At 65.6% G+C, this 108395-nt stretch carries 120 protein-coding genes (1 of these 120 running past the window's edge); 56 read left to right on the top strand and 64 right to left on the bottom strand.

Going from position 1 to position 108395, the window contains the following annotated elements:
* From ppdK to AC07NK_RS06395, 3 genes are all read right to left on the bottom strand, one after another.
* Positions 1-693, bottom strand: partial view of a pyruvate, phosphate dikinase gene (gene ppdK, locus AC07NK_RS06405; RefSeq protein WP_495169753.1) — the beginning only. It extends 1974 nt beyond the left edge of the window; the window shows 693 of its 2667 coding nt (coding positions 1-693); the start codon lies at positions 691-693; the stop codon falls past the left edge of the window.
* 196 nt (positions 694-889) lie between these two features.
* On the bottom strand, positions 890-3184 hold the full coding sequence (glyS, locus tag AC07NK_RS06400) for a glycine--tRNA ligase subunit beta (protein WP_495169752.1): 2295 nt from the start codon (positions 3182-3184) through the stop codon (positions 890-892).
* The gene (locus AC07NK_RS06395; RefSeq protein ID WP_495169751.1) at positions 3181-4089 is read right to left on the bottom strand and encodes a glycine--tRNA ligase subunit alpha; all 909 of its coding nucleotides are present in this window, start codon (positions 4087-4089) and stop codon (positions 3181-3183) included. Before AC07NK_RS06395 ends, glyS begins: the two co-directional genes overlap by 4 nt.
* Positions 4090-4377: 288 nt before the next feature.
* On the opposite strand from AC07NK_RS06395, the gene AC07NK_RS06390 reads away from it, so the two are divergent.
* From AC07NK_RS06390 to pth, 3 genes are all read left to right on the top strand, one after another.
* Positions 4378-5223 carry a TraB/GumN family protein gene (locus tag AC07NK_RS06390; RefSeq protein ID WP_495169750.1) on the top strand — a complete coding sequence of 282 codons (846 nt, stop codon included), beginning with the start codon at positions 4378-4380 and terminating at the stop codon, positions 5221-5223.
* A 112-nt stretch (positions 5224-5335) separates the two neighbouring features.
* Positions 5336-6013: a 50S ribosomal protein L25/general stress protein Ctc gene (locus AC07NK_RS06385; RefSeq protein WP_495169749.1), complete on the top strand. Its 678-nt coding sequence runs from the start codon at positions 5336-5338 to the stop codon at positions 6011-6013.
* A 113-nt stretch (positions 6014-6126) separates the two neighbouring features.
* Positions 6127-6702: an aminoacyl-tRNA hydrolase gene (gene pth, locus AC07NK_RS06380; protein ID WP_495169748.1), complete on the top strand. Its 576-nt coding sequence runs from the start codon at positions 6127-6129 to the stop codon at positions 6700-6702.
* An 85-nt stretch (positions 6703-6787) separates the two neighbouring features.
* On the opposite strand, the gene AC07NK_RS06375 is transcribed toward pth, so the two are convergent.
* Complete coding sequence (locus AC07NK_RS06375) at positions 6788-7756, bottom strand: HupA family protein (protein WP_495169747.1); 969 nt, start codon at positions 7754-7756, stop codon at positions 6788-6790.
* Between the two features lie 158 nt (positions 7757-7914).
* Positions 7915-8451, bottom strand: coding sequence for a hypothetical protein (locus AC07NK_RS06370; RefSeq protein WP_495169746.1), 537 nt, complete (start codon positions 8449-8451; stop codon positions 7915-7917).
* A 101-nt stretch (positions 8452-8552) separates the two neighbouring features.
* Here AC07NK_RS06370 and AC07NK_RS06365 point away from each other — a divergent pair, with 101 nt between their 5' ends.
* From AC07NK_RS06365 to ychF, 3 genes are all read left to right on the top strand, one after another.
* Positions 8553-9152 carry a TIGR02466 family protein gene (locus AC07NK_RS06365; protein WP_495169745.1) on the top strand — a complete coding sequence of 200 codons (600 nt, stop codon included), beginning with the start codon at positions 8553-8555 and terminating at the stop codon, positions 9150-9152.
* A 90-nt stretch (positions 9153-9242) separates the two neighbouring features.
* Positions 9243-9761, top strand: a complete 519-nt coding sequence (locus AC07NK_RS06360) for a glycine zipper 2TM domain-containing protein (protein WP_495169744.1) — start codon at positions 9243-9245, stop codon at positions 9759-9761.
* Between the two features lie 120 nt (positions 9762-9881).
* Complete coding sequence (ychF, locus tag AC07NK_RS06355) at positions 9882-10982, top strand: redox-regulated ATPase YchF (protein WP_495170342.1); 1101 nt, start codon at positions 9882-9884, stop codon at positions 10980-10982.
* A gap of 30 nt (positions 10983-11012) precedes the next feature.
* On the opposite strand, the gene AC07NK_RS06350 is transcribed toward ychF, so the two are convergent.
* Entirely contained in the window at positions 11013-11849 is an 837-nt protein-coding gene (locus AC07NK_RS06350) for an oxygenase MpaB family protein (protein ID WP_495169743.1), read from the bottom strand.
* 86 nt (positions 11850-11935) lie between these two features.
* On the opposite strand from AC07NK_RS06350, the gene AC07NK_RS06345 reads away from it, so the two are divergent.
* Positions 11936-13168, top strand: coding sequence for an alkaline phosphatase family protein (locus AC07NK_RS06345; protein ID WP_495169742.1), 1233 nt, complete (start codon positions 11936-11938; stop codon positions 13166-13168).
* A 38-nt stretch (positions 13169-13206) separates the two neighbouring features.
* Complete coding sequence (locus AC07NK_RS06340) at positions 13207-13653, top strand: MaoC family dehydratase (RefSeq protein WP_495169741.1); 447 nt, start codon at positions 13207-13209, stop codon at positions 13651-13653.
* 72 nt (positions 13654-13725) lie between these two features.
* Here AC07NK_RS06340 and AC07NK_RS06335 read toward each other — a convergent pair whose 3' ends face one another.
* The 5 genes from AC07NK_RS06335 to petA all read right to left on the bottom strand — a co-directional run bounded on the left by AC07NK_RS06335 (position 13726) and on the right by petA (position 17601).
* A complete protein-coding gene (locus AC07NK_RS06335) occupies positions 13726-14190 on the bottom strand; it encodes a hypothetical protein (protein ID WP_495169740.1) in 465 nt (154 codons plus the stop codon).
* Between the two features lie 71 nt (positions 14191-14261).
* Complete coding sequence (locus tag AC07NK_RS06330; protein ID WP_495169739.1) at positions 14262-14801, bottom strand: adenine phosphoribosyltransferase; 540 nt, start codon at positions 14799-14801, stop codon at positions 14262-14264.
* Between the two features lie 72 nt (positions 14802-14873).
* Complete coding sequence (locus AC07NK_RS06325) at positions 14874-15710, bottom strand: cytochrome c1 (RefSeq protein WP_495169738.1); 837 nt, start codon at positions 15708-15710, stop codon at positions 14874-14876.
* 17 nt (positions 15711-15727) lie between these two features.
* Positions 15728-17017 (bottom strand): cytochrome b, encoded by a 1290-nt coding sequence (locus tag AC07NK_RS06320; RefSeq protein WP_495169737.1) that lies wholly within the window; start codon positions 17015-17017, stop codon positions 15728-15730.
* 11 nt (positions 17018-17028) lie between these two features.
* Entirely contained in the window at positions 17029-17601 is a 573-nt protein-coding gene (gene petA / locus AC07NK_RS06315; RefSeq protein WP_495169736.1) for a ubiquinol-cytochrome c reductase iron-sulfur subunit, read from the bottom strand.
* A 196-nt stretch (positions 17602-17797) separates the two neighbouring features.
* On the opposite strand from petA, the gene AC07NK_RS06310 reads away from it, so the two are divergent.
* The 3 genes from AC07NK_RS06310 (at position 17798) to AC07NK_RS06300 (ending at position 19841) form a co-directional block, all read left to right on the top strand.
* A complete protein-coding gene (locus AC07NK_RS06310) occupies positions 17798-18262 on the top strand; it encodes a tRNA (cytidine(34)-2'-O)-methyltransferase (RefSeq protein ID WP_495169735.1) in 465 nt (154 codons plus the stop codon).
* Positions 18263-18271: 9 nt separating this feature from the next.
* Positions 18272-19123, top strand: a complete 852-nt coding sequence (gene hemF / locus AC07NK_RS06305; protein ID WP_495169734.1) for an oxygen-dependent coproporphyrinogen oxidase — start codon at positions 18272-18274, stop codon at positions 19121-19123.
* Positions 19124-19241: 118 nt separating this feature from the next.
* Positions 19242-19841, top strand: a complete 600-nt coding sequence (locus tag AC07NK_RS06300) for a GNAT family N-acetyltransferase (RefSeq protein ID WP_495169733.1) — start codon at positions 19242-19244, stop codon at positions 19839-19841.
* Here the strand turns inward: AC07NK_RS06300 and AC07NK_RS06295 are convergent.
* Positions 19805-20536: a hypothetical protein gene (locus AC07NK_RS06295; RefSeq protein WP_495169732.1), complete on the bottom strand. Its 732-nt coding sequence runs from the start codon at positions 20534-20536 to the stop codon at positions 19805-19807. The two genes, AC07NK_RS06300 and AC07NK_RS06295, sit on opposite strands and share 37 nt — an antisense overlap.
* Positions 20536-21357, bottom strand: coding sequence for a hypothetical protein (locus tag AC07NK_RS06290; RefSeq protein ID WP_495169731.1), 822 nt, complete (start codon positions 21355-21357; stop codon positions 20536-20538). Before AC07NK_RS06290 ends, AC07NK_RS06295 begins: the two co-directional genes overlap by 1 nt.
* A 139-nt stretch (positions 21358-21496) precedes the next feature.
* On the opposite strand from AC07NK_RS06290, the gene lipB reads away from it, so the two are divergent.
* The 4 genes from lipB (at position 21497) to AC07NK_RS06270 (ending at position 23718) form a co-directional block, all read left to right on the top strand.
* Complete coding sequence (gene lipB, locus AC07NK_RS06285; protein WP_495170341.1) at positions 21497-22147, top strand: lipoyl(octanoyl) transferase LipB; 651 nt, start codon at positions 21497-21499, stop codon at positions 22145-22147.
* A gap of 103 nt (positions 22148-22250) precedes the next feature.
* A complete protein-coding gene (locus AC07NK_RS06280; RefSeq protein WP_495169730.1) occupies positions 22251-22499 on the top strand; it encodes a hypothetical protein in 249 nt (82 codons plus the stop codon).
* 182 nt (positions 22500-22681) lie between these two features.
* Positions 22682-23350 (top strand): hypothetical protein, encoded by a 669-nt coding sequence (locus tag AC07NK_RS06275; protein ID WP_495169729.1) that lies wholly within the window; start codon positions 22682-22684, stop codon positions 23348-23350.
* Between the two features lie 53 nt (positions 23351-23403).
* Positions 23404-23718, top strand: coding sequence for a hypothetical protein (locus tag AC07NK_RS06270; protein ID WP_495169728.1), 315 nt, complete (start codon positions 23404-23406; stop codon positions 23716-23718).
* Between the two features lie 28 nt (positions 23719-23746).
* Here the strand turns inward: AC07NK_RS06270 and queE are convergent, their stop codons facing one another.
* The 8 genes from queE to AC07NK_RS06230 all read right to left on the bottom strand — a co-directional run bounded on the left by queE (position 23747) and on the right by AC07NK_RS06230 (position 30302).
* Positions 23747-24379: a 7-carboxy-7-deazaguanine synthase gene (gene queE / locus AC07NK_RS06265; protein WP_495169727.1), complete on the bottom strand. Its 633-nt coding sequence runs from the start codon at positions 24377-24379 to the stop codon at positions 23747-23749.
* Positions 24380-24388: 9 nt separating this feature from the next.
* Positions 24389-25081 carry a 7-cyano-7-deazaguanine synthase QueC gene (queC, locus tag AC07NK_RS06260; RefSeq protein ID WP_495169726.1) on the bottom strand — a complete coding sequence of 231 codons (693 nt, stop codon included), beginning with the start codon at positions 25079-25081 and terminating at the stop codon, positions 24389-24391.
* Between the two features lie 37 nt (positions 25082-25118).
* On the bottom strand, positions 25119-25523 hold the full coding sequence (locus AC07NK_RS06255) for a DUF3617 domain-containing protein (protein WP_495169725.1): 405 nt from the start codon (positions 25521-25523) through the stop codon (positions 25119-25121).
* Between the two features lie 69 nt (positions 25524-25592).
* Positions 25593-26504: an Hsp33 family molecular chaperone HslO gene (locus AC07NK_RS06250; RefSeq protein WP_495169724.1), complete on the bottom strand. Its 912-nt coding sequence runs from the start codon at positions 26502-26504 to the stop codon at positions 25593-25595.
* 124 nt (positions 26505-26628) lie between these two features.
* Positions 26629-27552 carry an ornithine carbamoyltransferase gene (gene argF, locus AC07NK_RS06245; protein WP_495169723.1) on the bottom strand — a complete coding sequence of 308 codons (924 nt, stop codon included), beginning with the start codon at positions 27550-27552 and terminating at the stop codon, positions 26629-26631.
* 53 nt (positions 27553-27605) lie between these two features.
* Positions 27606-28802 (bottom strand): aspartate aminotransferase family protein, encoded by a 1197-nt coding sequence (locus AC07NK_RS06240; protein WP_495169722.1) that lies wholly within the window; start codon positions 28800-28802, stop codon positions 27606-27608.
* A 154-nt stretch (positions 28803-28956) separates the two neighbouring features.
* Positions 28957-29364, bottom strand: a complete 408-nt coding sequence (locus tag AC07NK_RS06235; RefSeq protein ID WP_495169721.1) for a hypothetical protein — start codon at positions 29362-29364, stop codon at positions 28957-28959.
* 92 nt (positions 29365-29456) lie between these two features.
* Positions 29457-30302 (bottom strand): ABC transporter permease, encoded by an 846-nt coding sequence (locus tag AC07NK_RS06230; protein WP_495169720.1) that lies wholly within the window; start codon positions 30300-30302, stop codon positions 29457-29459.
* A gap of 60 nt (positions 30303-30362) precedes the next feature.
* On the opposite strand from AC07NK_RS06230, the gene AC07NK_RS06225 reads away from it, so the two are divergent.
* Positions 30363-31043 carry a GcrA family cell cycle regulator gene (locus AC07NK_RS06225; RefSeq protein WP_495169719.1) on the top strand — a complete coding sequence of 227 codons (681 nt, stop codon included), beginning with the start codon at positions 30363-30365 and terminating at the stop codon, positions 31041-31043.
* Positions 31044-31074: 31 nt separating this feature from the next.
* Here the strand turns inward: AC07NK_RS06225 and AC07NK_RS06220 are convergent, their stop codons facing one another.
* Positions 31075-32565, bottom strand: a complete 1491-nt coding sequence (locus tag AC07NK_RS06220; protein WP_495169718.1) for a ComEC/Rec2 family competence protein — start codon at positions 32563-32565, stop codon at positions 31075-31077.
* A gap of 257 nt (positions 32566-32822) precedes the next feature.
* On the opposite strand from AC07NK_RS06220, the gene AC07NK_RS06215 reads away from it, so the two are divergent.
* Both AC07NK_RS06215 and AC07NK_RS06210 read left to right on the top strand, forming a co-directional pair.
* The gene (locus AC07NK_RS06215) at positions 32823-33101 is read left to right on the top strand and encodes a hypothetical protein (protein ID WP_495169717.1); all 279 of its coding nucleotides are present in this window, start codon (positions 32823-32825) and stop codon (positions 33099-33101) included.
* Entirely contained in the window at positions 33098-34621 is a 1524-nt protein-coding gene (locus AC07NK_RS06210; RefSeq protein WP_495169716.1) for a methyl-accepting chemotaxis protein, read from the top strand. The genes AC07NK_RS06215 and AC07NK_RS06210 overlap by 4 nt, the downstream gene beginning before the upstream one ends.
* Before the next feature lie 176 nt (positions 34622-34797).
* On the opposite strand, the gene AC07NK_RS06205 is transcribed toward AC07NK_RS06210, so the two are convergent.
* Positions 34798-35637: an outer membrane protein gene (locus tag AC07NK_RS06205; RefSeq protein ID WP_495169715.1), complete on the bottom strand. Its 840-nt coding sequence runs from the start codon at positions 35635-35637 to the stop codon at positions 34798-34800.
* Positions 35638-35785: 148 nt separating this feature from the next.
* Here AC07NK_RS06205 and parE point away from each other — a divergent pair, with 148 nt between their 5' ends.
* The 5 genes from parE (at position 35786) to AC07NK_RS06180 (ending at position 41638) form a co-directional block, all read left to right on the top strand.
* Positions 35786-37765: a DNA topoisomerase IV subunit B gene (gene parE, locus AC07NK_RS06200; RefSeq protein WP_495169714.1), complete on the top strand. Its 1980-nt coding sequence runs from the start codon at positions 35786-35788 to the stop codon at positions 37763-37765.
* Between the two features lie 52 nt (positions 37766-37817).
* The gene (locus AC07NK_RS06195) at positions 37818-38360 is read left to right on the top strand and encodes an RNA polymerase sigma factor (RefSeq protein WP_495169713.1); all 543 of its coding nucleotides are present in this window, start codon (positions 37818-37820) and stop codon (positions 38358-38360) included.
* Positions 38357-38935 carry a hypothetical protein gene (locus AC07NK_RS06190; protein WP_495169712.1) on the top strand — a complete coding sequence of 193 codons (579 nt, stop codon included), beginning with the start codon at positions 38357-38359 and terminating at the stop codon, positions 38933-38935. Before AC07NK_RS06195 ends, AC07NK_RS06190 begins: the two co-directional genes overlap by 4 nt.
* 22 nt (positions 38936-38957) lie before the next feature.
* Positions 38958-40262, top strand: coding sequence for a serine hydrolase (locus AC07NK_RS06185; protein WP_495169711.1), 1305 nt, complete (start codon positions 38958-38960; stop codon positions 40260-40262).
* A gap of 182 nt (positions 40263-40444) precedes the next feature.
* Positions 40445-41638, top strand: coding sequence for a hypothetical protein (locus tag AC07NK_RS06180; RefSeq protein WP_495169710.1), 1194 nt, complete (start codon positions 40445-40447; stop codon positions 41636-41638).
* A 27-nt stretch (positions 41639-41665) separates the two neighbouring features.
* Here AC07NK_RS06180 and AC07NK_RS06175 read toward each other — a convergent pair whose 3' ends face one another.
* Genes AC07NK_RS06175 through AC07NK_RS06160 form a run of 4 tightly spaced genes read right to left on the bottom strand, consistent with a single transcriptional unit; the run spans position 41666 to position 44602 of the window.
* Positions 41666-42190 carry a GNAT family N-acetyltransferase gene (locus AC07NK_RS06175; RefSeq protein WP_495170340.1) on the bottom strand — a complete coding sequence of 175 codons (525 nt, stop codon included), beginning with the start codon at positions 42188-42190 and terminating at the stop codon, positions 41666-41668.
* A gap of 17 nt (positions 42191-42207) precedes the next feature.
* Positions 42208-43002 (bottom strand): LysR family transcriptional regulator, encoded by a 795-nt coding sequence (locus tag AC07NK_RS06170; RefSeq protein WP_495169709.1) that lies wholly within the window; start codon positions 43000-43002, stop codon positions 42208-42210.
* Positions 42999-43397: a Co2+/Mg2+ efflux facilitator ApaG/CorD gene (apaG, locus tag AC07NK_RS06165; RefSeq protein ID WP_495169708.1), complete on the bottom strand. Its 399-nt coding sequence runs from the start codon at positions 43395-43397 to the stop codon at positions 42999-43001. Before apaG ends, AC07NK_RS06170 begins: the two co-directional genes overlap by 4 nt.
* Positions 43394-44602 carry a trans-sulfuration enzyme family protein gene (locus tag AC07NK_RS06160; RefSeq protein WP_495169707.1) on the bottom strand — a complete coding sequence of 403 codons (1209 nt, stop codon included), beginning with the start codon at positions 44600-44602 and terminating at the stop codon, positions 43394-43396. The genes apaG and AC07NK_RS06160 overlap by 4 nt, the downstream gene beginning before the upstream one ends.
* Positions 44603-44685: 83 nt before the next feature.
* On the opposite strand from AC07NK_RS06160, the gene AC07NK_RS06155 reads away from it, so the two are divergent.
* Positions 44686-45924: a phospholipid carrier-dependent glycosyltransferase gene (locus tag AC07NK_RS06155; protein WP_495169706.1), complete on the top strand. Its 1239-nt coding sequence runs from the start codon at positions 44686-44688 to the stop codon at positions 45922-45924.
* A 1-nt stretch (position 45925) separates the two neighbouring features.
* Here AC07NK_RS06155 and AC07NK_RS06150 read toward each other — a convergent pair whose 3' ends face one another.
* The 6 genes from AC07NK_RS06150 to AC07NK_RS06125 are packed head-to-tail and all read right to left on the bottom strand — an operon-like array spanning position 45926 to position 51747.
* Complete coding sequence (locus tag AC07NK_RS06150; protein ID WP_495169705.1) at positions 45926-46876, bottom strand: TraB/GumN family protein; 951 nt, start codon at positions 46874-46876, stop codon at positions 45926-45928.
* Between the two features lie 42 nt (positions 46877-46918).
* Positions 46919-48022 (bottom strand): glycosyltransferase family 2 protein, encoded by a 1104-nt coding sequence (locus AC07NK_RS06145; protein ID WP_495169704.1) that lies wholly within the window; start codon positions 48020-48022, stop codon positions 46919-46921.
* Entirely contained in the window at positions 48019-49065 is a 1047-nt protein-coding gene (gene leuB, locus AC07NK_RS06140; protein ID WP_495169703.1) for a 3-isopropylmalate dehydrogenase, read from the bottom strand. Before leuB ends, AC07NK_RS06145 begins: the two co-directional genes overlap by 4 nt.
* 52 nt (positions 49066-49117) lie before the next feature.
* Positions 49118-49849 carry a DNA repair protein RecO gene (gene recO, locus AC07NK_RS06135; protein ID WP_495169702.1) on the bottom strand — a complete coding sequence of 244 codons (732 nt, stop codon included), beginning with the start codon at positions 49847-49849 and terminating at the stop codon, positions 49118-49120.
* 30 nt (positions 49850-49879) lie between these two features.
* Complete coding sequence (locus AC07NK_RS06130; RefSeq protein WP_495169701.1) at positions 49880-50797, bottom strand: GNAT family N-acetyltransferase; 918 nt, start codon at positions 50795-50797, stop codon at positions 49880-49882.
* Positions 50794-51747, bottom strand: a complete 954-nt coding sequence (locus AC07NK_RS06125) for a polysaccharide deacetylase family protein (protein WP_495169700.1) — start codon at positions 51745-51747, stop codon at positions 50794-50796. The genes AC07NK_RS06130 and AC07NK_RS06125 overlap by 4 nt, the downstream gene beginning before the upstream one ends.
* 480 nt (positions 51748-52227) lie before the next feature.
* Between AC07NK_RS06125 and AC07NK_RS06120 the strand changes: the two genes are divergently transcribed.
* On the top strand, positions 52228-53478 hold the full coding sequence (locus tag AC07NK_RS06120; protein WP_495169699.1) for an MFS transporter: 1251 nt from the start codon (positions 52228-52230) through the stop codon (positions 53476-53478).
* Between the two features lie 182 nt (positions 53479-53660).
* Here the strand turns inward: AC07NK_RS06120 and AC07NK_RS06115 are convergent, their stop codons facing one another.
* Positions 53661-56453, bottom strand: a complete 2793-nt coding sequence (locus AC07NK_RS06115; RefSeq protein ID WP_495169698.1) for a DUF3857 domain-containing protein — start codon at positions 56451-56453, stop codon at positions 53661-53663.
* Between the two features lie 57 nt (positions 56454-56510).
* Complete coding sequence (uvrC, locus tag AC07NK_RS06110; protein WP_495169697.1) at positions 56511-58427, bottom strand: excinuclease ABC subunit UvrC; 1917 nt, start codon at positions 58425-58427, stop codon at positions 56511-56513.
* An 80-nt stretch (positions 58428-58507) separates the two neighbouring features.
* Between uvrC and AC07NK_RS06105 the strand changes: the two genes are divergently transcribed.
* The 3 genes from AC07NK_RS06105 to AC07NK_RS06095 all read left to right on the top strand — a co-directional run bounded on the left by AC07NK_RS06105 (position 58508) and on the right by AC07NK_RS06095 (position 61722).
* Positions 58508-59827, top strand: coding sequence for an amidohydrolase (locus AC07NK_RS06105; RefSeq protein ID WP_495169696.1), 1320 nt, complete (start codon positions 58508-58510; stop codon positions 59825-59827).
* Positions 59828-59914: 87 nt separating this feature from the next.
* Entirely contained in the window at positions 59915-60664 is a 750-nt protein-coding gene (locus tag AC07NK_RS06100; protein WP_495169695.1) for a class I SAM-dependent methyltransferase, read from the top strand.
* On the top strand, positions 60661-61722 hold the full coding sequence (locus AC07NK_RS06095) for a serine hydrolase domain-containing protein (RefSeq protein WP_495169694.1): 1062 nt from the start codon (positions 60661-60663) through the stop codon (positions 61720-61722). The genes AC07NK_RS06100 and AC07NK_RS06095 overlap by 4 nt, the downstream gene beginning before the upstream one ends.
* Before the next feature lie 39 nt (positions 61723-61761).
* Here the strand turns inward: AC07NK_RS06095 and AC07NK_RS06090 are convergent, their stop codons facing one another.
* The 8 genes from AC07NK_RS06090 to AC07NK_RS06055 all read right to left on the bottom strand — a co-directional run bounded on the left by AC07NK_RS06090 (position 61762) and on the right by AC07NK_RS06055 (position 68095).
* Positions 61762-62673, bottom strand: coding sequence for an alpha/beta fold hydrolase (locus tag AC07NK_RS06090; protein ID WP_495169693.1), 912 nt, complete (start codon positions 62671-62673; stop codon positions 61762-61764).
* 130 nt (positions 62674-62803) lie between these two features.
* Positions 62804-63388: an outer membrane protein gene (locus AC07NK_RS06085; protein WP_495169692.1), complete on the bottom strand. Its 585-nt coding sequence runs from the start codon at positions 63386-63388 to the stop codon at positions 62804-62806.
* Between the two features lie 194 nt (positions 63389-63582).
* Positions 63583-65439: a CHASE3 domain-containing protein gene (locus tag AC07NK_RS06080; protein WP_495169691.1), complete on the bottom strand. Its 1857-nt coding sequence runs from the start codon at positions 65437-65439 to the stop codon at positions 63583-63585.
* Between the two features lie 74 nt (positions 65440-65513).
* A complete protein-coding gene (locus tag AC07NK_RS06075) occupies positions 65514-66134 on the bottom strand; it encodes a F0F1 ATP synthase subunit B family protein (protein WP_495169690.1) in 621 nt (206 codons plus the stop codon).
* Entirely contained in the window at positions 66127-66621 is a 495-nt protein-coding gene (locus AC07NK_RS06070; RefSeq protein ID WP_495169689.1) for a F0F1 ATP synthase subunit B family protein, read from the bottom strand. Before AC07NK_RS06070 ends, AC07NK_RS06075 begins: the two co-directional genes overlap by 8 nt.
* Positions 66622-66680: 59 nt before the next feature.
* A complete protein-coding gene (locus AC07NK_RS06065; protein ID WP_495169688.1) occupies positions 66681-66908 on the bottom strand; it encodes a F0F1 ATP synthase subunit C in 228 nt (75 codons plus the stop codon).
* 47 nt (positions 66909-66955) lie between these two features.
* On the bottom strand, positions 66956-67714 hold the full coding sequence (locus AC07NK_RS06060) for a F0F1 ATP synthase subunit A (protein WP_495170339.1): 759 nt from the start codon (positions 67712-67714) through the stop codon (positions 66956-66958).
* Between the two features lie 63 nt (positions 67715-67777).
* Complete coding sequence (locus AC07NK_RS06055; protein ID WP_495169687.1) at positions 67778-68095, bottom strand: AtpZ/AtpI family protein; 318 nt, start codon at positions 68093-68095, stop codon at positions 67778-67780.
* 185 nt (positions 68096-68280) lie between these two features.
* On the opposite strand from AC07NK_RS06055, the gene radC reads away from it, so the two are divergent.
* Positions 68281-68973, top strand: coding sequence for a RadC family protein (gene radC / locus AC07NK_RS06050; RefSeq protein ID WP_495169686.1), 693 nt, complete (start codon positions 68281-68283; stop codon positions 68971-68973).
* Positions 68974-69207: 234 nt separating this feature from the next.
* Here radC and AC07NK_RS06045 read toward each other — a convergent pair whose 3' ends face one another.
* Positions 69208-69732, bottom strand: a complete 525-nt coding sequence (locus AC07NK_RS06045) for an EF-hand domain-containing protein (protein WP_495169685.1) — start codon at positions 69730-69732, stop codon at positions 69208-69210.
* 266 nt (positions 69733-69998) lie between these two features.
* Here AC07NK_RS06045 and purB point away from each other — a divergent pair, with 266 nt between their 5' ends.
* The 3 genes from purB (at position 69999) to AC07NK_RS06030 (ending at position 72719) form a co-directional block, all read left to right on the top strand.
* On the top strand, positions 69999-71312 hold the full coding sequence (gene purB, locus AC07NK_RS06040; protein ID WP_495169684.1) for an adenylosuccinate lyase: 1314 nt from the start codon (positions 69999-70001) through the stop codon (positions 71310-71312).
* Between the two features lie 173 nt (positions 71313-71485).
* Positions 71486-72115 carry a hypothetical protein gene (locus AC07NK_RS06035; RefSeq protein WP_495169683.1) on the top strand — a complete coding sequence of 210 codons (630 nt, stop codon included), beginning with the start codon at positions 71486-71488 and terminating at the stop codon, positions 72113-72115.
* A 13-nt stretch (positions 72116-72128) separates the two neighbouring features.
* A complete protein-coding gene (locus tag AC07NK_RS06030) occupies positions 72129-72719 on the top strand; it encodes a DUF4126 domain-containing protein (RefSeq protein ID WP_495169682.1) in 591 nt (196 codons plus the stop codon).
* On the opposite strand, the gene AC07NK_RS06025 is transcribed toward AC07NK_RS06030, so the two are convergent.
* On the bottom strand, positions 72716-73438 hold the full coding sequence (locus AC07NK_RS06025; RefSeq protein ID WP_495169681.1) for a dienelactone hydrolase family protein: 723 nt from the start codon (positions 73436-73438) through the stop codon (positions 72716-72718). The genes AC07NK_RS06030 and AC07NK_RS06025 overlap by 4 nt on opposite strands.
* A 69-nt stretch (positions 73439-73507) precedes the next feature.
* Here AC07NK_RS06025 and gpmA point away from each other — a divergent pair, with 69 nt between their 5' ends.
* The gene (gene gpmA / locus AC07NK_RS06020) at positions 73508-74194 is read left to right on the top strand and encodes a 2,3-diphosphoglycerate-dependent phosphoglycerate mutase (protein ID WP_495169680.1); all 687 of its coding nucleotides are present in this window, start codon (positions 73508-73510) and stop codon (positions 74192-74194) included.
* Positions 74195-74345: 151 nt separating this feature from the next.
* On the opposite strand, the gene AC07NK_RS06015 is transcribed toward gpmA, so the two are convergent.
* Complete coding sequence (locus AC07NK_RS06015) at positions 74346-74771, bottom strand: OsmC family protein (RefSeq protein ID WP_447728419.1); 426 nt, start codon at positions 74769-74771, stop codon at positions 74346-74348.
* Positions 74772-74881: 110 nt separating this feature from the next.
* On the opposite strand from AC07NK_RS06015, the gene AC07NK_RS06010 reads away from it, so the two are divergent.
* The 3 genes from AC07NK_RS06010 (at position 74882) to AC07NK_RS06000 (ending at position 77726) form a co-directional block, all read left to right on the top strand.
* Positions 74882-75979: a sensor histidine kinase gene (locus AC07NK_RS06010; protein WP_495169679.1), complete on the top strand. Its 1098-nt coding sequence runs from the start codon at positions 74882-74884 to the stop codon at positions 75977-75979.
* A 102-nt stretch (positions 75980-76081) separates the two neighbouring features.
* Entirely contained in the window at positions 76082-76882 is an 801-nt protein-coding gene (locus AC07NK_RS06005; protein WP_495169678.1) for a LytR/AlgR family response regulator transcription factor, read from the top strand.
* Positions 76883-76973: 91 nt separating this feature from the next.
* Positions 76974-77726 (top strand): isocitrate lyase/PEP mutase family protein, encoded by a 753-nt coding sequence (locus AC07NK_RS06000; RefSeq protein WP_495169677.1) that lies wholly within the window; start codon positions 76974-76976, stop codon positions 77724-77726.
* A gap of 126 nt (positions 77727-77852) precedes the next feature.
* Here the strand turns inward: AC07NK_RS06000 and AC07NK_RS05995 are convergent, their stop codons facing one another.
* Positions 77853-78119, bottom strand: a complete 267-nt coding sequence (locus AC07NK_RS05995; protein ID WP_495169676.1) for a DUF3297 family protein — start codon at positions 78117-78119, stop codon at positions 77853-77855.
* 68 nt (positions 78120-78187) lie between these two features.
* Positions 78188-78613 carry a hypothetical protein gene (locus AC07NK_RS05990; RefSeq protein ID WP_495169675.1) on the bottom strand — a complete coding sequence of 142 codons (426 nt, stop codon included), beginning with the start codon at positions 78611-78613 and terminating at the stop codon, positions 78188-78190.
* A gap of 196 nt (positions 78614-78809) precedes the next feature.
* Between AC07NK_RS05990 and AC07NK_RS05985 the strand changes: the two genes are divergently transcribed.
* The 7 genes from AC07NK_RS05985 to pal are packed head-to-tail and all read left to right on the top strand — an operon-like array spanning position 78810 to position 83610.
* Complete coding sequence (locus tag AC07NK_RS05985) at positions 78810-79211, top strand: EVE domain-containing protein (RefSeq protein ID WP_495169674.1); 402 nt, start codon at positions 78810-78812, stop codon at positions 79209-79211.
* Between the two features lie 53 nt (positions 79212-79264).
* Positions 79265-79717 (top strand): tol-pal system-associated acyl-CoA thioesterase, encoded by a 453-nt coding sequence (ybgC, locus tag AC07NK_RS05980; protein ID WP_495169673.1) that lies wholly within the window; start codon positions 79265-79267, stop codon positions 79715-79717.
* 7 nt (positions 79718-79724) lie between these two features.
* Positions 79725-80429 carry a protein TolQ gene (gene tolQ, locus AC07NK_RS05975; RefSeq protein WP_495169672.1) on the top strand — a complete coding sequence of 235 codons (705 nt, stop codon included), beginning with the start codon at positions 79725-79727 and terminating at the stop codon, positions 80427-80429.
* Positions 80429-80863: a protein TolR gene (gene tolR / locus AC07NK_RS05970; protein WP_495169671.1), complete on the top strand. Its 435-nt coding sequence runs from the start codon at positions 80429-80431 to the stop codon at positions 80861-80863. The genes tolQ and tolR overlap by 1 nt, the downstream gene beginning before the upstream one ends.
* Positions 80863-81690 carry a cell envelope integrity protein TolA gene (tolA, locus tag AC07NK_RS05965; RefSeq protein WP_495169670.1) on the top strand — a complete coding sequence of 276 codons (828 nt, stop codon included), beginning with the start codon at positions 80863-80865 and terminating at the stop codon, positions 81688-81690. The genes tolR and tolA overlap by 1 nt, the downstream gene beginning before the upstream one ends.
* Complete coding sequence (gene tolB / locus AC07NK_RS05960; protein ID WP_495169669.1) at positions 81687-83048, top strand: Tol-Pal system beta propeller repeat protein TolB; 1362 nt, start codon at positions 81687-81689, stop codon at positions 83046-83048. Before tolA ends, tolB begins: the two co-directional genes overlap by 4 nt.
* Positions 83049-83094: 46 nt before the next feature.
* On the top strand, positions 83095-83610 hold the full coding sequence (gene pal, locus AC07NK_RS05955) for a peptidoglycan-associated lipoprotein Pal (RefSeq protein WP_495169668.1): 516 nt from the start codon (positions 83095-83097) through the stop codon (positions 83608-83610).
* Positions 83611-83684: 74 nt separating this feature from the next.
* On the opposite strand, the gene AC07NK_RS05950 is transcribed toward pal, so the two are convergent.
* Entirely contained in the window at positions 83685-84329 is a 645-nt protein-coding gene (locus AC07NK_RS05950; RefSeq protein WP_495169667.1) for a glutathione S-transferase family protein, read from the bottom strand.
* A gap of 198 nt (positions 84330-84527) precedes the next feature.
* On the opposite strand from AC07NK_RS05950, the gene AC07NK_RS05945 reads away from it, so the two are divergent.
* From AC07NK_RS05945 to AC07NK_RS05925, 5 genes are all read left to right on the top strand, one after another.
* On the top strand, positions 84528-84947 hold the full coding sequence (locus AC07NK_RS05945; protein ID WP_495169666.1) for a hypothetical protein: 420 nt from the start codon (positions 84528-84530) through the stop codon (positions 84945-84947).
* Between the two features lie 105 nt (positions 84948-85052).
* Positions 85053-85946, top strand: a complete 894-nt coding sequence (locus AC07NK_RS05940) for an SPFH domain-containing protein (protein WP_495169665.1) — start codon at positions 85053-85055, stop codon at positions 85944-85946.
* Positions 85947-85953: 7 nt separating this feature from the next.
* On the top strand, positions 85954-86157 hold the full coding sequence (locus AC07NK_RS05935; protein ID WP_495169664.1) for a type II toxin-antitoxin system antitoxin: 204 nt from the start codon (positions 85954-85956) through the stop codon (positions 86155-86157).
* Between the two features lies 1 nt (position 86158).
* Positions 86159-86371: a hypothetical protein gene (locus AC07NK_RS05930; RefSeq protein WP_495169663.1), complete on the top strand. Its 213-nt coding sequence runs from the start codon at positions 86159-86161 to the stop codon at positions 86369-86371.
* A gap of 127 nt (positions 86372-86498) precedes the next feature.
* Positions 86499-86774, top strand: coding sequence for a hypothetical protein (locus AC07NK_RS05925; protein WP_495169662.1), 276 nt, complete (start codon positions 86499-86501; stop codon positions 86772-86774).
* On the opposite strand, the gene AC07NK_RS05920 is transcribed toward AC07NK_RS05925, so the two are convergent.
* Genes AC07NK_RS05920 through AC07NK_RS05905 form a run of 4 tightly spaced genes read right to left on the bottom strand, consistent with a single transcriptional unit; the run spans position 86775 to position 91026 of the window.
* Positions 86775-87653, bottom strand: coding sequence for a S1/P1 nuclease (locus AC07NK_RS05920; protein ID WP_495169661.1), 879 nt, complete (start codon positions 87651-87653; stop codon positions 86775-86777).
* A gap of 9 nt (positions 87654-87662) precedes the next feature.
* Complete coding sequence (locus AC07NK_RS05915) at positions 87663-88649, bottom strand: isoaspartyl peptidase/L-asparaginase family protein (RefSeq protein ID WP_495169660.1); 987 nt, start codon at positions 88647-88649, stop codon at positions 87663-87665.
* The gene (locus tag AC07NK_RS05910; protein WP_495169659.1) at positions 88650-89798 is read right to left on the bottom strand and encodes an acyltransferase family protein; all 1149 of its coding nucleotides are present in this window, start codon (positions 89796-89798) and stop codon (positions 88650-88652) included.
* 31 nt (positions 89799-89829) lie between these two features.
* Entirely contained in the window at positions 89830-91026 is a 1197-nt protein-coding gene (locus tag AC07NK_RS05905) for an acyltransferase family protein (RefSeq protein WP_495169658.1), read from the bottom strand.
* Between the two features lie 99 nt (positions 91027-91125).
* Here AC07NK_RS05905 and ispG point away from each other — a divergent pair, with 99 nt between their 5' ends.
* Positions 91126-92250, top strand: a complete 1125-nt coding sequence (ispG, locus tag AC07NK_RS05900) for a flavodoxin-dependent (E)-4-hydroxy-3-methylbut-2-enyl-diphosphate synthase (RefSeq protein WP_495169657.1) — start codon at positions 91126-91128, stop codon at positions 92248-92250.
* Positions 92251-92376: 126 nt separating this feature from the next.
* On the opposite strand, the gene AC07NK_RS05895 is transcribed toward ispG, so the two are convergent.
* A complete protein-coding gene (locus tag AC07NK_RS05895) occupies positions 92377-93255 on the bottom strand; it encodes a LysR family transcriptional regulator (RefSeq protein WP_495169656.1) in 879 nt (292 codons plus the stop codon).
* A 106-nt stretch (positions 93256-93361) separates the two neighbouring features.
* On the opposite strand from AC07NK_RS05895, the gene bla reads away from it, so the two are divergent.
* Genes bla through AC07NK_RS05870 form a run of 5 tightly spaced genes read left to right on the top strand, consistent with a single transcriptional unit; the run spans position 93362 to position 96756 of the window.
* Positions 93362-94279, top strand: a complete 918-nt coding sequence (bla, locus tag AC07NK_RS05890) for a subclass B3 metallo-beta-lactamase (RefSeq protein ID WP_495169655.1) — start codon at positions 93362-93364, stop codon at positions 94277-94279.
* A gap of 31 nt (positions 94280-94310) precedes the next feature.
* Positions 94311-95018, top strand: a complete 708-nt coding sequence (locus tag AC07NK_RS05885; RefSeq protein ID WP_495169654.1) for a hypothetical protein — start codon at positions 94311-94313, stop codon at positions 95016-95018.
* A gap of 7 nt (positions 95019-95025) precedes the next feature.
* Positions 95026-95925, top strand: a complete 900-nt coding sequence (locus tag AC07NK_RS05880) for a DMT family transporter (RefSeq protein ID WP_495169653.1) — start codon at positions 95026-95028, stop codon at positions 95923-95925.
* The gene (locus tag AC07NK_RS05875) at positions 95922-96401 is read left to right on the top strand and encodes a GNAT family N-acetyltransferase (RefSeq protein ID WP_495169652.1); all 480 of its coding nucleotides are present in this window, start codon (positions 95922-95924) and stop codon (positions 96399-96401) included. The genes AC07NK_RS05880 and AC07NK_RS05875 overlap by 4 nt, the downstream gene beginning before the upstream one ends.
* Positions 96391-96756, top strand: coding sequence for a TfoX/Sxy family protein (locus AC07NK_RS05870; protein WP_495169651.1), 366 nt, complete (start codon positions 96391-96393; stop codon positions 96754-96756). Before AC07NK_RS05875 ends, AC07NK_RS05870 begins: the two co-directional genes overlap by 11 nt.
* Here AC07NK_RS05870 and AC07NK_RS05865 read toward each other — a convergent pair.
* Genes AC07NK_RS05865 through AC07NK_RS05855 form a run of 3 tightly spaced genes read right to left on the bottom strand, consistent with a single transcriptional unit; the run spans position 96737 to position 99916 of the window.
* Entirely contained in the window at positions 96737-97390 is a 654-nt protein-coding gene (locus tag AC07NK_RS05865; RefSeq protein ID WP_495169650.1) for a DUF1345 domain-containing protein, read from the bottom strand. The two genes, AC07NK_RS05870 and AC07NK_RS05865, sit on opposite strands and share 20 nt — an antisense overlap.
* 41 nt (positions 97391-97431) lie before the next feature.
* Positions 97432-97971: an inorganic diphosphatase gene (gene ppa / locus AC07NK_RS05860; protein ID WP_495169649.1), complete on the bottom strand. Its 540-nt coding sequence runs from the start codon at positions 97969-97971 to the stop codon at positions 97432-97434.
* A 31-nt stretch (positions 97972-98002) separates the two neighbouring features.
* Positions 98003-99916 carry a M61 family metallopeptidase gene (locus AC07NK_RS05855; RefSeq protein WP_495169648.1) on the bottom strand — a complete coding sequence of 638 codons (1914 nt, stop codon included), beginning with the start codon at positions 99914-99916 and terminating at the stop codon, positions 98003-98005.
* 145 nt (positions 99917-100061) lie between these two features.
* Here AC07NK_RS05855 and AC07NK_RS05850 point away from each other — a divergent pair, with 145 nt between their 5' ends.
* Complete coding sequence (locus AC07NK_RS05850; RefSeq protein WP_495169647.1) at positions 100062-101408, top strand: methyltransferase family protein; 1347 nt, start codon at positions 100062-100064, stop codon at positions 101406-101408.
* A gap of 184 nt (positions 101409-101592) precedes the next feature.
* Here AC07NK_RS05850 and AC07NK_RS05845 read toward each other — a convergent pair whose 3' ends face one another.
* From AC07NK_RS05845 to AC07NK_RS05835, 3 genes are all read right to left on the bottom strand, one after another.
* Positions 101593-101913: a hypothetical protein gene (locus AC07NK_RS05845; RefSeq protein WP_495169646.1), complete on the bottom strand. Its 321-nt coding sequence runs from the start codon at positions 101911-101913 to the stop codon at positions 101593-101595.
* Positions 101914-102387: 474 nt separating this feature from the next.
* Positions 102388-103173 (bottom strand): hypothetical protein, encoded by a 786-nt coding sequence (locus tag AC07NK_RS05840; RefSeq protein ID WP_495169645.1) that lies wholly within the window; start codon positions 103171-103173, stop codon positions 102388-102390.
* A gap of 349 nt (positions 103174-103522) precedes the next feature.
* On the bottom strand, positions 103523-103792 hold the full coding sequence (locus AC07NK_RS05835) for a DUF2798 domain-containing protein (protein WP_495169644.1): 270 nt from the start codon (positions 103790-103792) through the stop codon (positions 103523-103525).
* A 121-nt stretch (positions 103793-103913) separates the two neighbouring features.
* Between AC07NK_RS05835 and AC07NK_RS05830 the strand changes: the two genes are divergently transcribed.
* Entirely contained in the window at positions 103914-104807 is an 894-nt protein-coding gene (locus AC07NK_RS05830) for a LysR family transcriptional regulator (protein ID WP_495169643.1), read from the top strand.
* 131 nt (positions 104808-104938) lie between these two features.
* Here AC07NK_RS05830 and AC07NK_RS05825 read toward each other — a convergent pair whose 3' ends face one another.
* The 4 genes from AC07NK_RS05825 to AC07NK_RS05810 all read right to left on the bottom strand — a co-directional run.
* Positions 104939-105988: a mannose-1-phosphate guanylyltransferase/mannose-6-phosphate isomerase gene (locus tag AC07NK_RS05825; RefSeq protein WP_495170338.1), complete on the bottom strand. Its 1050-nt coding sequence runs from the start codon at positions 105986-105988 to the stop codon at positions 104939-104941.
* Positions 105989-106051: 63 nt separating this feature from the next.
* The gene (locus AC07NK_RS05820) at positions 106052-106879 is read right to left on the bottom strand and encodes a class I mannose-6-phosphate isomerase (protein ID WP_495169642.1); all 828 of its coding nucleotides are present in this window, start codon (positions 106877-106879) and stop codon (positions 106052-106054) included.
* Between the two features lie 31 nt (positions 106880-106910).
* Complete coding sequence (galU, locus tag AC07NK_RS05815; RefSeq protein ID WP_495169641.1) at positions 106911-107795, bottom strand: UTP--glucose-1-phosphate uridylyltransferase GalU; 885 nt, start codon at positions 107793-107795, stop codon at positions 106911-106913.
* Between the two features lie 147 nt (positions 107796-107942).
* Positions 107943-108395 (bottom strand): hypothetical protein (locus AC07NK_RS05810; RefSeq protein WP_495169640.1); only part of this gene is annotated, 453 nt, incomplete at its 5' end.

The following is a 108395-nucleotide window of genomic DNA, read 5'->3' as shown; positions in this document are numbered from 1 at the left end:
GTTCAGGCGGCGATAGACCTTGGCGCGCTCCGACTGCCACGATCCGAACACCGCGCCGATTGCGCCCCATAGCTGGTCGTGCACATCCTGCGGGAAGGCCTTGCCGTCCCACAGCTCCACCACCAGCGCCTTATACTCGGCGACCAGCGCCTGCCAGTCGCTAGCGGTCATCTCGGTGTCGAGGAAATAGCCGCGATCCTCCTTGGCGATCTCCAGCGCTTCCTCGAACCGGCCATGGTCGAGCTCGAGCACCACGTCCGAATACATCTGGATGAAGCGGCGATAGCTGTCCCAGGCGAAGCGCGCGTCGCCGCTGATCTCGGCCAGCCCCGCAACGGTCTGATCGTTGAGGCCGAGGTTGAGGACGGTGTCCATCATGCCTGGCATCGACGCCCGCGCGCCCGAGCGGACCGAGACCAGCAGCGGATCGGCAGCGACGCCGAACTTCTTGCCGGTGATCCCCTCGATATGCACGACGCCATTGGCAACTTCGGCCTTGAGGCTGTCGGGGAAGGTCCCGCCATTCTCGTAATAGAGCGCGCAAACCGGGGTCGAAATCGTAAAGCCGGGGGGCACGGGCAGGCCGATCGAGGCCATGCCGTCGAGATTGGCACCCTTGCCGCCGAGCAGATTCTTGTCGCCGGCGCCACCGTCCGAAACGTTGCCGCCGAAGCGGTACACATAACGAGTCATTCAAACCCCTTCCGTGGCGCCCTGCCCGGCGCTTTGGGCGCGCCTACCGCAGGTGCGAACAAGGGGGAAGACCCTGTCCAGCGCTGTCACCGAACAGATTTGCTTGTGTTGCGGAAAAATGACGCGTGGTGCAGGCGGTCCGATCGGGCCGAAACGTCCCAAAAGTCACAGTCCCACACGCGCGCGAGTCGCTTCCTTACCCCTCGATCTTGCCGAAATCGGCGACGCGATGGACGGCGTCGCGCATCCGCGCGAGCAGCGCGAGGCGGGACTCACGCTTCACGGCGTCCGAGTCGTTCACAGTCACCTTGTCAAAGAACGCATCGATCGGCGCGCGCAGCGTTGCCAATGCCGCCATCGCACCCTCGAACTCCTCCGCCTCGATCGCGGCCGCAGCCTTGGGCTCGGCACCGTCGAGAGCGGCGATGAGGGCAGCTTCCTCATTTTCGGGCGTGTAGGAAAGTTGTTTCTGAGGCGCGGCGTTCGCCCCATCCCCTTCGTCACCCCGGACTTGTTCCGGGGTCCAGCCCTCCTCCCGCGATGCCGTCGCCTGCGGCGCGGTGGATCCCGGCACAGGGCCGGGATGACGGGTGGAGTCGGCGGGGGCGTAGCCCTCTTTCTTGAGGATGTTCGCGGCACGCTTGTACCCGGCGAGCAGGTTCGCGCCGTCATCGGTGGCCATGAACGCCTGCAACGCATGCACGCGCGCGAGCAGCCGGACGAGATCGTCCTCACCCCCGAGCGCGAACACCGCGTCGATCAGGTCGTGACGGACACCGGCCTCGCGCTGCTGGACCTTGAGGCGGTCGGCGAAGAAGTCGAGGAGATCGAAAGCGAATGTTGAATGGCTCTCGTTCTGCGGAGCGAGCTTGGTGCCCTTCGGAAGACCATCTTCATAGGAACGAATTCCCGAGAGCCACAAATCTCGGAAGAAGTTGTCGCAAAGCCGATTTGCTTCGTCGGCGACGTCCAAGAGGCGAAGCCGCAAGCCATTGCTGAGGATGAGCGAAACGACAGCCAATACTGCCCGACGCAAAGCAAAGGGGTCCTTCGATCCCGTCGGGCGTTCCCGCGCTGCGAAGAACGCAAACAGGATATCCAGCTTGTCCGCCAGCGACACCGCCACCGTGACCGGCGCGGAGGGCACGTCGTCGCCCTGCCCGACCGGCTTGTAATGGTCGCGGATCGCCTCGGCGACCGCGGCGTCCTCGCCCTGCGCGGCGGCGTAATAGCCGCCCATCAGGCCCTGCAGCTCGGGAAACTCGCCGACCATGCCGGTGACGAGATCGGCCTTGGCCAGCCGCGCGGCGCGCTCGGCCTGATCGGCAAGGGTGGTAGCCCCGGCAGGACTCGAACCCCCGACGATCCCTTCTTCGACCAGCCAGCGCGCGAGCTTCGCCACCCGCTCGACCTTGTCGGCGACCGTGCCCAGCTTCTCGTGGAACACGATCTTCTCGAGCTTCTTCGCCTGCTCCTCGAGCGGCACCTTGAGGTCCGTCTCATAGAAGAAGCGCGCATCGCTCAACCGTGCCGCCAGCACCTTCTGGTTGCCCTCGACGATCTTCGCGCCGCCATCGGCCGCGTCGATATTCGCGGTGCAGACGAACGCGTTCGCCAGCTTCCCGGCCGCGTCGTTGCACACGAAATATTTCTGGTTCACGCGCGCCGTCAGCTGGATCACTTCAGGCGGCACATCGAGGAATGCTGCGTCGAAGCGGCCGAGCAAAGGCACCGGCCATTCGGTCAGGCCGGCATTCTCGATCAGCAGTCCCTCGTCCTCGATCAGCGTCAGGCCGGCCTTGTTCGCCGCCATCTTGGCGCCGAGCGCGATGGTGACGCGGCGCTCGGCCTGGTCGACCACGACATGGCAGGCGCGCAGTTTCTCGACATAGTCCGAAGCCGAGCCGATGGTGATCGCGCCCGGATGGTGGAAGCGGTGGCCGACGGTCGCCGCGCCCGAACGGACGCCCGCAACTTCGAACTCGACCACATCGTCACCGAACAGCGCGACGATGCCCTGCAGCGGGCGCACCCAGCGCAGGCTCTCGGTCGACTGCGACGCCGCGCCCCAGCGCATCGACTTGGGCCAGGGGAAAGCGCGGACGATCGCCGGAATCGCCGCCGCCAGCACCTCAGCGGTCGCCTGCCCCGGCTTGTCGATCACCGCGAACAGTGTCGCGCGGCCCTTGACGTCGCGCGTCTCGAGCGCGTCGCGCGTCAGCCCGGCCTTGCGCAGGAAGCCGTCGATCGCCGCATCTGGCGCATCGGCGGGCGGGCCCTTCAGCTCCTCGCTCACGGCCTGCGTCTGCGCGGGCAGATCGCGCGCGATCAGCGTCAGGCGGCGCGGGGTCGCATAGGTGACCAGCTCACCGGCCTTGAGACCGGCCTTGTCCAGCTCGGCGGTGAAGAGGCGCGCAAGATCCTCGCGCGCCTTGTCCTGCATGCGGGCGGGGATTTCCTCCGAGCGGAGTTCGAGCAGGAAATCGCTCACAGCGACCACTCCGGATATTTGGCGGTCCATTCGGGGGTCATGTGCGCGATCCACGCCTCGCAGCTGCCCTTCGCCAGATCGCGAACGCGGCCGATATAGGCCTGGCGCTCGGCGACCGAGATGACGCCGCGCGCCTGAAGCAGGTTGAAGAGATGGCTCGCCTCGATCGCCTGCTCATAGGCGGCGATCGGCACATTGTTGGTCAGGCAATTCTCGCACTCGGCGACCGCCTTGCGGAACGAGTCGAACAACGTCTCGGTGTCAGCGACCTCGAAGTTGTACTTCGACATCTGCTTCTCGTTCTCGAGGAAGACGTCGCCATAGGTGAAGGCCGGCTTGCCATCCTGCGCGTCGTTGAACGCCAGGTCGTACACGCTGTCCTTGTTCTGGATGTACATGGCGAGCCGCTCGAGCCCGTAGGTCAGCTCGCCCGCAACTGGCTTGCAGTCGAATCCGCCCATCTGCTGGAAATAGGTGAACTGGGTCACCTCCATCCCGTCACACCAGACTTCCCAGCCCAGCCCCCAGGCGCCGAGCGTCGGCGATTCCCAGTCGTCCTCGACGAAGCGGATATCGTGTTTGGTGAAGTCGATGCCGATCGCGGCGAGCGAGCCCAGATACAGTTCCTGCAGGTCGGGCGGGCTCGGCTTCAGGATCACCTGATACTGGTAATAATGCTGCAGCCGGTTGGGGTTCTCGCCATAGCGGCCATCCGTTGGCCGGCGGCACGGCTGGACGAACGCCGCATTCCACGGATCGGGGCCGAGCGCGCGCAGCGTCGTCGCGGTGTGGAACGTGCCCGCGCCCATGCGCATGTCATAGGGCTGAAGGATCAGGCAGCCTCGCTGGCTCCAGTATTCGTGGAGCTTGAGGATCATGCCCTGGAAGCTGAGCGGCTGGGTCATATGGCTTCGCGCTTTGGCGCAGGGGCCATGCACGGTCAACTGCGCGGTTGGACAGCGCTGCCCTCACACCGTCCGCACCGCGCCGCTCCCTCACCTCACGTCATTCCCGCGCAGGCGGGAATCCATTCTGGCTAGCGCTGCGGATCGAGCCTCAACGGCAGGAAGAATGGATTCCCGCCTTCGCGGGAATGACGAACGTTAAAACTGGAACGCGGAACGGGACTGGCCTCCACTGGTTAACGGCGCGATAGTTGACGGCCCGGCGACAGATGGGCTTGGTAGGACCAGATGCTCAGACGCACATTTCCCCTCTTCACTGCCCTCCTCCTCTCCGGTTGCTCGCTGTTCGGCACCAATGCCGATCCAGCCTTGTGGGTGGTAAAGGACGAGGACACGACGATCTACCTGTTCGGCACTGTCCATGTGCTCGAACCCGGCACGCGCTGGTTCGACGACGGCGTGCGCGAGGCGTTCGACGCGAGTGACGAGGTGGTGCTGGAGATCGCCCGGCCCGATCCCGGCGCGATCGCCGCGCTCACCGCACAGCTCGGCACCCGCGGCGGCCCGCCCTTCGCGCCCGAGGTCGACGCGGCGGCGCAGAAACTCGGCATGGCCAAAGGCGAGATCGACAAGATGGAGCCATGGCTCGCCGCGCTGACGCTCAACCAGCTTGCGGTGGGCAAGGCGGGCTATTCCTCTGACGACGGGGTCGAAGCGGCGCTGTCGAGCGCGGCCGAGGCCGCAGGCAAGCCGGTCAAGGCGCTCGAAAGCGCGCGCGGCCAGCTGATGATGTTCGACAGTCTCTCCGGCGCGGCGCAAAGCGCGATGCTCGATGCGACGGTCAAGGAACTGCCCGGCGCGGGCGAGCGGCTCAAGCGCTTCGTCAGGGCGTGGGGCGCGGGCGATGCCGAGAGCGTCGGCGCCGAGATCAACCGCGTTGCGCAGGCCTCGCCCGAGGTGGCGGAGGCGCTGGTCGCGCGCCGCAATGCGCGCTGGGCGGACTGGGTCGCGGCACGGATGGCGCAGCCCGGCACGGTGTTCGTCGCGGTCGGCGCCGGACACCTCGCGGGCAAGGGCAGCGTCCAGACGCTGCTCGGCGACAAGGGGCTGAAAGTCGAGCGGGTGGCGTACTAACCCCGCGGGGTGGACTTCCGCTCCCCTCTACCCTATAGGCGCGCGCTTCGGTCAGGGTCATCCCTGGAGGCCTGGCCGGAGATGAACCAATTAGCGCACAGGAATTCGACACATGAGCGATACGCTTACGCTGTCGGCCGAGACGCGCGACCGGGTTGGCAAGGGAGCCTCCCGTGCGCTTCGTCGTGAAGGCCGCGTACCCGCCGTTATCTACGGCAACAATCAGGATCCGCTGAGCATCCACCTTGACGAGCGTGCGCTCACCAAGGCGCTGCACACCGGCCACTTCTTCAACTCGGTCATCATGATCGAGGGCGCCGACGGCAAGCCGGTCCGCACCCTCGCCAAGGATGCCGCGCTTGACGTCGTGACCGACCGCCCGGTCCATGTCGACTTCCTGCGCATCTCCGAGCACGCCAAGGTGCACGTGAACGTGCCCGTCGTGTTCGCCGGCGAAGAAACCTCGCCCGGCCTCAAGAAGGGCGGCGTGCTCAACATCGTCCGCCACGAGCTCGAGCTGGTCTGCGACGCCGCTGAAATCCCAAGCGAGATCACCATCTCGCTGGACGGTCTCGATGTCGGCGCCTCGATCCACATCTCGAACGTGACCCTGCCCAAGGGCGTCGAGAGCGCGATCGAAGACCGCGACTTCACCATCGCGACGATCGTTGCTCCGTCGGCACTGAAGTCCGAGGAAGCCGAAGCGGCTGCTGAAGCCGAGGCCGAAACCGAAGCGCCGGCCGAAGAGGCCGCCGCCGAGGACGAGACCGAGGCGAAGGAAGGCGAGTAAGCCTTTCCCGCCCTTTCGGGTTATTCTAGAGCGCCCTCGCACTCCGGTGCGGGGGCGTTCTTCGTTATAGGCGGCTCGGGAGCGGGCCGCTCCGCCAGAACAGGATGATTTCGATGCAGCTCTGGGTCGGCCTCGGCAATCCCGGTCCGCAATATGCGATGAACCGGCACAATGTGGGCTTCATGGCCGCCGACGCGATCGCCGAAGTGCACGGCTTCACGCCGCCGGCGAAGAAGTTTCAGGGCTGGGTTCAGGAAGGGCGCATCGGTGCGCACAAGATCCTGCTGCTCAAGCCTGCGACCTATATGAACGAAAGCGGCCGTTCGATCCGCGCCGCGCTGGACTTCTACAAGCTCGGGGAAGCGGACGTCACCGTCTTCCACGACGAGCTCGACCTCGCCCCGTTCAAGGTCAAGGTGAAGCGCGGCGGCGGCGCGGCGGGGCAGAACGGTATCCGCAGCGCGATCGCCCATGTCGGCGCGGATTTCCGCCGCGTGCGCATCGGCATCGGCCATCCGGGTCACAAGGATCGCGTCACCGGCTATGTCCTCGGCAATTACGCCAAGGCGGAGATCGAGGATCTGTCCGACCTGCTCGGCGCGATCGCGGGCGAGGCCGAATGGCTCGCCAAAGGCGACGACGCGCGCTTCATGAACGACATCGCGCTGCGCCTGCACCAGGAACCTTGAAGGCGCGGCCCACCGCCGCTTCCATACCCAAAAACAAAAAGGCCGGGGTCGCCCCCGGCCTTTTCGAATTCAACCTTGGGGCAGATCAGCCCTGACGGCCGATCACCACGCCGACTGCGCGGCTGTCGGCGCCCGTGATCGCGAAGGTGATGCCGAGTTCGGTCGCCTTCGGACCATAAGCGAGGCCCTGGAAAGTGCCGCCCGCGGGGCTGCCCGGGCCGAAGCTGCCGGTGAACTGGTTGTTGCCCACCGCGATCGCACCGGTGCCGGTATAGGTGCCGTAAACCGAACCGTCCGCGCGGGTCAGGTTGAGCGTCAGATTGACCAGCCCGGTGGCATAGTTGAGCAGCACCGTCACGGTGCCGCCGAGCTTCTGAATATTGCTCGCACCCGCGCCAGGCGAGGTCACCACACGGCCGGCAACGCGGGCGATGTAGCTGGAGCTGCCCGTGCTGGGCATGTCGCTGGGCACGGTGGGATAGCCGAAGGTGCCATAGGTCACCCGCTTGGCCCCTGTCGTGCTGTCGCCGCGCCACCAGGCCGAATAGCTGACATAGGGACGCGCCAGCGCGGTATCCGTCGTCACCTGATCCTTGATGGTGTTGTTGAGCAGCTCAAGCTGCGAGAATTTCCCTGTCGCCGCATCGGCCGTGCGGAACACATATTCGACCGCAGCGGGCGTGGGGCCGGTGGTCATGTCTGCGCCCTTGAAGCGCGATTCCTCGGCATTCTCGCGCACGACTTCCTCGGTCGTCATGGTCGAGGTGATGGTGCTCTGCAGCGCGAGGCGGACGCGATTCGAGAAGGCGTCGGTGCCCGCAGTGCCCAGCGTGACCGGGCCGGCAAGATCGCCGGTGTAGCTCGTCGCCGCGCTGACCGTGAACACCTCGAGCGGCGCGGTAAGCGGCAGGGTCGAATAGCTGACCGGAGTCGGCGACGGGCTGGGCGTCGGCGTCGGGCTGGGCGTGGGGGTCGGCGTCGGGTCTTTGCCACCGCACCCGGCGACGGTCAGCGCCACGGCGGTGCTGGCGATCAGAATGGAACGGCGAATCATCCTTCGACTCCTGTTACTTGCTCAACTGCAAGGCGGTTTTCGCCTTTACCGCAGATGAACGGTCCTTGCCCGCAAGGGTTGCGTGCGTTCTCCGGTAGCGTGACGGAGACGGAAACGAAAGACCGCAATTGGTATGGTCCGCTCCGTCGCGACCGCGCTCAGCTGCCCGTTGCATCCATGATCTGGCGGAGCCGCTGGATCTTGCCCAGCCGCTCGGCGGGGCTGATCTTCGACATTGTTCCGGTGCCGAATTCGGCCGCGCTCTGCACGCAAGTGGTGACGGTGGCATAGTTTTGCGTGCGGTCGCCCTTGTCGAACACCGTCGCAGCCTGATCCTTCGCCGCCCAGTCGAGATAGGCGTCGAGATTGGCCTTCGACAGTTCGGGCTTGGGATCCGCGGCCGGGACCACCTGATCGCCCAGCTTGTCGGCGGTCATCTTGCGATAATAATCGAGGAACGGCGCCGCCCCGCCCGCGATCGAACGCGGCACCGGGCTGTCGAGCAGCTGCTGCTGCCATTTCACCGCGGCAAAGCAGCGCGTGTTGAGCGCGAGCCCATCCTCGAGCAGTTTCGCTTTCTGTTCGGCCTGCGCCGCAGCCCTGGCATCTGCCGCCGCCTTTTCCTTCGCGCCATTGTCGCCGCAAGCGGCCAGCGCCATGAATGCCAGCGGCATGAGAATAGCGATGCGCTTCATGGACTTCCTCTCCATTGGAAGCCGTGACTTTGCCGTCTGCGACCGGGGTGTCAACACGCCGCCGCTTGCGTGTCGGTCGCGCGCGTGCTGTGCGGGGCGTCATGACGATCCGCAATCTCTTCGCCACACGCTTTTCCGAAACCGCACTCAACGACGATGCGCTGCTCGCCGACCTTAGCGAAGCGTGCCGCGATCTGGCGGCGCAGGATCGTGCGGGCCAGGCCTGGTCCAAGGCGCACGGCTATCGCGGCTACACATCCTACGCCTCGCTCGACGACCTGCCGGTACGCGATCCGCGCTTTGGCGACCTCGTTCGCCATCTCAACCGCCATGCCGCGAAATTCGCGGAGGAATGCGCCTTCGATCTTGGCCGCAAGCCAAAGCTCGACAGCCTGTGGGTCAACATCCTCAAGCCCGGCGGCACCCATTCGGGGCATATCCACCCGCACAGCATTATCTCGGGCACGCTCTATGTCGAGATTCCGGCGGGCGCGGGCACGCTCAAACTCGAAGACCCCCGCCTGCCGCTGATGATGGCCGCGCCCTCGCGCCGGCCCGACGCGCCCGACGACCTGCAGACCTTCGTCTATGCGCAGCCGGCGCCCGGCACGATCTTTCTGTGGGAAAGCTGGCTGCGGCACGAAGTGGTCGCGGGCACCGCGAAGGCCGACCGCATCAGCATCAGCTTCAACTATCGCTGAATCGCATCGATCTGGCGTTTGGCCGCCCCGTTTCGGGAACCATTGCGCATGTGATACGATTAACCCTCCTACGTTTCATGGAGATTGATCATGCGCAAAGGACTGACAGCACTTCTCGCGCTGTCGCTGACCGTTCCTGCCCTCGCGGCGCCCGTCTTTGCGGGCACCGCGCATGCGCAGAGCTGGGAAGAGCGCCAGCGCGATCGGGATCGCGAATATAACGAACGCCGCGGCGACGGGCGCGACCGGAACTGGCGGGACCGCGATCGGGACCAGAACTGGCGCGACCGCGACCGGGATCGCCGGAGCAGCGACTATCGCTGGCGCGGCGACCGCAGCGACCGCCGCTGGGATCCCTATGACAATTACCGCCAGGGCAATTACCGCGAGCGGCGGATGACCCGCCAGGACCAGATCTATCGCGGTCGCGACAACCGTTATTATTGCCGTCGCAACGATGGCACCACCGGTCTGGTGGTCGGCGCAGCGCTCGGCGGCGTCCTGGGCGGCGCGATCGGCAATGGTGATCTACTCGGTGTGCTACTCGGTGGTGCCGGCGGCGCCCTCGCGGGCCGCGAGATCGACCGCGGCAACGTGCGCTGCCGCTGATCCGCGCATAGCGACAGGAACGGCCCGCCGGTCTCACGATCGGCGGGCCTTCTTGTTGGGCTGGCCTTTTTGGCCGGTCCGCCCTATCTGCGCGCCTTTCCCGAGTTACAGGACCAGATCATGGGCTTTCGCTGCGGCATCGTTGGCTTGCCGAATGTCGGCAAATCGACGCTCTTCAACGCGCTGACGGAGACTGCGGCGGCGCAGGCGGCCAACTATCCCTTCTGCACGATCGAGCCGAACGTCGGCAACGTCGCCGTGCCGGATCCGCGTCTCGATTCGCTGGCGAAGATCGCCGGCTCGGCCAAGATCATCGAGACCCAGCTCGGCTTCGTCGACATCGCCGGCCTCGTCCGCGGCGCGAGCAAGGGCGAAGGCCTCGGCAACCAGTTCCTCGGCAACATCCGCGAGGTGGACGCGATCGTCCACGTCCTGCGCTGCTTCGAGAATGACGACATCCAGCATGTCGACAACAAGGTCGATCCGATCGCCGATGCCGAGACGGTCGAAACCGAGCTGATGCTCTCCGACCTGGAGTCGCTCGAAAAGCGCGTCCCCAACCTCCAGAAGAAGGCCGCGCAGGGCGATAAGGAAGCGAAGATCGCCGCCTCGGTCCTGGGGCAAGCGCTCGACCTGCTGCGCGAGGGCAAGCCCGCACGGCTGACTCAGCCCAAGGACATCGAGGAAGAGCGTCTGTTCGCACAGGCACAGCTCATCACCGCCAAGCCGGTCCTCTATGTCTGCAACGTCAACGAGGAAGACGCCGCCAACGGCAACGCCTTTTCCGCGCGCGTGTTCGAAAAGGCCAGGGCCGAGGGCGCCGAGGCGGTGGTCGTCTCCGCCGCGATCGAAGCCGAGATCGCGACCATGCCCGCCGACGAGCGCGGCGAGTTCCTCGGCGAGCTGGGCCTTGAGGAAACCGGCCTCGCCCGCGTCATCCGCGCCGGCTACAGCCTGCTCCACCTCCTCACCTTCTTCACCGTCGGTCCCAAGGAAGCGCGCGCCTGGACCACCCATGTCGGCGCGAAGGCGCCGCAGGCGGCGGGTGAGATCCACACCGATTTCGAACGCGGCTTCATCCGCGCCGAAACCATCGCCTTCGACGACTATGTGAAGTTCAACGGCGAGGTCGGCGCGCGCGACAATGGAAAGCTGCGTTCGGAAGGCAAGGAATATGTCGTCCAGGACGGCGACGTGATGCTGTTCCGCTTCAACGTCTGAGTCTTCTCCTCTCCCGCCGGGGGAGGGAAATTACCCGAACGCCCATCTGAACGTCTTCGCGATCACCAGCGTCGATCCGCGCACCAGCGGTGTCGCGGGCGGGCGCTTGAGGCCGTGCATCGCCCGCGCCCAGTCGGGCAGCAGATCGACCGCCGCGGCGAAGATCGCGGCTTGCGCCGGCGCCATGGCAAGACTGGGTGCAGGATGCTCGAGCACGAAGCGCGCGACCTCACGGGTCCGTGAATCGACCACCAGCTGCGGCCGTATCGCCGCGATCAGTGCCTCCGCCTCCGCCTTGCTGCGCGGGATCGGATCGGTGCCGAGCGCTTCGGCGGTCCGCGCGGTTTCCGCGTAGTAGATGTCCTCCTCGGCGCGGCTGATGGGCACGCCATAGCGCTGCCATGCCGCGAGGAAGCTCCACATCTCAGTCACATGCACCCATGCCAGCAATGCGGGATCGTCGGCGCGATAGGGCGTGCCGTCGGGCAGCGTGCCCGCGACCCGCTCATGCACCTCGCGCACCTTCGCGATCGACGCCTCGGCGATGCTGCGCTCGGCATAGGTGGTTTCGGCGATGAAGCGTGCGGTGCGGCGCAGGCGGCCGAGCATGTCCTTGCGGAAGGCGCTGTGGTCCCACACCCCGGCGAGCACCGCCGGGTGCAGCATCTGCAGCAGCAGCGAAGCGACCCCGCCGACCATCATCGTGGTCACGTCGCCATGCACGCGCCAGGTGACCGATCCGCGCGGGAACAGTGCGTCGTCGCTGCGCTGGACCGGCTTCTCGCCCTTGCCCTGATCGTTGAAGGTGCGCCGCACCACCCCGATCAGGCGGGTGCGAAGTCCAGCGGCGAGATCGGGCGGAGGCATGGCACGAAACTAGGCACGACGCCACGCCACGGCAACAACGTGCGCTCCGCCTTCACCTTGTCATCCGATCCGGATAGGCCGCGCGGATGCACTGGATACGCTTCACGCTGGCCGCCACCGCCGCAATGCTGCTTCACGCCTGCACGACGCCCTCAGTTGTGCCCGAGACGCTTCCCGCCCCGGTCCGTGAGACGCGCGCGCCGGTGACGATCCTGATCGGGATCGACGGGTTCCGCGCCGGCTATCTCGACCGCGGCGTCACCCCGACCCTGTCACGGCTGGCGGCGGAGGGCGCACACGGGGCAATGCGGCCGTCCTTCCCGGTCAAGACCTTTCCCAATTTCTATACGCTCGTCACCGGACAGCGACCCGACCGCCACGGCATCGTCGCCAACCGGTTTGAGGACCCCGCGCGCGCCGGCGAACGCTTCACCCAGACTTCACCCGAGCCGTACTGGTGGGATCAGGCAGAGCCGATCTGGGTCGCCGCCGAACGCGCCGGTATCCGCAGCTCGATCCTGTTCTGGCCCGGTTCCAGCGTCGCGGTGCACGGGCTCCGTCCCTCCGACTGGCGCCCGTTCGACATGGCGGTGAGCGGGCAACAGCGGGTCGATACCGTCATCGACTGGCTCCGCCGCCCCGTGGCAACGCGGCCGCGGCTGGTGGGTGTCTATTTCGACACAATCGACAGCGCCGGGCATAAATTTGGTCCCGACGCCAGCGAGCTCGACACGCCTCTGGCCGAGATCGATGCGCTGATCGGGCAGCTGCTCCGCAAGCTCGCCGAGCTCGATCAGCCGGCCAATCTCGTCATCGTCGCCGATCACGGCATGGGTGAATCGAGTCCCGAACGCCGGATCCGGCTCGACCAGATGATGCCCGCCGACCTGTACCGGGTGGTCGAGCAAGGCCCCTATGCCGCGATCGAACCCAACCCCGGACGCGACGCGGAGCTGGCCGCGACGCTGCTCAAGCCGCATCCGCACATGCAATGCTGGCGTCGCAACGCGATTCCCGAACGGCTCCGCTACGGCACCAACCCGCGCACACCTTCCTTCCTGTGCCTGCCCGAAATGGGTTGGATGATCGCCTCCGGTCCGCCTGCTCCGGGCACCGGCAAGGGTGAGCATGGCTGGGATCCCGATGCTCCGGAAATGCGCGCACTGTTCATCGCGCATGGCCCGGCGATCGCGCGATCCGGCACCTTGCCGGTGTTCGACAATGTCGACGTCTATCCGTTGCTGCGCCGCCTCACCGGCCTCCCGCCCGCGCAAGCCATCGACGGCAAAACGGCGACGCTGGCCCAGATCGCACCATAGGCCTTGCTTCCAATCCGTTTCTGATCGAAACTGATTCCATGAAGTATTTCGAGGACCTGACGGTCGGCGACAGAGCGAGCTTCGGCTCCTATGAGGTCACGCGCGAGGAAGTGCTGGCGTTCGCGGAGAAATACGATCCGCAACCCTTCCATCTCTCCGACGAGGCCGCGGCGAAGACTCATTTCGGGCGGCTCGCGGCGAGCGGCTGGCACACCTGTGCGATGACGATGTCGATGTTCGTCGCACATATGAAGGCCAATCCCTCGGCCAGCCTCGGCGCGGGCGGGATCGACGAGCTGCGCTGGATCAAGCCGGTCTTTCCCGGAGACACGCTGCGTTGCGAGAACGAACTGCTCGAGAAGGAGGCGATGGAGAAACGCCCCGAAATGGGCCGGACGCGCGCGCGCATGACCGTCTACAACCAACATGACGAGCCGGTGATGAGCTTCATCGCCCGCGGTCTGGTCGCGCGGCGCCCCGCCTAGTTCGTCAGTCTAGTTCGGGCGCCGCCGGTCGCGGCGGTTCTCGCGTCCCAGCTCGCGCCGGTCCTGCCGATACTAGCGGTTATAGTCGCGCCGGTCGTCACGGCGTTCCTCGCGATACTGATCGCGCGTGACCCGCCCGTCACGATAGGCCTCGCGGTCGCCTCGCCGGTCACGGCGATAGTCACGGTCATCCTGCCGCCGGTCGCGCCCGAACTCACGCCAATTGTCGCGAACCTCGCGGCGATCGCCCCGCCAGCCATGGCGGCGTTGCTCCCAGTAACGGCGCTGGCTGTCGTTCCAGCGATAGGGGCGGCGATAGCTGTCGTAGACGTAATAGCCGGTGCCCGGATAATAATAGTCGCCCTGCCAGCCCCAGTACGGGCTGCCATAGCCGCCGCCATAATAGCCGTCGTCATAATAGCCGCCGCTGCCATAGCCCACCGAAACGCCCGAATAGCCATAGCCGTCGGTGCAGGCGGAAAGCCCGAGCGCCGCCGCCCCGATCAGGCCTGCGGTAAAGATACGCGGGATGGTCATGACTGCTCTCCACGGACGCGTGAAAGCGTCCTTAACCGTCCGGAAACGGTGGAGAGGGCTGCGCGGTTCCCTCAGTGGCCGTCGAAGGCGACCAGCGTAATAACGTCGATCCCCTCCGCCCGCACCGCGTCCGCGCCGCCCAGCTCGGGCAGGTCGATCACGAAGGCTGCCTGCGTGACAGTCGCTCCGGCCTTGCGCAGCAGCCGTACGGCGGCCCGCGCGGTCCCGCCGGTGGCGATCAGATCATCGATCAGCAGCACGCGCGCGCCCGGCGCAAAGGCGTCGGCATGGATCGCGATACGATCGGTGCCGTACTCCAGCGCATAGTCCTCGGCGATGGTCGCGCCGGGCAGCTTGCCGTCCTTGCGCACGAGCAGCACCCCTGCCCCCAGTGCCAGCGCGACGGGCGTAGCGAAGAGAAAGCCGCGTGCCTCGATCCCCGCGACCAGATCGACTGGCCCGTCCACCGCGTCGACGATGGCTTCCACCGCCTGCGCGAGGCCGGCGGGATCGAGCAGCAGCGTGGTGATGTCGCGAAACAGGATTCCCGGCTTGGGGAAATCGGGAATGGTGCGGATCAGCGCGGCGAGATCGTTTGCGGAATCGGTCATGGCGGCTCCCTTCAAAACGAACGGCCCGGGAATCGCTTCCCGGGCCGTCGGAAAATTGTCAGGCGGAGGACGTCAGTCCTTCACGTTCCGCCAGATCTGCTTCTTGGCGCCATAAGCGAGGAAGCAGAAGATCACGAGGAACAGGAGGGTGCCGAGGCCCCAGCTCTTACGGGTCTGCATCTTCGGCTCGGCAGTCCAGGTCAGGAATGCCGAGATGTCCTTGGCATAATTGTCGACCGTCCCTGCGGTGCCGTCCAGATAGGTCACCTGACCATCCTTGAGCGGCGGCGCCATCGCGAGGTTGAGCGTCGCGAAATAGGGGTTGTAGTGCAGCCCCTTCGGCGTCTTCGCATCCGGGAACTCCTTGAGGAGCTCTGCGGGCTGCTGGTCCTTGTAGCCGGTCAGCAGCGAGTAGATGTAGTTGCTGCCGTCGTGACGCGCCTTGGCCATCAGCGAGAGGTCCGGCGGAACCGCGTTGTTGTTCGCGGCGCGCGCAGCGACGTCGTTGGCATAGACCAGCGGGAAGCGATCCGAATTGATCCCGTCACGCGTCGCCGGCTCACCCGTTTCCGGGTTGATCGATGCGACCTGGAAGCCCTTGGCGATGGTCTTCACCTGACCTTCGCTATAGCCCAGCGCCTCGAGGTCGCGGAACGACACCAGCCGCAGCGAGTGACAGGCAGCGCACACTTCCTTGTACACCTGAAGCCCGCGCTGGAGCTGCCGGTTGTCAAACTTGCCCAACGCGCCGTTGAACGAGAAGTCGACCTTCTTCGGGTGCTCATGGAACTCGTGCTCCGCGGTCGCGACCGGGGGCTCCTTGATCCAGTTGGCGACCGTGTCCCAGATGCCGAGGAGGAGGGCGAAGACGAAGCCGACGCCGACGATAAATCCGCCAATGCGAACCATGTTATCTCAAGCCCCTTTTATTCGGCAGCCAGCGCGGTCGGCGCAGGCGAGGTGCCGCCCTTGCCGCCCAGCACAGCCTCGGTGATCGAGTTGGGCAGCGGACGCGGACGTTCCATCGCCGACACGATCGGCAGGATCACGAGGAAGTGCAGGAAGTAATAGACCGTAGCGATCTGGCCAATCAGGATCACGCTTGGCGTCGGCGATGCGCCGCCGATGTAACCCAGCACCAGCACGTCCACGAGCAGCACCAGCAGGAACCACTTATAGGTCGGGCGGTAATTGGCCGAACGGACCGGCGAGGTGTCGAGCCACGGCAGGAAGAACAGCAGCAGGATCGAACCGAACATCGCCAGCACGCCCCACAGCTTCGCCGGGAAGATGAAGTCGATCGTGAACGACTTCAGGATCGCGTAGAAGGGCAGGAAATACCATTCGGGCACGATGTGCGCCGGGGTCGAAAGCGGGTTGGCCGGGACATAATTGTCCGGGTGGCCCAGCATGTTCGGCGCGAAGAAGATCAGCGACGCGAACACCAGCAGCGCCACGCCCACGCCCACGCCATCCTTGGCGGTGTAATAGGGGTGGAACGGCACGGTATCCTGCTCGCTCTTGACCTCGACGCCGGTCGGGTTCGACGAACCCGGAATGTGCAGCGCCCAGATGTGGAGGATGACCACACCGACGATCACGAACGGCAGCAGATAGTGGAGCGAGAAGAAGCGGTTGAGCGCGGCGTTGTCCGGCGCGAAACCGCCCAGCAGCCACACGCGGATCGTCTCGCCCACGCCCGGGATCGCCGAGAAGAAGCCGGTGATCACCTGCGCGCCCCAGAAGCTCATCTGGCCCCAGGGAAGGACATAGCCCATGAACGCGGTGGCCATCATCAGCAGGAAGATGACGACGCCCAGCAGCCACACCATCTCGCGCGGCGCCTTGTACGAACCGTACCACAGGCCGCGGGCGATATGGATATAGACCACCAGCAGGAACATCGACGCGCCGTTGGCGTGCGCATAGCGCAGGAACCAGCCGGCGTTCACGTCGCGCATGATGTGCTCGACGCTGTCGAACGCGATGCCGGCGTTCGCCGCATAGTGCATCGCCAGCACGATGCCGGTGACGAGCTGGAACGCCAGGAACATCCCGGCGAGGACGCCGAAGTTCCAGAAATAGTTGAGGTTGCGCGGCACCGGATAGCCCGCGCCGACGGCGTTGTAGACGAAGCGCGGAAGCGGCAGACGATCGTCCACCCACTTCATCACGGGATGCTTCGGCTCATACTGCTTTGCCCATGGGAAGCTCATGCCAATAGCCCTCAGCCGACCCGGATCGCGGTGTCGGAAATGAATTCATACTCAGGAACATGCAGGTTCGTCGGCGCGGGGCCAGTACGAATGCGGCCCGCGGTGTCGTATGCCGAGCCATGGCACGGGCAGAAATAGCCGCCGAACGGGCCCTTGTTCTCGCCCTCGCCCGCGCCCAGCGGCACGCAGCCGAGATGGGTGCACACGCCCAGCGTGACCAGCCAGTTCGACTTGCCTTCCTTGGTGCGCTGCGCAAGCGTCTGGGGATCGCGCAGGTCCGAAACCGGCGTGGCGTTCGCCTCGTCGATTTCCTTCTGGGTCAGGTTACGCACAAACAGCGGCTGCTTGCGGAAGGTCGCCTTGACCGACTGTCCCGGCTGGATCGCCGACACGTCGAGCTCGGTGGTCGACAGCGCGAGCACGTCGGCCGACGGGCTCATCTGGTTGATCAGCGGCAGCGCAACTACGCCGGCGCCAACACCCGCCCAGGCGACCGCACCGATCGCGAGATAGTCGCGACGGCGAGGATCGGCCGGCGCGTCGATCGCTCCGTCCTGGGTAACAGCTTCATCATGCGTTGCCATGCATCAGCCCTTGCACTTCAAAATTCTGCGCGAATGCGCCTGTAAAAAACCGGTGCGGTGAAACGCGCGAACGCAACACCAAGCCCCCCGGTGCCCCCGGTGGCTGGGCGGCCTGATAGACGGCACATGCCGCATTTGCCAACCGCCTTTTTGCCCGGCTTGCGGCTGGCCCCGCCCCTGCCCTATCGGAGCGGGTATGCGCGTAGCCCTGTTCCAGCCCGATATCGCCGGCAATGTCGGTGCCGTCCTGCGGATCGGCGCGTGCCTCGCCACACCCGTCGATCTGATCGAGCCCATGGGATTCGCATGGGACGACAAACGCGTCGCCCGCGCGGGCATGGACTATATCGACCATGTCGAGGTCGTTCGCCATGATGGCTGGGACGCATTCGAGCGACAGGCGCAGGGCCGAATCGTGCTGCTCACCACCAAAGGTGCGACTCCGCTTCACGATTTCGCCTTCGCGCCCGACGATATCCTGCTGTTCGGCAGCGAGAGCGCCGGGGCGCCCGAACATGTCCATAGGCGCGCCGATGCCCGCGTGATCATCCCGATGGCGCCGGGGTTGCGATCGATGAACCTGTCAGTGTCGGTCGGGATCGTGCTGGCCGAGGGGCTGAGACAAACCGCCCTATGGCCTTCCCCTGCGACGATCGGCTAGGGGCCGCCCATGCTGACCCTCGACGATCAACAAGCCACCGCCCGCGCCTGGTTTGAAGCCCTGCGCGACCAGATCTGCGCAGAGTTCGAAGCGATCGAGCGCGAGGCAGGCTCGGACGCCGGCTTCGACTACACGCCATGGGACCGCGCCGACCCGTCGGGCGAACCCGGCGGCGGCGGCGTGCGCGGCGTGATGAAGGGCAAGGTGTTCGAGAAGGTCGGGGTCAATGTCTCAACCGTCGGCGGCACGTTCGAAGGCGATTTCGCCAAGACGATCCATGGCGCGGGCGAGGATCCGCACTTCTTCGCTACCGGGATCAGCCTGGTCGCGCACATGGCCAACCCGCATGTCCCCGCGGTGCATATGAACACGCGTTTCCTGTGCACGACAAAGCGCTGGTTCGGCGGCGGCGCGGATCTCAATCCCCCGATTCCCTATGCGGACGACACCGCCGATTTCCACGCGACGCTACAGGCGGCGTGCGATGCGCACGATCCCGAACATTATCCGCGCTTCAGGAAATGGGCTGACGACTATTTCTACATCCCCCACCGCAAGGTGCATCGTGGCGTCGGCGGGATTTTCTACGATCACCTCGACAGCGAAGGGGACGCGTGGGAGGCGAACTTCGCCTTCACTCAGGATGTCGGGCGCGCCTTCCTCGAAACCTTCCCCGCGATCGTGCGGCGGCGAATGGCAACCCCCTTCACTGACGCCGACAAGGCGCAGCAGCTCGAATGGCGCGGGCGCTATGCCGAATTCAACCTCGTCTATGACCGCGGCACGCTGTTCGGGCTCAAGACCGGCGGCAATATCGACGCGATCCTGATGAGCCTGCCACCGCTGGCCACATGGGGTTGATGATGCGCCTGACGGCGCACGGCACCGGCCCGCTCCCCCACCCGGCCACCCAGCGGCAGCATAATATGGGTGGCCGGGTGGGGGAGCGGGTCGGTGCCGCATCGCGGAGCGCACAGGCATGTCCCTGATCCCGGTCAAGCCGGGCGAGGTGGCGACAATCGTCACCAGCCTAGAGATGCTCGAGCGGCCCCGCCCCCGGCCGCTACCTGATTCGCCGCTGCGGCTGGTGAAGTGGGAGAAGCCGGCGCCCGGGAAATATCGCGCGCTGTTTCGCCGCATCGGCGAGCCGTGGCTGTGGTTCTCGCGCCTGATCATGGACGAGGCGCGGCTGACCGGGATCATCCACGATCCTGCGATTGAGATCTTCGCGGTCATCGATCCGCGCGGGATCGAGATCGGATTGCTCGAACTCGATTTCCGTGAAGCCGCGACCTGCGAACTGTCCTTCGTCGGTCTGGTGCCTGAACTGGCGGGTCAGGGTCATGGCCGCTGGCTGATGGCGCAGGCGCTGATGCGCGCATGGCTGCCCGATGTGACGCGGGTGTGGGTCCACACCTGTACGCTCGATCATCCCTCGGCGCTGGGCTTCTATCGCGCGTCGGGCTTTGTGCCCTTTACCCGCGCGATCGAGACCTTTCCCGACCCGCGCCTGTCAGGCCATCTGCCGCGTGAGGCGGCGCCTCACATTCCATTGCTGGATCCCGCCAACCGGCGATAGGCGGCGACCCGGACCAGCGTAAAGGCGGTATAGGCCGCAGCAGCCGCGGCAACGGGCAGGATGAACAGCGTCTGCGCCCATTGTGCTCCCCCGGCGAGGGTGATGCCGCTTTGCGCGACGATCAGCAGGGCAAGCGCCGCGGCGCCTGCGACCACCACGACCCCGAAGCCGAGAAATGCGATCCGCCAGCCATTGCCGATGCTGAGGCGGAATCCGCTCTCGACCGCGCGCAGCAGGCCGCGCTCGGGTTCTGCGGCATAGGCCGCGCCCATCAGCCAGGTGCGGCCGAAGACGTAGATTCCGGGAAGGATGAACAGCGTGAAGCCGAGCTGCATTACGGCCCCGTTGGCGAAGCCGAGCAGCACGAAGGGGAGCAGCCGGACCCCGGCGGCGCGCAGAAGACCACCCACCGTTTCGCCGCGCTGGAGGAACAGCTTGAGCAGCGCCAGCGATCCGAACTCGAACGCGATCGAGATCAGCAGCAGCCAGACGAAGTTCGCGCGGTAGAATTCGCTCACCACCTCGCGGAGCTGTTCCTGCGTCGCCTGTTCGGGCAGCGTCATGCTACTCGCCAGCAATGCCAGCGCGAGGAGCGGGAGCAGGTAAAAGACCCCGGCGATGCGGACGATCAGATCGCGTTCCGCACGCCACAGGGCCGCAGCGTCAGCAAGCGCGCCGCCAATTGAAAGTCTCATTACGCGGGTGCGGCCTCTTTGTCGGTGCGGAGCGCAAGGTAGAGTTTGGCGGTGAACGCGGTGCCGAGCACGGTAAAGGCGGTCGAGACCGCGCCGCCCACAATCACGGTGAGCACCATTGCCAGCGACAGCCCGTCCTCACCCCGTCCCGCGATCAGCGTAATGATCGCGCCGAACGCGGTGGTCGCGGCGAGATAGGCTACCGTCGCAACGATGGCATAGAGGATCAGCACGCCGACGATCCGGAGCGCAGAACCCCGCGTCAGCGACCAGCTGCGCGGGATCGCGCCGAACATGGCCTTTTCACCGACGATCGCCGGTGCCACGACGATCAGGCGTGCGCCGAGCCACAGCCCAACCGGCAGCAGCGCAAGAAAATAGAGGACCACCCACAGCATCGCTGCAGGCGGTACCTGCGGCATCGCGCCCGTCGCGCTGGCGCTCAGATCGGCGCCGCTCAATGCCAGGATGATCCCCGCGGGAATGACGAGCAGAAACAGGGCGACGAACAACGCCACCGTCACCAGCAGTGCCGCAGGCAAGCGCCGGGTGGCGACATTCAAAGCGCCGCGACCGATCGCGGGATCGAGCGCAAGCGCGGTCACGGCAAGCTGGCCCCAGAAGGTGACGATCGCGAGCAGCAGCGAGGCAAGTCCCAGCACGGCGGCCAGCCCTGGTGCGGCGCCGTTCTGCAGCCCCGACAGGCTGCCGCTGACCGCCGCCGGCACGAAGATCGCGCCCAGCGCGACCGGCAGCACCGTTCCCAGGTTCTCGCTCAGAAATTCTGCCGTCCGATCCCAGACGGTACCCATGCTGACCATATCACACCCCTTGTCGCGAACCGTTAGCCGATCGCGAAACGGCGCGCCACTAGAGTTGGCTCAGCAGCGCTGAGCGGGCCGGTGCCGTGCTTCAGACATTGCGAAGTTCGGCGACGCGGGCCATCTGCGCCCGATGGAAATGAAGAGCGGCATCGAATGGCGTGTGGCGGAGGGGCGTGTGCCCTACCCCGAAGCGCTGGCAGCGATGGAAGCGCGCGTCGCGGCGATCCAGAATGGCGAGGCGGGAGAGCTGATCTGGTTGCTCGAGCATCCGCCGGTCTACACCGCGGGCACGAGCGCCGATCCCACCGAGCTGATCGACCCGCGTTTCCCCGTCTTCGCGACCGGACGTGGCGGGCGCTACACCTATCACGGGCCGGGGCAGCGGATCGGCTATGCGATGCTCGACCTCTCCCGCCGCAACAAGGACGTGCGCTGCTATGTCCATGCGCTCGAAGGCTGGGTGATCGCCGCGCTGGGCGAATTCGGCATCAACGCCTTCCGCGCCGAGGGGCGCATCGGCATCTGGACGCGCGACGGCGGGAGCGAGGCCAAGATCGGCGCGATCGGGGTTCGCGTGCGGCGCTGGGTGACAATGCACGGCTTTGCGGTGAATCTCGACCCGGATCTCAATGATTTCGGCGGGATCGTGCCGTGCGGGCTGCCCGAATTCCCGGTGACGAGCGCCGCTGCGCTGGGCAAGCAGATCCCCCCGGCGAGCTTTGACGAAGCGCTCGCCCTGGCCTTCCCGACCTTTCTCGATGCGGTAGGTGGCGCCTGCGCTGCCTAAAGCGGGGTTGAGGGGATCGCGCTTAGCGACTAATGTCCCCGCCGGTTTGGGGAATTGCGGCTGACCTGCCCGCCCCAATATCCATATCTAGGGAGCCTCATACATGCGTGCACTTTTCACCAAGGCTGTTGCCGGTTCGATGATCGCCAGCGCAGCGCTGCTGCTGTCGGCTTGCGGCGAGAAGACCGAGACCACTGCTGACAACACCGCGGTTATGGACGTGAACGCCACCGACCCGGTGCTCGACGGCACCATGAGCGACAACATGACGATGGTCGACGGCGCCACCGGCAACGACACCGGCATGGCCAACGACACCATGGGCAACATGACCATGGGCAACGGCATGTAAGTTCGCCCCGGCGAATTTCAGCTGCAGGGCCGCTCGGGAAACCGGGCGGCCCTTTCGATTTAAGCCCTTGTAATTCTGCGGCTTCTTGCGCGGCCGCAACGATGCAGGGCAAAAAGCGCTTGGGCACAGGGTAAAAAATCCGTAACCCCGGACATCACGGTATTGCGTTCAAGAGGGTCAGGATGCTCGTTTCGCGTTTGATGTGCGCGGCCGCGGGAGCGGCGGCATTGTTCGGTGCGGCGCCCGCATCGGCACAATTTTATTTCAAGGGCCCCGATATCGCGGGTCCGCGGGTCACCGGGGAAGAGCCGGGTATTCTCGCGCAGCAACTGCCGGGAGCGAACCCGGGCGAGATTCGCGCCGCGATGGTGTGGAACCTGCGCGCCGCGCTCAACGTCGCCGCGCTCCAGTGCCAGTTCGCCAAGACGCTGCAGACGTTGCCCAACTACAACACCATCCTCAAGGATCACGCCGCCGAGCTGAACAGCTCCTATGCGACGCTGACCAAATATTTCGTGCGGACGAACAAGACCCCCAAGGCGGGCCAGATGGCGCTCGATCAGTACGGTACACGGGTCTATTCGAGCTTCTCGGCAGTCCACGCCCAGCTCACCTTTTGCTACACCGCGGACGACATCTCGCAGCAGGTCATCTTCGCCCCGCGCGGCCAGTTCGGCGAGGTCGCGGCAGAACGCCTGCGCGAGCTGCGCAACAGCCTGACCAAATGGGGCGAATACCAGTTCCCCGTCTTCCGCGCCTATTATGTCCCGATTTCGACCCCGGTCTTCGCCAACGAGAAGTGCTGGCGCAAGGAAATCTACACGCCGGCGCGTTGCCAGCCGAAGAAGTGATGCGATTGGTAGCGGTCGAAGCCCTGGGTGGAGCGGATTGACAGGATCGCTTCATGCCTGATCGCCTTGCCCGTTACCGTAAGGTCGCCGCGTTCGCCGACGCGCCGACGCCGCACCGCAGGGTGATCGCGGCAATCTGGGCAGGCGCTCTCGCATTCGGCCTGACCCAGTTGCTGTTCGGCATAATCTTCGGGGCCGGGGCAGGCGCCGTCTTCTTCTCTTCCGTCGCGCTGGCCATCGCGGCCGCGGTAGCCGCCGGGACGATGAAACGCGCCATGGCGATCGCCTATGGCATCCTCGGCGCGGTCTGGCTGCTGGCGGAGGGGGTTGTTGTTATGCTGACGTGCATCGCCGCCGGACTGGGCTGACGGTCTCGCGGATATCATTACGGCTCGGTTAGCGCAGCCCCAGGCTCTTATGTGCCTGCAGGGTCAGGCGCCATTTCGGCCGTTCGAGCGCGAAATCGACCGCCGCCTGCACATTGGCGGCGGCGTTCGCGTCATCCATCGGCTGGACCAGAAAATGGGCGAAATCCCATTGCTCAAGCATCGCGACATCGGTGCCCGCCTGTGGCCAGACCAGCTTGAGCTCATCGCCGCTGCGCTGGATGACCTCGCTCCCCGCCTTGGGGCTGATGCACACCCAATCGATACCGGGATGCGCGGGCAGCGTGCCGTTGCTCTCGATCGCGATGCGGAAGCCGCGCGCGTGAAGCGCATCGACCAGCGCATCATCGACCTGAAGCATCGGCTCGCCCCCGGTCAGCACGGCGAAACGGCGTTCAGCCCCCGGCCCCCAGAACCCCTCGACCGCCGCCGCCAGCGCCTCCGCATCGGCAAATTTGCCGCCGCCCAGCCCGTCGGTGCCGACGAAATCGGTGTCGCAGAATTTGCACACCGCATCGGCTCGGTCCTGCTCACGCCCTGACCAGAGATTGCAGCCGGCAAAGCGCACAAATACCGCGCGCGCGCCGGCGTTCACCCCTTCCCCTTGCAGGGTGAGGAACATCTCCTTGACCGCATAGCTCATGGCCGGCGCCTACCGCGGGGTTTCGGCATAGCGGGTAGGATCGGGCACGCCCGCTTCCTCGAACCCCCTGGACCGCAGCCGGCAGCTGTCGCACAGGCCACAATGCAGCCCGCCCGGTGCCGGGTCATAGCACGACCAGCTGAGACCGAGATCGAGGCCAAGCCGCATCCCTTCGCGGACGATATCCGCCTTGGTCATGTACTGGAGCGGCGAGCGAATCCGGAACGGCTCGCCCTCGACACCCGCCTTGGTCGCCAGTTCGGCCAGCTTCTCGAACCCGGAGATGAACTCGGGACGGCAATCGGGATAGCCCGAATAGTCGAGCGCATTGACCCCGATATAGAGGTCGCGGGCGCCTGACGCCTCGGCCCAGCCAAGCGCCAGGCTGAGGAAGATCGTGTTGCGCGCCGGAACATAGGTGATCGGGATGCCGCCCTCCTCCACCCCGGTCTTGGGCACATCGATGTCGGCGGTGAGCGCTGATCCGCCGAATTGCGACAAGTCGAGCGGGAGCACGATATGCCGCTCGGCGCCCAGCGCATGCGCGATGCGCCGCGCCGCAGCCAGCTCGACATGATGGCGCTGATTATAGTCGACCGAGAGCGCAAGCAGGCGATAGCCGTCAGCGCGGGCGCTGGCGGCGGAAACAAATGAGTCGAGGCCGCCCGAAACAAGGGCGACGGCAATCTTGCTGTCGGTCATGGTCGCGAGCTACCGGCTTTGCCGCAGCGCGGCAAGTTTAGCGGGCGCTTGCCTTGCACGCGCCGGTCCGCCGGCCCTCATATTCCTCGGTAAAGGGCAAGCCGCGGCTGATCCCCTGCGTCTCGATCCGCACCAAGCGCGGGGTTTCCACCGTGATACGTGTGTCGGTCTTGCCGGAAGGACAGCTGAAGGAGATACGTCCCCCGTTCGCGCCATTCTCGACCACGAAATTGGTGCAGCCCGCCGAACGGTCCTGCAGCTGGAGCAGCACGCGCGGGTCGGTGACGCAGATCGCACGCGTGCTCCCGTCAGAAGCGCGCAACGTCCACTCGCCACGCTCAAGCTGAGCGAGCGCAGAGAGCGTGCCCGATTGGGCAAGCGCGTAGCCGCCACCCGCGATCAAGAGGGCAAGGGCACCAGCAATGAAAGCGACTTTACTCATTTCATCGCCCCTCTAGCACGATTCGGCTTTCACTTAGCTGACAATTAGACCCGGGAATTGCGGCTGTAGTCAGGCGGCATCGACCGCAATCGGGAATTTCTGCGCACAGAACGCGCAATCGACCGTGATGACGCCGTCCTCCGCCATCTCCGCCCGATCCTCGATGCTGAACTTGGCGAGCACCGATTCGATATAAGCCGAATCGCAGCGACAGCCGCGGACGAGATCGACCCCGCCTTGCACGCGCACTTCCTCTTCCTCATTGAACAACCGCCAGACGAGATTCTCGAGCGGCAGCGCCGGATCGGCCAGCTCATCCGCACCCATCGTCGAACCCAGTGCTTCGACATGCTCCCATTCGGGATGTGTCTCGCGCGTATGCAGCCGCTCGCCGTCCGCTTCGCCCTCAGGAAGGTGCTGGAGGAACAAACCGCCCGCGATGCATTTGCCCTGTGCGTCATGACCGATGCCCAGCCGCACGAGCGTCGGGATCTGCTCGGACTGGTCGAAATAATTCTCCGCCGCCTCGGCCAGCGATCCGCCGTCGAGCGGAACGATGCCCTGATAGCGCTCGCCGGTCACCGCCTGGTCGAAGGTCACCGCCAGATAGCCCTGATTGAACAGCGCATAGAGCGACGGAGTCTCGCCCAGCTCGGCCAGCCGCTCGGCATCGAACTGCACATAGCCGCGCAGCTCGCCGCCCTTATAGTCGCAAACCAGCAGGCGGATGATGCCACCACCTCGTTCCGCTGGCGTCTGCGCCTGCAGCGTCAGCTGGCCGTTCGAATCCTTGAGCGTCGACCCCAGCAGTGCGGTCAGCGTCAGCGCCTCGGCGAGCACGCGCTCGATCGGCGCGGGATAGGCGTGCGCCGCCAAAATCCGGTCGAGCACCGGCCCCAGCCGCGCGACACGGCCGCGCGCATGGCGTGCAGGGATCGTGAAGTTGACCGTACGGTCAAGGTCGGTGGGGGGCGTCGTCATCGTCGTGTCTCCACCATTCATGCCTGACCCGGGATCGTTGCCGATCCCGGGTCAGGACGCGAATGGATTGTCAGGTTTCGCCGAATATGGGGAGTTGAAGCCCCGCTTCAACTCGCCGCCGGAATCACCCGATCTGGCCGAAGCACCAGCGCAACACCGCCTTCTGCGCGTGCAGGCGATTCTCCGCTTCGGGCCAGATCAGCGACTGCGGCCCGTCGATCACCGCATCGGTCACTTCCTCGCCGCGATGCGCGGGGAGGCAATGCAGAAACTTCGCGTCAGGCTTTGCCTGCGCCATCAGCGCCTCGGTCACCTGATAGGGTGCAAGCGCCGCGAGCTTCGCTTCGGCATGTGCCTGCCCCATCGAGATCCAGGTGTCGGTAACGATCACGTCGGCGTCCGCGACCGCTTCAAGCGGATCGTTGACCGTACGCGCACGCCCCTTGCCCAGTGCCATCACCTCTTCGGGCAGCGCGAAGCTCTGCGGGCACGCCGCGATCACGTCGAAATGCATCATGCCCGCCGCCTCGACGATCGAGGCGAGGACGTTGTTGCCGTCGCCAAGCCACGCGACCTTGAGTCCGGGCAACGCCTTCCCGCTCTCGAGGATCGTCTGGAGATCGGCCATGATCTGGCACGGATGGCTGTCATCGGTCAGGCCGTTGATGACCGGAACGGACGCGTACTGCGCCATCTCGAGCAGCTTGGCATGATCGTCGGTGCGGACCATGATCGCGTCACAATAGCCCGACAGGACGCGCGCGGTGTCCGCCACGGTCTCGCCGCGGCCAAGCTGGCTGGTCGCGGCATCAAGCACCACCGCGCTGCCGCCGAGTTGGCGGATCGCCATCTCGAAGCTGACGCGGGTGCGGGTCGAACTCTTCTCGAACACCATGGCGAGCGCGCGGCCCGCGAGCGGCGCATCGGCGTCGGGCGTGCCCTTGGGCAGGCCGGCGCGGGCGCGCTTGCGATCGATCGCGTCGGCCAGAATCGCGGCGACACCGTCCGGTCCCGCATCGGAAAGCGAAAGAAAGTTACGATAGGTCATGTGAAAGCTCCCCCGTCACCGCCGGTGCCGCGCTGCGACACCGGCGGGAAGGATCAATCGTCGCTGGGCGGCACGTAGCTGCGCGCGCCGGCGCTCAGCTTCTCGATGCACTCGGAGATATGGCTGTCGTCGATCACCAGCGGCGGAAGGACGCGGAACACGTTCTCGCCCGCAGCGACCGTGAGCAGTCCGTGATTGTCGCGCAGATGCGCCACGAAATCGCGTGCCACCGCCGGCTCCTTGAGTTTGACGCCCAGCATCAGACCCTTGCCGCGGATCTCGTCGAACAAATGGTCGTGATTGGGGATCAGCTGCTCGAACCCCGCACGCAGCCGCTCGCCCATCTGCTCGACGCGCTCGAAGAAGCCCGGCTCCAGCATCACGTCGAGCACCGCCTGCCCCGCCGCCATCGCGAGCGGATTGCCGCCATAGGTCGAGCCGTGCGTGCCGAACACCATGCCCTTGGCCGCTTCCTCGGTCGCGAGGCAGGCGCCGAGCGGGAAGCCGTTTCCGATCCCCTTCGCCGCGGTCATGATGTCGGGCGTGATGCCGTAATGCTCATAGGCCCACATTTTGCCGGTACGGCCATAGCCGCACTGGATCTCGTCGAGGATCAGCAGCAGGCCATGCTCATCGCACGCCTTGCGCAGGCCCTGGATGAACTCGACCGTGCCGGCGGTCATGCCGCCTTCGCCCTGAACCGTTTCGACCAGGAAACCTGCGGTCTCGTCGTCGATCTTGGCGATCGCGCCTTCGAGATCGTTGAACTTCACATAGTCGAAGCCAGGCAGCAGCGGCTCGAACCCGTCGCGCATCTTGGGCTGGTCGGTCGCGCTGATCGCGCCGATCGAACGGCCGTGGAAGGCGTTCTTGAACGTGATCAGCTTGTGCCGCTGCGGGTTGCCGTTGACGTAGTGATAGCGGCGCGCGGTCTTGATCGCGCACTCGATCGCCTCAACGCCCGAATTGGTGAAGAACACCGTGTCGGCAAAGCTGTTGTCGACGATACGCTGCGCCAGCGCCTCACCCTGCGGCGAACCGTAGAGGTTGGAGACGTGCATCAGCGTCGCGGCCTGCTCGGCGATCGCCTTGGTGAACTGCGGATGGCCGTGGCCAAGCGCGTTCACCGCGATGCCCGCGGCGAAGTCCAGATAGCGCTCGCCTCGTTCCCCGATCAGATAACAGCCCTCGCCTCGCACCGGACGCACTTCACACCGCGGGTAGACGGGCATGAGTGGGGTGATCGACATTGACTGCTCCTCCTTCAAAAAACTCGGGCTAGGCTCCGGAAACAACAAAGGCGGCCCAACCGGACCGCCCGGAGCGCGGATTTACGAGCGGAAGGGGGGTGTGGTCAACACCTCGCGGACGCGGTGCGGGAAACTCTCCCCGCACCGTGCGCGCTCAGTCGTCCCAGCGATCGTCGTCGCGGCGATCGTCGTCCCAGCGGTCGCGCTGACGGTCGTCGCGCCGCTCCATCCGCAACCGGTGGATCAGCCGGTCGGCGCGGTCGTTGATCTGCTCGCGCTCCCAGCGCGAATAGCCGTCACGGCGGAAATGCGCGTCGAGCCGATAGAGCTGGCTCAGCTCGCCGCGATAGTAATGGACCTCACGCCGCGACAGGCTCCCGCGCTCAATCGCGCGGTCGAGCATCCATGACGCGCGACGCAGCGAATCGCCGCGATGGCCATATCCACGATCGCCATAGCCCCCGCGCTCGTCACGATAGCCGCCGTCCCAGTCCTGCGCCGCCGCCGGCAACGCAGCCATCGAAGCGCCCGCCAGCGCGAGTCCGATCATCAGTTTACGCATGCTCATCGCCTCCTCAGTCGATGGAGACGGCGTAGTTGCGCACGAAGAACGAAATGCTGAACGCGCCTGACAGCACGCGTTCAGCCTGCCGGTCAGCTCCGCGTCTTCCAGCCCGAGCGCAGAAGCGCGTAGCAGGCGAGCGCAAGCACCACGTCCAGCCCCAGAATCACTGCGCTGCCCAGCATGATCGGCGAATCGGCAACACCGAGGAAGCCGTAGCGAAAGCCCGAGATGATGTAGAAGAACGGGTTGGCGTGGCTGATCGTCTGGAACGCCGGCGCGAGCTTGTCGACCGAGTAGAAGGTGCCCGACAACAGCGCGAGCGGCGCGACCACGAAGTTGGTGACCGCCGCGGCATGATCGAACTTCTCGGCCCAGATCGAGGTCATCACGCCCAGCAGCGACAGGAACAGCGCGCCGAGGAAACCGAACCACAGGATCGCCCAGAAATGATGCGGGGTTACGCTCACACCCGGCCACAGCGCCATCGCCAGCCAAACCGCGCTGCCGACACAGAAGGCGCGCGTGACGGCGCCGGCACACAATGCCGCGAGCAGCTCGCCCGTGGACAGCGGCGGCATCAGATAGTCGACGATCGTCCCTTGAATCTTGCCGACCAGCAGCGAGAAGCTGGCGTTGGCGAAGGCGTTCTGCAGCATGGCCATCACGATCAGGCCGGGCGCGATGAAGTCGGCGAAGTGAACGGACACGCCGTCGAGCGTGACGGTGCGGCCGCTGCCGCCCAGTGCCACGGTGAAAACGACCAGAAATAACAAGGTGGTGATCGCCGGCGCCCAGATCGTCTGGAGCTGCACCTTGAAGAAACGGCGCACCTCCTTCACATATAGCGTCCACAGCCCTCCCCAATTGACGTTGCGAATCACCGGAACGCCGGGGGCGGCGATGATGGTTTCATGCGACTGGGGTTGTTCGGCCATGGTTAGGCCGGGTAATGGCTCCCGCTGCCCCCCGCAACGGGGATGATGAAGGACGTTTGAATGAGCTGGACCGACGAACGGATCGAGACGCTGCGCAAGATGTGGGATAGCGGCCTGACCGCCACCCAGATTGCCGAGGAGCTGGGCGGAGTCAGCCGCAATGCCGTGATCGGCAAGGCGCATCGCCTCGGCCTCGCCTCGCGCCCCTCGCCCGTGAAGCCCAACACGGCTGAGCCGAAGCCTGCCGCCCCCACCGCTGCTGCAGCGCCGCCGCCGCCTCGGCCGGCTCCCGTACCGAAGCCTGTACCCGCTCCCCCTGCTGCTGCAGCGCCCGAACCGCGCGAGTCCGCTCCGGCAGCCGATGTGCCTGCGGAACCCGCGACGGCCAAGCCCGCGACCCCCGGCCCGGTGCTGCGCTCGGTCGGTCCCGGCGGCTTCATCCGTCAGAACCCGGGCGAACAGGCGCCGCCGATCTCGCCCGCTCCGCCGCGCCGCCTCGTTCCCGCCAAGCCGAGCGATGCGATCGCGGGCAAGACCAGCCTGCTCGATCTCAACGACAAGATCTGCAAATGGCCGCTCGGCCATCCGGGCGAGCCCGATTTTCACTTCTGCGGCGACAAGGTGAACCCCGGCTTCCCTTATTGCGTCGCGCATTGCGGCCACGCCTATCAGGCGCAGCTTCCGCGCCGCGACCGCCGTCCGCCGCCGCCCATGCCCTATGGCGGCCCCAGAGTCCGTTGAGCGCGTCGGTTAAGCGCGCTCGCTAAGCCGGCTAACTCGCCTTCGGCGCGCTGACCGATACCGGTCGGGGCGCGAAGGCGATGTCGCCATTCGCCGATACCGCGAAACGATAGGCTTCGTTCGTCCCGCGTTCGCCCGAATGCGTGAAGGCGAGCACGCGCACGCCATCAGTGCGGACGTGGATGATGCCGTAATTGGTGCGCTCGAACCCGAAATAGACCGGCTTCTCGCCCGCTTTCGGTTCCAGAACGCGCGACGTCCCCCGCATCGCGAAGAACGCCGCGAGTTCGGTACAGAAGATCACCGCCGGGGTTGTCCGCGACGCCTTGCCCAGCGCCGCCATCAGCGTGGCGCGCGGGTGGATATGCTCCTTGGCACTGCTCTCGTCGCCCGATGAGATCATCGACACGACGGCGCCGACTTCCTTCAGAAACTCCATGTCGAAGTCCGCCGCACCGTGGTGCGGGGTCTTGAGGATCTCCGACCGCAGCGCCGCATCGGGCAGCGCCGCGCGCATCCGCGCCATCGATTCCTGGTTCATGTCGCCCGTAAACATGAAACGGACATTGCCGTAGCGCAGGCGAAAGGTGATCGAATGGCCGTTGATCGTATGGCTCTCCGACCAGCTTCCCTTTCCCGGCGGCGGGAAAGTACCCAGCATCATGTCGGCGTCGTTGGGCGCGCTGCGCAGGAAACGCAGCCCCGGCCCGTCCGGAGTCGGCTCGCTGATCGGGCCGAGCAGCTCGACTGTCACCCCGTCCTCGTGCAGGAAATCGAAAGCATCGGTGCTGAGATGATCGATCCGGCGACGGACCATCGGCGCACCCGTCAGCGCCATGGTGCGCGCATCCCAGGTTTCGAGCGCGTTCACCCATGGCTTGAAATGCTTGTTGCGCTCCGCCTCCGGCACATCGGCGGGATCGTCGACCAGTCCCGTAACGAACGGCACGCCATCGACCTCGGTCGTGCGGCCCAGCATCTCCAGGTCCTTGCGCGGCTTGCCGTCGGGCTTCTTCCCCGGCCGCTTGACCATGCCGTTGTGATAATAGCGCAGGGGAGCGATGAAGAGCCGCTGCCGCTCGTCGATCCCGGCCTCGGTCTCGGTCCCCTGCAGGATGTTGAGCCCCTCGAAATGATCGGCATCGCCGTGCGTGACGAGCAGCAGATCGACCTTGAGCGGATCGGCGGCAGTCGTACCGCGAAAACGGAACGCAGCGTGCCGCGCGAACAGCTTGTTGTCGCCGCCATCAATGAAGATCGTCTTGCGCCCCGGCGTGTCGAGGATCAGCCCGTCGCCCTGCTGCACGTCGATCATCGACAGGCGCAGCAGCGCAGTATCGCGGAACTTCGCCGAGGCTTTAACCAGCCCCTCGCGCCGCACCTTGCCGCCATGCTCCAGCGCCTTGAGTCGGTGGCCGGCCGCGCTGGTCGAGACCAGCTCGACCTCATCACCCCAATAGAGGTGCCAGATGCTGCCATCGTCGCAGCGCATATCGACAAAGTCATCGTCCAGAAAAGGCATCGCGCTTCTCCCCCAAACAACGCGTTCCGGCCAAATCTGGCGTAGATCGATGACAGGCTCGCGTCGAAACGCTCTACTACGCGCGCAAGACATGCACAGCCGCTCCACCCACCACCACTGCCGGGCGGCAGATCACGCCCCACTCTCATAGCACAATCCATCGACAAACAAGCACAGTTTACCGCTCGATAAGTAATGGATGATAGTAAAGCGGGGTGATCGAGCGGCTAACCTCCTCTCGCGTTTCCTTGCCCTCGATGCAGATCGGGCTTGTTCTGCTGAGCCTGCTCGCCACCTCCTTTTATCCCGCTGCGCAAGGGCCGATGGCACTGATCGCGCTTGACGGCCGCGACGCGGGAACGCTGGCGGGTCCCGCGATCGAACGCGGCGCGGCACTTCGAGGCCGCGGACCTCGCCCCAATATCCTGATCGTCGACGGACAACGCGACAAGCTGTTGTGGCCGATGCTGTCGCACGGGGTTCTCGTCATAGCGGCGCCCGAAGACTGGTGCGGCGCAGAAAGGAAGCGCACATGACCCCGCCCGAGGTGACGTTGTTGCGCTTGCGCGGAGTACGGATCCTCGTTGCATCGAGTTGGGCGATCACCCTGTTCATCGCGCTCGCCGCTGCCATCTTCGCCGAGGACAAGGCATTCCCCGTGCTGGTCATGGGCGCCACCGCCAATCTGTTCCCGACCTGGATGGCGCTGCACAACCGCACCGACCGCGCAGCGCGCATCACGATCGGCACGCTCGCGGCGATTCTGCCCTCGATCGGCGTCTATGCGCTCAGCGGCTACAGCTGGCAGATGGACGCCCATATGTACTTCTTCGTGGCGCTCGCAGCGCTGACGATCCTGTGCGACTGGAGCGTCATCATCGTCGCTTCGGCGCTGATCGCGCTCCACCATCTCATCCTGCAGTTCATCGCTCCCGCCTGGGTCTTCTATGACGGGAGCGGCCTTGGGCGCGTGTTCTTCCACGCCGCCGCAGTGGTGATGCAGGCGGCGATGCTCATCTTCCTCATCCATGTGCTGCGCGGACTGATGCAGCGTCAGGCCGATGCGCGGCTGGCGAGCGAGCGCGTCGCCGAGGATGCCGAGGCGCGCCGCGGCGCCGCCGAGGATGCGATGACCGCCGCCGCTGAAACCGCGCGCCGCGATGCGGAAGAGCGCAGGCGCCAGGCCGAGATCGAGCGCGCCGCCGCCGCGCGCGCGCAGATGCAGCGCCTGACGCTCGACTTTCAGGACAATGTTTCGGGTGTGGTGCAGGCGGTCGGCGATGCGGCCGCGGAACTCGACAATCTCGGTCACGCCCTGCTCGACATGGCGCGGCGCGGCAGCCGCGAATCAACCGACACCGCCAGCCGCGCGACTCAGGCCTCGGCGAGCGCCGACATCCTCGCCGCCCGACTGCACGACATGGCCGCGTCGATCACTGCGATCGCCGCCAGCGCCGACCAGCAGGCCCGCCGAAGCGACGATGCCAACAGCATCTCCGCCGCCGGCCGCGACGCCGTCCGCATCCTGACCGAACAGTCGCACAGCATCACCGGCTTCGCCGACTCGATCCACAACATCGCGGCGCACACCAATTTGCTAGCCCTCAACGCGACCATCGAAGCCGCCCATGCCGGCGATGTCGGCCGCGGCTTCGCGGTGGTCGCACACGAGGTGAAGATGCTCGCCGGGCAGGCCGCGACCGCGACCGACGAGATTCGCCAGCTGGCGGGATCGGTCGATTCGGGCGCCGATGTCGCGCAGGATGCGCTCATCCAGATTTCGGCGATGGTCGCGGACCTCGCCACCGCCGCCAATGCGATCCGGAGCGCGGTCGAAACCCAGCGCCTGACCGCCGCTGCCATCGAGCTTTCGGCGCGCGACACGGCGCTCGGGGTCGAGGCGATGGCCGATCGCGTCGGCGAAATCGCCTCGATCGCCAGTGAGACCGAGACGCTCTCCGATCGCGTCGCCGGCGCCGCCCGCAGCCTGTCGGCGACCGCAAGACGGCTCGACGACGCAACGAAGCAATTCGTGACAGGGATCGCCGCCGCCTGAGGGATTGATTTGGCGGCACTAGCCCGCTCCCCCACCCGGCCACCCAACGCCAGTATCCTCTGGGTGGCCGGGTGGGGAGCGGGCTGGTGCCGCGCGCCGCAAGGCGCATCATAAAGCACACAAAGAAAACGGCCGGCGGATCGCTCCACCGGCCGTCGCCCTCGCTCACAAGCTGATTAGAAGCGGAACGCCGCCGTCGCGCGAAGCGAATGCATGTCGAACCGGTTCTGGCTGCGCGCGAAGTCCGCGCCGCCCGCCAGCACGAACGGGTTGGTCGCGCCCGCGGTGCCGGTGCCGACATTCACCCGCGCATCGTCGTCATTGTAGCGGCTGTAGATGTATTCGACGCCGAGCGAGACGTTCTTGCTCAGCTTCTGCTCCAGACCGCCGCCGGCCTGCCAGCCCCACGCATGGTCCTTGCCCGACAGCGCGAACGAGTTCGTCGTGTTGCTGGTCGCGAAGCTGTGGTCGATCTTGGCGTAGGCGCCGCCGCCGGTCGCATAGACCAGCGTCTTCGGACCAACGGTGTAACCGGCGCGGGCGCGCAGCGCTGCGTTCCAGTCGAGCTCACGGGTCATGGTGTAGAAGGCCGGGGTGGTGCTGAACGCCGAAACGCTGTCGCGCACTTCCGACTTGCCGAACTCGCCGACCAGGCCGAGCACGACCTTGCCCATCTGCTTGTCGAAGCCGAGCCGCGCATAATATTCGACGCCGTCCTTATCGTTCTTGCACGCAAGGTTGGCGGTCGAGGTCGCCGCGCCGTTGCAGAAGCCCGGCGCGAAGGCGTTGCCGCCGCCCGACGTCGCGATGGTGTCCCCAAAGCTGCCGTTGCGGCCCGCGTCGAACAGGATCGATTCGCCGACATCGTTCTTCTGAACGGTGTAGCCGACCGATCCGCCGACATAGAAACCGGTGAATTCGTCGCCGTCCGCGGCATCCTGGGCATAAGCCGGGGTTGCGGCGACAGCGAGGGTCAGGGCGCCGGTGGCGGCACCCAGCAGGGTACGCATACGCATGTTAGGGGGTACTCCATTGGTTACTAGCGGCGGGATAACGAGCGATTGCGCCATTCTATCCCGTGCTTTGTCGCAAACCGCCGAATGTGTTGCATTGCAGCAACAGCCCCGCTTGCCCGCACCCCGCGGAACGATATAGCAACAGGCAATGTCCTCCGATCTGTTCCAGCCCTCGTCCGCCACGCCCGCCAACACCTATGACGCCTCGTCGATCGAGGTGCTTGAAGGGCTCGAGCCGGTCCGTCGCCGTCCCGGCATGTATATCGGCGGCACCGACGAGCGCGCGCTGCATCACCTCGCCGCCGAAGTGCTCGACAATGCGATGGACGAAGCGGTGGCGGGCCATGCCAACCGGATCGAGGTGACGCTCGATGTCGGCAACCGGCTGACCATCACCGACAATGGCCGCGGCTTTCCGATCGATCCGCACCCCAAATTCCCCGACAAGTCGGCGCTCGAGGTGATCCTCTCGATGCTTCATTCGGGCGGCAAATTCTCGGGCAAGGCCTATGCAACATCCGGCGGCCTGCATGGCGTCGGCATCAGCGTGGTCAACGCGCTGTCGGTCGATACCGTGGTCGAGGTCGCACGCGACAAGCAGCTCTATCGCCAGCGCTTCAGCCAGGGGCAGACGCTGGGTCCGCTCGAGCATCTCGGCGGAACCCCCAACCGGCGCGGCAGTCTCGTCAGCTTCACCCCCGATACTGAGATTTTCGGGGAGATGAACTTCAAGCCGGCCCGGCTCTACAAGCTCGCCCGCTCCAAGGCCTATCTGTTCGCGGGTGTCGAGATTCGCTGGAAATGCGCGCCCGAGCTGATCTCGGACGACACCCCCGCCGAAGCGGTGTTCCAGTTCCCGGGCGGCCTTGCCGATCACCTGAAGGAGCAGATCGGGACGCGCGAAGGCGCGACCGCGGAGTTCTTCTCGGGCAGCCAGGAGTTTCCCGACTCACAGGGCCGCGTCGAATGGGCGGTCGCATGGCCGCTATGGAGCGACGGCAGCTACAGCTGGTATTGCAACACCATCCCGACGCCCGATGGCGGCACTCACGAACAGGGACTGCGGCAGGCACTGGTGCGCGGCATCCGCGCCTTTGGCGATCTGGTCGGGAACAAAAAGGCCAAGGACATCACCGCCGACGACATCATGGTCGGTTCCGAGCTGATGCTCTCGGTGTTCATCCGCGAGCCGCAGTTCCAGTCGCAGACCAAGGATCGCCTGACCTCGCCCGAGGCGACGGCGCTGGTCGAAAAGGCGGTACGCGACCATTTCGACCATTTCCTCGCCGACCGCATGGACCGCGGCAAGGCGCTGCTCGGCTATGTCCTTGAAAGAATGGACGATCGTCTCCGCCGCAAGCAGGAGCGCGAGGTCAAGCGCAAGACCGCGACCTCGGGGCGCAAGCTGCGCTTGCCCGGCAAGCTCACCGACTGCTCGGCCGACGATCCCGCCGGCACCGAGCTGTTCATCGTCGAAGGCGATTCGGCCGGCGGCAGCGCCAAGCAGGCGCGCGACCGCAAGACCCAGGCGATCCTCCCGATCCGCGGCAAGATCCTCAACGTCGCCTCCGCGACGACGGCAAAGATCGGCGCGAATACCGAGATCGCCGACCTGACCCTCGCGCTCGGCTGCGGCACGCGCAAGGACTGCGTTGTGGACAACCTTCGCTACGAACGCGTCGTCATCATGACCGACGCCGACGTCGACGGCGCCCATATCGCGACCTTGCTGATGACCTTCTTCTTCCAGGAGATGCCCGACCTCGTCCGCCGCGGGCATCTTTATCTCGCCCAGCCGCCGCTCTACCGCCTGACCGCAGGCACCAAGTCGCTCTACGCTCGCGACGACGCGCATCGCGCGCAGATCGAGGCGAACGAGTTCAAGGGCCGCAAGGTCGAGGTCGCGCGCTTCAAGGGCCTTGGCGAGATGAATCCCGGCCAGTTGCGCGAAACGACGATGGATCCCAAGACCCGCGGCATGATCCGCATCACCCTGCCGCAGGAATATGAGGAGCGCGCAGGCGTCAAGGATCTGGTCGATCGGCTGATGGGCACCAACCCTGCCCACCGCTTCGCCTTCATTCAGGAGAATGCGGCCCGGCTCGACGAGGAAGCGATCGACGCCTGATCTTTTCCGCCACCGCGTGTAAGGAATCCCCGTCGCCCGCGACTAAAGGGGCATGAACGCGGAAATGGCCCAGATCGAGCGCGGGGATACGGTACAGGACCGGCTTTATGCCGAAATGTCCACGGCTCACGCGCCGGCAATTGCCCGCCTTGCACGCGCGGTCGAAGCCGATGCAGACCGCGCCCGCGACCTCGAACAAGACATGCACCTCGCGCTATGGCGCAGCCTTGCCGCCTATGACGGCCGCTGCGCACCCGGGACCTGGACCTACCGCGTCGTCCACAACATCGCCGCGACCCACGTCGCGCGCGCCCGACGCAGCGCACGCCTCGTTTCGCTCGACGAGGCCGGCACGATCCTGACGGCCGACGATCCGGAAACGATCGCCGACCAAAGCCGTCTGCTCGCGCGCCTGCACGGCCTGATCGCGGCTCTCAAGCCCACCGACCGCAGCGTCATCCTGCTCTATCTCGAAGGGGTCGATGCATCGACGATCGCCGAAGTCATCGGACTCTCACCCGGCAACGTCGCGGTAAAGGTGCACCGGATCAAGGCGCTGCTTGCCAGCCATTTCGTAACAGGAGCGCCAGCATGACCGATCCGATCGTCAATCTCTGGACCGCACAACAGACCGGTGCTCGCCCTCCCTCCGTCGCCGAGCTGGCCGTGCGCGCCAGCCGGTTCCGCAATCGGATGCGCGTCAGCAATCTGGTCGAATATGGGGCCGGCGCGCTGGGCATCCTCTTCTTCGGCAACATCGCCATCAAGGCGTCCGACTGGGGCGTCCGCATCGCCAGCCTCATGATCATCGCCGGTGTCTGTATCGTCATCCGCAATCTATGGCGTCGACGCCCTGCCGACGACCCGGCGGCGCTGGCCCGGGATGCACGCACCCACTATCGCCAGTTGCTCGTCGCACGCCACGACGCGCTGGCGAGCGTAGGCCGCTGGTATATTGCCCCATTCATCCCCGGTATGGCCGCCTTCGTCCCGGCGAGCGTCCTCGCACAGGCCGAAACTGTGCCGCTCAGCACCGCGCTGCTCAACGGCGGCATCGGGACCGCGGTGATCACACTCATCTTCGGGCTGGTATTGTGGCTCAACCGCGCCGCCGCCCGCATCATCGCCATGGAAATCGCGACGCTCGACGCCGATCCGGCTATTGATTGATCCGTCCCCGAAAGGATTCCTGATGCGAACAGTCCTTCTCGCTGCCTGCTGCCTGATCTCCGCAATGACCGCTCCCGCCCTCGCGCAATCCGCTGCACAGCCGGCGTCCGCGAATGCCGAGGTTCCGCCGGCGCTCAAGGCGCGGATCGACGCCTTGCCGGCATTGATCAACGGCGCCGGCGATTTCGAAGACTTCTTCGCCCCCGCCTTCAAGGCACAGATACCCAAGACCCAGTTCGACCAGATCGGCCCGCAGCTGAAGGCACAATTTGGCGCGGTGGTGAAGGTCGAGAAGGTCACCGCGGCCTCGCCCCATGCCGCCACCGTCGAACTGGGTTTCGAGAAGGGCATCGCCATCGTCGATATCGTCGTCGATCCCACCCCGCCGCATCGCGTCACCGGCCTGCGGATATCGCGCGTTGAGCCGCGCGGCGACAGCGTAGCGAAGGTGGCGGCAGATATCCGCACGCTGCCCGGCACCGCTGCTTTCGGCATCTATGCGTTGGGCGATGGTGTGACGCCCGTCGCCGAACTGGCGGGCAGCCAGCCCATGCCGATCGGGTCTGCGTTCAAGCTGTGGATCCTTGCCGAAGCCACGCGGCAGGTGAACACGGGGATGCGCAAGTGGAGCGACGTCGTCACGTTGAACGAGCGCTCGATGCCATCCGGGATCACTCAGCACTGGCCCAAAGGTGCGCCGGTGACGCTCCACACGCTGGCGACGCTGATGATCTCGATCAGCGACAATACCGCGACCGATGCGCTGCTCCTCGCGCTCGGACGCGACAAGGTCGATGCAATGGTCTCGCAGACCGGCGTCGCCGATCCCGCCGCGACGCTTCCGCTGCTGACGACGATGGAGCTGTTCCAGCTCAAGGTCCCCGCCAACGCCGATCTCGCTGCGCAGTGGAAAGCGGCCGGGCCGGACGGCCGCCGCAAGCTGCTCGCCGACAATCGCGCGCGGCTGGCGGCGACGAAGATCGATCCCTCGATGTTCGCCGACAAGCCGCTGGCGCCTGATGTGGAATGGTTCGCCAGCGCCCGCGACGAAGCCGCGGTGCTCAACTGGCTGCGCACCAACGGCGGCGAGCAAGCACTGGCGATCCTCGCGGTTAACCCCGGCGCGCCCGTAGCTGCGCTGTTCGACTATGCCGGGTTCAAGGGCGGATCCGAGCCGGGGGTGATCTATATGAGCTGGCTGGTGAAGACGAAAAAGGGCAATTGGTACGCAATCACCGGCGGCTGGACCCGCAAAGACGCCGCCGTGGATGAGCGCGGTTTTGCGATCCTGATGAACCGGCTGCTGACGCAAACCGCCAGCCGCTAGATATCGCTAGTCGGTCCATTCGTGCGCGCTCAGCAGAGCTGGTGCCGCAACGACCAGACGCGAAAATCGATCCGGTCAGCGAATGTTAATCTCGAAACCTCGTAATTCTGCAGATCGGCAAGAGCAGGTTTGTCGGATGCCCGCCACTTCTGTGTCGAAGCATCGAATAGGGGGAGGTCTTCATGATCGCGCAGAAGGTGTTACTGATCGGCTCTGCATTGTTTGTCTTGCCCGCCATCGCCCAGGCACAGGACAGCTCCGACGTTCAGACAGTCGTGGTCACCGGGAAGCCGCTGGCGGAGACCGAAAGGCAGCTCAAGGCCTGCCTCGCCCGCCAATGCCCGCCCAGGGAAGATATCGACGCCAGCCTTGCATATGCCGAGAACCAGTTCGTTGCGGGCGAGTATCATGCCGCGCGAATCACGCTTGCCGCGGCGCGCGGACGCAATGCCCGCTTTGCCAGCCAATATCCGGTCGAAGTCGCCGATCTCACCCGCGCCTATGGGCGGCTTAGCGATCTCGACGGCTATCGCAACCTCAGCCGGCTCCTCCAGATCGAATCGCTTGATGCGCTCAAGGCGGGGCTCGACAAGGGCGATTCACGTGTCCTGATGCAACGGCTGATGACCGGCGACGAATATGCCCGCGCGGGACGGGTCGTCGCGGCGATCGACGTCTATCGCAAGGTCGCGAAGCAAGCCGACAAGGCCGGACTGCCGCAGGTTCGCGGCTACGCCATGTTCCGCGAAGCCGCGCTCTACGGCGCAGTGAGCCAGCAAAGGCCAGCCTATCGCAGCGCGGCTGAGAACGCGATCGCGCGGATCGAGAAGACGGTTCAGCCAGAGCTGGCGCCGTTCCGCTCTGCGGCAGGCATGCTCCGCGCCAGCCTGGCATCAAGGCATGGCGACAAGCAGGCGGTCGACAAGGCCGTGGCGTCACTCGGCACCAAAGTCGACAAGCCTGTATTGATCTACGCGCCCATCGTGCAGCTTGATCAGTCAAACGTCCCGCCGACCGGCGTTGGGCTGGCATCATTGGGACTCGATACCGGCCCTCAATGGATCGACGTGCGCTTCCGCATCGCCGCCGACGGCACCGTCAACGATGTCGAGACGCTGCGGCAATCCGACGCGGTGCACGGCCTATGGCCCGGGAAGGTGCGCGAGGCGGTCGCGGGCCGCCGTTACGCACCGCTCAGGCTGGCGGCCGAGGAAGAAGGACTCGAACGGATCGAACGGTTCACGATGGTCTTCGACACGCACACCCCGACCGGTTCGCGGTTACGTTCCCGTGCACTCATAGGCCGGCTGTCTTCGATTGACCTGACACCCGAACCCGCCGGTTCGGCGCCGCGCGAGTCCAGTAAGGGCGGCTGAGGCCGCTGGCCGCCCTGCAAAGGATCGCTAGGGCCTGCCGCCGATCCACTCGTCGCGCAACAGCCCATAGATCGTCGTGTCGCGCACGCCCAGATGCGTTTCCCACTCGGCGCGCAGCAGCGCTTCGTGCTTGAAGCCCAGCCGCTCGAGCATTGCGCGGGACGGCTTGTTGTCCGGATCGGTATCCGCGAACACACGCCGCTGCCCTTCGGCAAAGATCTGGTCGATCACCGCCGATGCCGCCTCGCGGGCAATACCGCTGCCCCAGTGATCGCGCACGAGGATATAGCCGATCTCGGTGACGTTGCCCTGCCGCTTCTCGCCCGCAACAACCGTGCCGATCGCAGTATCGTCGCCCTTGAGCGTGATCGCCCAGCGGCGCCACTCCGGCGCGTCGCGCGCCAGATCCGCGCGCGTCTCCTCAACGCTCGCATGTGGCGGACCGGACCAATATTGCATCAGTTCGGGATCGGCGAAGGCACGGTGCAACGCCTCGGCATCATCGAGCCTGCGCGGCCGCAGAACGAGCCGCTCCGTCTCGATCGTCACCATTTCACGTTGCGGCGGGGTCACGCTTCTCCCAGCGCCTCGACCAGCGTCTTGACCTTCTTCTGCCGCCATTGCGGCAGCGGCGCGACCATCCAGTAGCCGAGCCGCGAAGGCCGCGGATCGCCGAGCACTGCGACCCGCCCCGCCTCGATATCCCCGCGCGCAAGCAATTCGGGCACGCTCGCGCGGCCCAGGCCTTCTGCGGCGGCATCGAGCGCAAGGCCGGCATCGCCGACACGTACCAGCGCTGCCCCGTCCTCGGCCACACAACCCGGCCAGGCGATCGGTGTGTCGGCATTGGAGCCGGGGCGACCGACGGTCACCATGCCGTCGCTCTCCAGTGCCTCACCCTCATGCTCGCCCGGCCCTTCGCCCCAGCGGATCGCGAGGTCGAGATTGGCTTCGGTGAAGTCGATCGCCTCATCCGCGGTGATGAGCACGAAGCGCAGCTCAGCATCGTCGCGGGCAATCTCAGCGAGGCGCGGCATCAGCCATTTCTCGGTCAGGTCACGCGGCGCAGCGATGGTCAGCGACTTGGACGATTGCCCCGCCTGCATCGCCCGCACCGATTCCTCGAACTGGAGGAAGCCCGCGCGCAGCGCAGCGAGACCGGCCTCCGCCTCAGGCGTCAGCTCCAGCCCCTTGGTTGTGCGGCGGAACAGCACCACACCCAGCGTATCCTCGAGCGCGCGGATCTGTTGACCGACTGCCGCCGGGGTCACCGCCAGCTCATCCGCCGCGCGCGTGAAGGACAGATGCCGCGCCGCCGCGTCGAGCACGCGCAGGCCGTTCAAGGGGAGATGAGTCCGCTTCATTCCGCAACCGCCGGTGCCAACAGAGTGAATTTGGGAATCGCCACGTCGAACTCCATGCCGTCCGCGCCGATCATGTGGTAGCTGCCCTGCATCGAACCCGTGGGCGTCGCGAGCGGGCAGCCCGAGACATAGTCGTAACTGGCGCCCGGCGCGATCATCGGCTGTTCGCCGACCACGCCCTCGCCCTCCACCGAATGGCGCGAACCGCGACCGTCGGTGATGATCCAGTGGCGCGTGAGCAGTTGCACTGCCTGACGCCCCTCATTCTCGATGCGGATGTGATACGCCCAGAACCAGCGGCCCCGGTCGGGCTCCGACTGTTCGGGCAGATAGCTCACCGAGACGCGCACGACGATGTCGCGCGTGATTTCTTCCTGAGAGAAGAGCGCCTTCACAACCCGACCGAGCCGAGGGCCTGATCGAGATCGGCGATCAGGTCCTCCGGATCTTCAAGGCCGACATTGAGCCGCAGCATGCCCTCGCCCACGCCCATCAACAGGCGCTGGTCCTCGGCGACGCCGCTGTGCGTGGTGGAGGCAGGATGAGTCATCAGCGAACGAGAATCGCCGATATTGTTCGAGATGTCGATAAGGCCGAGCGCGTCGAGCAGTCCGTGTGCCTGAGCGCGTCCGCCGTCGAGCTCGATCGAGAAGATCGGCCCCGCTGCAGCCATCTGGCTCATCGCCAGATTGTGCTGCGGGTGGCTCGGCAGGCCAGGAAAATTAACGCGCGGAACGCGGCCCTCGAGGAAGCGCGCGACCTTGAGCGCGTTCTCGCTCTGGCGCTGGATGCGCAGGTCGAGCGTCTCCAGCCCCTTGAGCACCACCCACGCGTTGAACGGCGACAGCGTCGGCCCGGTGTTGCGGTGGAAGGGCAGCAGCGTGTTGTTGATGAAATCCTCGGTCCCGCATACTGCACCGGCGAGCACGCGGCCCTGTCCGTCCATCATCTTGGTCGCCGAATAGGCGACAACGTCCGCACCGAAATCCATCGGCCGCTGCAGCGCCGGCGTAGCGAAGGCATTGTCGACCACCGTGACGATGCCGCGTTCGCGGGCGATCGCGCAGACGGCCTTCAGATCAACCACGTCCATCGTCGGGTTGGCGGGCGTTTCGAAGAAAAACACCTTGGTGTTCGGGCGGATCGCGTCGACGAACTCCTGCGGGTCGCGCGCATCGATCACCGTCGTCTCAATCCCGAACTTCGGGAGTTGCGTGTCAGTCAGCCAGCGGCACGAGCCGAACGCAGCGCGTCCGCCGATCAGATGATCGCCCGCCGACAGCTGGCACAGCAGCGCCACCGTCATCGCGGCCATCCCCGACGCGGTTGCGCGGCATGCTTCGGCGCCTTCCAGCAGTGCGATCCGATGCTCGAGCATCTCCACCGTCGGGTTCTGCAGGCGCGAATAGGTCATGCCCTGCTGATCGCCCGAGAAGCGCGCAGCGGCGTCGCCGGCGCAATCATAGGCATAGCCCGAGGTCAGGAAGAGCGCTTCGCTCGTCTCGCCCCATTCGCTGCGGGCGGTCCCCCCGCGCACGGCGAGCGTGGCAGGCTTCCAGTTCTTGGTGATCTCGCGATCTTGTCCGGTACGACGCTTCATGGCGAACCCTCTAGAAGCGTTGCCCACAGGCGCGCAAGGGTGGTGGGTGACGGACGCCCCAAGCTACGCTATCGCATCGACGGATGCTCGATCGCCTCGAACAACGCCCCGTCCTGCTGGCGCTGCTGATCGGCATCGCGGCGCTGTTGCTGTTCGGCATCGGCGTCCAGCGTCCCAGCATTCTGATGTTCGACGAAGTGCACTATGTGCCCGCTGCGCGCGTGCTGCTCGACCTGTCGCACCCGGTGAACATCGAACACCCGTTGCTCGGCAAGTCGTTGATTGCACTCGGAATGCTGATCTTCGGCGACAACCCGATCGGGTGGCGGATCATGCCCGTATTTGCCGGGGCGCTGACGATCATGGGCGTCTACGCCTTCACCCTGTTGCTCACGCACGCAACGCGCACCGCGCTGTTCGCGGCGCTGTTCGCGATACTGGGCCAGCTCGTCTTCATTCAGGCCCGGATCGCGATGCTCGACGCGTTTCTCGGGCTGTTCCTCATATGGGCGGGTACCGCCTTCCTGTGGACAATGCAGGGCGATTCGCGGCGCGCGTCCTCGCGCTGGATAGTATGCGCCGTGTTGTTTGGCAGCGCAGTCGCGGTGAAATGGGCGGCAATCCCCTATGTCGCATTCGCGGGTGTGGCGTTCCTGTGGCTGCGACGCGGCCACCCTGAACGCTTTGGTGGCATGGGCTGGTTTGCCGGTCTCGCGATCCTCGGCGCGATCAGCATCGGCACCTATTTGCTGACCTTCGCTCCCGCCTTTTTCTATTCGGTGAATCCGTTGACGCTGGCGCGGCTGATTCCCTTCCAGCTCGAGATGCTCGAGCTCCAGACCCAGCAACTCACCCCGCACAACTACCAGTCGGACTGGTGGAGCTGGCCGCTGATGATCCGCCCGATCTGGTATTTCTACGAACCCGATCAGGGTGCGACACGCGGCGTACTGCTGATCGGCAATCCGGCGATCATGTGGGGCGGACTGGTCGCGGTCGCGGCCTGTTGGTGGGCCGGGTTGCGCGAAAAGGCCGGCGTGCCGCTCGCCGCGGCGATCCTGTGGACCTTCTCGCTCGGCGTCTGGGCGGTGATCCCCAAGTCGCTCGGCTTCTATTACTACTACTACTTGCCCGGCATCATCCTGTCGGTCGTGCTGGCAGTCGCGTTCCAGCATTATGCGGCGCGGGTGAAGCGCAACGACGAATGGTACCTGGTGCTCTGCGTCGGGCTGTTCGCCTATTTCTACCCGATCCTCTCCGCGCTTGCCTTGCCCAGCGACCGGGGGTTCGAACGCTGGATCTGGTTCCCGAACTGGGCCTGAGCTAACGCGCGATGCGCCACGCGGGACCTGTCACCGGCAACCCGCGGCGTTCGAGCTGGTCGAGCACACCGTCGCTCTCCGCCAATACCCGGATCGGCACCACGGCAAGGGTCACGCCCGGCTGCGCCATCGCCTCGTCGATCGCCGCGATCCACTGCCCGCGAAGCGCAGGACCGAAGCTGCTGTCGGTCCAGGGCCAGCAACGTCCGAGCGCCGTTTCGAGCGGATTGGTCATCACCGCGGGAATATCGAAGCTGGTCCAGGCCTTGCCCCGCGCCGTCACGATATCGGGGCCAACCTCAGCCGCAGCCATCGCGGCGTCGAGGCAGGGAAGATGGCTGGCCGGCGCCGCCGCGAACAGATTGTCGAGCATATCCTCGCCGCGCACCTCACCGACCGGACGCGTGGCGATATCCGCACGCCGCGCGGACTTGCGCACCACGTCGGTCGCATCGTCGGTGGTGTCCTTGCTGAACGCGAGCCGCTTCGAAAGCAGGTCGAAGGCGGTCATCAGGAAATTGCTCCGGTCGTAGCGCTGGCCATACCGCGACTCGAGCGCCCGAAGGCGAGCTAACCGGGTCGCATCGAGATAGTCGCCGGCAACCCCCTTATGGGGCAGCTTGGTAAGCTTCCCGCCCTTGAAGATGAGCCTCAGAATATCGCCCGGCGAAACCTTGGCCTTGGTGCCCAGGATGATGCGTTGCGCGCCGGCGGTGGCCCTTTCCAGCCGGTCGGGGTGCCAGGGTGTCGCCTTGGGGACTTCGGTGATCTCGCCAACCAGCAGCACGACCCCGGTCGACGTCTCGACCGTCCACATCGGCGCGCCCGAGCGCCGCGCGGTGACGACCACCTCTTCCCCAGAATCCGGCGCGGCCTCCTGCGCGACGGCAGGAACAGCAATGCTTACCGACAACAGGGTAAGCGGAAGAAGCAGCAAACGCGACCTGATCATCGCGGCTTCCTCGCCCGCAATCAAAGCGCCAATAAGGCAGCCTTAGTATCGCCCCCACACAAAGCGCGACGACAGCGCGAAATTCCACACCGCTGCGACCACGATCCCCGCCAATGCGGAGGGCGCCCATTGCGCCTGCTGCACGTCGTGCAGGAACGCGGCAACGCCGACATTCGCGACAGCGCCGACCGAGCAGACGATGCAGAAACCGATCCAGCCGTCCAGCAACTGGCGGAATCCCTTCAACCGCGCGTCGCGATAGGTGAGCGCGTTGTTGAGGAAGAAGTTGAACGTCATCGCGACCATCGTCGCGACGATCGTGCCGGTCAGGAAGCTGTACCCGAACAGGCGATAGAACAGCCACAGCGCACTGAAGTGGACTCCCGCCCCCAGCGCGCCGATCGCGGAGAACATCGCGAACCGTACCGGGATCACCCGCCCGAACATCCGGTCGTAGAGCGCGATCAGATATTCCATCGCGACGACGTGATCGAGCTTGCTTTCACCCTCCTGCCGCGTGCGGAAGACATAGGGCAGCTCAACGAACTTCAACTGCCGCGGGCTGGCGGTCATGATGTCGAGCAGGATCTTGAAGCCGATCGCCGAGAGATGCGGCACCATCTCGCGCACCACTTCGCTGCGGATCATGAAGAAGCCGCTCATCGGATCGCTGAGGTCCACCTTAAGCACCTGGCGCGAGAGCCTGGTCGCCAGCGCCGATTTGGCGACGCGGTCCTTGTCCCATTCGCCAGTGCCGCCGCCATCCACGAAGCGCGAACCGATCGCGACATCGAGGCCGGCGTCAGCCTGCAGCGCATCGAGCATCTTCGGCAATAAGGTCTCGTCATGCTGCATGTCGCCGTCGATCACCGCGACGTGCGGCGCGGCGGTGGCGCACATCCCCTCGATCGTTGCCGAGGAAAGTCCGCGCCGCCCGATCCGCTGGATCACCCGCACGCGGGTGTCGGTCCGGCCCAGTTCGCGCGCCGCATCGGCGGTGCCGTCGGGGCTGTCGTCATCGACGAAGATCGCTTCCCAGCGCCTCCCGGCCAGCGCCTTGTCGAGCGCAGCGACGAGAATCGGCACATTGCGCCGCTCGTTGAAGGTCGGAATGACGACCGCCAGCTCGAGCAGCTCAGCGCTCATGCAAGCGCCTTCAGCACTGCGTCACCCATCGCTTCGGTGGAGAGCGTGCCGCCGAGATCCGCCGTGCGTGCGCCACCCACCAGCGCCGCGGTCACCGCCGCCTCGATCCGGTCGGCTGCATCTTCCATGCCCAGCGAATAGCGCAGCAGCATCGCCGCCGACAGGATCGTCGCACACGGATTGGCCTTGCCCAGTCCGGCGATGTCGGGCGCAGAACCATGGATCGGCTCGTACAGCCCCTTGCCCGAGCTCCCCAGCGTGGCCGAGGGTAGCATGCCGATCGATCCCGCGCACATGCTCGCCTGATCGGACAGGATGTCGCCGAACAGATTGCCCGTCAGGATCACGTCGAACTGCCCGGGATTGCGCACCAGCTGCATGGCGGCATTGTCGACATACATGTGGCTGAGTTCAACGTCGGGATAGTCGCGCGCCACCTCGATCACCACGTCGCGCCACAGCTGCGAGGTTTCGAGGACATTGGCCTTGTCGATCGAGCAGACCTTGCGGTTGCGCACGCGCGCCGTCTCGAACCCGACCTTTGCGATGCGCACAACCTCATCTTCGTCGTACGACATGATGTCATAGCCTTCGCGACGACCGTCCGCGGTGGTGCGCATGCCCTTCTCGCCGAAATAGACGTCGCCATTGACCTCGCGCACGATCACCATGTCGATCGCGCGCGCCACTTCGGGCTTGAGCGTCGAGGCATCCTCAAGGCCGGGGAACAGCCGTGCCGGGCGCAGGTTCGCGAACAGCTCGAGCTCCTTGCGCAGGCCGAGGATCGCCTGTTCCGGGCGCAGGTGACGCTCCAGATTGTCGCCGCGCGGATCGCCCACAGCGCCGAACAGCAGCGCATCGGCACGCTTCGCCAGGTCAAGCGTGCGTGCCGGGAGCGGATGGCCATCGCTGAAATAGGCTGCGCCACCGACCGGAGCCTCCTCGAAGGTGAGGCCAAGGTCGAGCGCGTCGAGCACGCGGCGCGCCTGCGCGGTGACTTCGGGGCCAATCCCGTCGCCGGAAAGAACTGCGATCAGCGGCATTTGCACTCCACCTGAGTCTTGAGGTCTGGGGCGCCTTACCGCCTTGACCGCTTCACGCAACCGCCCTGTTCAGCCGGTCGACCAGCCGAGCACGCGCCGCGAGCACTTCGGCGGCCTTGCCGTGGAGCAGGTCGCGCTCGAGAAAGTGCGCGGTGAGGCGCAGACCCGCGAAGATATCGTCCCACTCCGCCGCCCCGCCCGCGACGACGAAGCGCGGCAATGGCAGCAGGCGCGATTCATACCCCACCGCGCCCGAACGGCTGACCGCGATGCCACTCTTCGGACTGACAAACGCCAGGTCATCGTTGATCCCGGTCGCGGCGCAACGCTCGAGATCGAGCCCGAAGCCGAGTTCGGCGAGCATCAGCAGTTCGTATCGCACCAGCGCCGCCGCCCAGCCGCGCGCCGCCGGCGCAGCCTCGACCGCGTCGAGCATGCCTCCCAATGCCGCGTGAATCTGCGGATAGGGCTGCCCTTCGGGCAATGCCGCCGCGGTCAGCGCCGTCGCCCATTCGAACGCGGCGGCGGGCAACGGCTCGCGAAACATCGGCGCGCGGCTGTGCACCAGCTCGACGGTGAGCGCAGGCAATTGCTCCTCGGTCCGCGCCCGCCAGTCGCCGAGGACGACATTCCCCGGCTGAAGGACTGGCCGCAACTGCCGCGACCGCCCGCCACGGACATAACCCGCCATCAACCCCGCCTCCGCCGTCAGCGCACGCACGATCGCCCCGGATTCACCGTGCGGACGGATCGCGAGAACAATGGCGCTGGCGGCAAGGTGCATCGGCCGCTTGTAGCATGCAGCTCCGGGCCGTCAGCCCCGCCGCAGCTTCTTGCTCAGCTGGTCCAGCCCCGCCGCTTCGACCAGCGCCTTGCCGCCCGCCACCGCACGGTTGAAGCTGCCCAGCGCCGTCGTCGCCGCGCGGTTCGAGAGGCTGGGACGCAGCAGCAGCAGATCGAGACAGGCGACCCCGTCGGTCGAAAACTGGCGTTTGTGCTGCCCCTCGCCTTCGGTGAAATCGAAGCGCGCGAACCTGCCCTCTTCGAACAGCTCGCGAAACGCTTCCATCTGCAACACCGCGCCCGGTGACAGATCGTTGAACGCGGGGTCGTGCCCGACATATTCGTAGATCAGCGTCTCGCCCTGCGCGGGGCAATAGAGATACGCCGCGGGCTGGTCGCCGATATAGAGCAGCCAGGCGCGCACCGCATCCGCCGCCGCATCTGCCAGCATCGTTCGCACGAATTCGGGCGTACCGGGCAGCCCCTCCCCCATCAGCTTTTCCTGATAGGTGTTGACGGCGATAGCGCGCGCGATGCCGTGAAACACCTGCAGCTCGGCGGGGGTACGGAAACGCCGCACATCAAGCTGCCCGCCCGAGACCTGCGCAACCTTCTTCGCCTTGCGCTTCACGCCCTGCCGAGCGCTCGAAGAGAGCGTTCCGAGATAGCCGTCATACGTCCCGGTCAGATCCGCGAAATAGCGCATGTAGCGCTGGCGCACGAAGCCGATCATCCCGCCCGAAGCCTCAGTCATCGCCTCCAGCCGGTCCTCGGGCAACGACGTGACGATATAGCCCTGTGCTTCGTCCGGCAGCGGCGGAAGCGGGGGCAGCTGTCCATCGCGCGCATCGTCGAGGGTCATTGCCACCGGCACCATCGTTCGCCGCACGCGCAGCACCGTGCGCGCGCCGATACGGAAATTGAGCGCAGCCGCGGCGATATGGGTCACGCCGCGCGTTCCGACACGAGGTTCGACCAGAGCTGCTGCGCCTGACGGATACGCGTGCGGATCAGGCTGGGACCCAGCGGCACGTCGTTGTGGTCGAGCGGCAGGCCCGACAAGTCCGCGAAGTGGCTGGTGATGATCGCGCCGCGGCGGTCGGCGAGCATACGGCATAATGCGTCGAACCGGCCAACATGCACCGCATTGGCGCGGGTGCCGGCACGATTAGCCAGCTCAAACCCATGGCTGACGATCGTCACCGCGGCATGATCCGCGCGCACCGCATGGTCGAGCGCATCGCGCATCTCGCCAGTGGACAGCGCGCAGATCTGGAAATGCCGCAAATGCCCCACGCGATCCTCGATCAGCGTCACCGGCAGCTCGATCACCTCGCGATGTTCGACCGGCGCGATCTGCCGCTCGTGCAGCCCGATCGCGCTGGGCCAGGGGTGCTCGGAGCCGTTATGACTCGAATCATAGCGGATGCCGAGCTCGGCCAGCGCCGTCAACGTGTCGTCGCTCGCCGAATAGCTGCCCGAGCGGAAGGCGATCGGCCGCGGCGCCCCCGCCGCGACCAGCAGGTCCGACGCGGCGCGGATCAGCTCGCGCTGCTCTACCAGCGTGAAGTCGATCAGCTCGAACGAGGCATGTTTGGTCCGGTCTTCGGCGCTGGCCGCGGCCCAGTTGGGATGGAGATGCAGCTGCACCTCCTGCCCCGCCTCGAGGATCGCACCGACGACACGCTTGATCGGTTCGATGCCGTACGCAACCGCGGGCATCGGATCGACGAAGAAGGTCGCCTTGAGGTCATGCTCGGCAAGCTTGCGCAGCTGATAGCCGATCCCGACACCCGCCGGCTCCAGCGAGCGTTCGGAAATGGCGTCGATATCCAGCCCTGCGGCATGGTGACGCCACATCAATTCGGTATCGACAGTCAGGAACGCGCGAGTCGGCATGACGCCGCTTTATCCTTCCCCCGTGAAGAAATCCCAAATCCGGACATCATCCGGCATTCCCACCCTCCCCGAGGTGCGGAAACGCCGACGCTTCGAGAAAATTCTTGAGCTGGAGCGCAAGGCAGGCAACACAGGGCCACATGTCCGAGGCGTAATTCGGGACGGAGCGTAACGATGACCGGTATGACGATCCGCCGCTTCAGCCTTGTCTCCTTCGCCCTTGTCATGAGCCGGACCGGCATCCTCAGTTGATGCTCACCGCCTGATTGGCCGCCGGACGCGTCGATTGCGCGCATGATCCCCGCGGCAATGGGTGGCAAGTAATGCCGCCGCCCTCACGTTCAAACACGATGCGGTTTGCATATCCCCGGATGTCGCGACCCTTTCACCGAGCGGTGCCGGGATCGTCGTCCGCCAGACCGCATCGCATGCCGCCAGCTTCTCGCCGGCTTTCGAGGTATCATGATCAAATCGCGTCCGTTGAGCCAAGACGATCTTCCGGCTCCCAGCGAGCGGAAGGCGGCTCGCCGCAATCTGTTCGTCGCCTTCACGATCCTGTTCTGCACGGTCGGCATCCCGGCGATGATGATTCCGGTGCTGCTCGGCGCCATCCAGGACGATACCGGCTGGTCGAGAGGGGATGTATCGACCCTCAACTCGATCAAATTCGGGGTCGGCGCCGCCACCGCATTCTTCACGGGGCACCTCGTCGAACGGTTCGGCGTCAAGCGCCTTGCCGTCCTGTGCGCCGTGATGGCGGGCGTGGCGCTGGCGATGTTCGCCAATGCCACGACCTTGCCCATGCTCTATCTCGTCGGAGCGCTGCTGGGCTTCAGTGCGCTGGGCACCGCGACCTCGATGAAGATCTTCGTGTCGCAATGGTTCGCGGAGGGCCAGGGGGTGGCGGTGGGCATCGCCTTTATCGGCCTGAGCTCCGCGGGCGTGGTGGTGCCGTGGCTGACCACCATCGCGGTCGAAGCCTATGGCTGGCGTAGTGCCGTGCTGATCATGAGCGCCGGAATCTGGGTCGTGGCATTGCCGGTCCTGATGTGGGGCGCGCGCGAACATGTTCGGCCGTCCGCCGAAACGGAGGACGGCTCCGCCGTCGAGGAAAGCCCGGCGGAGGCGTTTCGCAGCATTCGCTTTTCGTCTGTCCTGATCCTGCTGCTCTGCTCGAACTTCCTCATCGGCCTGGTCGATGAATCGGTCGCCACCCATCTCTTCCTGTTTCTCGACCGCGAGGTGCAGCTCGGCGCCGCCGTTGCCGCTATCGGCTTCTCCAGCGTCATGCTGATGAGCAATGTCGGAAAGATCGGCTTCGGCTGGCTGATCCAGCGCTTTTCGACGAGCGGGGCCGCTGCCTGTTTCTTCATCGCGGCCTTTGGCGTGCTGCTGACGCTGCCCGTCGGCGGAGTCGGCACGATTGTCCTTCTCGCGATCGTCTATGGCCCGACACAGGGCGGGTTTCTGGTCAATATCCCGGTGCTTTCCCGCCAGATCTTCGGCCCGGTGGCGATGATCCGGGTGATCGCCGTGATGACGACGGCGTTCAACCTGGGCGCGGCGGTCGGTCCGGCGGGCGTGGGCTATGTCTTCGATGCGACGGGATCGTATCGCATCCCGTTCATCCTGCTCAGCGGCATCGCCGTGCTCGCCGCGTTGCTGATGGTCCTTTGCGGTCGGCTGGTGCGGCGTGATGCGCTTCGGTGGGGGGCACCGCAGGGCGCCTGAAAGTCCCTCGTTCAGCGCCCTCTATTCCGGACGCTCTGCCCAACCGCGCCCCAGTTGGGATGGAAGCGCAACTGCACCTCCTGCCCGGCCTCGAGGATCGCGCCAACGACGCGCCTGATCGGCTCGCGCGGGCATGGCGAGGCCGTTTTATCGCGCGGCAATGAAGATTTCCCAACGAACGGTCAGGGCTTGATTCCCCATTTGCCATATTCGGTGTCGATCCGCGGCGCCATCATCCGCGCGGCGGCGAGATCGTCTTCGCTTCCCGCCTGCCCAGCGGCCTTGCGCACGACGCCGCGCATATACAGCGCGGCGGCCATGTCGGGATCGCTGTCGAGCGCGGCATTGAGATCGCCCAGCGCCTCCTCAGCCCGGCCCAGGCGGAAATAAATCATCGCGCGACTGTCGAGCGCGGCCGCAGGACTGTCGCTCAGCTCGATCGCGCGCGTGCAGTCCCTGAGCGCGGTATCGAGCGCAAGTTTCCGCGTTCCCTTGAGCCAGCAGCGGCTGTTGAGCAGATCAGGGTTGCCCGGGTGCGCCGTGATCGCCGCATCAAGCACCGCCAGCCCCTCGTCGGCACGGCCATCGTCGGCGAGCAGGTCCGCCTTGATCGCGAGGAAATCCGGTTTGTCCTTCCCGGCCGATTCGATCTGAAGCTCAACCATTTCCAACGCGGCGGCCCGCTGGCCCTTTTCGCCGAGCAGGTTGATCGCCGAGGTGATTGCCTCGGACGATCCGGGATCGAGCGCGCGCGCGGCATCGGCGTCGGCAATCGCTTTGTCGAGCTGGCCGGTCGCCTGCAACAGGCCGGCGCGGCGCAAATAGGAGTCGACCGAAGGCTCGAGCGCGATCGCCTTGTCCATATCCTTGATCGCCGCCGGATAGTCGAACACGCGCTCATGGAACCAGGCGCGATGAACATAGCCTTCCGCCTCACCCGGATCGTTGGCGATCCGTTGGGTATAAGCGGCCAGGATCTTTTGGAGCCCGCCATTCTTGCGCGCCGCCGCCACCTCCTGCCAGCGCTGAGGATAGGCGGCAGGGGCTACAGCGCGGAGCAGGCGCGTCTTGGCTTGAGCGAGTTGCTGGCGCGCGGCGCCGATGTCGGCGGGCGCGACCTCGGCGCCGGTGGCGACGCGCCGATCCTCGACCATGAGAACACCGTTTGCCAGGCTGGTCTGCCGGGCCAGCACGCGACCGGCGATCTGCGCCGGCAGTTTCTCGTCGCCCTCAAACGCGAACCCGCTCCCGGCACCGGGCAAGCGATAGCTGACGCGGAGGCGGACATGACCGGGATCGCCGGTCGAGACGGGAAGGTCGCGCCACACCGGGCGGCTGCGATCGGGCTGGAAACCGATTCCCTGCACGGCGAAATCGAGCGTGGCCTTGAACCGTTCATTCTCGCGCGCCCAGGTCGGATAGGCGATCCCCGCGGCAGTGATGACCGCAGTGCCCGCGGCATCGTCGAAACTCAGCTTGCGCTGGGTATAGGTGCTGTTGGCGATGTATTCGTCGATGGCCCCCCCGGCCATCTTCTCGACCTCGGCCTTCCCAACCGCCGCGTTTGCGGCGCGCAGCATCTGCACGATCTGGCCGCGCAGCGTCAGCTTTGCGGTGAACGGCGCGGGCAGGTGGATACCCGCGCTCTGGTCCAGATCGATCTCGGCGTCGGCGTCCGGGCGCGCGCTCGGGCGGGCTGGTAGCGCGACGAGCTCGGCCCCGGCCGCGCGAAGGGGCAGCGCGTGGCGGAACGCGGGCACGTTGCTCATATCGGCGAGCCGGTCACCGCTCGACGTGCCGTCCAGCCACAGACTCTCGCCGCCAATGGTAGCGCGCACGATGACATGGTCGAACGCACCGGGCATCGGCAGCCGGGTGGGCAGCAAATCCCCAAGGCTGCTGTGCACCAGCGCTGCTTCGGCCTCGACCCCCAGCTCGTGCAGGATCGCGAGCAACAGCAGCGTCTTTGCCTTGCAGTCGCCGTAGCGCACCGACCAGGTCTCAGCCGGGGTCTGAGGCACATAATGGCCCTGCGCCATGCCGTTGAACAGATAGCGGACCTTGTCCTGCACCAGCTGCAGCGCGCCCGCCGCCCGCACGCGCGGGTCGGTCGAGGTGGCCGCGATGGCGGCAACTTCCTTAGCCAGCGGACTTCCCTGCGCGATCAGACCCTTAGTGGTATAGAGCGGCGCCATCGTCCTCGCGACCGATGACCAGTCGGGATAGCTGGTCGCGTCGAGGAAGGTCATCGGCTGGAACCGCGCAGGGGCGTCCTTTGGCACCTCCCCCTGCTTGCCGATCGGCAGGGCGATGCTCAACTCGCGATAGCCGCCCGCGACCTTGCCTTCCTGCGGCTGGGTATGGCCCGCATAGGATTTCCACTTCACCGTCGCGTCTTCCGGCCAGATCAGTCGCGCCCGGCCGAACTGCACGCGCATCGGATCGGCGAACAGCGGCAGGCTGCTCTGCACCTCCCCGCCCAGCGTCGGATCCTTGCGCGTGGTCGAAAAGCGAAGGCGAAGGACATCGCCGACCCGCAATCCTTCCACCGGCATGGTCGCGGTCAACAGCCCGTCGAGCTGCATCTGCTCAAGCTTCTGTTCGCGCCGGATCACCGAAAGCTGCTTGCCGCTGGCGAGCAGATCGATGGTCTCGCTGCCGCGCAGGATCGAGGCGCTATGGACGACCAGCTCACCCCGGTCGGGGCTCCACGGCAGCTGGATCGTGCCCGCCTGGGCCAGGATCTGGGGCGAAGCGATCCGCGTGGCGCTCTCCATATAATGCCACACCTGCCCGTCGGCGATCCGCTGCTGTTGATCGAAGATCAGGAACACCGGCGCATCCTCGCCGATCGCGGCCATATCGACCGGCGGTGCCGGCTTCACCCAATCGGGAACGGGCGCGTAGACGGGTTTGTCATTCGCCCATGCCGTGGATGCAAGAAAAACGCTCAGCAACGCAGTCTTACGGATCATCATACCCCCCGGTGTTCGCGTTGAATCTAGCGCGAAGCAACGCGTGGGCAAGCGGGATCACTGCGCGTGGTAAAAGTCGTAGACCTGCTGTGCCACCGCGGCCGAGACCCCCGGCGCCCTTTTGAGATCGTCGAGGCTCGCCCCCCGCACCGCACGCGCGGTGCCGAAGTGCATCAGCAACGCCTTTTTGCGTGCGGGGCCGATGCCCGGCACTTCATCCAGCGGGCTGGCAGTGAGCGACTTGGCGCGCTTCTGGCGGTGCGCGCCGATCACGAAACGGTGGACCTCGTCGCGCAGCTTCTGGATGTGGAACAAGGTGGGCGAATTGACCGGCAGCATCCGCTCGCTGCCGTCCATCAGGTGGAAGACCTCGCGCCCCTCGCGCCCGTGATGCGGCCCCTTGGCGACGCCGACCATGCAGACATCCTCGATCCCAAGCTCCTCCAGCACCGCACGCGCGGCGTTGAGCTGGCCGCGGCCGCCGTCGATCAGGACGAGGTCGGGCCAGGTGCCCTTGTCGCGATCCGGATCCTCTTCCTGCGCGCGGCTGAAGCGACGCGTGAACACCTCGCGCATCATCGCGAAATCGTCGTCGGTCGCGGCGCTCTTGATGTTGAACTTGCGGTACTGGCCGGTGCGGAACCCCTCCGGCCCCGCGACGATCATCGCGCCGACCGCATTGGTCCCCTGAATATGCGAATTGTCATAGACCTCGATCCGGTCGGGAGGTTCGGCGAGCCCGAACAGATCGGCGATGTCGCGCAAATTCTTCGCCTGCGTGGTCGATTCGGCCATGCGCCGGTCGAGCGCCTCGACCGCGTTTCGCTCGGCCTGTTCCATCAACCTGCGCCGCGCGCCGCGCTGGGGGCGTGAAATCTCGACCTTGAACCCGGCGCGCTCGCCCAGCGCCTCCGCCAGCAGCTCCGCCTCAGTCAGCTCGCGGTCGAGCAGCACCGTCCGGGGCGGCGGCACCTCCTCGTAGAATTGCATCAGGAACTGCGCGAGAACCTCTTCCTCGGGCACCTCGGCGGTGTGCGCGGGGAAAAAGGCGCGGTGACCCCAATTCTGGCCGCCGCGGATGAAGAAGGCCTGGATACCGATAATGCCCTGTTTGGCGGCGAGCGCGAAGATGTCGGCGTCGCCCACCCCCTCGGCATTGATCGCCTGCGACCCCTGAATGAAGGTCAGCGCCTTCAAACGGTCGCGCAGCACCGCGGCCAGCTCGAAGTCGAGATTCCCGGCCGCGGCCTCCATCTGCTCGCCAAGCTTGGCCTGAACCTTGGTCGACTTGCCCATCAGGAAGTCGCGCGCATCGCCGACCAGCTCGTCATACCCGGCCTTGTCGATCCGATCGACGCACGGCGCCGAGCAGCGGCGGATCTGGTAGAGCAGGCACGGCCGGTCGCGGGTGTTGTAGAAGCCGTCGGTGCACGACCGCAGCAGGAACAGCTTCTGCAGCGCGTTGAGCGTCTTGCGCACCTGACCTGCGCCCGCGAACGGCCCGAAATAGTCGCCCTTGATCCGCCGCGCGCCGCGATGGAGCTGGACACGCGGGAAAGCGTGGTCGCCGCGCAGCAGGATGTACGGGAACGACTTATCGTCGCGCAGCAGGACGTTGTAGGCGGGCCTGAAGCGCTTGATCAGCTGCGCCTCGAGCAGCAGCGCCTCAGCCTCGTTGTTGGTCGTGACCACGGTCATCGACCGCGTCTGCGCGATCATCCGGCGCAGACGGTTGGAGAGCTTGGCGGGCTGGGTGTAGTTGGCGACACGGTTCTTGAGCGCGCGCGCCTTGCCGACATAGAGCACGTCGCCGCGCGAATCCTGCATGCGATAGACACCGGGCCGCGCCGGCAGCGTCTTCAGCACATTGCGGATCGCCGCGACGCCCGCGTCGAGGTCGGGTGTCTCCGACCCGCGCACGGCATAGGTGGCGGTCTCTTCGTTGAAGCGATTGGGGGAATTGGGGTCGGACATGCTCCGCGCGATGTAAGCGGATTGCACACCGGTTTCCATCTGATAGCTTTGGTCCAGACCAATATCGGGGGACCTGTCACATGCGTATGCTTACCGCCCTTCTCGCCACCAGCCTGCTCGCGGCACCTGTGCTCGCCGGGCCGGACTTCGCTCCCGCGGTGGACGCGGACTATGCTGCGCATCTCGAAAAGCTGTTCCTCGACTTCCACAAGAACCCCGAGCTGTCGTTCAAGGAAACGCGCACCGCCGCGATCATGGCGAAGGAGCTGCGCGCAGTCGGCGGGATCGTGGTGACCGAGGGCGTCGGCGGGACAGGCGTAGTCGGCGTGATGAAGAATGGCGACGGCCCGGTCGTGCTGGTGCGCGCCGATATGGACGGGCTGCCGCTCAAGGAGGATAGCGGGCTGTCCTACATGTCCAGCGTAACGCAGACCGACATCGACGGCGTGGTGAAGCCGGTGATGCACGCCTGCGGGCATGACGTGCACATCACCTCGATGATCGGCACCGCGCGCCAGCTCGCCAAAATGAAAGACAAATGGAAGGGCACCGTCCTGTTCGTCGTCCAGCCGGGCGAGGAGCGGATCGACGGCGCGCGGCGGATGATGGCCGACGGCCTCTACACGCGCTTCCCCAAGCCCAACTACGCCGTCGCCTTCCACGTTACCGCGGGCATCCCGACCGGCAAGATCGGGCTGGAGCCGGGGATCAGCAGCTCGTCCTCCGACAGCGTCGACATTACCATCCCCGGCATCGGCACCCACGGCGCAGCGCCGCACATGGGCAAGGACCCGATCGTGATGGGCGCCGAGATCGTGATGGCGCTGCAGACTCTGGTCAGCCGCGAGATCGCGCCGCTCAAGCCCGGCGTGGTCACCGTCGGGTCGTTCCATTCAGGCTTCAAGCACAACATCATCTCGGACAAGGCCGAGCTTCAGCTCACCATCCGCTCGGATGACGAGGACACGCGCAAGAAGCTGATCGACGGGATCAAGCGCATCGCCACCAATGTCGGCCGCATGAACGGCATGCCCGAAGACAAGCTGCCGCAGGTCAGGGTCGGCTTCGAATCGACCCCGGTGACACTCAACGACCCCGCGCTGACCAAGCGCGTGCGCGGCGCGTTCACCCATGCCTTTGGCGACGGGATCATCCATTTCGAAGAGCGTCAGGGCATGGGCGCCGAGGATTTCGCCTATTTCATCCAGAAGGATACGGGCGTGCCCGGCGCCTATTTCGTGGTCGGCGGAACACCGCAGGCGGATATCGATGCGGGCAAGAAGGGCGGCAAGCCGGTATCCGGCCACCATTCGCCCTTCTTCAAGATCGATCCCAAGCCCTCGGTCACGCTGGGCACCACCGCGATGACCGTCGCGGTGCTCGATCTGCTCAAGAAATAGCGCAGAAACCGGCGGGCGTTTGTCGAAAGGCGATTGCCCGCCGTGCTGCAGCTTCATAGCTTCGCTCCGAATTCTGGGGAGGATATCATGAAGCTTGCTATGACTGCGGCGATTTTACTTGCCGCTACCGCACCGCTCGCCGCGCAAAAGGCGACGCCCGCCATCACCGCCGCGCTCGCCGATGCCTCTCGCCCGGCCGACCAGCGCGAGAAGGACGCCGCGCGCAAGCCCGGCGAGCTGTTGGCGTTCGCGGGGGTCAAGCCGGGACAGAAGGTCGCCGACTTCGTGATGGGCGGCGGCTACTGGACGCGCATCCTCTCCCCGCTCGTCGGCGCGAAGGGCAAGGTCTATGCCTATCAGCCCGCCGAATTCATCAAGTTCCGCGCCGCCTATGCCGACGAGCAGAAGGCTGCAGTCGCGGGTCTCGCCAACACCGTCGCGCTGAGCGACAGCCTCGCCGCGTTCAGCTTCCCCGAACAGCTCGACGCGATCGTCACCGTGCAGAATTATCACGACCTGTTCCTTGCGCCCTTCCCCAAGGGCACGGGCGAGGCGGTGACGCGCAAGCTCTACAATTCATTGCGCCCCGGCGGCGTGCTGCTGGTGATCGATCACGTCGCCAATGCCGATCCGGAGAACAAGGCGCCGAATACGCTCCACCGCATCGACCCCGAGGTGGCGCGGCGCGAGATCGAGAAGGTCGGCTTTCGCTATGTCGGCAAAACCGACCTGCTACGCAACGCCGCCGACCCGCACTCCGCCAACGTGTTCGACGCATCGATCCGCGGCAAAACCGACCAGTTCGCCTTCAAGTTCGTGAAGCCGCGCGCCAAGTGATCCGCACCGTCATCGCCGCTGTCGCGCTCGCCGCGGCGCCATCCGCATGGGCGAATGCGAGCGTTGAGGCGGAGCTTGCCGCAATCGGCAAGCCCGCCGCGATCTTCGTCACCGGCGGCGGCGCGGAGCAGGGCTATGCCGACGGCCTCGCCGACCCCGCCACCGGCCGCGAACTGACCGTCGACACCCCGGTGCGGATCGCAAGCAATACCAAGACCTTCACGGCGGCGGCGGTGCTGCGGCTGTGGGAACAGGGGCGGATCGCCCTCGACGCGCCAATCGGCGGGCTGGTCAACCCGCGGCTCGATCGCATCCTGCGCGCCGACGGCTATGACACCAGCGCGATCACCGTGCGCCACCTGCTCAGCCATAGCGGCGGGCTCTACGACCATGGCGGCGACAAGCGCTTCGTCGAATCGCTGATGACCGATCCCGGCAAGGTCTGGACGCGCGAGGCGCTGGTGAAGCTCGCCACCGACTATGCCGACCCGCAGAGCAAGCCCGGCACCGAATTCCGCTATTCCGACACCGGCTACATCCTGCTCGGCGATATCGTCGAGCGGATCACGGGCAAGACGCTGGCGACCTCGGTGCGCGAGCTGCTCAAGCTCGACACGCTTGGGCTCAAGGCGAGCTGGTGGGAGATTTACGAGGCGCCGCCCAAAGGGGCCGAGGGCCGCGCCAAACAGTTCATCGGCGACAAGGACGTAACCGCAGTCGATCCGTCGATGGACCTGTTCGGCGGCGGCGGACAGCTGATGTCTGCGCGCGACCTCGCCACCTTCTTCAAGGCGCTGTTCGAGGGCCGCGTGTTCGACAAGCCGGACACGATCAGGGAAATGCTGTGGAAGGGGCCGCACAAGAATGCCGAGACCTATCGCCTCGGCATCTTCGTGCAGCAGACGCCCAGGGGCGAACGCTATTGGCATAGTGGCTTCTGGGGCACCTATGCCGCCTATGCGCCCGCGACCGGCATCGCGCTCGGCACGGTGACGACGCGGCAGGGCACCAAGCCGCTGATGCCGCTGGTCGACCGGCTGATGCAGCAGACGCCGTAAGGCGCCGCTCCCGGACCGGAAGCGGCGCCTTGGGTGGCTTCACTGCCAGTCGGCGCGCCCTTCCTTGCCGTCGAGGAATGGACGCACGGTGCGCACCAGTTCGGGTGCGAGGAAGATGTCGTAATGCGTACGGCCGGGCAGAATGGCGAGGCGGTGCTTGGTCACATGCTCGCGCTGCCACCCACCGTCGCGCTGGCCGCCGCCGAGCAACTTGAAGAATTCGACGCTCCCCTCGGGCCGCCACATATCGGCGTCGCCCACCACCAGCATCACCGGCATGGTCAGCGCCTTCACCTGCGCCGACCAGTCGAAGTCGCGGCGCATCAGATCGCCCATCTGGTCGAGCAGGCGCGGGAAATCCTCGACCTTCGGCGCGCGCGCGGCATAGCTCGTATACATTGGCGTGCCCTTCATCATCGGCGCCATCGCCGCGGTGAGCTGGCGCTGGATCGGCACCATTTCGGGCTGGATGCCGGCGGTGGACAGCGTCATCGACACCAGCGCGAGGCGGCGCACGCGATCGGGATGCTGCGCGGCGAGCTGGAACGCGACCCCGGCGCCCATCGAATAGCCCATCACGTCGACCTGCCTGTAGCCGAGCTTGTCGAGCAGGATGTTCATGTCGTCGCCCATCGGCTCGATCGCGATCGGCCGGGTACCGAGCGGGGTGCGGCCATGGCCCTGAAGATCGACCGCGATCACCTGACGTCCGGCGGCGAGCGCGGGCAGGATCGGCGCGAACATCTCGATCGAGCCGAGTCCGCCATGGAGCAGGAGCAGCGGCTCACCCTGACCGTAGATCTCGTAATGATAGGCGATACCCGCCACCTCAACGGCGCCCGAACGGACCGCGGACTGGGCTGCGGCGGGTGCAGGCTGGGCGTGAGCGGCGAGCGGCGTGGCCAGCACGGCAGCGGCGAGTAGCAGGTGCGAGCGGATCGTTGCGAGCATGTCTTCGTCTCCTGTTCCGGCGCGCAAGCTTGTGCGCCTTCATGAGGACGACGAACGGAGATCGCCGTTTTCGACACGCGATCCGAAAAAAGTTTCGCCCGCACGAAACACCTCCGCGCGGGCGAAGCGATCAGAAGCGGAGACCGAGGCCGACGGTGCCCTGATGGCGGCTGCCGACGATCCCGTTATAGTCCGAGAACCGATATTCGGTGCGGGCGACGAACTTGCCCATATTATACTCGACACCCGCGCCGAGCCGGTAGCCGCCGTGGTTCTCCGCCGAGCTGCTGTCGGGATTCACCGTCGTGGCGGGAGTGTCATAGCTGCTGCTGAGTCGGGCGTTGGTGTAGCCGGCCTTGCCGTAGATCATGACATTGTCGCTCACTACCGCACCGAGGCGGCCGCCGGCATAGAAATCGCGCCCGGTTTCGGAACAGGCGCGGTCATTGGCAACGACGACGCTGGACACGCAGCCCTTCTTGGTCGATCCGGTCACTTCCGCCTCGACACCATAGCGCAGCTTGCCCGCGCCCAGATCATAGGTGGCGGCACCACCATAGAGTACGCCGGTGTCCTTGAACCCGCCGCCGCTGGCGTGATCGACACCGCCGATGACGACGACGCTGGGGCCGGTAAACGGCTCACGTTCCTGCGCGGCGGCAGGGAGAGCAGCCAGAGCTGCGGGCAGAATCAGAATCTTCGCGATGTTTCGCATGATATTGCTCCTCATAGGTCGGGGTACCGGCAAGGGGCCGGCAAAAGGGGTACGCGATTGCTCCTCGAGCGGACTCGGCCGCTGCATATCGGCCGGTACCGGTGGTCGTTTCGGAGCCGGGCCTTTATTTGCCCGAATTATGGCGTGCGGAATTTAGTCCGCCGCAACGCTGAACCTCAGATCAACGGCATGTGTCAGGCGTCGAGCACTTCGCGCACTTTGAGCGCCAGCTGCTGCACCGTGAACGGCTTCGCCAGGAAGGCGACGTCATGGTCGAGCATCCCGTTATGGACGATCGCGTTACGGGTATAGCCGGTGGTGAAGAGCACCTTGAGCCCCGGCCGGGCCTCGCGCGCACGGTCTGACAGGACGCGGCCGTTCATGTCGGGCATCACGATATCGGTGAACAGCAGGTCGATCCGCGGCTGGATCTCGAGCACGGTCAACGCCTGATTGGCGTCCGATGCCTGCACCACGACATAGCCCAGCTCGCGCAGCGCATCGACCGACATGTGGCGCACGCCATCCTCATCCTCGACGACCAGAATGATCTCGTCCGCCTTCGCGCGGGGCAGTTCGCCCGCCATGTGCACCATGCCGGGGGCCTCCGCATCGCCGAAGTGGCGCGGAAGGTAGAGTTTGACCGTCGTCCCGACCCCGGGCTCGGAATAGATCTTCACATGCCCGCCCGATTGCTTGACGAACCCGAACACCTGACTGAGGCCGAGCCCGGTGCCCTTCCCCACCCCCTTGGTGGTGTAGAAGGGGTCGAAGGCGCGCTCGATCACCTCGGCCGGCATGCCGGTGCCGGTATCGGTCACCGACACCATCACATACTGGCCGGGCGCCACCTCTGCATGGCTGGCGGCATAGCCGTCGTCGAGATGCGTGTTCGCGGTCTCGATCGTCAGCCGCCCGCCGCCCGGCATCGCGTCGCGCGCATTGACGCACAGATTGAGCAACGCATTCTCGAGCTGCACCCCGTCGATGAAGGTCGCCCACAGGCCGCCTGCGAGCACCGTTTCGATCCGGATATTCTCGCTGATCGTCCGGCGCAGCAGTTCGGACATGCCGCCCACCAGCTTGTTGGCGTCGAGTGCCTTGGGCGCGAGCGGCTGCTGGCGCGAGAAGGCGAGCAGGCGCGCGGTGAGCTGTGCCGCGCGTTCGGCGCCCTCCATCGCGTTGTCGATGCTCGCGCGTGCCTTGGCCGGGTCGCGCTCGAACCGCCGCTTCGCCATGTCGAGGCTCCCGATGACGATCGCGAGCATGTTGTTGAAGTCGTGCGCAACCCCGCCGGTAAGCTGGCCGAGCGATTCCATCTTCTGCATCTGGCGCAGCTGCGCCTCGGCCGCGGCACGGCTCTCCGCCTCTTCGGTGATCCTGCGGTTGGCCTTGAGCAGCGCTTCGCCGACCTCGATCGCGGCCCTTGCCCGGCGGCGTGCGTCGCGGGCGGCATAGGCGGCCAGCGCGAACACCGCGAACGCGCTCGCGATCAGCCACAGGGTCAGCCAGGCCGACCAGCTCGCCAGCACCTGCGATCGCTCGGCCAGCAGCCGGCTCTCTTCGGCCTTCATCGCGCCAATGATCCCCCGGCACCGGTCCATCAGCGTCTTGCCGACACCGGCGCGCACGGCCTCGGCAGCACGATCGAACCGCCCGTCGCGCGCCTGATCCAGTCCCACCGACAGCCGCTCGACCCGCGCGTGGGCGCAAATCTCCAGCCGGTTCGCGGCAGCCAAAAGGTCCGGATAATCCGTCACCATCGGTTTGAGCGCAGCGAGGTCGCCGCCGAGCTGGCGGCGGCCGTCGAAATAGGGCTGGAGATAGGCCGGGTCGCGCGTCACCAGATAGCCGCGCTGCCCCGTCTCGGCATCCTGCAACCGCGAGCGGATCGTGCTGAGCTGTTCCTGCACCTGCAGCGTATGGACCACCATGCGCTGGGCAGCCTGCTGGCGTTTGAACAGCGCGAGGGTGCCGACCACGGCCGCCGCGATCACGGCAAAGCCGAGGATCAGCGCAATCAGCCCACGATCTTTGCGAGCGTCCCCCATGCGATTGAGACTACGCGAAAAAAAGGGCGCGGCAAGATGCCACGCCCCCTTGTTTCGCCAGCGTTACGTTACGCCTAGTTCAGGCGCGACAGCCCCGCGATCGTGCTGTCGATCAGCGGCTTGTCAGCGCCGGCATCATGCTTCTGCGCGATGATCGCAGCCGCAGCCCGGGCAGCCGCGTCGGCGGCATGGGCACGGACCTGATCGAGCGCGGCACGTTCGGCCGCAGCGATCTTGTCCTCGGCCATCTTGGCGCGGCGCTTCACCAGCTCGTCCGCATCAATTCCGGCCTTGGCGATCAGTGCCTGCGCTTCTTCGTCGGCATGCGCGACCATCGCCGCTGCCTGCGTCTCGACGCCGGCGAGCTTCGCGGCATATTCGTCGCGCAGCGCTTCGGCTTCGGCACGCAGTTGCTCGGCTTCGGCCAGACGCGTGCGAATCGCTGCGATCTGCTTGTCGAGCATCCCGCCGATCAGCTTGGGCACGCCTTTCCAGACCGCGACGAGGATGAGGATGCCCATCGCCGCCGCGACCCACATGGTCGCGTCGAGACCGAGCGCGGTCGGCTCGGCATGGTGCTCGGCACCACCCTTGGCCTCGGTGCCCGCGTGCGGCATGCCCTCGAGCTTGTCGGCGTTTTCCAGCCGGTTCGCGACCTCGGCCGAAGCCGGGGGCAAGGTTTGCATATTAGCCATTGGCGATCACCGTCTTCACCGCGCTCTGCGCTTCGGCGGCAGTCGTCTTCACGCCGGAGAGGCGCGCAACGATATCCTGCGCCGCGTCCGCCGCGACCGATTCGATTTCCGCCAGCGCGGATTTGGTCGAAGCGGCAATGCGCGCTTCGTCCTCGGCCAGCTTGGCGTTCAGTTTCTCGGCAGCGCTGGCGAGCGACTTTGCGGTCGCCGCAGCGGCCTTGTCGCGCGCCTTGGCAAGCAGGGTCTGCGCCTGCTCACGCGCCGCATTTTCCTGCTGCCGCCAGTTTTCCTCGGCCGCGTCGGCCTGGGCGCGCGCAGCTTCGGCGGCGGCGAGATCGTCGGCCACCGACTTGTCACGGCTGTCGATCGTCCCCTGCACCTTGGGTACCATGCCCAGGCCGATGACGAAGAAGACGAAGCCGAAGGTCAGCAACAGCCAGAAGATCTGCGACGCATATGTCGCTGCGAGCTGGGATATCTGAGGCATCGGAATTCCCCTTCCGCCGCCGGACGGATCACCGCCCGGCGTGGAAGTTCAGACGAGTGTTAGGCGACGAAGATCAGCAGGACTGCAACGACGAACGCGAGCAGGCCGAGAAGCTCGGCGGCCGCGAAGCCGATGAACATGTTACCCTGCTGGCTCGCTGCCGCACCCGGGTTGCGCAGTGCGCCCTGCAGGAAGGCGGCGAACACCGCGCCCACGCCCAGTGCTGCCAGGCCGGCGCCAACCGCCGCGAGACCTGCACCGAGGAGCTTTGCTGCTTCTGCGTCCATGATTCTAACTCCAGTTCAAAAGTTCAAAGGTTCAACGAAAAAACGGATCAATGATGTTCGTGCAGGTGCACGGCATCGTTGATGTAGAGCGAGGTGAGCAGCGCGAAGACATAGGCCTGCACGCCCGCCACCAGCAATTCGAGCGCCGAGACGCCGACCATCAGCGCGAAGCTGGCCGCGCCCACCGGGACTGCCCAGCCGGTCGGACCCGACATGATGATGAAGCCCGCCAGCACCTTGAGCAGGATATGGCCCGCGGTCATCGCGACGAACAGTCGCAGCGCAAGGCTGAACGGCCGCACCATGAACGACACCATCTCGATCGGAACCACCAGCAGCAGCACCGGGATCGGGGTGCCATGGGGCACGAACAGCTTGAAGAAGCGCAGACCATGCTTGCCGAAGCCGACGATCAGCACGATCGAGAAGGACAGGATCGCCAGCACGCCGGTGACGGTGAAGTGGCTGGTCGCTGTGAAGGGGTGAACGCCCGGGATCAGGCCCAGCGGAAGCAGGCCGACGATGTTGGCGAACAGGATGAACATGAACAGCGAGAAGACATAGGGAAGGAACTTGCGCCCTTCCTTGCCGATATTCGCCTCAAGCAGCTTGTCGATGAAGCCGGTAAAGCCCTCGACCGCCATCTGCCAGCGGCCAGGCACGACCTGACGCTTCATCCCGCCAAGCATGAACACCCACAGCAGCGCCGCCGCTGCGATCAGCCACAGCGCGCTGTTGGTGAAGGCAATCTGATGTCCGCCGACATTGAACATGTCGGCAATCGACTGCACCTCGAACTGGTGCATCGGGTCGATCTTGCCTGCTTCTTCAGCCACGTCCGCTTCCCATGTAACCGAAGCGCCCGAAAGTCATTTCGAGCGCTGGTTCGAAATCCGAATGATGTTCCTGAAGGCGCTGACGACCCCAAGGGTCAACATCACCAGCAGGAGCCAGGGAGAGGTGCCGAGGAAATAATCGAGCGTCCACCCGATCACCCCGCCTCCCAACAGCCCGCCGATCAGCTCGGCAAGAACCCGGTTGCCCAGACGATAGTTACGCCCGCTTTCCCCGTCGCCCTCGCCATTGCGGATCGCCTCTTCGGATTGTGCCCGTGCCAGCCGCTCATTGAGCGAAGTGACGCGCGCATCCTCCTTGAGGGGGTCCAGTCCGGGCTCGTTCTCGGCCATATCGTCTCTCCTGAGTGCCTGTGACACTAGGCTAAACGCATATACCGAGCGGCGAGCCCGCCAAGGCACGCGCGCTTTAGAAAGGGGGGTGCCCCGAGTCAACCGCGGTGCAGCATTGCGGTCATAGGACGCCTGGCCGCGGTCGCCCCTTCCCTGCCGGACACGCCCCGGATAGGCTCCCTTATATGGGGGCAGCGGACAGCGAGGGAATCACCGACGGCACCGGCCACCGCGCCCGCCTGCGCCAGCGGCTGCTGACCGATGGCGAGGGGCTGCTCGACCATGAGCTGATCGAATATCTCCTTGCGCTGGCGATTCCCCGGCGCGACACCAAGCCGCTCGCCAAGGCGCTGATCCACGAATTCGGCGGCATCGCCGGGCTGCTCACCGCCGATGCCGAGGCGATTGCGCGCGTGCCCGGGATGGGCGAGACCTCGATCGCCGCGCTCAAGATCGCGCATGCCGCCGCGCTGCGCCTGTTACGCGGCGAAGTCGCGGCACGCCCCGTGCTCGCCAACTGGCAGGCGCTGCTCGACTATCTTCGCGCCGACATGGCGCACCACGCGATCGAGCGCGTGCGCGTGCTCCATATGAACAGCCGCAACATGCTGATCCGCGACGAACTGATGCAGGAAGGATCGGTGGATGAAGCGCCGGTCTATGTCCGTGAGGTGATCCGCCGCGCGATCGACCTCGGCTCCGCGGCGATCATTCTCGTCCACAATCACCCGAGCGGCGACCCCGCCCCCAGCCGCGCCGACATCGAACTGACCCGCAACGTGGTCGAGGCGGGCAAGCGGCTCGGCATCGCGGTGCATGATCACATCATCATCGGCACCGAGGGGCATTCGAGCCTGCGGTCGATGGGATTGATGTAGCCGACGCCCCCTCCGTCACCCCCGCCTTGTGCCGGGGTCCACCGGGAGGCAGGCATGAAGCAAGAGGCTCCAAGGCCGCCGTTGCGGCGCCGTGGACCCCGGCACAAGACCGGGGTGACGAAGAGAAAGAAGGCCACCGCCACAACTCGACTGCACGCAATGCGGCCGCCGGACCAAAGTCCGGCGGCCGTGGAACGGGAGATGCGAGGTTCCCGTCCCGAAGTGGCGGCTGCGTTACGAGGCGGCAGCAGCCGGGGTGAGGAAGGTCTTGAGCTCGTCCTTGTTCACCGAACCCGACTTGTCGGTATCGGCCTGGGCCAGCGCCATCCCCAGCCACTGCTTGCCGGCAACCGAATCGCCCTTGAAAGCGGGTTCGCTCGCCGAGCGCAGCGCGACCATCCAGCTGTTGAATTCCTCGGCCTTCAGATTGCCGTCGGCATCCTTGTCATAGGTCGGGAACCCCTGATCGACGACCGCGGCGATCTGGGTGGCGTTGGCCGGCTGCTGGCCCTGCGGGGTCGCAGGCTGCTCCGCGGTCTGCGCAGGCTGTTCAGCCGGGGCCGCGGCGGGTTCGGCAGGAAGTGCCTCCTGCGGCTGCTGTGCGGTCTCGGCCGGCTGCTCGGCAGGCACGGGCGTTTCAGCTGGCTTCTCAGCCGGAGCCGGCGCTTCCTGAGCAGGAACTTCCTGTGCAGGAGCCTCCTGCGCAAGAATAGGTGCCGAAATCATCACCGCACTCGCAAGAAGAATGGACTTAATCATTTTCTATCTCCTAAGTTATTCTATCCGCATTATTGCAAAAACAGATAGGATATCTCGATTGATCCACAACCATTAAACACGTTGCATATTTATCACGTTCCATTCAAAAACTTGACGCGACCTCAACTTAACGGCCATCAACTTCATCTCATCGCGCTTGCGTGCTGGTTTTGCGACGAACCGATCCGCGAGAGTTGGATGAGCGCCCGGTTTGCCGCGACGCAGCACCTTTGCTAGGGGCGCCCGCGCAGCACGAAAGGCATTCCATGGTCCCCCGCTATTCCCGTCCCGCCATGACCGCGATCTGGTCGCCCGAAACCCGCTTCGGCATCTGGTTCGAGATTGAGGCGCACGCGACCGAAGCGCTGGCGGATCTGGGTGTGGTGCCGAAAAGCGCCGCCAAGGCACTGTGGGACTGGTGGGCAACCAAGCCTGCGATCGACGTCGCTGCGATCGACGCGATCGAAGCCGTCACCAAGCATGACGTGATCGCCTTCCTGACCTGGGTAGCCGAGAATGTCGGCGACGAGGCGCGCTTCATGCATCAGGGCATGACCAGCTCGGACGTGCTCGACACCTGCCTGTCGGTCCAGCTCGTCCGCGCGTCGGACATCCTGCTCGACGATCTCGACCAGCTGCTCGAAGTCCTCAAGCGCCGCGCGTACGAGCACAAGCTGACCCCGACGATCGGCCGCAGCCATGGCATCCATGCCGAGCCGGTGACCTTCGGCCTCAAAATGGCCGAAGCCTATGCCGAATTCGACCGCAACAAGGCGCGCCTGCTCGCCGCGCGCGCGGACATCGCGACCTGTGCCATCTCCGGCGCGGTCGGCACGTTCGCCAATATCGATCCGCGCGTCGAAGCGCATGTCGCGGACAAGCTCGGCCTTGCGGTCGAGCCGGTTTCGACTCAGGTCATCCCGCGCGACCGTCACGCGATGTTCTTCGCCACGCTCGGCGTGATCGCATCGTCGATCGAGCGCCTTGCCGTCGAAGTCCGCCACCTTCAGCGCACCGAAGTTCTGGAGGCCGAGGAGTATTTCTCGCCCGGCCAGAAGGGCAGCTCGGCGATGCCGCACAAGCGCAATCCGGTGCTGACCGAAAACCTCACCGGCCTCGCCCGCATGGTGCGCAGCGCGACGATCCCGGCGATGGAGAATGTCGCGCTGTGGCACGAGCGCGACATCAGCCACTCCTCGGTCGAACGCTATATCGGCCCCGACGCGACGATCACGCTCGACTTCGCGCTCGCCCGCCTCACCGGCGTGATCGACAAGCTGCTGGTCTATCCCGTGCGGATGCAGAAGAATCTCGATCGGATGGGCGGCCTCGTCCATTCGCAGCGCGTGCTGCTCGCGCTGACTCAGGCCGGCGTGTCGCGCGAGGACAGCTACCGCCTCGTCCAGCGTAACGCGATGAAGGTGTGGGAGAGCGACGGCGAGCTGTCGCTGCTCGAACTGCTCAAGGCCGATGCCGAGGTCACCGCGGCGCTCTCGCCGCAGGAGATCGAGGAGAAGTTCGACCTCGATTACCACTTCCGTCAGGTCGACACGATCTTCGCCCGGGTGTTCGGGGAGTAACACCCCACCCCGTCATTCCCGCGAAGGCGGGAATCCATTGGGGCTGCCGCAGAGACTCCATCCGCCACGTCACGGCGAATGGATTCCCGCCTGCGCGGGAATGACGAAGTCTTCGGTGATTGACCTCGCCGCCGGTTAGTGTGACGCTCCTGTAACACAATGGGAGACCGGCGATGGCCAAGGCGAAGAAGAGCAAGTCCACCAAGGCGGGCAAGCTGCCCAAGTCCGTCGCCGGGATCGAGCTGCCCAAGGAACTGCGCAAGCAGGGCGCCAAGCTGCTCGACCTGATCAAGAACCCGATGGTCGGCGATCTGGTCGCCGCGGGTCTGGTCGCGCTCGCCGCCAATGTCCGCAATCAGGGCAAGGCCGCGGACGACGCCGGCGATGCGGGCAAGGCGAAGGACAAGACCACCACCGCCGAGGCGCTGGGCAAGACCGCCGCGACGCTCGCCACGGTGGTTGCCACGCGCGCCGCCGAAAAGATCACCAGCAAGCTCGCTGAGCGCCCCGCCCCACCGCCTGCGCCGGAGGCCCCCGCCGCGACACCCGCCCGCGCGCCGGTCAAGCCGCGCACCTCGACCCGCGCCAAGGCCGCCGCCCCGCTCAAGGCCGGCCCGACCCGCAGCGCTCCGGCAAAGGCGCCAGCCAAGGCGGCAGCCAAGCCGAAGACCGCCGCCGCCAAGCCCGCGGCGAAAGCTCCAGCAAAGCCCAAACCCGCCGCTCCCTTGAAGGCGGGCGCAACGCGAAAAGCCCCCACCCGCAAGCCCGCCGCGCGGAAGCCCGCGGCGAAACCCGCAAGCTGAGGCGCGGCGCGCGATGGGCGCGGTCGAGATCATCGGGCTTGCCGCCAGCATCAGCCTGCTCGCGGGCTGGCGGCTTTACCTCTGTGTCTTTGCCGTCGGCCTCGCGATGTACACCGGCTGGGTCGAGCTGCCCCAGCAATTGAAGGCGCTCGACGTCCTCGCCAATCCGTGGGTGATCGGCATTGCCGGGTTCGGCGCAGTCGCGGAGTTCTTCGCCGACAAGGTGATGTGGCTCGATTCGGCGTGGGACGCGGTGCATACGCTGGTGCGCCCGGTCGGCGGCGCACTGCTCGCGCTGGCGATCGTCGATCCCTCCGACCCGGCATGGCAGGTGATGGCGCTGCTGCTCGGCGGCAGCGCGTCGCTGCTCACCCACGGCGCCAAGGCCAGCGGGCGTGCCGTAGTCAATGCCAGTCCCGAGCCGGTGAGCAATGTCGTGGTCTCCACCGGCGAGGATATCCTCACCGGCGGACTGCTCGTCCTCGCGCTCGCCAACCCGATCGCTGCAGTCGTGATCGCCGTACTGATCCTCGCCGCGACGATCGCGGCTTTGGTGATGCTGCGACGGTGGTTGCGCAGATTGCTCCCGCCAAAGCCGGCCTAGCCGAACAGCTCGTCCAGAAAATTCCGCATCGCCTGCCAGCTGCGCCGGTCGGCCGTCTCGTCATAGCCAAAGCCCGGCCGCGGCGATCCCTTCATGCTAGGGTCGCTGAACGCATGCCCGGCATTGCCATAGCCATGCAGCTGCCAGTCGGCGCCCGCTTCGGTCAGCTCGGCCGCGAGTGCGGTCACGGCTTCGGGCGGCGCGAGCGGATCGTTCCAGCCATGGCAGATCAGCAGCTTCGCGGTGATCGGCTTCGGATAGTCGTAACCCGGCGGATCGAAGATTCCGTGGAACGCTACGATTCCCAGCACGCCGCCCGACCGCGCCAGGTCGATCACCGACTTGCCCCCGAAACAATATCCGATCGCCGCGACCTTCGCGGGATCGACCTGCGGCAACGCCTCCAGCGCCGCGACGCTCGCCTGCAGCCGGTCGCGCAGCAGCGCACGGTCGGCGTTGAGCTGGTTCATATAGAGCGTGGAGTCGGGTGATTCGCGCGTGGTCCGCTTGCCCTGCCCGTAGGTGTCGGCGACGAACCCCACATAGCCCAGCGCCGCCAGCCGCTCGGCGACGACGCGATCCTGTTCCTTCTCGCCCAGCACATTGGGGACGATCATCACGCCGGGCCGCGGCGACTCCCATGTCGGATCGAACGCCGCGACGCCCTCGAACGGGCCGCCGGGGCCGTCATACACGATGGTTTGCCTTTCGATCGCCATGTCCATCCTCCGTTGCCCTCTGCGCATCATCCGCTAAGGACGCGGGCAAATTCCCGCAAGGAGAAGCCCATGCCCACGCTCGTCCTGATCCGCCACGGCCAGTCCGCCTGGAATCTGGAAAATCGTTTCACCGGCTGGTGGGATGTCGATCTGACCGAACAGGGCGTCAGCGAAGCATGGGCCGCGGGCGAGCTGATGAAGGAAAAGGGTCTCGACTTCGACCTGACCTTCACCAGCTTCCAGAGCCGTGCGATCAAGACGCTCAATCTCGCGCTCGAAGCGATGGGTCGGCTGTGGCTGCCGACCGAGAAGAGCTGGAAGCTCAACGAGCGCCATTATGGCGGCCTCACCGGCCTCGACAAGGCCGAGACCGCGGCGAAGCATGGCGACGATCAGGTCAAGATCTGGCGCCGCAGCTTCGACATCCCGCCCCCGCTGCCCGAAACGGGCTCGCCCTGGGATCTGGCGCAGGATGTCCGCTACAAGGGCATCCCGATCCCGCAGACCGAGAGCCTCAAGGACACGATCGACCGCGTCCTGCCCTATTGGGAAGAGCGGATCGCGCCCGAGCTCAAGGCCGGCAAGCGCGTGCTGATCGCCGCGCACGGCAATTCGCTGCGCGCACTGGTCAAACATCTGTCGGGCATCTCGGACGACGAGATCGCCAGCCTCGAAATCCCGACCGGCCAGCCGATCGTCTATGAGCTGGCCGACGATCTGACGGCGCTGGATCGCTACTACCTCAACGAGCGCTAAGGCGCCCATTCTTCCGTCATCCCGGCCTTGTGCCGGGATCCACCGGGAGGCAGGCGCGGCATTCGAGCCTCTTGCTCGGCCCTCGCGGCACCGTGGACCCCGGCACAAGGCCGGGGTGACGGCTAGGGGATCGGGGCTTCCGCCCCACTCCTCACACCAAAGTGTGCGTCAGCGTGATCTCGGCGTTGAGCACCTTCGACACCGGGCAATTGGCCTCGGCGTCCTTGGCCAGCTTCTCGAACTCGGCCGGATCGATCCCGGGGATCGATGCGGTCAGCGTCAGGTCCGACCGCGTGATCGCGAAGCCGCCGTCCTTCTGCTCCAGCTTGATCGCCGCTTTGGTCTCCAGCGTGCCTTCCGAATAGCCCGCACGGGCGAGGCCGAAGCTCAGCGCCATGGTGAAGCAGCCGGCGTGCGCCGCGGCGATCAGTTCCTCGGGGTTGGTGCCCGGCTCGTCCTCGAATCGCGTGTTGAAACCATAGAACTGGTCGGTCAGCACGCCCGACTGGGTGGTGATCGCACCCTTCCCTTCCTTGCCGAAGCCGGAGTAGCGGGCGGTGGCGGTACGGGTGGTCATGGGAACATCTCCTCGTTGCAACACGTTCGATTCGATTGCGTAACGCCGGGATAGCGCAAGGTGTCCCGCTTTGCGCGACGAGGATTACCGATTAGAGAAATCGACAACACATGCAGAATCCCGCCGTCATCTCCCGCCCCTTCTTCGAGCAGAAGAGCCGCGCCTTCTGGATGCTGCAGGGCGCGGGCTGGGGCGGCTATCTGCTGCTGCGCGCGGTTTCGAACTTTTCGAACCGCACTTTCAGTTTCGAGGACCTGATCCGCGTCACGATCGAATCGATCGTCGGCTATTGCCTCACCTTGCTACTCTCTGCGCTATACGGTTATTTCCGCCGCCTCCCCCGCATCACCGGCATCCTTGCGACAATCGCGACGCTCGCCGGAGCAACGCTCGTTTATGCCATCCTCACCGGTTTCACCGTCTCGGTCATGCGCGGTGATCCGGGGATCGAGATCTCACTGGTATTGGGCAGCCTGTTTCTCAATTTCACCGTGCTGGCCGGCTGGTCCGCGCTCTATTTCGGCATCAACTTCTACCTGATCGTCGAGGATCAGATCGACCGGATGGAGATGCTCGAGAATCAAGCGTCGTCGGCACAGCTCGCGATGCTGCGCTACCAGCTCAACCCGCATTTCCTGTTCAACACGCTCAATTCAATCTCGACGCTGGTGCTGCTCAAGCAGACCGACCGCGCCAATGCGATGCTCGCGCGCCTGTCCAACTTCCTGCGCTACACGCTCGCCAACGAACCCACCGCGCACGTCACGGTGGCGCAAGAGGTGGAGACGCTGAAACTCTATCTCGAGATCGAGAAGATGCGCTTCGAAGAACGGCTCAAGCCCGTATTCGACATCGATCCGCGCGTGGTGAAGGCCCGCCTCCCTTCGCTGCTGCTCCAGCCTTTGGTCGAGAATGCGATCAAATACGCCGTCACCCCGCAGGAGGAAGGCGCCGAAATCGCCGTCGCGGCTCGGCTCACCGGCGAACGGGTGCAGATCACCGTATCGGACACCGGGCCGGGATTGATCGAGGGCAAGAACCGGCCAAGCCTTTCAACCGGGGTCGGGCTTACCAATATAAGGGAACGTCTGGCACAAGCTTTCGGGCCGGATCATCGGTTCGAGGCGCGATCGACCCCCGGCGGGGGTTTCCGCGTCGAGATCGAAATTCCGTTCCAGGTCGAGGAGCAAGCCAGACAAGCAGCCTGACCGGAACCGCGCCGTAACGAACTCGTTAGGGCACAAAGGCAGGGGATTGTTAGCGCCGCTTCGGGGCATCGATGCGGCGCCGGATGAGAGTAAAGTGAAACCATGACGATCCGCACCATCCTGGTCGATGACGAACCGCTGGCCATCCAGGGCCTCGAGCTGCGGCTCCAGACGCACGAAGATGTCGAGATCATCGACAAGTGCCAGAACGGACGCGAGGCGATCCGCGCGATCAAGACGCACAAACCCGATCTGGTCTTTCTCGACATCCAGATGCCCGGCTTTGACGGCTTTTCGGTCGTGCAGGGACTGATGGAGGTCGAGCCGCCGCTGTTCGTGTTCGTCACCGCCTATTCGGACCACGCGATCCGCGCATTCGAAGCGAATGCGATGGACTATCTGATGAAGCCGGTCGACGAGGCCCGCCTCGCCGACACGCTTGAGCGGGTGCGCCAGCGCCTGACCGAGAAGCGCGGCGTCGAGGAAGTCGAGAAGCTCAAGGAAGTGCTCGCCGAGGTTGCGCCCGACGCCGCCGAGGAATTCGCCGGCGACAATCCCGAAGTCGCGTCGAACCGTTACGAGAAGCTGATCAACATCAAGGATCGCGGCCAGATCTTCCGCGTCGATGTCGACACCATCGAGGTGGTTGAGGCCGCGGGCGATTACATGTGCATCAAGACCGCGGACAACACGCTCGTGCTGCGCGAGACGATGAAGGATCTCGAAAAGCGCCTCGACCCGCGCCGTTTCCAGCGCGTCCACCGCTCGACCATCGTCAATCTCGATCAGGTCAAGCAGGTCAAGCCGCACACCAACGGCGAATGCTTCCTTGTCCTCGATTCGGGATCGCAGGTGAAGGTCAGCCGCTCCTATCGCGACGTCGTGGCGCGCTTCGTCCACTGACGCGGCTTCGCCGAACGGTCGTTTATCAGCAAGAAACGGGATTGTTCCCTCTTCGTTCCGGCAGTAGAACTGCCGGAAACAGGAGGAATCGATGACCGCCAAATTCGATCGCTTCGCCGCGCTGCATGCGCCGCGCGCGCCGCTGATATTGTTCAATGTCTGGGACGCAGGATCGGCCAGCGCCGTGACCGTGGCGGGCGCGCAGGCGCTCGCCACCGGCAGCGCCTCGGTCGCCCGGGCCCATGGCTTCGGCGATGGCGAGGTGGTGCCGCTCGACCTCGTTCTCGACAATGCCGCGCGGATCGTCGCTGCGACCGACCTGCCGGTGTCGATCGATTTCGAGGGCGGCTATGCGGTGGAACCTGAGGCGGTAGCGGCCAATGTCGCGCGCCTCGCCGCAACCGGCGCGGTCGGCTGCAATTTCGAGGATCAGGTAATCGGCGGCGAGGGCATCCACCCCTGTGCGGTTCAGGCCGAGCGAATCGCGGCGATTCGCGCCGCGACCGGCCCCGCCTTTTTCATCAATGCGCGCACCGACATTTTCCTGCAGGCCAAAGCCGATACGCATGATGAAGCGAAGGTCGACGCCGCCATCGCCCGCGCCCACGCCTATGCCAAGGCCGGCGCGAGCGGCTTCTTCGTCCCCGGCCTCGCCAATCTGGAACTGCTGGCGCGGGTCTGCTGGGAATCACCGCTGCCGGTGAACTTCATGGCCTTCCCGGGCGCGCCCGATACCGCCGCGGTCGCCGCGACAGGCATCGCACGAATCAGCCACGGACCCTTCCCATGGCGTGCGGCGATGAAGGGACTGGAGGACGCGGCGCGGGAAGCGTTCGGCGGATAGTCGCACTCAAGCCGTCACCCCGGCCTCGTGCCGGAGTCCACGGCTCCCAAGCGGTGTCGGTGAGCCTTTTGACCCGTGCCCGCCTCCCGGTGGATCCCGGCACAAGGCCGGGATGACGGGGCAGACTTAAGCTTCTTCCGAAGCCCCATCCTCGGACGAGGTCTCGAACCACGCCTCGACCGGGCCGCTGAGCTTGATCGTCAGCGGATCGCCCTTGCGGTCGGTCTTCTTGCCGAGCTGGACGCGAATCCAGCCTTCGGAGACGCAATATTCCTCGACGTCGCGGCGCTCGTTATCCTTGAAGCGGATGCCGATGCCACGCTGAAGCAGCGTCTGGTCGAAATAGGGGCTCTTCGGATTGACCGAGAGCCGGTCGGGAGGGGTATCGCTCATACGCGCCCCTCTAACCAAAAGCGGCGCGGGAATAAACCCGCGCCGCCCTTGCTGTCGCTGTGCTTGGGTCAGCGGCAGTAGCGCACGTTCACCCGGCGCCCCAGATACGGGTCGTACACCCGGCGGACCGAACAGCCGCGCCAGCCGCGCTGCTCGTAATGGCGGTAGTAATAGCCATCGCGCGGATAATAGCCGCGGCTCTGATAATAGGGCCGGTCGTAATCGTAATAGCTTTTGTCGTAGTTGTAATATTGACGGTCATACCCGTCGTAATAGCGATCGTCATACCGGTCGCGATAACGATCGCGATAGCGATCCCGGCCCGATGATGCGATCGCGGCACCGATCGCGATACCGGCGATACCAGCAACGACTGCCGTGCCGGTGTTATCGCGGTCGCGATGACGATAGCGCTGCGCTTCCGCCGGCGCAGCCGCGGTGAGCGCGGTGGCGCCAAGCGTCAGTCCGAGCACCGCTTTGGTGATGGTCTGCATGACTTCCTCCTCGTGCAAAGCTGCACCTGTCGACGCCGGAAACGCATATGCGGGCGCCTTGGATGCATATCTGCCCGATTCGATCTGAACTGTCCCAAAATCGCGTGTTCACTTGCGGTTTATGGAGGTTTGCGTTTTGAAGGCGGCAACGGCCAGTGCCGGCCGGCGCGAGCCGCCATAAAACAAGGAACCTCCCATGAACCTCTGGCTGATGAAGTCCGAACCCGACGTTTTCAGCTGGGATGACCTGGTCCGTGACGGCAAGACCGAATGGGACGGGGTGCGCAACTACACTGCTGCCGGCAACATGCGCGCGATGAAGCTCGGTGACCGGGCCTTCTTCTATCACAGCAATATCGGGCTTCAGATCGTCGGCATCATGGAAGTGAGCCGCGAGGCCAAGCCCGATGGCGAGGGCAAGCATTGGGTCTCGGTCGAAATGAAACCGGTCGAACCGCTGACCAATCCGGTAACACTCAAGCAGGTGAAGGCCGAACCGAAGCTCACCGAGATGGAGCTCGTCAAATTCTCGCGCCTCTCGGTCGGCAAGGTCACACCCGACGAGTGGAAGCAGGTTATCGACATGTCGAAGCCGTAACGACCTGCCAACGGGTTCCCCTCGCGACTCCTCGCCGCTAGGGAAGATACTTAATGCCCGCCGACGACCCCGTGATCGCCGGCCGCTTCGACGGTCTGGAGCATCGTTTCCCGGTCCGTGTCTATTTCGAGGACACGGACCTGTCGGGGGTGGTCTATCACGCCAATTATCTGCGCTTCATGGAGCGCGCGCGATCGGACATGCTCGGGCTGACCGGCATCAATCAGCGCGCGGTGTTCGAGGCCGGCGAAGGCGCATTCGCGATCACGCGCATGAAGCTGCGCTTTGCTGCACCCGCACGGCTCGATGACGCGTTGATCGTCGTCAGCCGGGTGGTGCGCGTACGCGCCGCGTCCGTCGACATTCAGCAACGAGTCATGCGGCACGGGGAATTGCTGGTTGAAGCAGAGGTCGAAGCCGCGTTCGTGGCGCCATCGGGGCGTTTGCGGCGGCTTCCGGCAGGGTGGGCCGATGCATTCGTGCCGCTTGTCATGATGGGGAATTGAGCGACACATGGACTGGTTCATTAATACCAACGCACACACGTCGGTGATCGGCCTGTTCCTGCAGGCGAAATGGGATGTGCAGGCGGTGATGATCGGCCTGCTGCTCGCCAGCATCTGGACCTGGGCGATCATCTTCAGCCTGCGTGGACGCATCGCCGCCGCACGCAAGTCGACCGAAGCGTTCGAGCAGGATTATCGCAAGAGCGACGATATCGACGTGTTCTACCGCATGCATGGCGATGCCACCCACCCGGTCGCACGCGTCTTTGCCGCGGGCGTTACCGAATGGCGCCGCTCGACCGGCGGTCGCGCGCTCGACAAGGAAGGCACGCGTGAGCGGCTCGCGACGACGATGGGCGCCGCGGTCGCGCATGAGATCGACAAGCTCTCGGATCGCCTCAACATTCTCGCCACGATCGGCTCGGTTGCGCCGTTCGTCGGCCTGTTCGGCACCGTGCTCGGCATCATGCGCAGCTTCACCGCGATCGCGGGCGAACAGAGCACCTCGCTCGCCGTGGTCGCACCGGGCATCGCCGAGGCGCTGCTCGCCACCGCGATCGGCCTGTTCGCCGCAATCCCCGCGGTGATCGCGTACAACCGCTTCAGCCACGGCATCAACCGGGTCGAAGCGCACCTCAACCGCTTCGCCGACGGCTTCCACGCGACGCTCAGCCGCCAGCTCGACAGCGGCCCGACACCCGGCAAGCTCTGATGGGCGCGAAGCTCCCCTCCGCCCGCGGCAAGGGCCGGCGCGCGCCGATCGCGGACATCAACGTCACGCCGCTGGTCGACGTGATGCTGGTGCTGCTGATCATCTTCATGGTGACGGCGCCGCTGCTCACCGCCGGGGTTCAGGTGAACCTGCCCGAAAGCCGCGCCAAGCCACTCGAGCAGGACCAGAAGCCGGTCCAGATCACGATCGACCCGCAGGGAAAACTCTATCTAGACAATGACGAGGTCACCGAGGAAGGCCTGCCCGCCCTGCTCGAAGGCATCGCCGGCCAGAATCCCGACGACAAGCCACAAGTCTATCTGCGCGCCGACCTGCGCCTCGAATACGGCAAGGTCATGCGCGTGATGGGTGAGCTCAACCGTGCCGGCCTTAACAAGGTGTCGCTGGTGACGGCGCCGGTGGACGGCGGCTGATGGCAGTGGCGATCGACCGGCGCGAGGGAACGGGACTTGGCCTGGCGGTGCTGGGCCATGCGGTCCTGCTCGGCATTCTCGCATTCGGTCTGATCCCCAAGCATGAGCCCGAGAAGATCGAGGCGACCCCGATCGAAATCTCGCTGACCGACGAAGCCGGCATCAAGAGCGAGGCCCCGGTGATCAACCGCGAGGCACCGGCCGAGCGGCTTGCCGAAGTCCCCGCACCGCCCGAGCCGGTCACCCCGCCGCCGGTGGCGCAGCCCGAGCCCGAACCGGTGGTGCGACCCAACCCCGCCCCGCCCAAGCCCGAGCCGCGCCCGGCGCCGAAGAAGCCCGAGCCGCCCAAGAAGGCCGAACCGAAAAAGGCCAGCGCCCCTGCGCCCAAGGCCCCCGCACAGCCGACCCGGCGCGAGGTGCGCCCGACCGGCCGCCTCACCGGCATCGTCAACGGCCTCACCGATCAGCCGAGCAAGGGCAAGGCGACCACACCGCAGGCCAGCCAGATCGGGCCGGCGGTCAAGTCGAGCCTTGCCGCCGAGGTCATCCGCCAGCTCCGCCCGCACTGGCGCTCGCCCACCGGCGCCGATGTCGAGCTGCTGCGCACCACGGTCGAGATTCGCCTGAAGCCCGACGGCTCGCTCGCCGCGCCGCCGCGCGTGATCAACCAGACCGGCGTCAACGCCAGCAACCGCGCGCAGGCCGAGTTGCACAAGGAGCGCGCGCTCAACGCCGCGCGGCTGGCGGCCCCGTTCAACCTTCCCGCCGAATATTATGAGGCGTGGAAGATCCTCAAACCCAATTTCGACAGGAACCTCAGCCGATGAAGCCATTAGCCCCGCTCGTCGCCCTCCTGATCGCCGCGCCCGTCGCCGCGCAGCAGGTGACCCCGCCGCCTATTCCCGCCCCTGCGCAGGAAGAGGAAGGCCTCAGTGTCGACGTCACCGACACTGCCTCGGCCGATCTCACGATCATGATCCCCGCCATGCCCGCGGCGCAGGCGGTTCAGACCCCCGCGGGCAATACCGAGACGCTCGGCCGCCAGATCGCCGAGGTCGTCGCTGCGGACCTGCGCAACACCGGGCTGTTCAAGCCGGTCGGTCCCGACGGCGTGCGTGCGCCGTCGGTCGGAGAGGTCCGCGCACCCGACTTCAGCTATTGGCGCAACGGCAGCGCGCAGGCGCTGGTGCAGGGCTATGTCCAGGCTGGCGCGGGCGGCCGCCTCACCGTCGGCTGCTATCTCTACGATGTCGCGCTCGGCACCCAGCTCACTCGTTCGGGGTTCGAGGTCGGCCCGTCCGACTGGCGCCGCGCCGCGCACAAATGCGCGGATTCGATCTACTCGCGCCTGTCGGGCGAAGGCCCCTATTTCGACAGCCGCGTCGTCTATGTCAGCGAGACCGGACCCAAGAACAAGCGCATCAAGCGGCTCGCGATCATGGATCAGGATGGCGCCAACCACCGCTTCCTGACCAACGGCCAGTCGATCGTGCTGACCCCGCGCCTGTCGCCTGACGACCGCCGCATCGCCTATATGAGCTATCAGGGCGATAAGCCCGCGCTCTATGTCTACGATCTGTCCAACGGCACCCAGCGGCTGCTCGTCACCAATGTCAGCATGGCGTTCGCGCCGCGCTTCTCGCCTGACGGCAAGTGGATCCTGTTCACCATGTCGACCGCGGGCAATGCCGATGTCTATCGCGTCTCCGCCACGGGCGGCTCGCCGCAGCGGCTGACCAGCGGCCCGGGCATCGACACCGGCGGCAGCTACTCGCCCGACGGCAGCAAGATCGTGTTCGAGAGCGACCGTTCGGGCACGCAGCAGCTCTATGTGATGAACGCCGACGGATCGAACCCCCAGCGCATTTCGTTCGGCGGCGGGCGTTACGCGACGCCGGTGTGGAGCCCGCGCGGCGACCTCATCGCCTTCACCCGCATGGGCGGCGGCTTCCGCATCGGCGTGATGAGCCCGTCGGGCAGCAGCGAGAAACTGCTGACCGAGGCCTGGGGTGACGAGGGTCCCAGCTTCTCGCCCAATGGCCGCGTGCTGATGTTCTACCGCGGTGCACAGGGCCGCGCGGGCAAGGCCGATGTCTGGTCGGTGGACCTGACAGGCGCCAACGCCCGGCGCATCCCCACCCCGCTCGATGGATCCGATCCGGCTTGGGGACCGTTACGTCCCTGAACCGAACCCGCTCACCGAATCTGTAATGCCTAGGGAGATACGACCAATGGCAAAGTTTAAAACCGCTCTCATCATCGCCACGATGGCAGTTGCCGTCGCCGGTTGCTCGAAGAAGCGCCCTGAAACCCTGCCACCCGGCCCGGGCGAGGTCGATACCGGCCCCACCACACCCGGCCCCGACACGGGTGCCGGCGTCCAGCCGGGCACTGCCGCGCACTTCAAGCAGAATGTGTCGAGCGACACCGTGCTGTTCGGCCTCGACGAGTATGACATCGACGCGCAGGCGCGCACGATCCTCGACAGCCAGGCGCAGTGGCTGACTCAGTATCCGAACACGCGGATCACGCTGGAAGGCCATGCCGACGAGCGCGGCACGCGCGAATACAACCTCGCGCTGGGCGACCGCCGCGCCAATGCGGCCAAGAACTATCTCGCGGCACGCGGCGTCTCGGCAACGCGCATCACCACGATCAGCTACGGCAAGGAACGCCCGATCTCGCTCGGCTCCGACGAGCAGAGCTGGGCGCAGAACCGCCGCGCGGTGACCGTCGTCATCAACTGATCGGCCCTTTGCGGACGAACAAGGGGGCGCGGACCGCATGGTCCGCGCCCTTTTTGCTGCCGCGGTGCCGGCGCTCAGCCAGCCGGCGCGTTGATCGCCAGCTGCGCGGCAAAGGCGCGCTGATAGGCCGGCCGCGCCTCGCCGCGGGCGACATAGGCGGCGAGCCGGGGAAACTCGTCCAAGATCCCCGACATGCGCAGGCGCAGCAGCACCGAAGCCATCATCAGATCTCCTGCGCTGAACGCGCCGTCGAGCCACTCGGCATCGCCAAGATGGTCGGACAACTGCGCTGCCCTGGCGCGAACCCGATCCATGACCAGCGGCATCCGTTCCTGCGCCCACGGCTTGTCGCTTTCGTGGATTCGGGCGTTCGACAGATCGAAGATCGGCGGCTCGACCGTATTGAGCGCCGCGAACATCCACATGATCGCGCGGGCGCGGGCATCGGCATCCGCGGGCAACAACCCCGCGTGCGTCTGCGCGATATGCAGGACGATCGCGCCGGTCTCGAACAACACCAGCCCGCCCGCCTCATAGGTCGGGATCGCGCCAAAGGGGTTCAGCGCCAGATGCGCAGGCTCCTTCATCCCCGCAAAGGAGACGAGGCGAACGTCATAGGGCTGGCCGACTTCCTCGAACGCCCAGCGCACACGCGTATCGCGCGCCAGTCCCCTGCCGCCGTCCGGCGAGCGGTCAAAGGCGGTAATGGTGGGATTCATCGCGTCCATCTCCTTGCTCGAGCCAGAGGAAGTTCCGGCTTCATGATGACGACGAACGGGCATACCGGGAATCGACATTCGTTGCGCAAATCGGTCGAGGCTCCGCAATCGCCGGCGCCGATTGTCCTGAAGCGCATGAGAACATATCATGAACTTTTCTCTTTCCTACACGGTATCGCTGCGCGCATAAACTGGTCGATGCGCGACTTCGATCTTCCCCCCTTCGCGGAAACCGCAGCGATCCCGGCCTTCACGCCGGTGCCGCTCACCCGCCACCGCCGCGACGGCTGGACGCCCGAACGGCAGCGCAGATTCATTGCCACGCTCGCGTCCACCGGCCAGGTCGCCGTCGCGGCACGTGCTGCGGGTCTCAGTGTCACTTCGGCCTATAAACTCCGCGGACGGATCGGGGCGGACAGCTTTGCTACGGCGTGGGACGGCGCCCTCGCCGACGCCCGGGCACGCGCGCTGACCCTCGCGATGGACGCCGCCTTTACCGGCACCCTCACGCCGCGCCGCTATCGCGGGAACTTCACGGGCACACTCGTTCGCCGCGACGACATGCGTGCGCTCCTCGCTGCGCTGCGTGCGCTAACCGCCACCCCGCCCTCGGGCTAAGTTGAAAAATGACGCGAATGTCCCGCAACTTTGCCTGCAGCCGATTCCGCTTGCGCCTCCCCAAATTCGATATAAAACTGATATCATAATTTATAGGAGGCAAACATGTCCGATTCGAACCCCCGCGCGCTCCGCAGCAGCGCCGAACGCCCTGCATCCACCGCCAGCGGCTATGCCATGCTGCTGCTCGTCCTCGGCACCATCGCCGTCATCGCCGCCTCTGCCACGCAGGTCGGCCACGCACTCTGGGCGCCGCCGGTGATCGCCATCAGCGTCATCATCCTCTGCTTCATCGCGTGCGGCTTCTACCTGCTCCAGCCCAATCAGGCCGCAGCGATCCTGCTGTTCGGTGAGTATCAGGGCACCGATCGCACCAACGGCCTGCGTTGGGCGTGGCCGTGGCTGATCAAGAAGAAGGTGTCGGTCCGCATCCACAACATCACCTCGGAACGGCTCAAGGTGAACGACCTGCGCGGCAACCCGATCGAGATCGCCTCGAATGTGGTGTGGCGCGTCGCCGACACCGCACAGGCGCTGTTCGACGTCGACGACTATCGCGAGTTCGTCCACATCCAGATCGAGAGCGCCGTGCGCGCGATCGGCTCGCGCTATCCCTATGACGACTTCACGCATGAGGAGATCACGCTGCGCGGCAATGCCGATCACGTCAGCGACGAGTTGCGCATCGAGCTGCAGGAACGGGTCGAGATGGCCGGCGTGCACATCGACGAGTGCCGCCTCACCCACCTCGCTTATGCGCAGGAGATCGCCCAGGCGATGCTCCGTCGCCAGCAGGCCGAGGCCGTGGTCGCCGCGCGCAAGACGCTGGTCGAGGGCGCGGTCGGCATGGTCGAAATGGCGCTCGAGCAGCTCTCCGAAAAGAATGTCGTCGAACTCGACGACGAGCGCCGCGCGGCGATGGTCTCGAACCTGATGGTCGTGCTCTGTTCGGAACGCGACACCCAGCCGGTGGTGAACGCGGGCTCGCTCTACCAGTAAGCGTGTCATGAGTGTGCCACCCAAAAAGGCGTTCCCGCTCCGCCTCGATCCCGCGCTCTACGCGGCGATCGAGCGGAGCGCGGCAACCGACCTGCGCAGCGTGAACGCGCAGGTGGAATGCCTGCTGCGCGAGGCACTGGCCCGGCGCGGCGTCAAGCTCGCGGACCCGGTGCGTGCCAAGCGCGGGCGGCCACCCAAGGAGGAAAGCTGAGATGCGTTCGAACCCATGCCCCAAATGCCAGGGATCGATGTCCGAAGGCTTCGTGGTCACCGAACGCCACAGCAAGCTGACGTTGCTCAACTGGTCGCGCGGCGCCCCACGCAAGGGCTGGTTCGGGGTCAAGTCCGGTGAGGGGAAGCCGATCGAGATCAGCACCTGGCGCTGCCAGCGCTGCGGCTTTCTCGAAAATTATGCGCGCAGCTAGGCGCGCGCCGTCAACACAAGGAAGTTGAGATGATGATCGCATTGTTCGCCCGCCGGGAGCACCTCCCCCGCCTCGCCGGGCTGTCTGTCCTGCTACTGGTCGCTGGCGTCACCGCCGCGGTGCTGTCATGAGCCCCCGCGCCTATCTCGACGCGCTCAAGGTGCGTGAAGGCTATTGGTTCGCCCAGAAGCTCTATGGCTATGGCGCGGTCCCGGTAACCTGGCAGGGCTGGCTGAGCACGCTGATCTATCTCGCGGTGGTCGGGTTGCTCGCCTGGCTGATGCCGACCGGCGCGCTTAAACTGACCGCGATCGTCCCGGTCAGCGCCGCCTATATCTATTTCATCTGGACCAAGACCGATGGCGGCTTCCGCTGGCGCTGGGGTCCGGAGAAGAAGGATTGATCAGCGCGCGGGCCGGGTCTCGGCCGGCGGCGGCGGGCCGAACGCCTCGTCAAGCAGCCGGGCAAGGCGCAAGCCGCCACGGGTAATCTGCTGGCGCATCACCGGCACCAGCCGCTCGACGGTCGCGTCGTCCATCTTGCCGCGCGGCGGCATGTCGGTCCGGCACGGATCGCCGCCATAGGCCGCCGCATAGGCTTCCTTGGCGATTTCCCAATTCTCGCGGCTCCAGTCCTCGACCGTGCCCGCCCCGATCGATGTCCGGTCCGCCGCCGGATAGGCGACGATCAGCGGCGGCGGGGTCGAGATCGCTCGTTCGGCCAGCCAGCCGTCCCAGATGGTGTGGAGGTTCAGCCGCTCCGGCCCATAGACGCCATAGTCCGACCGCGCCCGGTTGCCGCCCAGATCGCCCTTGTCTCCGGCATGCAGCGGCTGGTGCAGGTCGCCGACGAAATGGACGAGAAACGCCAGCGCCATGACCTTTTCGCGGACCGGCACCTTGGGGTCCTGCAGCAGCTTCACGCCGCGCTCGACCTGTGCCGAAACGCAATTGCCGTCGGGACAATTGCCCTTGAGCGAGAACGGCTTGCAGATGTTCACGTTCTGATAGTGCCAGTTATAGGCATAGCTGAACCGCGCGCCGAGCGGCTTGATGCAGTCGGCCCACACGCTCGCCTGCTCGATCGTCTTCGCCGGACAGGTCGGCGTTTCGAGCAGGCCCTGTTTGGCCAGCATCCGGTCGATCGCCCGCCGCGTCTCAGGCTTCACATTCTTGTAGGCGATCGAGGCGATCGTCTCGTGCCCATATTCCCAATAGGCCATTGCCGGGCTGGCGATGAGCGATGCGGCGAGCGCGGCGGCGGCGAGGATGCTGCGAATCATGGCCGCGCCTTAGTCTTCGTCGCCGTAAATCGCGACGGTCTTCTTGCCGCCTGCGGAGACCTTGCCGCGGTACATGCCCGAGGTGTTGAAGCTCCACGCCATCTCGCCGTTCGGCCCGGTCAGGATCACCCCGCCGGTACCCCCAAGATCAGCCGTCTCCTTCATCACCACGTCCGCCGCAGCCTTGAGGCTCTCACCCTTGAAACGCACGCGCGCGCAGATCTCGTGGGCCACGCCCTCACGGATGAAATACTCGCCCGCCCCCGTCGCCGAAACGGCACAGGCACGATCGTCGGCATAGGTGCCGGCACCGATCACCGGCGAATCGCCTACCCGGCCCCAGCGCTTGCCGGTAATCCCGCCGGTCGAGGTCGCAGCGGCAACATGACCCCTGGCGTCCATCGCCACCGCACCAACGGTACCGAATTTGCGATCGACGTCGAACCAGCTGACCTTCTTCGCCTTCAGCGCTTCAAGCTGGCGGCGACGCTCCTCGGTCGCGAAATACGATGGATCGACCTGCACCAGCCCCTTCTCGGCGCTGAACTGGTCCGCCCCCTTGCCCGAAAGCATGACGTGCGGGCTGTCCTCCATCACCTTGCGCGCAAGGCTGATCGGGTTGCGGGTCCGCGTCACACCGGCAACCGCGCCCGCCCGCCGCGTCGTACCCTCCATGATCGAGGCGTCGAGTTCGTTGGTGCCGTCATAGGTGAATACGGCGCCGCGGCCCGCGTTGAAATTGGGATCGTCCTCCAGCACCTTCACCGCCGCCTCGACCGCATCGAGTGCGCTGCCACCCCCCGCCAACACCTTCGACCCGGCCTCGAGCGCGGCGTCCAGCCCCTTGCGCGCCGCCGCCTCGCGCTCGGGCGTCATCCTTGTGCGCTCCATCACCCCCGCCCCGCCATGGATCACCAGCGTCCATTGCGGCTTGGTCTGCGCCATGGCGGGAATCGACATCAGCAGGCCTCCGGCGATAAGGAACAGGCGGGTCATTCAGGCCTCCGGGCTTGGTTTGGGACGGTCGCGCCGCTCCATTCTGAGGCCGATCAGCGGCCGCAGCAACGGAATCTCACGGCCGATGCGGTAGAAGATCCAGCAGCCGAGCGCCGTCACCGGCACCAGGATCGCGAACTCGGCGACCCCCGGCAGATTGAGCTTGAGCAGCCAGTACATCGCGACGACGATAATCGTCTGATGGATCAGGTAGAAGGGAAACACCGCTTCGGTCAGCATCGGCCGCAGCGTGTGATCGCGGTTCAGATACTTCTCCGCAAAGCCGATCAGCGCAGCGATCGTCATCCAGCACTGAATATAGCGCGCCGCGAGCATCACCCGCCCCACCGCCCATGGCGGATCGGCGACATAGGCGATGTCGATCGCGACCGACACGACATAGCCGGCAAAGCCGATTACTGCCGCGGGCTTCCACAGCCGGGCGATCCAACCCATCACCGCATCCGACCCCGCCAGCGCAAAGCCGAACAGGAAGGCGGGGAAATAGGCGAGATGCGCGATGCCGTCGTTGATCACGTCGTGGCTGTCGCTCCAGCGCTGGAACACCACCACCTGCGTGATCAGCAGATAGGCGGTAGGCAGCCACAACACGCGTGTCCCGGCGAACAGCCGATCGAACATGCGCTGGAACCAGTTCCCTCCTGGCAGCAGCACGATCAGGGCGAGCGCGAGCGTATAGAGCCAGAGATAGCCGACGAACCACAGATGGTTCCAGGTCGGCACGACGATCCCGGCGATCTTGCCGAAATACCAGTAATGGTGCGCCCAGAAGGTCCAGTAGTTGAACCAATAGCCATGCTGAGTGGTCAGCTCGACCCAGGTTTGCGGCGGCACGATCACCGCGACGCCGAACAGCAGCGGCACGATCAGCCGCCAGCTGCGGTTGGCGACGAACCGGCCCGGCTTGCGCGACTTCATCCACAGCGCCCGGCTGGCATAGCCCGAGACGAGGAACAGCAGGGTCAGCCGCCAGGGGCTGGTGAACAGCATCGGCACCGTCACCCATTCGGCGGGGGTCGCGGTCTTCACATGATAGCCCCAGGGAACGAAGACCATGCCGATATGATAGAGGATCAGCAGCGCAAACGCGCCGACCCGCAACCAATCCATGCCATAATGCCGTTCCACCCCTGCGCCTTAGCGCGCCCGGACGCCCATGTCAGGCCGGTTGCGGCAAAACTTCGGGCGGCTGGCGCGGCGTCCGCGGTCCAAGCCCGATCAGCGGCCGCAACCAGCCGAACTCGCGCCCGAACAGGTAGAAGGCCGCACAGATCGCCGCCGTCCCTGCCAACAACGTGGCGAACTCAAGCAATGGACTGAGCCGGTAGGGCAGCGAGTACCAGGTAATCAGCACGATCGCCGGCTGGTGCATCAGGTAGAAGGGGAATACCGCCTCGGCGAGCGGCTTGCGCCAGTGATGATCGCGGTTCCAGTGGCGGTCGGCGAGCACGAACAGCACGATGGTCATCGTCCACGCCATCGCCGCGACCGCCGCGCGCTCGGCCGCCATCACCCAATGCGACGGAACCGCTTCACCCGGAAAGATCAGCTCGACCGCGACGACGATCGCGCCGGATGCCGCCGCGAGCGCCAGTGCCGCTTTCCACCACCGTTGAAGCGGCGCCCAGAGCTGTGGCGAACCGGCAAGGACGAAGCCGAACAGGAACATCGGCAAATACTGCGCATGGCCGGCCCAGTCGCGGAACAGGCCATGCTCTTCCTCGACCAGGAAGGTCAGCACCACCTTGACCGCCGCCAGCGCTATCACCGGCGCCCACAGGATCCGCCAGCCCTTCGCCAGCCACGCTACCAGCCAGACCGTTCCCTTCTCAATCGGGCTACGGCCCCATGCCAGTGCGGCGGCGAGGATCGCGGTGTAGGTCCAAAGATAGGCGACGAACCACAGATGCTCCCAACTCGGAAATTCGCGCCCCCAGAACTCGCCCGAACGCCAATAGTCATGTGCCCAGAACTGAATCAGGCCATGGGGATAGCCCTTGTCCATCACCCGCACCCACATCTCGATCGGCACGAGTACCGCCATACCGAACGCCAGCGGGATCAGCAGGCGGACGTTGCGTGAGCGCAGGAACGTGCTCGCGCTGCCCGACTTGGTGAACAGGTGCCACGACGCATAGCCCGACACCGCGAACAGCAACGGCAACCGCCACGGCGTGAGCAGCGACATCGGCGCGATCAGCGCGTCGACCCGATAGGGCGTCTTGATCACCCAGTCCCACGGCGCAAACACCATGCCGATATGGTAGACGATCAGCAGCATAAAGGCGGCGATGCGCAGCCAGTCGAGGCCATAATGGCGGTTGATGCGCGGGGAAGGTTCGGTCGTTTCGGTCACCTCCGAGCCTATAGCCACGCCGGCTCACCAATTGGTTAGCGCCGCCTTCCTCGCCCGCTGACGATCGGCTATAGGGCGGGCGAACCCAGAGGAACCTCAATGTCCGTGCGTCCCTGGCGCGATATCGCGCGCCGCCAAAGCCGCCAGATCATGGTCGGCAATGTGCCCGTCGGCGGCGATGCGCCCGTCACCGTCCAGACGATGACCAACACCCCGACCGATGACGTCAAGGCGACGATCGACCAGATTCGCCGCTGCGAAGAGGCCGGCGTCGATATCATCCGCGTGTCCTGCCCAGACGTCGCGAGCACCGCGGCATTGAAGCAGATCGTACGCGCGGCGCAGGTGCCGATCGTCGCGGACATCCACTTCCACTATAAGCGCGCGCTCGAAGCTGCCGACGCGGGCGCGGCATGCCTGCGCATCAACCCCGGCAATATCGGCAGCGCCGACCGCGTCAACGAGGTGGTCAACGCCGCCAAGGCCAATGGCTGCGCGATCCGCATCGGCGTCAACGCCGGCTCGCTCGAGAAGGACCTGCTCGAGAAATATGGCGAGCCCTGCCCCGAGGCGCTGGTCGAAAGCGCGCTCGACCATATCAAGCTGCTGCAGGACCGCGACTTCCACGACTTCAAGGTCGCGGTGAAGGCAAGCGACCTGTTCCTCGCGGTCGCCGCCTATCAGCAGCTCGCCGAAGTGGTCGATTGCCCGCTGCACCTCGGCATCACCGAAGCGGGCGGCTTCGTCGGCGGGACGGTGAAGAGCGCGATCGGCATCGGATCGCTGCTGTGGTACGGCATCGGAGACACGATCCGCGTCAGCCTCTCGGCAGAACCCGAGGAGGAAGTCCGCGTCGGCTTCGAGATTCTGAAGGCGCTCGGCATCCGCAACCGCGGCGTCCGCGTGGTCAGCTGCCCAAGCTGCGCACGGCAGGGCTTCGACGTGATCCGCACCGTCCAGACGCTGGAGGAACGGCTCCAGCATATCCGCACCCCGCTGTCGCTTTCGGTGCTGGGCTGTGTCGTCAACGGACCGGGCGAAGCACGCGAGACCGATATCGGCCTGACCGGCGGTGGCAACGGCAAGCATATGGTCTATCTCTCGGGCCTGACCGATCATACGGTCGAGGACGCCGACATGCTCGACCATATCGTCAAGCTGGTCGAGGCCAAGGCGGCGGAGATCGAGGCGGCAGACGCGGCGAAGGCCGAAGCGGCAGCCTGAGACGGCGCCGAAAGTCCCAAAAGTCACACTGCCACGCGCGCGCGAGGGCCGGACACCAGCTGAGGAATCGACGACGTCAAAGAGCGGCCGGAAGCCTCCGGCCCGTCGAGTGAAGCAGGCGAAATCCTACATTTCAAGCGGTGCGGCAGCCTCCGCCAGCCACGCCGCGAACGCCCGCATCGCCACGCTCTCCCGGCGTGAGTTGAGCCGGGTGAGCCAGTAGCGGCCGAGCTGGATCTCGACCGCAAAGGGCTGGACGAGACGCTCCGCCGCGAGGTCGCCCTCGAACATCGCGGGCGGGGCGAGCGCGACGCCATGGCCACCCAAAGCGGCGGCGATCATCAGCGTGGAACTGTCGAACACCGGGCCGGTCAGTCGCGGTGATGGCGCGCCGGCGGTTTCGAACCAGCGCGGCCATTCGTCGGCACGGTAGGAGCGCAGCAGCGTTTCGCGGGCGAGGTCGGCCGGGCCTGACAGACGCCCCGCAATAGCGGGGATGCAGAGCGGCGATAATGGCGCGGCGAGCAGCGGCACCGCGTGCGTCCCATGCCACGCGCCGTCGCCGAAGCGTATGGCATAGTCCAACCCCTCCCCGGCCAGATCCACCCGGTTGTTGTTGGTCATCAACCTGAGATCGATCTCTGGATGCACATGCTCGAACGCGGTGAGCCGGGGCAGCAGCCAGCCGGTGGCAAAGGTGCCGACCACGCCCAGCGTCAGCACCTCGCGCATCCGCCCGCCTTCATAGCGGTCGAGCGTCGTCCCGATGCGGTCGAACGCCTCGCCCAGCACCGGCACCAACGCCAGCCCCTCATCGGTGAGCGCCAGCCCGCGCGGCAGGCGCCGGAACAGCGGCACGCCCAGCCGCCGCTCCAACGACGCGACCTGATGGCTCACCGCGCCCTGGCTGACGCACAGCTCAAGCCCGGCGCGGGTGAAGTTGAGGTGGCGCGCCGCAGCCTCGAAGGCACGCAGGGCATTGAGCGGAAGCTGAGGGCGATCCATGCGCCATCCATGAACTGAGCTCATAGCTAAGTCGAGAATTGATGCTTTGTACGCTGGAAGCAGGTTCGCCACTCTCTGGCTCCACACCGAAACGGAGCGAATGGCGATGAGCAGAACTGGCGTCTTGATTGCGGCCCTGATGACCCTGACCGGTGCGGCCGTCGCGCAGGATGCCGATCGCGACGACCCGCTGCTGCGCCCGATCGCGGCGGACTATGCCAAGCAATGGCTGGAGCCGCAGACGCCGGTGCGGATGCACGGGCAAAGCTATTATGTCGGGTTTCAGGGGCTGGGCGTGGTGCTGATCCGCACCGATGCCGGACTGGTGTTGATCGACGCCGGGGTGCCGCAAGCGGTGCGCGCGATCCAGGCGAACATCCGCAAACTCGGTTTCGACCCGACGCAGATCAAGTACATCCTGATTACGGAGCCGCATTGGGATCACGCGGGTGGCGCAGCAGCACTCGCACGCGACAGCGGCGCGACGGTGATCGCAGGCGCTGCAGCGGTCGCCGAGCTGCGCCGCGGCAATGTCGGCAAGGACGATCCGCAAGCCAGCATCCACGAACCCATGCCCGGCGTGTCGCGCATCCGCGGCATGCGCGACGGCGAGCAACTGCGGATCGGTGGCGTGACCATCGTCGCGCGGGCGACGCCGGGACACACGGCGGGCAGCACCAGCTGGCAATGGCAATCGTGCGAGGGCAAAACCTGCGCGACCTTCGTCTTCTCCGCCAGCATCAACCCGGTGAGCGACGACCATTACCGGTTCACCGACCATCCCGAGCGCGCGGCGCTGCTGCGCCGGGGTGCCACGGCGCTGGCCGGGCTACGCTGCGACGTCGCGATCCCGTCGCACCCCGGCACCAACGACACGCTCAAACACCTCGCCGCGCTGGAGCGGTCGCGGACGCCCAATCCGATGATCGACGGGAAAGCGTGCAAGACGCTTGCCGCGACCTACACCGAACGGCTCGACAAGCGGCTGGCGAAGGAGAAGTCGGAACCGCGCACCGGCGATTGACCCGCGCCCGCGGACACGCCAACCACGGCCGGTGAGTTTTCCGATTCCCCTCGCGACAGCGCTGCTCATCTCACCGGCGGCGGCGGAGCAGCCGCGGTTCGAGACGGTCGTCGTCGGTAGCTGGACGATCACGGACGAGGAAGCGACCTGCGACGCCGGCTTCGCGGTCGACGGCGAGGACGTGCTGCGCATCTCCGGCCCGATCTATGGCTGGAAGGATGGGCCAAGCGGCGGCGTGTTCCACCATATCGGCTTCGAGAAGGGTGACTATACGCTGCCTGCGGGCACCTTCCCGGTCACCATCAGCTGGGCGGATGCGAGCGGGACCGTGACACGCGCACGGGCGACCGGCGAAGCCGTCGACCTTAGCGACGGCCTGCTCGTCTATGCCGACCGCAAGGCGCCGGCGATCGGCATCCTCGGCCGCCTTCCTGCCAATGGCTGGATCGCCTTCTCCGTGAGAGGACGCGAATTGTATCGCGTGCAGCTGTCGCAGGTCGATGAAGCCGTTGCGGCGCACAGCGCGTGCATGGACTTCATCACCCGGCAAAAACGTCCGGGCACGCGCGACAGCGGGCGGATGCCGCTCCCGCCCAAGCCGCCCAGGCCGCCCGAACTGATCCCGTTGCCGCCGCCGGCACCGGTGCCGCCGTCCTATGCGCCGCCCAAGGCGCCCGCCGAACCTTCGATCGATGTCGCCCCGGCCTATCCGGCGCCCGCCAAGCCTGACCGGCGATAGGCGCGCCATGCGTCCCGTTTCACACCTGACGGCCTTTGCCGTCGCCGCGCTCGGCATCGCCATCTTCTCGTCGATGGATGCGGTGATGAAGGGGCTGGTGATCGGCCTTGGCGCATACAACGCGCTGGCGTGGCGCATGCTGGCCGGGACGGTGGTGAGCGGAATTCCCTATGCGCTGTCGCGGCCGCGGATGCCGCCGCGCGCGGTGTTGAAGATCCATCTCGTGCGCGGCATCGTCTCGGCGGCGATGGCCTTCCTGTTCTTCTGGGGGCTGGGGCGCGTGCCGATGGCACAGGCGATCGCGCTGTCCTTCATCGCACCGATCATCGCGCTGTTCCTCGCCGCGCTGATCCTCAAGGAACGCATCACGCGGATGACGATCATCGCCACTGCCATGGCGTTCGCCGGTGTGCTCGTGATCCTGTGGGGGCAGGCGCGCGCCGATCTGGGACCCGATGCGTTCCGGGGTGCGATCGCCATCCTCGCCTCCGCGGTCTGCTATGCCTGGAACATCATCCTGATGCGCCAGCAGTCGCTGGTCGCGGGAGCAGGCGAAGTCGCCTTCTTCCAGACGATCATCGTCACCGCCGTGTTTCTGCTCGCCGCGCCATGGCTGCTGGTGCCGCCGCCGCTGAATCAGGCGCCCGCTTTGATCTTTGCCGCGCTGCTGGCGACAGCGTCGCTGTTCCTGCTCTCCTGGGCATATCGCCATGCCGAGGCCAGCTATCTCGCGCCGAGCGAATATACCGGCTTCCTCTGGGCGACGCTCTGGGGCTGGGTGGTGTTCGGCGAGCACGTATCCCTTTTCACCGTCGCCGGAGCGGCGCTGATCGTCGGCGGGTGCATCCTCGCCGCGCGGCGGCGTGACCATGCCCCGGTGGCCGACAGCGAGGCACTTCTTCCATGATTTCGATTCGACAAGCCGGCCCCGAGGATTTCGATCTGGTCGCTGCATTCATCCGCAAGCTCGCCGATTACGAGAAGCTGGCGCATGAGGTGCGTTTCGACGACGCGGTATTGCGCGGCCATCTGTTCGGCGAGCGGCCAGCGGCAGAGGTGCTGATCGGTGAGGTTGATGGCGTGCCGAGCGGGTTCGCGCTGTTCTTCCAGACCTTCTCGACCTTCGAGGGCAAGCCGGGAATCTGGCTCGAGGATCTGTTCGTCGACCCCGATGCGCGGGGTTCAGGCCTTGGCCGCGCGCTGTTGTCGCGGCTGGCCGGGCTGGTCGTCGAGCGCGGCGGTGCGCGGCTCGAATGGGCGGTGCTCGACTGGAACGAGCTGGGCAAGGGCTTCTACCGCTCAATCGGCGCGGGGCCGGTCGACGGCTGGGAGCGCTGGCGGATGGAGATCGACGCGATCGAGGCGCTGGCGCGTGGCGTTTGACGCCGGCCTGCTTGACTGGGTCGCCGAGGCGATGGAGCCGATGGGCACCGTCACCCACCGCAGGATGATGGGCGGGGTGACACTCTATCTCGACGGGACGCTGTTCGCGACCATCTCGAGCGACGACGTGCTGTGGTTCAAGGCCGATGCGCAGAGCGATGCGGTGTGGGACGCGGCGGGCTGCGAGCGCTTCACCTATGAGATGAAGGGCCGGGTCGCGAGCATGAACTATCGCCGCGCGCCCGACGATGTGTTCGACGATGCCGATGCGATGCGCGAATGGGCGGCGCTGGGACTGGAAGCCGGACAGCGAGCGCCCGAGAAGAAGCCGAAAGCTAAGCGCCGAGCGCGTTGATCGTGAAGGCGATGATCCCGAGGTTGAACACGAACGCGGCGAGGCAATGGAAGGTCACCGCGCGCCGCATCGGCCGCGTGGTGATCGTCACGTCGCTCGTCTGGAAGGTCATACCGAGGCAATAGGCGAAATAGACGAAGTCCGAATAATCGGGTTCCTTGGTGTCGGGGAATTCGAGCCCGCCTGCGTCCTGCCCACTCCGCGCCGAGTAGAAGAGATGCGCATAGTGCAGCGCATAGACGGTGTTGCCGAACAGCCAGCACAAAGCGAGCGTCGCGATGACCAGCGCGAGCCGCGCCGGCTCCGGTACGCCGGGCGGAAGGAGTACGCTGGCGATCGCGGCGAACACAGCCAGGCTGATCGCGGTGGTGATGACCAGCAACGCGACGCGGTTGGCGTCGTTCTGCCGAGCCGCCGCGCGCATACGGCGCGATTCATGGCGAAGCAGCGGCACGCAGGCGAGAAGGAAGGCCAGCGCGGCAACGTCGAATGCCGCCATCACGCCGAAGCGGAGGCCGATCGCGGGAATTGCGGCTGAAGAGCCGATAGCGAGGATTGCCGCGAACAACAGGAAGCGCGGCGGCGCGATCCGGTTGCCGATGGAACGGCGGTGCTGATCTGCCCCCTCCCGCATCGCGCCAGACTAGGCGAGATGCGGGCGGGTGGCCAGATAGCTCAGGCGGCCTTGGCGTTCTTCGCGGCTTCGATCGCCTCGACGACGATGCGGCGGGCTTCGTCGGCATCGCCCCACTGGCCGATGCGCACCCACTTTTCGGACTCAAGGTCCTTATAGTGTTTGAAGAAATGCTCGATCTGCTGGAGCACGATCGAGGGCAGATCCTGCCGCTCGCCCACGTCCGAATAATAAGGGAAAGTGGTGTCCACGGGGACGCAGATCAGCTTCTCGTCGCCGCCGGCCTCGTCCTCGAGCTTGAGCACGCCGATCGGGCGGGCGCGCACGACGCAGCCCGGAATGAACGGCGAACGCGAGATCACCAGTGCGTCGAGCGGGTCGCCGTCAGGCGACAGCGTGTGCGGCACGAAGCCATAATTCGCCGGATAACGCATCGGCGTGTGCAGGATGCGGTCGACGAACAGCGCGCCCGAGGATTTGTCGAATTCGTACTTCACCGGCTCGCCGCCCGTCGGGACTTCGATGATGACGTTCAGGCTGTGCGGCGGATTGTCGCCGACAGGAATCATGTCGATGCGCATCTAAACTTCCTCTGTTGGTTCGGCTTCCCCGTCAGCGCGGGGCGAGCAACCGATCCAGACCACCCTCTCCGGTGCCGATTTTTTCGAGGCGCGGATAGCGCAGCCCTTCGTGATAGTCGATGGCGATTTCGCGGTATCGGGTTCCCTTCTTGACGAGCAGCCTGACCGGCTCCTTCGTCCCCTTTGCTGCCCTGACCGCATCCTTGAGGCGGTCGTCCGAATATTCGCGACCGCCGACCGCGACGATCGTGTCGCCGACATCGAGCCCCGCCTCGAACGCCGGCGAATCCCACGTGACCGAGCCGATCGCCCCGCCCTTCCCGACCGACAGGCCGAGCGAATAGCTGAGGTCCGTGCGGCTGGCGCGCTTCTCGCTGTCCTTGAACGCCGCGGTCGGCTCGTCGGTGTAGATCAGGCGATAGCCATTGGCGGTGAACCCCGTGAGCGGCGCGCGCTCGGTCAGGCCGTTGAGGCGCTGATTGAGGAAGCCCGCCCAGTCATAGGGCTGGATCGCGTTCAGCGTCGCAGCGACATCGTCGATCTTGTAGGTCAGCACACCCCAGTCGCCGTCGCGCATCCCGAAAAAGGCGCGCGCGAAATCGTCCATCGATTTCTTGCCGCCGGTCTGTGCGCGCAGCATCGAATCGACCTCGAGCCAGATCAGCAGGCCTTCGTTGTAATAGTCTTCCGACCGCTGCCAGCTCACCCAGCCCTTGGGCCGGCGCGCAGAGATGATCGGATCGTTGGTGGTATCGACCATCGCCCGCCAGGTCCGCGCCGGGCGGTTGTCGAGGCTGGCGGCAATGTTCGCCAGCATGTCGAGCGTATCCTGTTTCGACACGATGCCCGAGCGCGCCTGAAGGATATAGCCCCAGAACTGGGTCTGCCCCTCATAGACCCACAGCAGCGAGTTGCGCATCGGGGTGCGGAAATCGGGGGTCCAGCTGTCAGCACCGCGGCGGAACTTGCCGTTCCAGCTGTGCACGAACTCATGCGGCAACAAATTGCGCGAGCCGGGGCCGTCGCTCCACTTGGTGAAATAGCCGGGCTTCACACCATTTTCGGAGCTGCGGTGATGCTCGAGCCCGATGCCGCCCATCTCGTCGCTGATCGACAGCAGGAATTCATAGCGGTCGTAATGCTGCGCGCCGAACAGCTTGACCGCCTGCGTCACAAGGCTCTTGTGCGCCTCGATCTGCTCGGGCTTGGCGTCGAGCTCCTTCGCCTCGTCGGCGAAGACGTTGAGGTCGACGCGATCCGACAGTTTGAACTCGCGATAGTTGAGGCCGGCGAACACCGGCGAGTCGATCAGCGTCTCGTAATCGGTCTTGTCATAGACATAAGCCGCGCCCTGCTTCTTCGCGGGGAGGCCCGACACCGCGGTCCAGCCCTCGGGATAAGTGACGGTCGCCTGAATCGGAATGCGGCGGGTAAACCAGCCCGCAGGATAGAGGCTCACCTGCTCGAACTCGAGGTTGAGCATGGCGGGCGCGATCGAGACGCGGCCCTGATCGCTGTCGGTGGCGCCGGTAAACTGGAATTCGAGATCGAGCTGCTTTGCGCCGCGCGGCACATCGACATGGAAGGCCCAGACATCGACCGTGTCGCGCTTCCACGGCACCGCCTTGCCGCCCGCGCTGATCTTGAGGCCGGTCAGCTTCTCGACCTCGCCGCGCGCAGCGTGCTTGCCGGGGAGCCAGGCCGGCATGAGCAGGACCATATGACCGTCCTGTGCCACCGGAATGGTCTGCTTCACACGATAGATCGCCTGCTGGACGTTGGTCGCGTCGACCCGAAGTGTGATCGTGCCCGGATAGGCGGTGTCGCGCGCTGCGGGGATCCGGTTGTCGAACGGCAGCGGCTGGGGCGCGCTGTTCTGGCCAAAAGCAGAAGGGGCGGCGGCGGTGGCGAGAAGCAGAGCGGAAAGCGCGATGACGCGGCGCATAGGGGCCTCAGGTGTAGGAAAGGATATGATGTTACACCTTTAGGCGCGGCGGGGCGGCGAGGTAAAGTCCCCACCAGCCTATCCCGGGCACGCAGAGGAATAGGACTGGAAACACCCTTCATGGCTTGCTTACCATTCGCGGGCTATGCGGAACGACATGTATCACGACCCTGTCCTCGCCACTCCGGCCAAGGCCGATCCGCGGCCCAAGTCCGCGGTCAGCACCGGATGCGGGCTGGCCGGTCTGATCGGGATGGCATGCTGGCTGGCCTTTGCGCGCAGCCGCGGACTCGACGGCCCCTATGCGGCGCTGGTCAATCTGGTCGCGGGCGGCGTGCCGATGGTGCTGTGGGCAGTGCTGGTCGACAAGGTCCACCGCAACCCGAGCACCGGCGTGAAGTGGGAGAATCCCCGACCGCTCAGAGAAACGCTCGACATCTCGATCACCAAGATCGCGGGGCTGTGGCTGACCTGGGGCGGGATCGCAGCAATCTATTCGGTGTGCCGCTTCTACTGGGAGGGCAATTTCGCCTTTGCCATGTGGTGCTTCCAGATGGCGGCGCCGGCGCTGTTCATCCTCTCCGTCCCCTATGTTCTGTGGATCGACCGGCGGCTGGAAAAGCCGAAGGACGGCGCATGGATGCTGGGCGCCTGGCTGCTCGGCAACAAGGACGAGATCGATCACGACGCGATCCACAACCATCTGCGCAGCTGGGCGGTGAAGGCGTTTTTCCTTGCCTTCATGCTCGCGATCGTGCCGCCGGGTTATGGCGGGTTTGTGCGCGCGAGTACCGACGGCATCCTGCACAACCCGATCGCGCTGGCGCAGTGGCTGATCACGGGCATGTTCATGCTCGACGTGGCGTTCGCGACGGTGGGCTATATCCTGACCTTCCGCCCGCTCGACAGCCATATCCGCACCGCCAACCCCTATGCCGCGGGCTGGGCGTTCGCGCTGATCTGCTACCCGCCGTTCATCCTGATGGGGAATGGCGGACCGCTGGACTATCACCCCGGCACGTCGGACTGGACCCACTGGCTGGCGGGGCATGACATCTTGCTGTGGATCATCGGCGCGGTGCTGGTGGCGCTGACCGCGATCTATGCCTGGGCAACGATGGCGTTCGGCTTCCGCTTCTCAAACCTCACGCATCGCGGGATCATCACCCACGGGCCCTATGCATGGACGCGGCACCCGGCGTATCTGTCCAAGAATTTGTTCTGGTGGATCAGCACCTGTCCGCTGCTGGTGACCACGGGCAGCCTGTACGACGCGATCCGCGCGACGGTGCTGCTCGCCGCGGTGAGCGGCGTCTATTACATCCGCGCCAAGACCGAGGAAAAGCACCTCGGCGCCGACCCGGCCTATCGCGAATATAGCGAGTGGATGGAGCGCAACGCGCCCGTGCCGCGGCTGGTGGCATGGGTGACGGGGTGGACGTTCAAGCCGGGCTATGCGGGGTTGAAGAATCTGGATCAGCGCGCCGACTGATCTTCGGCGAAGTTGACACAGTTACGCGGAACGCGATTCATTCTGTCAATCCGGTCGCCTTTGTCGGAGGGTTCGGGTTCGTCATCGAACCGGTCGAATCGACGCGATCAAAGAGCGGCCGCCATGCGGCCTGTCGATGCAAGCAAACCAATTCCAACATTGCAAGCGGGGGCGGATTGGGCGGTTAGCGGACAAACCAGACGGGTGTGTCCACGCCCTGCTGCCAAAGCGCCTCGAAGCCCTCACGAGACATGGTTTGAAGCTCCAGCCCATCGAAGCCCTCGGTTAGCGACACATCAATCAGAGAAGGGCAATGATCGCCGTGGCGCTCTTCGATTTCGATGCTGTTTCTGGTGATGCGGCCATCTGCAAAGACTTCGATCGTCCGGATGACGGCATCTGCCACCTCGCTGACCTCGTAGTGAAGCCAGGCCGGCATCTCAGCCGGGACTTCCGCATCGGGCCAGCGGAGGCGATAATAGATCGGTTCATCAGATGGCGTCATGGTAACACCATAGCTACGGCCACCTTTGGTTCAATGTCCGCCATTGGGCCGTTCGGCAACTGACCGCCTTGGCCAAGGGAGCGCAACGCGCCCGTGCCGCGGCTGGTGGCGTGGGTGACGGGATGGACGTTCAAGCCGGGCTATGCAGGGTTGAAAGATACGTCGCACTGACTGCGCTTTGCGGAATCAAAGGCGACCGCTCTCCGCCTGAAAGAGTCGATCTTTCAATAAATTAAAACGATTGCGACTGCTCGAGAAGGTCAATCTGCATCCCCTCCCTATGGACTGGTTCCTAACGATTCGCTATGTATGACTACGGCGGGAGCCAAGGCTCCCGCCGCGCCGGTGTTCACAACAACAAGATCGCGATTAGGGCGAAAGCCCCCAGAGCGATCAGACTTGTAGCGAACATTGGTTACCTCCAGACCCTGGGGACAGAACCGCCCCAGATCGGTTGCCCCGCACGGGCTAGGTTCACTTCACCACCCGAAAGAGTGGTGTCGCATCATCGGAGGAAGTTGACGCTTCCTCGGCTTGAGAGGCCCCGGCGGCTGGTCCGTTCGGGGCCTTCTCGTGTCCAGGGAGGGCATACACAGATGCCTCCTCGTCGTGGACAAGCTCTTCCCGCTCTACAAGGCGCTTGAGTATGTTGTAGATTGAGGAACTGTTGCGCATGCTCAGGCGAAACTGAGGTAGCGCAGCCAGATGATCGCGCATTGCGGTAGCGCGCGACGGACCGTTTTCCGCGAGAAAGCGCTTCACCTCGTCCGCCATTGGCGAATAGCGCGGATCATGACCGCGAACCGGGTGGCGTTCACCTGCTTGCACCTTATCCAGGTACCGCTTGTACCCCGCCGGGGTGAACACATGATTCATGTGCCGCACGATAACTTCATCGCGCTCCAGCCTACGGAGCGCACCATAGAATGGTTTATGGTTCGAATTTTTCTTGAGCACCTCGGCTAGAGCACCCGGAAGCGCATCTTTCAGGTCGCTGTAGGAGATACCCTCAGCGTTTTCCTTCGCGATGTTGGAAATCTCGTCCATCCACGACCCGGGCATCATTCTGCCATCGGCGCGCCGCGCATTGGACGGCGCGAGACTCTCCCCCCTAGCCACAGCGATCAGGCGCTCAAGATATAGCCGCTTCTCATGTAGCTGGCGGATCGCGTCCTCAATCTTCTTGTGCTCCGCCTGCCAGCGCCGGATGTCTTCCGCGCCGGGCAGCTCGAACATACTGGACAGAGAGTCGTTGGTCACGCCCCCTGATCCTCTCATTCACCCTCCGTGTCAACCACAAGGAGAACGAATCCTGACTAATGGAAAGCGGAACATGACCCCCTAAACGTTCCACTCGCAGGTGGAGGCAAACCCACGGAAGGCATTATGACGCGACTTTGCGATTGCCAGGCGCGAGACCCGCAATTACCGCTCAGAAAATCAGAGAGTTAGGTTTCGGTGCGTGCTAGATGCAGCACCCCACCCCCACGACCCTTCCCAAAGGGCCGATCGCCCTCGCGATGCAGCGCCAGCGCGAGATGGTCCCGCGCTGCCCGCCTTGTCGCCGCAATCATCGCGGGCGCCCCGCAGGTGACGGGTCGCCTACCGATCACTGCCCCTGCGGTTGCTCCACGATGACACCCACGATCCGGCGGACGATGGGCAGCACCAGCAGCAGCGTGGGAAACGCGACGATCCATGATGCGCCCCATGCCTTTGGCCAGCCCAGGGCAAAATCCGGTCCCAGCCCGATCGACGCGACGGTCGCCACCGCCGAGACGACGCCGGACATGATGATCGACAGGATCAGCGGCATCAGGATCCGGGCATAGCCGGGCGGAAGCTTCCTGCGTCGTGGCCGTTCCTGATCGATGTGCATCGCCGATACTCCTTGTCCGCTCGCCCGCCTGTGGCAGGCCGTGGAACGCGGATATATTGTCAAAGATATCGCGAACAATCCGGGCTATAGGCTAGTCTCCATCCCGTTTTTCGAGATAATCATGGCGCGCATCGAAGACCTGGAAACGTTTGTGGCGATCGCCGAGGGCGAAAGCCTGACCCGGGCGGCGCGGCAGCTGAACCGGTCGCTGCAGACCGTCAGCCGGTCGCTCGCCGCGCTGGAGGCGGAGATCGGGGTGCAGCTGGTTCACCGCACCACGCGCCGTTCGTCGTTGAGCGAGGCGGGGCAGGCCTATTACCGGCGGATCAAACCGGCGGTGCTGGAGATCCGGGAGGCGCGGCTGGAGGCGGCCGATCGGCGGGTCGAGCCGGTGGGGGTATTGCGCGTCGGCGCGCCGGTGCTGTTCGGTCCCGATTTCCTGGTTCCGATCATCGCGGAGTTCATGGCGCGCCATCCGCAGGTCGAAGTCGATCTGCAGCTGAGCGACGGGTTCACCGATCTCGCCGCCGAGGGGCTCGACCTGGTCGTGCGCATCGCCGAGCTGCCCGATTCAGGCTTGCAGGGGAAACGGCTGGGCGCGCTGCGCCGCGTCGTGTTCGGTGCGCCGTCCTATTTCGCGCGGCATGGCCGGCCCCTGCATCCCGCCGAGCTGCGCGAGCATGCCTGTGTCATCCGCACGATCGACCAGCGACCCAGTCAATGGGCGTTCCAGATCGGCGGAAAGAAGCACGCGGTGGGGGTGCGCGGATCGTTCCGAACCAACACGATGGGCGCAGTCTATTCGGCGGTCAGCGCGGGCCTTGGCCTTGGTTACTCGCCGCTGTGGCAGATCCGGCGCCTTGTCCAGAGCGGGGAGGTCGAGATCGTGCTGGAGGAATTCGAACCGAGGCCGGTGCCCGTCCACGCACTGTGGCAAGAGGGCAGGTTTCCGCCCGCCAAGGTCCGCGCGTTCGTCGACCTGCTCGCCGCGCGACTGAAGCTCGACGGGCTCTGATCCGAAGCCGGGGTAGCCCTAGCCCAGCAACCCCTTGGCGAGTTCGCGCACCGCCGGGCCGATATCCTCGCGGCTGAGCGCCAGGTCGAACGCTCTGGAAGGTGACGCAGCGCAATCGCCAGCGTCAACGATCATTTCTTCATGGCTTCGATAACGCGCTTCACGTCCTGACCGCGCCCGCGCGGCAGGATCAGCACATCGTCGCCGTCGACGACCACGATCAAGTCGGAGACCCCGACCAGCGCGACCCGCTTGCCCTTCCCGGCCTGGATCAGACAATTGGCGGTATCGATCGCGACAATGTCGCCGCGACAAGCATTCCCCGCCGAATCGCACCCGCTGATCGCGTAGAGCGCGTCCCAGCTTCCGACATCGGACCAGCCCATGCTGACCGGGACGACCGCGACCCGCGCAGCCTTCTCCATCACCGCATAGTCGATCGAATCGGACGGCGAACTGGCGAATTCAGCGGCATCGGGCAGAATCCGGACGCCATCGCGAACCGCCTTCGCCATCGCCGCGCGCGATGCCGCGAGCATCTCAGGCGCAAACTCCGCCAACGCATCGAGATAGGTGCCAGCGAGAAACAGGAAGATCCCGCCATTCCAGGCGTGATCCCCCGCCGCGATCATCGCCTCCGCAACCGCGCGCTGCGGCTTCTCAATGAAGCGCTCGACGCGATGCACTCCTCCGCCGATCGGTGCACCGACCTGAATATAGCCGTAGCCGGTCTCGGGCGCGTCAGGCGTGATGCCGAACGTCATCAGCCAGCCCGCCTCGACTGCGGGCATTGCGGCCTGAATCGCAGCGTGGAACGCGCCGACGTCCCCAATGACATGATCTGACGGCATCACCAGCAGAGGGGTGTTGCCGCCGCCAGCGGCCAGCGCCGCCAGCGCCGCCAGCGCGATCGCCGGTGCCGTGTTGCGACCGAGCGGTTCAAGAATCAGCGCCTGAGCGCCAGCGCCGACCGCGTCAAGCTGGGTCTCGACCATATCCGCGTGCAGCGCACTTGCCACGATGATCGGCGCGGCGAAACGCTCTCCTTGCGGCGTACGGCAAGCAGTGAGCTGAAGCATCGTTTCGTCGGCGGTCAGTGCCAGCATCTGCTTGGGCTGTTCCGGACGAGACATTGGCCATAGCCGGGTGCCCGCTCCGCCGGACAGGATGACCGGGACGATGGGCTTGCTCGTGTCACTCACAATATTCTCCTGACCGCTCGCCCCGCTACCAACACCGGCCCTTCACTCGAGTCGCTTGGTGCCCGGATAGGCAAAGAGTAGATCGCTGTCGCGGGAAGCGGTCAGCGCAATGCGCCCCGTCACGGTCAGGCATTCACCCGCCTTCCACGCGATACCATCCACCGTACCATGCCCGCGCACCGGCACCAGCCAACCGGTCGCCCCGTCGGGCATGGTTGCGTCGCGCTCACCACCGGACCAACGCTCGACCACGAATTTGGGACCCTCCACGAGGATTACCCGCCCCGGCTCCGCCTCTCCCGGCACCGGCGCGTCGACAAAAGGTACCGCGCGAGCGACCGCCACCCCGTCTTCCAGATGCAATTCGCGCGGACGACCATAGTCATAGAGCCGATAGGTGGTCTCGCTATTCTGTTGAATCTCAATCAGCGTGATCCCAGCGCCAATCGCGTGGATGGTGCGCGACGGGACATAGACGAAATCCCCCGCCTTCACCGGCTTCCAGTCAAGCAGCCCCTCGATCGATCCGTCCAGCGCTGCCGCACGCAATGTATCGGCATCCACCTTCTCATGTGTTCCCAGCGCGATCGTCGAATCGGGCTCGGCTGCCAGGATCACCCAGCACTCGTCCTTGCCCCGCCGCAGCCCCCGTTCACGCGCCTGCGCGTCATCGGGGTGTACCTGCACCGACAGCTTCTCGCTGGTGAAGAGATATTTGACCAGCAGATCGGGCGCCCCATCGCCGGGCGTCTGGAACCAGACCTCACCGACCGGCTCCCCGCCCGCTTCCGGATCGACGAAGCCAGGCCAGAGATGCGACCGCCCCCAGGGTTTCTCCACTCGATACGTGGCCAGAAGCGCCGCAGGCATAGTCACCTCGATATACTGGAGACCTGCTAACCTACGAAGAGTTAAGAAGGTCCACAGCAAATGCTCGCACCGCCGGCCCGATGTCCTCGCGACTGATCGCCAGTGCGAGGTTGGCTTGCGCATAGCCGGCCTTGTCGCCGCAATCATAGCGCACGCCCTGGAAGGTGACGCCATGGAAGGGCTGGCCGCCGATCATGCGGGCCATCGCGTCGGTCAGCTGGATCTCGCCGCCCGCGCCCTTTTCCTGCCCCTCAAGCACGCGCATCACCTCCGGCTGGAGGATGTAGCGGCCGATCACGGCGAGATTGCTGGGGGCGGTGCCAGCCTTGGGCTTTTCGACCAGCCCCTTGACCTCAGTCAACGTGCCGTCGCGCATGCCGGGGGTGATGATGCCGTATTTGTCGGTGTGGCTGTCGGCCACTTCCTGCGCGCAGAGCAAATTGCCGCCGACCTTGTTGTACGCCTGTACCATCTGCTTGAGGCAGCCGGGCTGGCTGGCGGCGCCGACCATGAAATCGTCGGCGAGGAGGACCGCGAAGGGCTCGTCCCCGACGATGTCGCGTGCGCACCACACAGCATGGCCGAGCCCCATCGGCTCCTGCTGACGCACATACGCAATCGCACCGGGCTTGAGGCGCGTGCCGTCGAGCGCATCGAGCGACTTGCCGCGCGCGGCCATGGTGGTCTCCAGCTCATAGGAGATGTCGAAATGGTCCTCGATCGCGCTCTTGCCGCGGCCGGTGACGAAGATGAGCTGCTCGATCCCGGCCTCCAGCGCCTCGTCCACCGCGTACTGGATCAGCGGGCGGTCGACGACGGGCAGCATCTCCTTGGGAAGCGCCTTGGTCGCGGGGAGGAAGCGGGTGCCGAGCCCGCCGACGGGGAATACAGCCTTGCGAAGCGGTTTGATCATCATGGCGCGCGCATAGCGTAGTGACAGATCGAGAAAAAGTGGCTTGTACGGACGGGCGTGCGTCGCTGAGCGCAAACCAATCCCAGGCGCGGCTGAAAAAAATGGCGGCCGAAGCCGCCATTTCGTTGCGCCCTGGCAGGTGCGCCTGGCTTAATTGCTGTCCGAATCGTCGCCGCCTGAAACGACCAGAACCACAGCGATGACAGCGACGACGCCAAGAAGCGGAAGCAGGAAACCGCCCGCAGCCTCGTTGCTTTTGGACGACGCCGTCGCCGCCCGGTCAATGGCAGGGCTCTGAGACAGACTGAGCGACTTAGCGGAGTTCGCCTGCGCGACACCCGAGCCGGCCAGCAACAGAGCTGCGCTGGCGCCCGTCAGGATGTTCTTCAACCTCATGTCGATTTTCCCCTTCATGCGGCAATCCCGCGCAACCACTATATCCCGCTCGTCCGCAGCGCATAGACCAAAATGTAACCAGTTGATCGCACCTGATGCACAGTCGGTGCTTCGCGGGCTATTCGGGGCCAACCACATGGACTTGCTGTGTTGTGGGGTTGCGCTAAGAGCGCGCGGACGTTTGTCGAAAGGGTTTTGGCGTGCGTA

The sequence above is a fragment of the Sphingomonas sp. GW821-FHT09B04 genome (assembly GCF_059418285.1).
This window is presented reverse-complemented; position numbering and strand designations above follow the sequence as displayed.

Coding starts and splice junctions, on each gene's coding strand:
- AC07NK_RS06395 (WP_495169751.1), bottom strand. CDS start 4,089: ATGACCCAGCCGCTCAGCTTCCAGGGCATGATCCTCAAGCTCCACGAA.
- AC07NK_RS06390 (WP_495169750.1), top strand. CDS start 4,378: ATGCTCAGACGCACATTTCCCCTCTTCACTGCCCTCCTCCTCTCCGGT.
- AC07NK_RS06385 (WP_495169749.1), top strand. CDS start 5,336: ATGAGCGATACGCTTACGCTGTCGGCCGAGACGCGCGACCGGGTTGGC.
- pth (WP_495169748.1), top strand. CDS start 6,127: ATGCAGCTCTGGGTCGGCCTCGGCAATCCCGGTCCGCAATATGCGATG.
- AC07NK_RS06375 (WP_495169747.1), bottom strand. CDS start 7,756: ATGATTCGCCGTTCCATTCTGATCGCCAGCACCGCCGTGGCGCTGACC.
- AC07NK_RS06370 (WP_495169746.1), bottom strand. CDS start 8,451: ATGAAGCGCATCGCTATTCTCATGCCGCTGGCATTCATGGCGCTGGCC.
- AC07NK_RS06365 (WP_495169745.1), top strand. CDS start 8,553: ATGACGATCCGCAATCTCTTCGCCACACGCTTTTCCGAAACCGCACTC.
- AC07NK_RS06360 (WP_495169744.1), top strand. CDS start 9,243: ATGCGCAAAGGACTGACAGCACTTCTCGCGCTGTCGCTGACCGTTCCT.
- ychF (WP_495170342.1), top strand. CDS start 9,882: ATGGGCTTTCGCTGCGGCATCGTTGGCTTGCCGAATGTCGGCAAATCG.
- AC07NK_RS06350 (WP_495169743.1), bottom strand. CDS start 11,849: ATGCCTCCGCCCGATCTCGCCGCTGGACTTCGCACCCGCCTGATCGGG.
- AC07NK_RS06345 (WP_495169742.1), top strand. CDS start 11,936: ATGCACTGGATACGCTTCACGCTGGCCGCCACCGCCGCAATGCTGCTT.
- AC07NK_RS06340 (WP_495169741.1), top strand. CDS start 13,207: ATGAAGTATTTCGAGGACCTGACGGTCGGCGACAGAGCGAGCTTCGGC.
- AC07NK_RS06335 (WP_495169740.1), bottom strand. CDS start 14,190: ATGACCATCCCGCGTATCTTTACCGCAGGCCTGATCGGGGCGGCGGCG.
- AC07NK_RS06330 (WP_495169739.1), bottom strand. CDS start 14,801: ATGACCGATTCCGCAAACGATCTCGCCGCGCTGATCCGCACCATTCCC.
- AC07NK_RS06325 (WP_495169738.1), bottom strand. CDS start 15,710: ATGGTTCGCATTGGCGGATTTATCGTCGGCGTCGGCTTCGTCTTCGCC.
- AC07NK_RS06320 (WP_495169737.1), bottom strand. CDS start 17,017: ATGAGCTTCCCATGGGCAAAGCAGTATGAGCCGAAGCATCCCGTGATG.
- petA (WP_495169736.1), bottom strand. CDS start 17,601: ATGGCAACGCATGATGAAGCTGTTACCCAGGACGGAGCGATCGACGCG.
- AC07NK_RS06310 (WP_495169735.1), top strand. CDS start 17,798: ATGCGCGTAGCCCTGTTCCAGCCCGATATCGCCGGCAATGTCGGTGCC.
- hemF (WP_495169734.1), top strand. CDS start 18,272: ATGCTGACCCTCGACGATCAACAAGCCACCGCCCGCGCCTGGTTTGAA.
- AC07NK_RS06300 (WP_495169733.1), top strand. CDS start 19,242: ATGTCCCTGATCCCGGTCAAGCCGGGCGAGGTGGCGACAATCGTCACC.
- AC07NK_RS06295 (WP_495169732.1), bottom strand. CDS start 20,536: ATGAGACTTTCAATTGGCGGCGCGCTTGCTGACGCTGCGGCCCTGTGG.
- AC07NK_RS06290 (WP_495169731.1), bottom strand. CDS start 21,357: ATGGTCAGCATGGGTACCGTCTGGGATCGGACGGCAGAATTTCTGAGC.
- lipB (WP_495170341.1), top strand. CDS start 21,497: ATGAAGAGCGGCATCGAATGGCGTGTGGCGGAGGGGCGTGTGCCCTAC.
- AC07NK_RS06280 (WP_495169730.1), top strand. CDS start 22,251: ATGCGTGCACTTTTCACCAAGGCTGTTGCCGGTTCGATGATCGCCAGC.
- AC07NK_RS06275 (WP_495169729.1), top strand. CDS start 22,682: ATGCTCGTTTCGCGTTTGATGTGCGCGGCCGCGGGAGCGGCGGCATTG.
- AC07NK_RS06270 (WP_495169728.1), top strand. CDS start 23,404: ATGCCTGATCGCCTTGCCCGTTACCGTAAGGTCGCCGCGTTCGCCGAC.
- queE (WP_495169727.1), bottom strand. CDS start 24,379: ATGAGCTATGCGGTCAAGGAGATGTTCCTCACCCTGCAAGGGGAAGGG.
- queC (WP_495169726.1), bottom strand. CDS start 25,081: ATGACCGACAGCAAGATTGCCGTCGCCCTTGTTTCGGGCGGCCTCGAC.
- AC07NK_RS06255 (WP_495169725.1), bottom strand. CDS start 25,523: ATGAGTAAAGTCGCTTTCATTGCTGGTGCCCTTGCCCTCTTGATCGCG.
- AC07NK_RS06250 (WP_495169724.1), bottom strand. CDS start 26,504: ATGACGACGCCCCCCACCGACCTTGACCGTACGGTCAACTTCACGATC.
- argF (WP_495169723.1), bottom strand. CDS start 27,552: ATGACCTATCGTAACTTTCTTTCGCTTTCCGATGCGGGACCGGACGGT.
- AC07NK_RS06240 (WP_495169722.1), bottom strand. CDS start 28,802: ATGTCGATCACCCCACTCATGCCCGTCTACCCGCGGTGTGAAGTGCGT.
- AC07NK_RS06235 (WP_495169721.1), bottom strand. CDS start 29,364: ATGCGTAAACTGATGATCGGACTCGCGCTGGCGGGCGCTTCGATGGCT.
- AC07NK_RS06230 (WP_495169720.1), bottom strand. CDS start 30,302: ATGGCCGAACAACCCCAGTCGCATGAAACCATCATCGCCGCCCCCGGC.
- AC07NK_RS06225 (WP_495169719.1), top strand. CDS start 30,363: ATGAGCTGGACCGACGAACGGATCGAGACGCTGCGCAAGATGTGGGAT.
- AC07NK_RS06220 (WP_495169718.1), bottom strand. CDS start 32,565: ATGCCTTTTCTGGACGATGACTTTGTCGATATGCGCTGCGACGATGGC.
- AC07NK_RS06215 (WP_495169717.1), top strand. CDS start 32,823: ATGCAGATCGGGCTTGTTCTGCTGAGCCTGCTCGCCACCTCCTTTTAT.
- AC07NK_RS06210 (WP_495169716.1), top strand. CDS start 33,098: ATGACCCCGCCCGAGGTGACGTTGTTGCGCTTGCGCGGAGTACGGATC.
- AC07NK_RS06205 (WP_495169715.1), bottom strand. CDS start 35,637: ATGCGTATGCGTACCCTGCTGGGTGCCGCCACCGGCGCCCTGACCCTC.
- parE (WP_495169714.1), top strand. CDS start 35,786: ATGTCCTCCGATCTGTTCCAGCCCTCGTCCGCCACGCCCGCCAACACC.
- AC07NK_RS06195 (WP_495169713.1), top strand. CDS start 37,818: ATGAACGCGGAAATGGCCCAGATCGAGCGCGGGGATACGGTACAGGAC.
- AC07NK_RS06190 (WP_495169712.1), top strand. CDS start 38,357: ATGACCGATCCGATCGTCAATCTCTGGACCGCACAACAGACCGGTGCT.
- AC07NK_RS06185 (WP_495169711.1), top strand. CDS start 38,958: ATGCGAACAGTCCTTCTCGCTGCCTGCTGCCTGATCTCCGCAATGACC.
- AC07NK_RS06180 (WP_495169710.1), top strand. CDS start 40,445: ATGATCGCGCAGAAGGTGTTACTGATCGGCTCTGCATTGTTTGTCTTG.
- AC07NK_RS06175 (WP_495170340.1), bottom strand. CDS start 42,190: ATGGTGACGATCGAGACGGAGCGGCTCGTTCTGCGGCCGCGCAGGCTC.
- AC07NK_RS06170 (WP_495169709.1), bottom strand. CDS start 43,002: ATGAAGCGGACTCATCTCCCCTTGAACGGCCTGCGCGTGCTCGACGCG.
- AC07NK_RS06160 (WP_495169707.1), bottom strand. CDS start 44,602: ATGAAGCGTCGTACCGGACAAGATCGCGAGATCACCAAGAACTGGAAG.
- AC07NK_RS06155 (WP_495169706.1), top strand. CDS start 44,686: ATGCTCGATCGCCTCGAACAACGCCCCGTCCTGCTGGCGCTGCTGATC.
- AC07NK_RS06150 (WP_495169705.1), bottom strand. CDS start 46,876: ATGATCAGGTCGCGTTTGCTGCTTCTTCCGCTTACCCTGTTGTCGGTA.
- AC07NK_RS06145 (WP_495169704.1), bottom strand. CDS start 48,022: ATGAGCGCTGAGCTGCTCGAGCTGGCGGTCGTCATTCCGACCTTCAAC.
- leuB (WP_495169703.1), bottom strand. CDS start 49,065: ATGCCGCTGATCGCAGTTCTTTCCGGCGACGGGATTGGCCCCGAAGTC.
- recO (WP_495169702.1), bottom strand. CDS start 49,849: ATGCACCTTGCCGCCAGCGCCATTGTTCTCGCGATCCGTCCGCACGGT.
- AC07NK_RS06125 (WP_495169700.1), bottom strand. CDS start 51,747: ATGCCGACTCGCGCGTTCCTGACTGTCGATACCGAATTGATGTGGCGT.
- AC07NK_RS06115 (WP_495169698.1), bottom strand. CDS start 56,453: ATGATCCGTAAGACTGCGTTGCTGAGCGTTTTTCTTGCATCCACGGCA.
- uvrC (WP_495169697.1), bottom strand. CDS start 58,427: ATGTCCGACCCCAATTCCCCCAATCGCTTCAACGAAGAGACCGCCACC.
- AC07NK_RS06105 (WP_495169696.1), top strand. CDS start 58,508: ATGCGTATGCTTACCGCCCTTCTCGCCACCAGCCTGCTCGCGGCACCT.
- AC07NK_RS06100 (WP_495169695.1), top strand. CDS start 59,915: ATGAAGCTTGCTATGACTGCGGCGATTTTACTTGCCGCTACCGCACCG.
- AC07NK_RS06090 (WP_495169693.1), bottom strand. CDS start 62,673: ATGCTCGCAACGATCCGCTCGCACCTGCTACTCGCCGCTGCCGTGCTG.
- AC07NK_RS06085 (WP_495169692.1), bottom strand. CDS start 63,388: ATGCGAAACATCGCGAAGATTCTGATTCTGCCCGCAGCTCTGGCTGCT.
- AC07NK_RS06080 (WP_495169691.1), bottom strand. CDS start 65,439: ATGGGGGACGCTCGCAAAGATCGTGGGCTGATTGCGCTGATCCTCGGC.
- AC07NK_RS06075 (WP_495169690.1), bottom strand. CDS start 66,134: ATGGCTAATATGCAAACCTTGCCCCCGGCTTCGGCCGAGGTCGCGAAC.
- AC07NK_RS06070 (WP_495169689.1), bottom strand. CDS start 66,621: ATGCCTCAGATATCCCAGCTCGCAGCGACATATGCGTCGCAGATCTTC.
- AC07NK_RS06065 (WP_495169688.1), bottom strand. CDS start 66,908: ATGGACGCAGAAGCAGCAAAGCTCCTCGGTGCAGGTCTCGCGGCGGTT.
- AC07NK_RS06060 (WP_495170339.1), bottom strand. CDS start 67,714: ATGCACCAGTTCGAGGTGCAGTCGATTGCCGACATGTTCAATGTCGGC.
- AC07NK_RS06055 (WP_495169687.1), bottom strand. CDS start 68,095: ATGGCCGAGAACGAGCCCGGACTGGACCCCCTCAAGGAGGATGCGCGC.
- radC (WP_495169686.1), top strand. CDS start 68,281: ATGGGGGCAGCGGACAGCGAGGGAATCACCGACGGCACCGGCCACCGC.
- AC07NK_RS06045 (WP_495169685.1), bottom strand. CDS start 69,732: ATGATTAAGTCCATTCTTCTTGCGAGTGCGGTGATGATTTCGGCACCT.
- purB (WP_495169684.1), top strand. CDS start 69,999: ATGGTCCCCCGCTATTCCCGTCCCGCCATGACCGCGATCTGGTCGCCC.
- AC07NK_RS06035 (WP_495169683.1), top strand. CDS start 71,486: ATGGCCAAGGCGAAGAAGAGCAAGTCCACCAAGGCGGGCAAGCTGCCC.
- AC07NK_RS06030 (WP_495169682.1), top strand. CDS start 72,129: ATGGGCGCGGTCGAGATCATCGGGCTTGCCGCCAGCATCAGCCTGCTC.
- AC07NK_RS06025 (WP_495169681.1), bottom strand. CDS start 73,438: ATGGCGATCGAAAGGCAAACCATCGTGTATGACGGCCCCGGCGGCCCG.
- gpmA (WP_495169680.1), top strand. CDS start 73,508: ATGCCCACGCTCGTCCTGATCCGCCACGGCCAGTCCGCCTGGAATCTG.
- AC07NK_RS06015 (WP_447728419.1), bottom strand. CDS start 74,771: ATGACCACCCGTACCGCCACCGCCCGCTACTCCGGCTTCGGCAAGGAA.
- AC07NK_RS06010 (WP_495169679.1), top strand. CDS start 74,882: ATGCAGAATCCCGCCGTCATCTCCCGCCCCTTCTTCGAGCAGAAGAGC.
- AC07NK_RS06005 (WP_495169678.1), top strand. CDS start 76,082: ATGACGATCCGCACCATCCTGGTCGATGACGAACCGCTGGCCATCCAG.
- AC07NK_RS06000 (WP_495169677.1), top strand. CDS start 76,974: ATGACCGCCAAATTCGATCGCTTCGCCGCGCTGCATGCGCCGCGCGCG.
- AC07NK_RS05995 (WP_495169676.1), bottom strand. CDS start 78,119: ATGAGCGATACCCCTCCCGACCGGCTCTCGGTCAATCCGAAGAGCCCC.
- AC07NK_RS05990 (WP_495169675.1), bottom strand. CDS start 78,613: ATGCAGACCATCACCAAAGCGGTGCTCGGACTGACGCTTGGCGCCACC.
- AC07NK_RS05985 (WP_495169674.1), top strand. CDS start 78,810: ATGAACCTCTGGCTGATGAAGTCCGAACCCGACGTTTTCAGCTGGGAT.
- ybgC (WP_495169673.1), top strand. CDS start 79,265: ATGCCCGCCGACGACCCCGTGATCGCCGGCCGCTTCGACGGTCTGGAG.
- tolQ (WP_495169672.1), top strand. CDS start 79,725: ATGGACTGGTTCATTAATACCAACGCACACACGTCGGTGATCGGCCTG.
- tolR (WP_495169671.1), top strand. CDS start 80,429: ATGGGCGCGAAGCTCCCCTCCGCCCGCGGCAAGGGCCGGCGCGCGCCG.
- tolA (WP_495169670.1), top strand. CDS start 80,863: ATGGCAGTGGCGATCGACCGGCGCGAGGGAACGGGACTTGGCCTGGCG.
- tolB (WP_495169669.1), top strand. CDS start 81,687: ATGAAGCCATTAGCCCCGCTCGTCGCCCTCCTGATCGCCGCGCCCGTC.
- pal (WP_495169668.1), top strand. CDS start 83,095: ATGGCAAAGTTTAAAACCGCTCTCATCATCGCCACGATGGCAGTTGCC.
- AC07NK_RS05950 (WP_495169667.1), bottom strand. CDS start 84,329: ATGAATCCCACCATTACCGCCTTTGACCGCTCGCCGGACGGCGGCAGG.
- AC07NK_RS05945 (WP_495169666.1), top strand. CDS start 84,528: ATGCGCGACTTCGATCTTCCCCCCTTCGCGGAAACCGCAGCGATCCCG.
- AC07NK_RS05940 (WP_495169665.1), top strand. CDS start 85,053: ATGTCCGATTCGAACCCCCGCGCGCTCCGCAGCAGCGCCGAACGCCCT.
- AC07NK_RS05935 (WP_495169664.1), top strand. CDS start 85,954: ATGAGTGTGCCACCCAAAAAGGCGTTCCCGCTCCGCCTCGATCCCGCG.
- AC07NK_RS05930 (WP_495169663.1), top strand. CDS start 86,159: ATGCGTTCGAACCCATGCCCCAAATGCCAGGGATCGATGTCCGAAGGC.
- AC07NK_RS05925 (WP_495169662.1), top strand. CDS start 86,499: ATGAGCCCCCGCGCCTATCTCGACGCGCTCAAGGTGCGTGAAGGCTAT.
- AC07NK_RS05920 (WP_495169661.1), bottom strand. CDS start 87,653: ATGATTCGCAGCATCCTCGCCGCCGCCGCGCTCGCCGCATCGCTCATC.
- AC07NK_RS05915 (WP_495169660.1), bottom strand. CDS start 88,649: ATGACCCGCCTGTTCCTTATCGCCGGAGGCCTGCTGATGTCGATTCCC.
- ispG (WP_495169657.1), top strand. CDS start 91,126: ATGTCCGTGCGTCCCTGGCGCGATATCGCGCGCCGCCAAAGCCGCCAG.
- AC07NK_RS05895 (WP_495169656.1), bottom strand. CDS start 93,255: ATGGATCGCCCTCAGCTTCCGCTCAATGCCCTGCGTGCCTTCGAGGCT.
- bla (WP_495169655.1), top strand. CDS start 93,362: ATGAGCAGAACTGGCGTCTTGATTGCGGCCCTGATGACCCTGACCGGT.
- AC07NK_RS05880 (WP_495169653.1), top strand. CDS start 95,026: ATGCGTCCCGTTTCACACCTGACGGCCTTTGCCGTCGCCGCGCTCGGC.
- AC07NK_RS05875 (WP_495169652.1), top strand. CDS start 95,922: ATGATTTCGATTCGACAAGCCGGCCCCGAGGATTTCGATCTGGTCGCT.
- AC07NK_RS05865 (WP_495169650.1), bottom strand. CDS start 97,390: ATGCGGGAGGGGGCAGATCAGCACCGCCGTTCCATCGGCAACCGGATC.
- ppa (WP_495169649.1), bottom strand. CDS start 97,971: ATGCGCATCGACATGATTCCTGTCGGCGACAATCCGCCGCACAGCCTG.
- AC07NK_RS05855 (WP_495169648.1), bottom strand. CDS start 99,916: ATGCGCCGCGTCATCGCGCTTTCCGCTCTGCTTCTCGCCACCGCCGCC.
- AC07NK_RS05850 (WP_495169647.1), top strand. CDS start 100,062: ATGCGGAACGACATGTATCACGACCCTGTCCTCGCCACTCCGGCCAAG.
- AC07NK_RS05845 (WP_495169646.1), bottom strand. CDS start 101,913: ATGACGCCATCTGATGAACCGATCTATTATCGCCTCCGCTGGCCCGAT.
- AC07NK_RS05835 (WP_495169644.1), bottom strand. CDS start 103,792: ATGCACATCGATCAGGAACGGCCACGACGCAGGAAGCTTCCGCCCGGC.
- AC07NK_RS05830 (WP_495169643.1), top strand. CDS start 103,914: ATGGCGCGCATCGAAGACCTGGAAACGTTTGTGGCGATCGCCGAGGGC.
- AC07NK_RS05820 (WP_495169642.1), bottom strand. CDS start 106,879: ATGCCTGCGGCGCTTCTGGCCACGTATCGAGTGGAGAAACCCTGGGGG.
- galU (WP_495169641.1), bottom strand. CDS start 107,795: ATGATGATCAAACCGCTTCGCAAGGCTGTATTCCCCGTCGGCGGGCTC.